The sequence below is a fragment of the Neobacillus niacini genome, assembly GCF_023715785.1.
Lineage (GTDB): Bacteria > Bacillota > Bacilli > Bacillales > Cytobacillaceae > Neobacillus > Neobacillus niacini_E.
This window is the reverse complement of record NZ_JAMBOX010000006.1, coordinates 171,663-267,565: the sequence shown is the minus strand read 5'-3', so window position 1 is coordinate 267,565 and position 95,903 is coordinate 171,663. Positions and strand designations below refer to the sequence as shown.

93 protein-coding genes, 1 tRNA gene, 1 rRNA gene, 5 pseudogenes, 1 riboswitch and 1 other annotated feature (1 of these 102 only partly in view) are annotated in these 95,903 nt (G+C 41.5%); of the genes and pseudogenes, 24 read left to right on the top strand and 76 right to left on the bottom strand.

Annotation, left to right across the window (positions count from 1 at the left end; genetic code table 11):
* Together M3234_RS13805 and M3234_RS13800 are read right to left on the bottom strand one after the other, a co-directional pair.
* Positions 1-104 (bottom strand): 16S ribosomal RNA (locus M3234_RS13805); the annotation flags it as partial.
* A 381-nt stretch (positions 105-485) separates the two neighbouring features.
* Positions 486-1,391: pseudogene (locus M3234_RS13800) on the bottom strand (DMT family transporter).
* A 113-nt stretch (positions 1,392-1,504) separates the two neighbouring features.
* On the opposite strand from M3234_RS13800, the gene M3234_RS13795 reads away from it, so the two are divergent.
* Positions 1,505-2,200 carry an MgtC/SapB family protein gene (locus tag M3234_RS13795; RefSeq protein ID WP_262305261.1) on the top strand — a complete coding sequence of 232 codons (696 nt, stop codon included), beginning with the start codon at positions 1,505-1,507 and terminating at the stop codon, positions 2,198-2,200.
* Between the two features lie 85 nt (positions 2,201-2,285).
* Positions 2,286-2,358, top strand: a tRNA-Ala gene (locus M3234_RS13790).
* A 338-nt stretch (positions 2,359-2,696) separates the two neighbouring features.
* Here the strand turns inward: M3234_RS13790 and M3234_RS13785 are convergent.
* From M3234_RS13785 to M3234_RS13755, 7 genes are all read right to left on the bottom strand, one after another.
* Positions 2,697-4,073 carry a DEAD/DEAH box helicase gene (locus M3234_RS13785; RefSeq protein WP_262305260.1) on the bottom strand — a complete coding sequence of 459 codons (1,377 nt, stop codon included), beginning with the start codon at positions 4,071-4,073 and terminating at the stop codon, positions 2,697-2,699.
* A gap of 129 nt (positions 4,074-4,202) precedes the next feature.
* Positions 4,203-4,568 carry an SCP2 sterol-binding domain-containing protein gene (locus M3234_RS13780; protein WP_262305259.1) on the bottom strand — a complete coding sequence of 122 codons (366 nt, stop codon included), beginning with the start codon at positions 4,566-4,568 and terminating at the stop codon, positions 4,203-4,205.
* 164 nt (positions 4,569-4,732) lie between these two features.
* Positions 4,733-5,185, bottom strand: coding sequence for an OsmC family protein (locus M3234_RS13775; protein ID WP_262305258.1), 453 nt, complete (start codon positions 5,183-5,185; stop codon positions 4,733-4,735).
* Between the two features lie 28 nt (positions 5,186-5,213).
* On the bottom strand, positions 5,214-6,383 hold the full coding sequence (locus tag M3234_RS13770) for a cobalamin-independent methionine synthase II family protein (RefSeq protein WP_262305257.1): 1,170 nt from the start codon (positions 6,381-6,383) through the stop codon (positions 5,214-5,216).
* Positions 6,384-6,401: 18 nt separating this feature from the next.
* Entirely contained in the window at positions 6,402-7,115 is a 714-nt protein-coding gene (locus M3234_RS13765) for a sulfurtransferase TusA family protein (protein ID WP_262305256.1), read from the bottom strand.
* Between the two features lie 15 nt (positions 7,116-7,130).
* A complete protein-coding gene (locus M3234_RS13760) occupies positions 7,131-7,493 on the bottom strand; it encodes a DsrE family protein (protein WP_262305255.1) in 363 nt (120 codons plus the stop codon).
* Positions 7,494-7,540: 47 nt separating this feature from the next.
* The gene (locus tag M3234_RS13755) at positions 7,541-7,774 is read right to left on the bottom strand and encodes a sulfurtransferase TusA family protein (protein WP_262305254.1); all 234 of its coding nucleotides are present in this window, start codon (positions 7,772-7,774) and stop codon (positions 7,541-7,543) included.
* Positions 7,775-7,924: 150 nt separating this feature from the next.
* Between M3234_RS13755 and M3234_RS13750 the strand changes: the two genes are divergently transcribed.
* The gene (locus M3234_RS13750) at positions 7,925-8,809 is read left to right on the top strand and encodes a selenium metabolism-associated LysR family transcriptional regulator (RefSeq protein WP_262305253.1); all 885 of its coding nucleotides are present in this window, start codon (positions 7,925-7,927) and stop codon (positions 8,807-8,809) included.
* A gap of 52 nt (positions 8,810-8,861) precedes the next feature.
* Here the strand turns inward: M3234_RS13750 and mnhG are convergent, their stop codons facing one another.
* Genes mnhG through M3234_RS13715 form a run of 7 tightly spaced genes read right to left on the bottom strand, consistent with a single transcriptional unit; the run spans position 8,862 to position 14,637 of the window.
* Positions 8,862-9,233 (bottom strand): monovalent cation/H(+) antiporter subunit G, encoded by a 372-nt coding sequence (gene mnhG / locus M3234_RS13745; RefSeq protein WP_262305252.1) that lies wholly within the window; start codon positions 9,231-9,233, stop codon positions 8,862-8,864.
* Positions 9,211-9,495 (bottom strand): Na(+)/H(+) antiporter subunit F1, encoded by a 285-nt coding sequence (locus M3234_RS13740; RefSeq protein WP_262305251.1) that lies wholly within the window; start codon positions 9,493-9,495, stop codon positions 9,211-9,213. Before M3234_RS13740 ends, mnhG begins: the two co-directional genes overlap by 23 nt.
* Complete coding sequence (locus tag M3234_RS13735) at positions 9,492-9,971, bottom strand: Na+/H+ antiporter subunit E (protein ID WP_262305250.1); 480 nt, start codon at positions 9,969-9,971, stop codon at positions 9,492-9,494. The genes M3234_RS13740 and M3234_RS13735 overlap by 4 nt, the downstream gene beginning before the upstream one ends.
* 27 nt (positions 9,972-9,998) lie before the next feature.
* A complete protein-coding gene (locus tag M3234_RS13730; protein WP_262305249.1) occupies positions 9,999-11,486 on the bottom strand; it encodes a Na+/H+ antiporter subunit D in 1,488 nt (495 codons plus the stop codon).
* A complete protein-coding gene (locus M3234_RS13725; protein WP_262305248.1) occupies positions 11,479-11,817 on the bottom strand; it encodes a Na(+)/H(+) antiporter subunit C in 339 nt (112 codons plus the stop codon). The genes M3234_RS13730 and M3234_RS13725 overlap by 8 nt, the downstream gene beginning before the upstream one ends.
* Positions 11,817-12,242, bottom strand: coding sequence for a Na(+)/H(+) antiporter subunit B (locus tag M3234_RS13720; RefSeq protein WP_262305247.1), 426 nt, complete (start codon positions 12,240-12,242; stop codon positions 11,817-11,819). Before M3234_RS13720 ends, M3234_RS13725 begins: the two co-directional genes overlap by 1 nt.
* The gene (locus M3234_RS13715; RefSeq protein ID WP_262305246.1) at positions 12,226-14,637 is read right to left on the bottom strand and encodes a Na+/H+ antiporter subunit A; all 2,412 of its coding nucleotides are present in this window, start codon (positions 14,635-14,637) and stop codon (positions 12,226-12,228) included. The genes M3234_RS13720 and M3234_RS13715 overlap by 17 nt, the downstream gene beginning before the upstream one ends.
* Positions 14,638-14,780: 143 nt before the next feature.
* Between M3234_RS13715 and M3234_RS13710 the strand changes: the two genes are divergently transcribed.
* Positions 14,781-15,473 carry a universal stress protein gene (locus tag M3234_RS13710; protein WP_262305245.1) on the top strand — a complete coding sequence of 231 codons (693 nt, stop codon included), beginning with the start codon at positions 14,781-14,783 and terminating at the stop codon, positions 15,471-15,473.
* A 51-nt stretch (positions 15,474-15,524) separates the two neighbouring features.
* On the opposite strand, the gene M3234_RS13705 is transcribed toward M3234_RS13710, so the two are convergent.
* Together M3234_RS13705 and M3234_RS13700 are read right to left on the bottom strand one after the other, a co-directional pair.
* Positions 15,525-16,091, bottom strand: coding sequence for a tyrosine-type recombinase/integrase (locus tag M3234_RS13705; RefSeq protein WP_262305244.1), 567 nt, complete (start codon positions 16,089-16,091; stop codon positions 15,525-15,527).
* A gap of 95 nt (positions 16,092-16,186) precedes the next feature.
* A pseudogene (locus tag M3234_RS13700) lies at positions 16,187-16,717 on the bottom strand (MDR/zinc-dependent alcohol dehydrogenase-like family protein); the annotation flags it as partial.
* Positions 16,718-16,722: 5 nt separating this feature from the next.
* On the opposite strand from M3234_RS13700, the gene M3234_RS13695 reads away from it, so the two are divergent.
* Positions 16,723-16,995: a spore coat protein gene (locus tag M3234_RS13695; protein WP_262305275.1), complete on the top strand. Its 273-nt coding sequence runs from the start codon at positions 16,723-16,725 to the stop codon at positions 16,993-16,995.
* 30 nt (positions 16,996-17,025) lie between these two features.
* Here M3234_RS13695 and M3234_RS13690 read toward each other — a convergent pair whose 3' ends face one another.
* The 10 genes from M3234_RS13690 to M3234_RS13645 form a co-directional block, all read right to left on the bottom strand.
* On the bottom strand, positions 17,026-18,507 hold the full coding sequence (locus tag M3234_RS13690) for a class I adenylate-forming enzyme family protein (RefSeq protein WP_262305243.1): 1,482 nt from the start codon (positions 18,505-18,507) through the stop codon (positions 17,026-17,028).
* Between the two features lie 361 nt (positions 18,508-18,868).
* Positions 18,869-19,771 carry an intracellular short-chain-length polyhydroxyalkanoate depolymerase gene (gene phaZ, locus M3234_RS13685; RefSeq protein WP_262305242.1) on the bottom strand — a complete coding sequence of 301 codons (903 nt, stop codon included), beginning with the start codon at positions 19,769-19,771 and terminating at the stop codon, positions 18,869-18,871.
* A gap of 35 nt (positions 19,772-19,806) precedes the next feature.
* Positions 19,807-19,986: a hypothetical protein gene (locus M3234_RS13680; protein WP_262305241.1), complete on the bottom strand. Its 180-nt coding sequence runs from the start codon at positions 19,984-19,986 to the stop codon at positions 19,807-19,809.
* 14 nt (positions 19,987-20,000) lie between these two features.
* On the bottom strand, positions 20,001-20,999 hold the full coding sequence (locus M3234_RS13675; protein WP_262305240.1) for a branched-chain amino acid ABC transporter permease: 999 nt from the start codon (positions 20,997-20,999) through the stop codon (positions 20,001-20,003).
* A gap of 4 nt (positions 21,000-21,003) precedes the next feature.
* Complete coding sequence (locus M3234_RS13670; protein ID WP_066314001.1) at positions 21,004-21,864, bottom strand: branched-chain amino acid ABC transporter permease; 861 nt, start codon at positions 21,862-21,864, stop codon at positions 21,004-21,006.
* An 18-nt stretch (positions 21,865-21,882) separates the two neighbouring features.
* Positions 21,883-22,590, bottom strand: coding sequence for an ABC transporter ATP-binding protein (locus M3234_RS13665; RefSeq protein WP_262305239.1), 708 nt, complete (start codon positions 22,588-22,590; stop codon positions 21,883-21,885).
* Positions 22,587-23,342: an ABC transporter ATP-binding protein gene (locus tag M3234_RS13660; RefSeq protein ID WP_262305238.1), complete on the bottom strand. Its 756-nt coding sequence runs from the start codon at positions 23,340-23,342 to the stop codon at positions 22,587-22,589. Before M3234_RS13660 ends, M3234_RS13665 begins: the two co-directional genes overlap by 4 nt.
* 74 nt (positions 23,343-23,416) lie before the next feature.
* Positions 23,417-24,610, bottom strand: coding sequence for a substrate-binding domain-containing protein (locus M3234_RS13655; RefSeq protein WP_262305274.1), 1,194 nt, complete (start codon positions 24,608-24,610; stop codon positions 23,417-23,419).
* Positions 24,611-24,770: 160 nt separating this feature from the next.
* The gene (locus tag M3234_RS13650) at positions 24,771-28,010 is read right to left on the bottom strand and encodes a winged helix-turn-helix domain-containing protein (protein WP_262305237.1); all 3,240 of its coding nucleotides are present in this window, start codon (positions 28,008-28,010) and stop codon (positions 24,771-24,773) included.
* Between the two features lie 98 nt (positions 28,011-28,108).
* Positions 28,109-28,861, bottom strand: a complete 753-nt coding sequence (locus M3234_RS13645) for a glucose 1-dehydrogenase (RefSeq protein ID WP_262305236.1) — start codon at positions 28,859-28,861, stop codon at positions 28,109-28,111.
* A 120-nt stretch (positions 28,862-28,981) separates the two neighbouring features.
* Here M3234_RS13645 and M3234_RS13640 point away from each other — a divergent pair, with 120 nt between their 5' ends.
* On the top strand, positions 28,982-29,125 hold the full coding sequence (locus M3234_RS13640) for a hypothetical protein (protein ID WP_262305235.1): 144 nt from the start codon (positions 28,982-28,984) through the stop codon (positions 29,123-29,125).
* 37 nt (positions 29,126-29,162) lie between these two features.
* On the opposite strand, the gene thrB is transcribed toward M3234_RS13640, so the two are convergent.
* The 3 genes from thrB to M3234_RS13625 are packed head-to-tail and all read right to left on the bottom strand — an operon-like array spanning position 29,163 to position 32,429.
* On the bottom strand, positions 29,163-30,080 hold the full coding sequence (gene thrB / locus M3234_RS13635; RefSeq protein WP_262305234.1) for a homoserine kinase: 918 nt from the start codon (positions 30,078-30,080) through the stop codon (positions 29,163-29,165).
* A complete protein-coding gene (gene thrC, locus M3234_RS13630) occupies positions 30,067-31,137 on the bottom strand; it encodes a threonine synthase (protein WP_262305233.1) in 1,071 nt (356 codons plus the stop codon). The genes thrB and thrC overlap by 14 nt, the downstream gene beginning before the upstream one ends.
* The gene (locus M3234_RS13625; protein ID WP_262305232.1) at positions 31,134-32,429 is read right to left on the bottom strand and encodes a homoserine dehydrogenase; all 1,296 of its coding nucleotides are present in this window, start codon (positions 32,427-32,429) and stop codon (positions 31,134-31,136) included. Before M3234_RS13625 ends, thrC begins: the two co-directional genes overlap by 4 nt.
* 291 nt (positions 32,430-32,720) lie before the next feature.
* Positions 32,721-32,932 (top strand) — a binding site (T-box leader).
* Positions 32,933-33,009: 77 nt separating this feature from the next.
* Between M3234_RS13625 and M3234_RS13620 the strand changes: the two genes are divergently transcribed.
* A complete protein-coding gene (locus M3234_RS13620) occupies positions 33,010-34,167 on the top strand; it encodes a pyridoxal-phosphate-dependent aminotransferase family protein (RefSeq protein ID WP_262305231.1) in 1,158 nt (385 codons plus the stop codon).
* Complete coding sequence (gene serA, locus M3234_RS13615) at positions 34,160-35,803, top strand: phosphoglycerate dehydrogenase (RefSeq protein ID WP_262305230.1); 1,644 nt, start codon at positions 34,160-34,162, stop codon at positions 35,801-35,803. Before M3234_RS13620 ends, serA begins: the two co-directional genes overlap by 8 nt.
* A gap of 222 nt (positions 35,804-36,025) precedes the next feature.
* On the opposite strand, the gene M3234_RS13610 is transcribed toward serA, so the two are convergent.
* The 3 genes from M3234_RS13610 to M3234_RS13600 form a co-directional block, all read right to left on the bottom strand.
* Positions 36,026-37,156: an HAD hydrolase-like protein gene (locus M3234_RS13610; protein ID WP_262305229.1), complete on the bottom strand. Its 1,131-nt coding sequence runs from the start codon at positions 37,154-37,156 to the stop codon at positions 36,026-36,028.
* Positions 37,157-37,298: 142 nt separating this feature from the next.
* The gene (locus M3234_RS13605) at positions 37,299-38,720 is read right to left on the bottom strand and encodes an NAD-dependent succinate-semialdehyde dehydrogenase (RefSeq protein WP_262305273.1); all 1,422 of its coding nucleotides are present in this window, start codon (positions 38,718-38,720) and stop codon (positions 37,299-37,301) included.
* A gap of 253 nt (positions 38,721-38,973) precedes the next feature.
* Positions 38,974-39,576 carry a cell wall hydrolase gene (locus M3234_RS13600; RefSeq protein WP_262305228.1) on the bottom strand — a complete coding sequence of 201 codons (603 nt, stop codon included), beginning with the start codon at positions 39,574-39,576 and terminating at the stop codon, positions 38,974-38,976.
* A 356-nt stretch (positions 39,577-39,932) separates the two neighbouring features.
* Here M3234_RS13600 and M3234_RS13595 point away from each other — a divergent pair, with 356 nt between their 5' ends.
* From M3234_RS13595 to M3234_RS13585, 3 genes and pseudogenes are all read left to right on the top strand, one after another.
* Positions 39,933-40,379, top strand: a complete 447-nt coding sequence (locus M3234_RS13595) for a Dps family protein (RefSeq protein WP_262305227.1) — start codon at positions 39,933-39,935, stop codon at positions 40,377-40,379.
* Positions 40,379-40,618, top strand: a complete 240-nt coding sequence (locus M3234_RS13590) for a glutaredoxin family protein (protein WP_262305226.1) — start codon at positions 40,379-40,381, stop codon at positions 40,616-40,618. Before M3234_RS13595 ends, M3234_RS13590 begins: the two co-directional genes overlap by 1 nt.
* A gap of 533 nt (positions 40,619-41,151) precedes the next feature.
* Positions 41,152-41,333: pseudogene (locus M3234_RS13585) on the top strand (transposase); the annotation flags it as partial.
* 256 nt (positions 41,334-41,589) lie between these two features.
* Here M3234_RS13585 and M3234_RS13580 read toward each other — a convergent pair.
* The 12 genes and pseudogenes from M3234_RS13580 to M3234_RS13525 all read right to left on the bottom strand — a co-directional run bounded on the left by M3234_RS13580 (position 41,590) and on the right by M3234_RS13525 (position 52,594).
* Complete coding sequence (locus M3234_RS13580; protein WP_262305225.1) at positions 41,590-41,994, bottom strand: disulfide oxidoreductase; 405 nt, start codon at positions 41,992-41,994, stop codon at positions 41,590-41,592.
* Between the two features lies 1 nt (position 41,995).
* Positions 41,996-42,709, bottom strand: a complete 714-nt coding sequence (locus tag M3234_RS13575; RefSeq protein WP_262305272.1) for a DsbA family protein — start codon at positions 42,707-42,709, stop codon at positions 41,996-41,998.
* A gap of 92 nt (positions 42,710-42,801) precedes the next feature.
* A pseudogene (locus tag M3234_RS13570) lies at positions 42,802-44,058 on the bottom strand (sugar efflux transporter).
* A 75-nt stretch (positions 44,059-44,133) separates the two neighbouring features.
* On the bottom strand, positions 44,134-44,400 hold the full coding sequence (locus M3234_RS13565; protein WP_066314053.1) for a phosphocarrier protein HPr: 267 nt from the start codon (positions 44,398-44,400) through the stop codon (positions 44,134-44,136).
* A 12-nt stretch (positions 44,401-44,412) separates the two neighbouring features.
* Positions 44,413-45,852, bottom strand: a complete 1,440-nt coding sequence (locus M3234_RS13560) for a glycoside hydrolase family 1 protein (protein ID WP_262305224.1) — start codon at positions 45,850-45,852, stop codon at positions 44,413-44,415.
* Between the two features lie 88 nt (positions 45,853-45,940).
* Positions 45,941-46,645, bottom strand: coding sequence for a chitin disaccharide deacetylase (chbG, locus tag M3234_RS13555; protein WP_262305223.1), 705 nt, complete (start codon positions 46,643-46,645; stop codon positions 45,941-45,943).
* Between the two features lie 52 nt (positions 46,646-46,697).
* Positions 46,698-48,020, bottom strand: a complete 1,323-nt coding sequence (locus M3234_RS13550) for a 6-phospho-beta-glucosidase (RefSeq protein ID WP_262305222.1) — start codon at positions 48,018-48,020, stop codon at positions 46,698-46,700.
* Positions 48,021-48,040: 20 nt separating this feature from the next.
* Positions 48,041-48,358 carry a PTS sugar transporter subunit IIA gene (locus M3234_RS13545; protein WP_262305221.1) on the bottom strand — a complete coding sequence of 106 codons (318 nt, stop codon included), beginning with the start codon at positions 48,356-48,358 and terminating at the stop codon, positions 48,041-48,043.
* Positions 48,359-48,440: 82 nt separating this feature from the next.
* A complete protein-coding gene (celB, locus tag M3234_RS13540) occupies positions 48,441-49,760 on the bottom strand; it encodes a PTS cellobiose transporter subunit IIC (RefSeq protein WP_262305220.1) in 1,320 nt (439 codons plus the stop codon).
* A 13-nt stretch (positions 49,761-49,773) separates the two neighbouring features.
* Complete coding sequence (locus tag M3234_RS13535) at positions 49,774-50,079, bottom strand: PTS sugar transporter subunit IIB (RefSeq protein ID WP_262305219.1); 306 nt, start codon at positions 50,077-50,079, stop codon at positions 49,774-49,776.
* A gap of 241 nt (positions 50,080-50,320) precedes the next feature.
* On the bottom strand, positions 50,321-50,638 hold the full coding sequence (locus tag M3234_RS13530) for a PTS sugar transporter subunit IIB (protein ID WP_262305218.1): 318 nt from the start codon (positions 50,636-50,638) through the stop codon (positions 50,321-50,323).
* A gap of 21 nt (positions 50,639-50,659) precedes the next feature.
* On the bottom strand, positions 50,660-52,594 hold the full coding sequence (locus M3234_RS13525; RefSeq protein WP_262305217.1) for a BglG family transcription antiterminator: 1,935 nt from the start codon (positions 52,592-52,594) through the stop codon (positions 50,660-50,662).
* Between the two features lie 170 nt (positions 52,595-52,764).
* Here M3234_RS13525 and M3234_RS13520 point away from each other — a divergent pair, with 170 nt between their 5' ends.
* Positions 52,765-53,823: a lactonase family protein gene (locus tag M3234_RS13520; protein ID WP_262305216.1), complete on the top strand. Its 1,059-nt coding sequence runs from the start codon at positions 52,765-52,767 to the stop codon at positions 53,821-53,823.
* A gap of 51 nt (positions 53,824-53,874) precedes the next feature.
* Here the strand turns inward: M3234_RS13520 and M3234_RS13515 are convergent, their stop codons facing one another.
* From M3234_RS13515 to M3234_RS13410, 22 genes are all read right to left on the bottom strand, one after another.
* The gene (locus tag M3234_RS13515) at positions 53,875-54,477 is read right to left on the bottom strand and encodes a sugar transferase (protein ID WP_285858445.1); all 603 of its coding nucleotides are present in this window, start codon (positions 54,475-54,477) and stop codon (positions 53,875-53,877) included.
* Between the two features lie 90 nt (positions 54,478-54,567).
* Positions 54,568-55,629, bottom strand: coding sequence for a GNAT family N-acetyltransferase (locus M3234_RS13510; RefSeq protein WP_262305215.1), 1,062 nt, complete (start codon positions 55,627-55,629; stop codon positions 54,568-54,570).
* A gap of 28 nt (positions 55,630-55,657) precedes the next feature.
* A complete protein-coding gene (locus M3234_RS13505) occupies positions 55,658-56,857 on the bottom strand; it encodes an ATP-grasp domain-containing protein (RefSeq protein WP_262305214.1) in 1,200 nt (399 codons plus the stop codon).
* Positions 56,858-57,021: 164 nt separating this feature from the next.
* Positions 57,022-57,657 carry a type III PLP-dependent enzyme domain-containing protein gene (locus M3234_RS13500; RefSeq protein WP_262305213.1) on the bottom strand — a complete coding sequence of 212 codons (636 nt, stop codon included), beginning with the start codon at positions 57,655-57,657 and terminating at the stop codon, positions 57,022-57,024.
* A complete protein-coding gene (locus M3234_RS13495; protein WP_262305212.1) occupies positions 57,644-57,844 on the bottom strand; it encodes a hypothetical protein in 201 nt (66 codons plus the stop codon). The genes M3234_RS13500 and M3234_RS13495 overlap by 14 nt, the downstream gene beginning before the upstream one ends.
* Positions 57,845-57,870: 26 nt before the next feature.
* A complete protein-coding gene (locus tag M3234_RS13490) occupies positions 57,871-58,224 on the bottom strand; it encodes a type III PLP-dependent enzyme domain-containing protein (protein ID WP_262305211.1) in 354 nt (117 codons plus the stop codon).
* Positions 58,225-58,259: 35 nt separating this feature from the next.
* Positions 58,260-59,627: a right-handed parallel beta-helix repeat-containing protein gene (locus tag M3234_RS13485; RefSeq protein WP_262305210.1), complete on the bottom strand. Its 1,368-nt coding sequence runs from the start codon at positions 59,625-59,627 to the stop codon at positions 58,260-58,262.
* A gap of 34 nt (positions 59,628-59,661) precedes the next feature.
* Entirely contained in the window at positions 59,662-60,315 is a 654-nt protein-coding gene (locus M3234_RS13480; protein ID WP_262305209.1) for an HAD hydrolase-like protein, read from the bottom strand.
* Positions 60,316-60,332: 17 nt separating this feature from the next.
* Positions 60,333-61,949, bottom strand: a complete 1,617-nt coding sequence (locus tag M3234_RS13475) for an aldolase catalytic domain-containing protein (RefSeq protein ID WP_262305208.1) — start codon at positions 61,947-61,949, stop codon at positions 60,333-60,335.
* A complete protein-coding gene (locus M3234_RS13470; RefSeq protein ID WP_262305207.1) occupies positions 61,942-62,694 on the bottom strand; it encodes a 3-deoxy-manno-octulosonate cytidylyltransferase in 753 nt (250 codons plus the stop codon). Before M3234_RS13470 ends, M3234_RS13475 begins: the two co-directional genes overlap by 8 nt.
* A 30-nt stretch (positions 62,695-62,724) precedes the next feature.
* Entirely contained in the window at positions 62,725-63,540 is an 816-nt protein-coding gene (locus tag M3234_RS13465) for a 6-hydroxymethylpterin diphosphokinase MptE-like protein (protein ID WP_262305206.1), read from the bottom strand.
* A gap of 75 nt (positions 63,541-63,615) precedes the next feature.
* Positions 63,616-64,434 (bottom strand): glycosyltransferase family 2 protein, encoded by an 819-nt coding sequence (locus M3234_RS13460; protein ID WP_262305205.1) that lies wholly within the window; start codon positions 64,432-64,434, stop codon positions 63,616-63,618.
* A 12-nt stretch (positions 64,435-64,446) separates the two neighbouring features.
* Positions 64,447-65,631, bottom strand: a complete 1,185-nt coding sequence (locus M3234_RS13455; RefSeq protein WP_262305204.1) for a glycosyltransferase family 4 protein — start codon at positions 65,629-65,631, stop codon at positions 64,447-64,449.
* Between the two features lie 83 nt (positions 65,632-65,714).
* Positions 65,715-67,214 carry a lipopolysaccharide biosynthesis protein gene (locus M3234_RS13450; RefSeq protein ID WP_262305203.1) on the bottom strand — a complete coding sequence of 500 codons (1,500 nt, stop codon included), beginning with the start codon at positions 67,212-67,214 and terminating at the stop codon, positions 65,715-65,717.
* Between the two features lie 63 nt (positions 67,215-67,277).
* Positions 67,278-68,423: a DegT/DnrJ/EryC1/StrS family aminotransferase gene (locus M3234_RS13445; protein ID WP_262305202.1), complete on the bottom strand. Its 1,146-nt coding sequence runs from the start codon at positions 68,421-68,423 to the stop codon at positions 67,278-67,280.
* 2 nt (positions 68,424-68,425) lie between these two features.
* Positions 68,426-69,418, bottom strand: coding sequence for a glycosyltransferase (locus M3234_RS13440; protein ID WP_262305201.1), 993 nt, complete (start codon positions 69,416-69,418; stop codon positions 68,426-68,428).
* Positions 69,419-69,446: 28 nt separating this feature from the next.
* Entirely contained in the window at positions 69,447-70,709 is a 1,263-nt protein-coding gene (locus tag M3234_RS29555; RefSeq protein WP_262305200.1) for an O-antigen ligase family protein, read from the bottom strand.
* A 76-nt stretch (positions 70,710-70,785) separates the two neighbouring features.
* A complete protein-coding gene (locus M3234_RS13430; protein WP_262305199.1) occupies positions 70,786-71,550 on the bottom strand; it encodes a tyrosine-protein phosphatase in 765 nt (254 codons plus the stop codon).
* Positions 71,551-71,575: 25 nt separating this feature from the next.
* Positions 71,576-72,262: a CpsD/CapB family tyrosine-protein kinase gene (locus M3234_RS13425; RefSeq protein WP_262305198.1), complete on the bottom strand. Its 687-nt coding sequence runs from the start codon at positions 72,260-72,262 to the stop codon at positions 71,576-71,578.
* Positions 72,252-72,983: a YveK family protein gene (locus M3234_RS13420; protein WP_262305197.1), complete on the bottom strand. Its 732-nt coding sequence runs from the start codon at positions 72,981-72,983 to the stop codon at positions 72,252-72,254. The genes M3234_RS13425 and M3234_RS13420 overlap by 11 nt, the downstream gene beginning before the upstream one ends.
* A gap of 100 nt (positions 72,984-73,083) precedes the next feature.
* Positions 73,084-74,256, bottom strand: a complete 1,173-nt coding sequence (locus tag M3234_RS13415; RefSeq protein ID WP_262305196.1) for an aminotransferase class I/II-fold pyridoxal phosphate-dependent enzyme — start codon at positions 74,254-74,256, stop codon at positions 73,084-73,086.
* 35 nt (positions 74,257-74,291) lie between these two features.
* Positions 74,292-76,115, bottom strand: coding sequence for a polysaccharide biosynthesis protein (locus tag M3234_RS13410; protein WP_262305195.1), 1,824 nt, complete (start codon positions 76,113-76,115; stop codon positions 74,292-74,294).
* A 641-nt stretch (positions 76,116-76,756) separates the two neighbouring features.
* Here M3234_RS13410 and M3234_RS13405 point away from each other — a divergent pair.
* The 8 genes from M3234_RS13405 (at position 76,757) to M3234_RS13370 (ending at position 87,101) form a co-directional block, all read left to right on the top strand.
* Complete coding sequence (locus tag M3234_RS13405) at positions 76,757-77,113, top strand: XRE family transcriptional regulator (protein WP_262305194.1); 357 nt, start codon at positions 76,757-76,759, stop codon at positions 77,111-77,113.
* 85 nt (positions 77,114-77,198) lie between these two features.
* A riboswitch (SAM riboswitch) is annotated at positions 77,199-77,311 on the top strand.
* A gap of 131 nt (positions 77,312-77,442) precedes the next feature.
* Complete coding sequence (locus M3234_RS13400) at positions 77,443-78,555, top strand: methionine biosynthesis PLP-dependent protein (RefSeq protein ID WP_262305193.1); 1,113 nt, start codon at positions 77,443-77,445, stop codon at positions 78,553-78,555.
* Positions 78,555-79,742 (top strand): cystathionine beta-lyase, encoded by a 1,188-nt coding sequence (metC, locus tag M3234_RS13395; protein ID WP_262305192.1) that lies wholly within the window; start codon positions 78,555-78,557, stop codon positions 79,740-79,742. Before M3234_RS13400 ends, metC begins: the two co-directional genes overlap by 1 nt.
* A 2-nt stretch (positions 79,743-79,744) precedes the next feature.
* Positions 79,745-81,604 carry a bifunctional homocysteine S-methyltransferase/methylenetetrahydrofolate reductase gene (locus tag M3234_RS13390; RefSeq protein ID WP_262305191.1) on the top strand — a complete coding sequence of 620 codons (1,860 nt, stop codon included), beginning with the start codon at positions 79,745-79,747 and terminating at the stop codon, positions 81,602-81,604.
* Positions 81,582-85,031: a methionine synthase gene (metH, locus tag M3234_RS13385; RefSeq protein ID WP_262305190.1), complete on the top strand. Its 3,450-nt coding sequence runs from the start codon at positions 81,582-81,584 to the stop codon at positions 85,029-85,031. Before M3234_RS13390 ends, metH begins: the two co-directional genes overlap by 23 nt.
* Before the next feature lie 108 nt (positions 85,032-85,139).
* Positions 85,140-85,556 (top strand): MarR family winged helix-turn-helix transcriptional regulator, encoded by a 417-nt coding sequence (locus M3234_RS13380; RefSeq protein ID WP_066314138.1) that lies wholly within the window; start codon positions 85,140-85,142, stop codon positions 85,554-85,556.
* Positions 85,557-85,571: 15 nt separating this feature from the next.
* The gene (locus M3234_RS13375) at positions 85,572-86,789 is read left to right on the top strand and encodes an MFS transporter (protein WP_262305189.1); all 1,218 of its coding nucleotides are present in this window, start codon (positions 85,572-85,574) and stop codon (positions 86,787-86,789) included.
* A gap of 69 nt (positions 86,790-86,858) precedes the next feature.
* Entirely contained in the window at positions 86,859-87,101 is a 243-nt protein-coding gene (locus M3234_RS13370) for a hypothetical protein (protein ID WP_262305188.1), read from the top strand.
* Here M3234_RS13370 and M3234_RS13365 read toward each other — a convergent pair.
* The 3 genes from M3234_RS13365 to pxpB are packed head-to-tail and all read right to left on the bottom strand — an operon-like array spanning position 87,047 to position 89,486.
* Entirely contained in the window at positions 87,047-87,994 is a 948-nt protein-coding gene (locus M3234_RS13365; RefSeq protein WP_262305187.1) for a 5-oxoprolinase subunit C family protein, read from the bottom strand. The genes M3234_RS13370 and M3234_RS13365 overlap by 55 nt on opposite strands.
* A complete protein-coding gene (locus M3234_RS13360; RefSeq protein ID WP_262305186.1) occupies positions 87,994-88,758 on the bottom strand; it encodes a LamB/YcsF family protein in 765 nt (254 codons plus the stop codon). Before M3234_RS13360 ends, M3234_RS13365 begins: the two co-directional genes overlap by 1 nt.
* Positions 88,755-89,486, bottom strand: coding sequence for a 5-oxoprolinase subunit PxpB (gene pxpB, locus M3234_RS13355; protein ID WP_262305185.1), 732 nt, complete (start codon positions 89,484-89,486; stop codon positions 88,755-88,757). Before pxpB ends, M3234_RS13360 begins: the two co-directional genes overlap by 4 nt.
* 167 nt (positions 89,487-89,653) lie before the next feature.
* On the opposite strand from pxpB, the gene M3234_RS13350 reads away from it, so the two are divergent.
* The 4 genes and pseudogenes from M3234_RS13350 to M3234_RS13335 all read left to right on the top strand — a co-directional run bounded on the left by M3234_RS13350 (position 89,654) and on the right by M3234_RS13335 (position 92,971).
* Positions 89,654-90,217 (top strand): FAD-dependent oxidoreductase, encoded by a 564-nt coding sequence (locus M3234_RS13350; protein ID WP_262305184.1) that lies wholly within the window; start codon positions 89,654-89,656, stop codon positions 90,215-90,217.
* 332 nt (positions 90,218-90,549) lie between these two features.
* Positions 90,550-90,807: a transposase gene (locus M3234_RS13345; protein ID WP_262305183.1), complete on the top strand. Its 258-nt coding sequence runs from the start codon at positions 90,550-90,552 to the stop codon at positions 90,805-90,807.
* Positions 90,726-91,075 (top strand): annotated as a pseudogene (locus M3234_RS13340) (transposase); the annotation flags it as partial. The gene M3234_RS13345 and the pseudogene M3234_RS13340, both read left to right, overlap by 82 nt.
* A gap of 378 nt (positions 91,076-91,453) precedes the next feature.
* Positions 91,454-92,971: an MDR family MFS transporter gene (locus tag M3234_RS13335; RefSeq protein WP_262305182.1), complete on the top strand. Its 1,518-nt coding sequence runs from the start codon at positions 91,454-91,456 to the stop codon at positions 92,969-92,971.
* 77 nt (positions 92,972-93,048) lie between these two features.
* On the opposite strand, the gene M3234_RS13330 is transcribed toward M3234_RS13335, so the two are convergent.
* The 5 genes from M3234_RS13330 to M3234_RS13315 form a co-directional block, all read right to left on the bottom strand.
* Positions 93,049-93,444: a cytosolic protein gene (locus tag M3234_RS13330; protein WP_262305181.1), complete on the bottom strand. Its 396-nt coding sequence runs from the start codon at positions 93,442-93,444 to the stop codon at positions 93,049-93,051.
* Positions 93,445-93,498: 54 nt separating this feature from the next.
* Positions 93,499-93,675, bottom strand: a complete 177-nt coding sequence (locus M3234_RS13325) for a hypothetical protein (protein ID WP_262305180.1) — start codon at positions 93,673-93,675, stop codon at positions 93,499-93,501.
* A 98-nt stretch (positions 93,676-93,773) separates the two neighbouring features.
* Positions 93,774-93,908 (bottom strand): hypothetical protein, encoded by a 135-nt coding sequence (locus M3234_RS29300; protein WP_285858443.1) that lies wholly within the window; start codon positions 93,906-93,908, stop codon positions 93,774-93,776.
* 11 nt (positions 93,909-93,919) lie between these two features.
* A complete protein-coding gene (locus tag M3234_RS13320; RefSeq protein ID WP_262305179.1) occupies positions 93,920-95,125 on the bottom strand; it encodes a helix-turn-helix domain-containing protein in 1,206 nt (401 codons plus the stop codon).
* Positions 95,126-95,389: 264 nt separating this feature from the next.
* A protein-coding gene (locus M3234_RS13315; RefSeq protein ID WP_262305178.1) for a magnesium transporter CorA family protein crosses the window boundary here: on the bottom strand, positions 95,390-95,903 show its 3' portion. The gene runs 425 nt beyond the window's last position; 514 of the gene's 939 nt are visible here — the last part of the coding sequence; its start codon lies off the right edge, out of view; its stop codon occupies positions 95,390-95,392.

Below are 95,903 nucleotides of genomic sequence, written 5' to 3'. Positions count from 1 at the left end.
CCGCCGCTAATCACTGGGAGCAAGCTCCCAGTGATCCGCTCGACTTGCATGTATTAGGCACGCCGCCAGCGTTCGTCCTGAGCCAGGATCAAACTCTCCAATAAAGTTGAGTTGATTAGCTCATAAAGTTACGTTGGCTTCATTTCGAAAGAAATGAATGTTTATTGTTGACGTTTTTGTTTGTTTAGTTTTCAAAGAACGATCATCCAAGTGCTTGTGCACTTAATTCGACTAAGCCGCTCGAAAGCGACCTCTTTAATTTATCATATCTCACTTCGTGATGTCAACAAAATTTTAAAAAATTTCTAATTTGTCGTTTGACGCTCTCGAAGAGGACAGGAATTAATATACCATGTTTTAAATATGTTTGCAATATAAGTTTTGAAAAGAGTTTTTTTAATGGGTTTTTATTATCTATATAAAAGGCTAAAGCTCGAATGTTATCCATTGAAAAATAAAAGTGTGATCGTCCCCTTATCATTTCATTAGGATTGGCTATTCATTTCATGTTTTAATTTCAATCTTCGTTCATCAAACACGAATAATAGAATGCCGCCGATGATGACAATGCCACCCAGTATTTGTGTCCAAACAACATATTCACTTAGGCAGAAGTAAGCAAAGTTTGTCGCTCCAACAGGCTCAAATAAAATCGCCATTGAGATCGTTGAAGTACTCACCCATTTTAACGACCAATTAAATAAGGTATGCCCCAACAGGTTCGGAATTAGAGCCAGCAAGATAAAATAAAAAACCAATCACTTGCCGGATATGGATGTAAGGGCTGGTTAGCTGCAAAGCTATAAATGAATAAAGTAATCGAACTCATAAAATACACAAGAAATGTATATGTAATTAGTGATACCCTTTTTCGAACATTTTTCCAAATAATAAATAAGCGGTTATTAGAGCGCAGGCTATTAGGGCAAGTATATCTCCAAAAAGGGCCGTTCCGCTAATCCGAAAATCTCACCAGCTGATGATGATACTCCCTCCAACTGCTATGATTCCGTTGATGATGGCCTTGTCAGATATTTTTTCCTTAAAGATAAAATACGTTCCTACACATGCAAAAATAGGCTGAAGCGTGACTAACACGGTGGAGCTTGCTACCGATGTGTAGTTTAACGACTCAAACCATAGAATAAAATGAAAGGCCAGAAATACTCTGGCAATGATGGAATACAACCAGTCTTTTTTCGTAATCTACGCAGTTCTCCAACATGCTTTATTAAAAAAACGGGTAACATCAAAAGTACGGAAAACAACAGGCGATAAAAAGCTATGACACCTGAGGGCGCAGAACTGTATTTCACAAAAATGGCCGATGTGGACACTGAAATGACGCCAATTGCCAACACGGCGTAGGGGTTTATTTTTGGCTCTTCCATATTGGACTCCTTTATAGGTAAAATAAAATTACATATTTATAGCAATCGTAAAGTATTCTTAGTTGTTTTTTCAAAAAACAAGCCCTATTACAATATTAAATGGACGTGAGATTATGAGCAGCATCGATATTGATATATTAATTAAGCTTGGCATTTCCGCTGTGTTTGGACTCATTATTGGACTTGAACGGGAACTAAAAAGAAAACCTGTGGGACTAAAAACCAGTCTTGTCATTTCTGTAGTCAGTTGTCTTCTGACCATTGTATCGATTGAATCAGCTTATATGTTCCCCGATTCCGCAGAAGTTAGAATAACGATGGACCCATTGCGATTGGCTGCCCAAATCGTCTCAGGTATCGGTTTTCTAGGTGCTGGTGTTATTTTAAGACGGGGTAACGACAGTATTTCCGGACTCACGACGGCTGCTATGATCTGGGGGGCAGCAGGGATTGGGATTGCTGTCGGTGCCGGTTTTTACATAGAAGCGTTTGCCGGAGTCGCATTGCTGATTATTAGTGTCGAATTAGTTCCGGCCGTCATGAAAATTTTTGGCCCTAAACAATTACGCGAAAAAGAGATCATGCTTCAATTATTTATAAGGGACCAAGTCCAAATTGATAAAGCCATTACGTATTTAATGGAAAAAGAATATATTATCCGCAGACTCAGGATTAAGGATTTGGACAACGGCGATCATCTTGTGCAAATATTGGTTGCGGTTGACTACCGTGAAAAGACAACAGATGTATATGCCTCCGTGTCGGAATTAGAAGGTGTGAATAAGGTGGAAATAGAAAGCATCAGTTAATGGAGAATTTTTTTAGCCTTTCCCTAAATTTCCTCTTGCAATAAAAATATAATCCAGATATAATTCTTGTTGTACCGATTCAAGCGGGGGATTAGCTCAGCTGGGAGAGCGCTTGCATGGCATGCAAGAGGTCAGGGGTTCGAGCCCCCTATTCTCCATCATTTTTTCGAAAACCTTTGCGTTAAGCAAAGGTTTTTTCATTTCCAGCCCGAACATTTTTAGCCCTGAAGCCGGAAAAGCGATTTTTGTAGGGAACCCAATCTTCCCTTACACAACACCGGGAATCGTCTCCATACCGCTTGGATTCTTTGCAGGCTATCTCGGAACCATCCTCTCTAGCCAAAAAGCGGATGTGAAGAAATACGAGGAAGTCTTGGTCAAATCAAATACTGGTATCGGATTAGGAAGGTAAAGGGAAATAAAGGAAAAAGGTGCCTGACACCCATAGGGGATTAGGCACCTTTATTATGTGTCTATAGTATAATGCGGAATAAATTTAGCGCTGTTTTTTTCTTCCGGCGCTATTTTTAGTGCTGTTCCTCTTTCCAGCGGTTTTGGCGTTTGGTTTTCCTTTGGCAAAGCTTGGTTTCGCGCTTCGGCTCTTTGTAAGCTGTGCCCCGCTCTTTTTATCTGCGCTCTTTCCCTGCGGCTTGCGGTCTCCACTTTCTTTTCTATGACCGTCCGGCTTTTTCCGGGCAGTTCGTTTTTGTTTTTCATCATTTGTTGGCATGTCCTTTTTTTGACCTTTTTCTTTATCGACATTGCCCAGGTTTTGTTTTTGAATTCGAATATTTAGCTCTTTTTCAATTAAATCAAGAGTTGGCCTGTCTGCGGAGGAATATAAGGTTATCGCCAATCCCTTCAATCCTGCTCTTCCTGTCCTGCCAATCCGGTGAATATAGCTTTCGGAATCCTGGGGAATATCGTAATTAAACACATGTGTGACGCCTTCAACATCCAGTCCTCTTGCCGCTACATCCGTGGCTATCAACAATTGAACCTCAGCATCGCGGAACCGCTTCATCACTTGCTCCCGTTTACCTTGTGAAAGGTCACCGTGTAATTCATCGCAGGAAAATCCCCGAGCCCGCAATATCTCATAGAGCTTACTCACTCTCCGTTTCGTCCGGCAAAAAATTACCGCTAAAAACGGTCGATGGGTTTCAATTAACTGAATCAGTGTGGCTTGCTTTGCCCGGTCGATGGTATGAATGGCAATCTGCTTTACATTGTCTGCAGGACCTTGAACTTTTTCAATTTGAATATATTCAGGGCTCCGCATATATTTATTAGCCAGTTTTCTGACTTCGTAAGGAATCGTTGCCGAGAAAAGCATGGTTTGCCGTTGTTTCGGCGTTTCTTTAATGATATCCTCTATCTCATTGAGAAACCCGATGTGGAGCATTTGGTCCGCTTCATCCAACACAAGAAATGACAGATTGGCCAGATCGATTGTTTCTCTCCGGATGTGATCTAGAAGCCTTCCTGGCGTCCCTACAACAATCTGAGGTTTGTTTTTCAATTTCCTTAATTGCTTGTCTACATCCTGTCCGCCATAAACTGCCAGAACATGAACCTCATCCAAACCATCAATCAACTTTTGTATTTCATCCGTTATTTGCAGTGCCAGTTCCCTTGTCGGGGTGACAATAAGAGCCTGAATCTGGTCCCCATCCCGTTTTAATTTTTCCAGTATCGGCAGGACGAAGGCAAACGTTTTCCCTGTCCCTGTCTGCGCCTGAGCAATGAGGTCCCGGCCATCCATGATAATTGGAATTGCCTGTTGTTGTACTGGGGTTGGGTTCGCCACACCCTGACCTTGCAATTTTTCAGCTAACTCTGTGGAAATGCCTAGTTGTATGAATTTTAACAAAAGACCGCCTACTTTCTGTATGTACCTTCCACTAATAATGATTGTTTTCAACGTTTTTAGCAATTATTCAGGTGAAATCTTGAAACAAAATAAAAGACCGTCGAGAAATCACTCAACAGCCTTATATGCTTATAATGGTTCTTTTAAGTTATATTTCTTTAGAATGCTTTCAATTTTAAACCCGGTACCCACGTCGCCCTTTACCTTTACTTTCCCCAATAGCAAAGCCATTGAACCGCTCATTTTACATAAAACAAATTTTTTGAAAGTATCATAGTTTAGAGTTAAAGCAACAGTTGGAGTAACTTCGACTCCTTCCCTGATGGTCAGTTTACCGTCTTGGAAAAAATGTTGATAGGTTGAAGGCTCTTGATCAGTAACTTCATATTGAACGACAGCATTAAAACATTGAATCGGACCCGGATTCTCATTGAATATTTGTTCAATTCTTGCCATTAATTCTGCTAACGAATATTCTTGGAGTGTTTTAGCCATATAAAGCCCCCCAATGCTAAAGTAAGTTACACTCCAATAATACCAATACGTACCCTTATTATACAGTGAATACTTTTTGAACTTTTTGGAAAAAGGTGCCTGACACTCATCGCTGGGTCGGCACCTTTTTAAAGTTGTTTATATAGGTTATTAGTTGCAGAATTTTAGACGGTTACTTCTGCTTTGGTCCATAGGTTTTCGATAGGGATTCCAGCGTCTTTCATGGTGCGGAATACAGGGCAGCGCAGGTCGACGGATTTTCGCAATTCTTCGATTCTTTCTTGAGATTCTGATGTTTCAATTACGGCCTTCACCTTAACCTGCTGGAAATACGGCTTAACTGATAAGTCACCCATTAATCCGGCGACGTCTAAATGGCCTTCGACATCAAAGGTGATTCCCTGGAGATCAAACTTCATCTCTTGCGCGATTAATTGCGCCATTACATTTTCACAGGCAATTAAAGATGATAATAGCGTTGATAGCGGATCGATTGCAGAGTCCTTGCCGCCAAATGATTCTGGTTCATCAATTGCAATCGTGTGCTTGCCGGCAACCGCATCTATACGCATGCCCATACCTTTTCCCTCAACCTTAAACTTCGTTAATTGTCCCATTTTAGATTCTCCACTCCATTTCAGACTATTAAACGAGCACAATCTCTCGTAATTTCTTTGCAGCTTCCGCCATTGCCTTTAATTTTTCAACCGCAATTTCATCACTGTTCATTGGCCTTTGAGCAAACGTTCCAAAGCCGCAATCAGGATTTAGGAAGATTTTTGCATCCGGCAGATATTTTCTTACTTCCTGAACACGTGCCACAATCGCTTCAACCTCTTCTATTTCTTCCGTCCGCGGATTGACAACACCGAGTCCGATTTCTTTCCCGCCAAATTCGCGGATGGCATCCAATTCTCCCGCCCTTGGTGTGGCGTATTCGAGAATGAGTTGGTCAACGTTGACATTAGCAAGATATGGGATTAACGGGTAATATGGCCCTCTTAGCAATACCTGCTCCTGTGTGCTCCAATTGCCACGGCAAACATGGACACCGATTTTTGTACCTCGGCCGAGCATTCCTTCTGTCACTTGATTCATCAAGTCAAGCGCAAAAGCAATTTCCTGTTCGGCATCGGCCTTGGCCGTCAATGCCCCGCACATAAAGGTACGATTTGCGTTTTTCTGGGTAAACACAAGCTCGGTTAAGACCGGTTCATCAAATTGGACAAACTCAACACCAGCAGCAATCAAATCTTCCAATTCTTCCCGCAGCACTTTAACAATATCGACTGCCAAGTCTTCTTTGGTCGGATAAGCATCCTTCGATAGGCCCTCCACCCACATTGACCTTGTTAACAGGTAGGGACCGGGTAAGGCAACCTTAACCGCTTTATCTGTATGCTTTTTTAAAAATAAAAAATCATCTAAGGCGAGTGGTTTTTTACGGCTTATTTTTCCGGTTGCAGCCGGATTGGACATGGAAAAAGCCGGTACGTCCAATGTCCCGAGGATTTCCTCAAAGCTCGCCTTATCCTCGACATATTCAAGCAGTTCTGATACCATCAGCATCCGGACATTATCTAAATGCTCAGCAACAAACGAAATGAAATTATCGCGCCGCTGCTCGCCGTCCGAAACGATATCAATCCCAGCCTCCTCCTGCCATTTTAAGCATTGTAAAACGGCTGTGTCCGCTATTGTCTGAAATTCTTCCTCGCTTATTCTTCCGGCACGCTTATCGCGCATGGCCCGTTTAACTTCATTTGACCGCGGCCAACTGCCAATAACGGTGACAGGAAACATAGGTAATGTCATAACTAGACTAACCCCCTGTTAAAATACAATCGCTAGCTTAATATCAATAGTTACGGCTTGGTTGAGAGTTTGAAAGATTGGCGACCGGGCAAGCGTGTTGCTCCATAATTCTTCCAGAATCTCCTCAGATTCCGGTGATGATACATAAAAAGTGCCAGTAACCTGATTTACTCTCGGGCTGCCTTCATCTTCAAGCTCCATATGGTATAACACATTTTCCAAGCCGCCTTTTAAGCTAAGCTCCAAATTATCAATTTCAACATTTCTCCTTGACGCCTGTGCTTTAAATCCAACCGTCAGACACGAAGCAAGTGAAGCCAACAAATAGTCAACAGCACTTGGCGCACTCACTTTTGGACTAAAGTCTGCTGACTGCCCGGCAATAAATGTGTGGTTCCGTGAATGTACCGTCGCAGAAAGGTCGTTCCCGCCGCGAACACGAACGCTCCATTGATAGCCTTTTGCGGCCTGAAGGTCTTGTTCAAGCTCCGCCTGATTCGATCCTTTTTTAATAAAATATCTTGTCGTATTATCGCCAGGCTGAGAGCCAAGAAATTCATGCTCAACCATCCGGCACCATGCCGGGAGGTCCTCAGCAACCGTTTTTTCTCTGCTTCGAACCTCCAACACCTGACCTCCAGCGAGCGGATCCATTGCTTTTTTTATAATCAATAACAAACCCGAACCGCAATCCAAATCCCCGCCATCACAGACTGCATGTGGATTATACATTCTGTTCACCTTGGATTAATACGTAATCGAAGCTGCGCCCTGGCTTAGGAACTCTACTACTTTAGCACCGCCGACAATTGTCGCACCTTCTATTAAATTTTCTTCGTCAAGGCCGCGCTTTTTGAAGCATGGGCTGCAGACCCAAAGTGTTCCTCCTGCTTCTACAAATTGCTCCATTAACTGTTTTAATGGTGCAAAGCCTTCTTCATGTATCTCATCGGCATAGCCTTTTGAAGAAAGGTAAGCGCCTTCAACGTTTAAGAAAACTACTGTTTCCTGCCCGGATGCCACTGCAGCATTTGCCACCACGAACCCCACAGTTGCTTTATCAGGGTCATTTTTTGCATTTGTTAAACTCACTAAAAATTTTCCAGCCATTTTTTGTTCCTCCATTTGGATTAAATTTATGTAAAAGACTGTAATAATCAGCCTTTTTCAATAAAGTAATGACTTGTCTTGCCAAAATCCTCACGGTTCAAAAGAGTATGCTTTTGCATGCGGCACCACGCCGGCAAGTCCTCGCGGGCACCTGGGTCGTAGGAAATCACCTTGATGATTTGTCCCGGCTCCATTTTTTTCATTGTTAAAAACAAGTTCATAATTAATTCACCACACCCAGTCGGGCCGGCGTCGTAAAGTAAATCGAAGTGCTGTTCCATAAATAACTCCTTTACAACATACAAATGTTAAAAACTTGTCAAATAGTCTTGTCATTTTCATTATAAGAAAGTGGTATGCTAAGATAAATTCAATTTATCTATTTAATGAATGAAAACTCATCGGTTTTTTGAATATAAGGAGATTAATATATGGATTTACACCAGCTATATGTATTTACCAAAGTTGTCGAGCATAAGAGCTTTTCCAAAGCGGCGGAAGATATATTCTTAAGCCAGTCTACGGTTAGCTCCCATATTCATGCTTTAGAAAAAAATCTGAATGTCCAGCTGTTTGACCGTGTCGGGCGCGAAAACATTTTAACCCCTCATGGAGAACGTCTCTACCAGTGGGCGCAGAAACTATTATTGTTGAAGGACCAGGCATTGCTTGACCTTAAGGGAGGACAACAAGAGCTTCGAGGGATGCTTCGGATTGCGGCGAGCTCAGTACCAGGGCAGTTTATGATACCGAAAATGGTGAAGCTGTTTCGGGATCAGTATCCTAATGCTCTGTTCCGCATCAATCAATCCTCCTCGAAAAATACGGTAGATAAAGTATTAAATGGCTCCGTAGATTTAGGGGTTTTAGGGGATAAATATGAAAGCGATAAGCTAAGATATATACCATTATTAAAAGAAAAACTTGTCCTGATCACATCGAATCAGGTTAATATAGCCGGTCCTGTAGATATCCATGATATATTGCAATATCCATTTATTATGAGAAACAGCGATTCAGGAACAAACGCGATATTGGAAAGGCTTCTTAAAAAAAATAAAATCTCAAAGGACCAATTAAACATTATTGCCTATACAGACTCTAGTCAGAGCTTAATTCAATTTGTTATGCAGGATATAGGAATATCGATCATTTCTGAAATTGCGGCTAAAGAGTACGCCTTGCAAAACCAGCTAAAAATGTACGAAATCAACGGATTCGACGAGGAGAGATACTTTTATCTTGTCTACAATCTTCAGAAAACACAATCGATTTTGGGGAAATTGTTTATCGAACAGGCACCAGATTTAGTATAAAAATGGCCTGAGCTTACGCACTGTCAGCAGCTGTAAACTCTGGCCCTCTTTTTCAGTCAGTTCGAGATTCATATAAATCTTTTTCCCTGACTTCCTTCAAGTCGTCTTGAACACTCTGCTTTGCCAGTTCTACATTGGAACGATGCGCCGCCCGGACAATGACATGAGCGGCAACGGGGGCGGTAAGGAACACAAAGAATATTCCGAGGAATAAGCGAATACTAAAATACCCTTCCAAAATGAAAAACAGAAATGTTCCGCCAAGTATAAAAAGAACACCCATCGTTGAACCTTTTGAAAGCGCATGAGCACGGGTGTAGATATCTGGAAGCCGAATCAAACCAATCGCACTCAAAAAACTAAAGATCGTTCCAACAAAAATTAACAGGACAGCAATCAATTCAATCTGATTGTTTCCGCTCAATGACTACACCCCTTTCTATATAACGTGCGAAGGCAATCGTCCCAATAAAAGAAAGGATTCCAATCAATAAGATCACTTCAAAAAAACCCGTACTTCTTACCAATACGGAAAAAATGGCGACACCCGACAATAAATTGATTCCCAAGGCATCCAGTGCCTGTACTCTATCCGGCGCAGTAGGGCCCTTGATCAGCCGATAGATGGTGGCAAAAATAGCAAAGCTTAGAAATACCAATGAGTAAATTAAAATGGTTTGAATCATGCCCGTGTCACCTTCTTTATTGCTTTTTCAAATTTGGCTGTCGATTGAAGAACGGCATCACTTGATTTTGGTATATCCATCGCATGGATATAAAACCTCCTATTGTCTGGAGAGACTTCCACGACTACGGAACCGGGGGTCAATGTCAACAATAAAGCCAGCAGGGTGACTTCCAAATCTCCCTCTAGTTCCGTTTCCAAGGTGAAAATTCCCGGTGTGATGTTAATCTTAGGGGCTATCACCTGTTGGATAACCAAAATGCTTGAAGTAAACAATTCATATATAAATACGAAAAAGAGCTGGACGATCGCAAGCAGCGTTATTAAATAGAATTTAGTTGGAAAATACCTTCTCAGAATAAAAAGCACCAGTAATCCAAAAAGGTAACCGCTGAAGAATGTTAGCACACTCCAATCATCCTGAAGAAACATCCAGATTACCCCAATAAATAAATTGATCAAAACTTGCATGGGCATTGGAACCACCCCTTTCTATCATGGATTTTAATGCACTGAACGGGTGCCAAAAACGGCTTCAATATAGTTGCCGGGATTGATTAAGCCTTCTACCGCTAAATCCACGTAATGATGAATTCCTTCTGCTCCTAGTCCAAGCGTGATCGTTAACATGGTGAGTATTCCCAATGGCAGCAATAACCCCTTAGTTGTCCTCTTTTCATTTTCCTCCGAAGTGTCTGTCCCCCAAAACCCATTTATAAAAATCTTCATGATCGAATACAGAACCATAAGGCTTGTCAGCAGTCCAATAATCCCCAGCCAAATAAACCCTGCTTCAAATGTCCCCCTGGTAATGAATATTTTTCCTAAAAACCCGCTAAACGGGGGAATGCCTGAAAGGGAAAGGGCTGCAATAAAAAACATCCATCCCAATCCGGGGTATAACCGGATCAAACCACTGAAATCCTTCAATCTGCTGGTCCCAGTCAGGTGGATAACTGTTCCGCCCAAAAGGAAAATCAAAGCCTTTACGACCATATCGTGAATCAAATAATAAAGAGATCCCGTCAGCCCTTCCGCTGTTAATGAAGCAGCTCCAGCTAAAATGAATCCCACGCCTACAATGACGTTATAGGTTATGATTTTTTTAATATCCCAATAGGCAACCGCTCCGACCGCGCCTAAAATCATGGTGAATCCCGCTAAAATACCGATTAATAAGTGGGTAACCTCCGGTTCATGATAAAAAACAAGCGTGAATACCCTGATAATGGCATAGATGCCCACTTTCGTCAGCAATGCGGCAAAGATGGCAGCAATCGCCGTTGGCGGTGCACTGTACGAGCCAGGCAGCCAAAAGAATAAAAACAACCCTGCTTTCAAACTAAAAACAATTAAAAAAAGTATGGCGACAACCGTCATTAGCCCATCTTGCCCTGCCTCGGCGACCCTGATTGATAGATGGGCAAAATTCAACGTCCCTGTCATCGCATACAGGAAGGCAATGGCAACAAGAAACAGAAACGAGGAAATGATATTAACCAGGATATACTTAATTGATTCCCTTAGTTGATTTCCTGTACCGCCAAGAGAGATTAACACATAAGACGAAACTAACATCACCTCGAAGCAGACAAACAAATTAAAAATATCGCCTGTCATAAACGAGCCAATCACACCAGTAATCAAAAACATAAACAGCGGATAAAAATAGAAATTTTCTCGTTCCTGACCAATCGAGCGGAATGCATATAGCAAACAGCAAAGCGCAACAACACAGGTCGTCAGGATGAGCAAAGCAGCAAACATATCGGCCACCATACTCACGCCAAATGGAGCCTCCCATCCGCCCAGTTGTAATGTTTGCACACCCTCTTGATCAATTTGGAGTATTAATAGAAGCGTGACGATGCCAACCGCGATGATTGAACAAACGCTTAAATACCTATGGAAGATTATTCTTTTTCTAAAAATCACCATTACCATCCCGGCAATAATTGGGATAATGATTGGCAATATCACAAAATTATTCATTTTCTGTACCTCGCATTTGCTCTGTGTCATCCGTCCCCAATACTTTGTAAGCCCGATAACTCAACACTAATAAAAGAGCGGTGGTCGCAAAGTTTATCACGATGGCCGTCAACAAAAGGGCTTGCGGCAAGGAATCCGCATAGGTTAAATCCTCTATTCCCAAGAGCGGCGGCCCCCCCTTTTTAAGCCCCCCCATTGTGATGATCAATAAGTTCACCCCGTGTCCAAGTATCGATGTTCCGAGGATGATTCGCAGCAGAGTCTTTGTCAAAATTAAATAGATTCCAATTGCAAATAAGATCCCTACAAGGATAGACATTAATGTTTCCATTATCGATCATCCCCTATCGTCATGATGATGGTGATAGAGGTGCCTATTACCGCCAATGCTACCCCGATGTCAAATAAAACCGCTGTGGCCAGTTCCGTTTTGCCAAAAATGGGAAGTTTGAAGTAGCCAAATGCCTGGAATAAAAACGGGTGGTCCAGGAGCATGGCGCCAACTCCCGTCAGCACGGAAATCAATACACCGACTGCGGCCACCACTTTAAAATCAAGCGGAATATGATTTCGAACTGTTTCTATATCAAATGCCAAAAACAACAGAATTAAGGCAGAAGCAAAAGCCAGGCCGCCGATAAACCCGCCGCCAGGCTGGTGATGACCTGAAATAAACAGGTTGATGGCAAAGGTTAAGATGATGACGACGGCCACCTTTGTCACACTCCGTATGATCACATCATTTGACTTTTTCATTACTATCCCCCCCAGCTAACCGAAGCTTGATCAAGGTATAAACCCCGAGGCCGGCAATGCTTAATACGAGAATTTCGAGCATTGTATCGATTCCGCGAAAATCAACAAGGATGGAGTTGACGATATTTTTTGCACCGGCCAATTCGTATGAATTCTCATAATAACCGGATATCGATTGAAACAATCGTTTTCCATTTGCCGATAAGGCAACAATGGTGACCACGGCGCCAACCCCGATAGAAACGATCGCATTCACTGCCTTGAATTGAATCCGGGCAAACTCCTTACGCAATTGCGGCAAATGGTAGAAACATAATAAAAACAGCACGGTTGTTACTGTCTCAACCACCAATTGCGTCAATGCCAAATCGGGCGCCCGAAAGAGTACAAAGAAAAAGGAGACGAGAAACCCTAATCCCCCAACAGCCAGAATTGCCTTAAGCCTCGTTTTTGCAAAAAGAACAGCTGCAGCCGTTATAATCATCACAATCATTAAAGCCGCCTCAAACCAGTTTACCGGCGCATCGCCTGATGTCTGTATCGTAAGCCCATCAGATAACCAAACCGCTCCGCCAACAATAACGATAATAAAGGCAAAAATATAAACTAAATAATCGCGAATAAACCCGGTCATGTAACGGTCAGTCACTCGACGGGAGACAGCCTCCGTATTTTCCAGCCCAATGTTGTACAGATGATTTAACGTCAGATTCTCTGGATAAAAAAGATAAATCCGATACCATTTTTTTAATAAATGATACATGATGGTTCCAAGAACGATGACCCCGATGGTCATAAATAACTCGATATTCCAGCCATGCCAAGCACTTATTTTCACGTTGGTTTCCCCTGCAGCAGCCAGTGTCGGCACGATAGCCGCAAGTGCAGGACTTAACAGATACTTAGAAAGGATATTGGGAAAAAAGAAAATAATAACGACAAACAAGCCGAGCACAATTGGTGAAATTAACATCCCAAGCGGTGCCTCATGAACTTCCTTCGCTAATTTTTCAGGCTTATTTTTTCCTCTGAATGTTTTAAACACAAGAATCATGCTGTACACAAACGTGAATACACTGGCGATCCAGGCGATGATGGGAAACAGATTCCCAATGGAGTACACGCCGAATTCCTTCATTTCGGCTGCATTTATAACGGCAGTAAAAAACATTTCCTTACTTAAGAATCCGTTAAATGGGGGCAGCCCGGCCATCGAAAAACTTCCGATTACCGCCAAAGTAAACGAGATTGGCATTAAATGCATTAAGCCCCCCAGCCTGCGGATATCTCGTGTCCCGGTTTCATGGTCGATGATTCCGACAACCATGAATAAACAGCCTTTAAAGGTCGAATGGTTTACCAGGTGAAAAATAGCAGCAAAAATAGCGGCCATATAGACGGAGGATTCCTCACCCCCAGTATAGAGAGAGGCAGATCCTAACCCTAACAGACTCATGATTAATCCCAATTGGCTGATCGTGGAATACGCCAATAATGCCTTTAAATCGGTTTGTCTTACAGCATTTACAGACCCATATAGTAAAGTGATCATCCCCACACTGGAAACAATCCAAAACCACTCTGATTGACCGCCAAAGACCGGGGTCAGGCGGGCGACCAGATAGATTCCCGCTTTTACCATGGTTGCTGAATGCAAGTAAGCACTAATTGGCGTAGGGGCTTCCATAGCATCAGGCAGCCAAATACTAAACGGAAATTGGGCTGACTTTGTAAATGCCCCGATTAATATCAAAATCATGGATGGAACAAACAACGAATGAGATGGAACGTTAGCTGCTTGGCTGACCATCTCGCGAATGCTGTACGTTTCGGTCATCATGGAAAGCATGATTAAGCCCGCAAGCATGGTAAGCCCGCCAAATATCGTAATCAACATAGATTTTTGGGCACCATAACGTGATTTCTCACGTTCATACCAATACGCAATTAATAAGAAGGAAGAAACACTCGTGGTCTCCCAAAACACATAGAGCACAAAGATATTGTCGGAAAATACAAGTCCCAGCATCGCTCCCATAAACAAGAGCAAATATACATAAAAATTGTTAAGGGCCTCGCGTTTTGACATATAAAAGATGGAATATAAAATAACAAGGGCGCCGATACCGGCAATCAACAATCCAAATATTAAGCTTAACCCGTCTACATAAGTTGTGAAGTTGATATTATAGGACGGGATCCACGGAACTGTCGAGAAAGCAGTATTCCCATTAGAAATTGCTGTGGTAAAGGAAAGCAGAAATGCAAAAATCACCAGCGGGATGACAAGAACAAACCAGCCTGTATGAATGCGCGGCGTAAATTTCCTATAAATGTACGGGACTACAGCCGCAAAGATAAATGGCAGTAAAATCAGCAGATGTAACCAAGACATCAATTCCCCTCCTTAGAAAATGTTATAAAAAAGGCAGACCGTGAAATAGATTGACTGAAACTGTTCCATACGCTATAGTCATACATAATCTATAGTAATTGGCCGTAAAGAGTCCTACACAGCCAATCCGAGGTGAACAAATAATGAAAAGAATCAAGGGACGAACAGACGAAAGCATCCTCGTCTGTGTATATTATGGTCCTAATGGCGAAAGGCTTATCCAACGGGGATGTAAAATTGCCAATATGCTAGATTGTCCGCTTTACATTCTTACCGTCGACCCGAAACCATTTGATGAATTGGATGCCGAAAAAACAGGCTACATTGAGAAATGGAAACAGTTAGCCGAACAGCATAGTGCAAACGCGTTTATATTGAAGGACAACGAAAAGCGGCCAATTTCAAAGGTGATCGCGGAAGTGGCTAGAGATAAAAACGTTACCCAGATTGTTCTGGGCCAAACTGCGCAAAGCCGGTGGGAACAAATTGCTAAGGGATCAATCATTAACGCTCTGCTGCGTGAAATACCTTTTGTTGACCTCCATATTATTTCCGTCTCCCGTCAATTAAAAAACTCGGACAGTCATTACGATAAGGGTGTGCGTGCCTACCTTGTGAAGGAAGAGAACCTCTACAGGATCATCTTCAAACATACAAAGGAGGTTGAATTTGAAGGGATTTTCTTCAAGGAATTTGGAACCGACTTTGATAATGGTATTTTTAAATTTATGAAGGATAAAGAGACATTACAAGTCCAAGTTCATGATGGTATAGTGAAAGAATTGACAAACGTTGCAATGGATACCGACACGACGAAGGATAATGAATATTTATAAAAAACCTCCCCCTTTGCGGAGGTTTTTTCTTTTGCTAATTAGAAAGGCTGCTCATAAATTCACATCCACTTTTATAAGACGCTTCTCGTCCTGCTTATTTATTCCAATATACCTTAAAGTTTCGGACGGAGAATGATGGTGGTAAATTTGCATAATAATCGAAATCGCGATCCCTTTCCGATAGGCATGATATCCGAATGTTTTTCTAAGTGTATGCATGCCAATTTTCCCCGGGATCCCTGCTTCTTTTGCCACTTTATTTATGATCCGATAGGCTTGCTGCCGTGTGATTGGCTGGTTGTTCTTTTTGGACTTAAACAAGAAATCGCTGTCCTCAAATTCATGGGTTTTCAAATAATTCGTTAATTCCAGCTGAACATTATTATTTATATAGTAGGCGTGAGTTTCACCGCTATTGCAATCCTTTAAATAGATAAACTCTTTAATCCCTTTTTCATCTCTTATATCCTTCACTTTAATGGAAAGCAGTTCATTTACTTTAATCCCAGTATTAATTCCAAAAACAAAAAGCAATAAATCTCTTTGTGATTGTGTTCTTAAGATGCATTTAATAGCATCGATACTTTCAATATCTCTAATCGGATCCACATACTCCATGGAGGGCCTCCTAATGTTACATAAGTTAATGGTACCATATATTAAGTTACATAACAAAGAAAAAGGCTGAATATTTCCTCAGCCTTCCGGTAAATTTATGGTTTTAAAATAACTTTAATGCAATCGTCTGTTCTAGTATCAAACACTTCATATCCGTGCTTGGCTTGGTCCAGCGGAAGCACATGGGTAATAATATCACTCGGATCGATTTTTCCATTATTAATCATGTTATAAAGAAAAGGCATATAGGGAATGACTGGTGCCTGCCCCATTTTAACGTCAATATTGCGCTGGAAGAGGTCTCCGAGCGGAAAGGCATTGTAACGTCCCCCATAAACTCCTGTCACCTGAATCGTACCGCCTTTTCTAACCGCCTGACTGGCAATGACAATCGCCCCCATCGCCCCGCCATGGAGCTTCAACCCGGAAGCCAGGAACTCAAGTGGCGTCATTTTGCCATCCATGCCTACCGCGTCGATGACAATATTAGCTCCGCCTTGAGTAATTTCAAGTAAGTAATCGCCGACATTTTCATGGTCCTCAAAATTGACGATTTCCACTTTATTCGTCCGCTTGGCGTGCTCGAGACGGTAACCTACATAATCAACGGCAATGACCCGTTTTGCCCGGAATGGGTGGCCTTACTGATCAGGTCATTGCCACGGATTTTCTCATCTCGGCAAAGGCAGCGGTTCGAAACTATTCTGTTGCGAATACGGAAACAGCGACACCTGAATTGAAGGCCGCATTACGGGCACAATTAAATGATGCGATTGCCACCCATGAAAACATTACGAATTATATGGTGGCAAAGGGATTCTATCATCCCCATAACTTGTCAGAACAGCTGCAGCTGGATTTATCTGTCGGTGAAACGGCAATTAATTTGGCGCAAAAATTGTAAAGGAGAACACGCCGGCGGGCGGTTCTCCTTTTATCTTTGATTCTGCATTTCTTTTAACGCCTTTTTGTCAATTTTTCCGACATGGGTTTTTGGGAGTTCTTCCAGCCGAATAAACAACTTCGGAATTTTATAGCGGCCCAGCTTTGCCTCGCAATAGGCCTTCAATTCATCATCCTGTATTGATGTATTTTTTAAAACAAGGAACGCTGAGACAATCTCACCCCATTTTTCATCTGGAAGACCTACCACGGCGACTTCATTGACCGACGGATGGGCGGCTAGCCAATGCTCAATTTCCAAGGGATAGATATTTTCTCCGCCGCTAATAATCATATCTTTTTTTCGTCCGACAATATAATGGAAACCCTGTTCATCGCTTTTGGCCAAATCCCCGGTTGAAATCCAACCGTTTTGTATCGTTTCGTTTGTTGCCTTTTCATTGTTCCAATAATGGGAAAATCCGTGCTTTCCGCTAATAAGTAGCTCCCCGACTTCGTTTGGCCCTGCCGGATGGCCGTCCGATTTTACCAGCCTGATGGCATTAAATAACATCGGCTTTCCGACTGATCCCCGTTTCACTTGTGCCTCCTCTGGGGTAATGTAAAAATTATTCGGTCCTGCCTCCGTGAGGCCATATCCCTCTTTAAATGCCAAGCCTTTTCGCTGATAAGCTTCGTAGATTTGGATTGGGCAGGGCGCCCCTCCTGATAGGAAAACTTTCATGGACGGAAACTGGCTATTCTTGAAATCTTCTGTTTGAACCAACATATGGTGCATGGTTGGTACCAACAGAATGACCGTACACTGATAGCGGTTGATGGATTGCGCTGCTTTTTCGCCAGTAAACCCTTCGCCGATAACCACTGTCCCACCCATCATCAGAATCGGGATGCAAAGCGCGTTCAACCCCCCGGTATGAAACATCGGCATATAGTTGACCGTTACCTCTTGGTCAGTTAAGCCCCAGCTTAAAATCGTATTGATCCCGTTCCAAAGGATAGTTTGATGACTTAACACCACCCCTTTTGGTTTACCGGTTGTTCCGCCAGTATAAATCATCGCCAATGGGTCGGTTTCATGGATTTCGACTGCTGGGGCAGGGGTGCACTCCGGATAATCCCATATCTCAATAAAGATGGGGTCTGGTTTCTCAAGGGGGAGCTGCTGATAAATTTCGTTGAATTGCTGATGGACGCCTATATATTTAGGGGTGCAGTCCTGTAAAATTCCGCTAAGCTCATGCCAGGAAAGCCGCCAATTTAGCGGAACAAATATCGCTCCAATTTTGCTGCAGGCAAACAGCAAATCAAAATAACTGATATGATTCGGGGCGAGCAGGGCGATCCGGTCACCCTTTTCTACACCCCGTTCATATAGCCAGTTCGCTAATGTCTTGGCCCGTCCGTTCAATTGTGTATATGTCCAGACCGTATTGGTCTCTTCTTCGATCACGGCAGCCTTATTAGGCGATAGTCTCGCCCTATTTTCCAGCCAATCCAGTTCCCATCTCACCAAAAATTCGCTCCTTCACTACTAGATGGTACTATTTTAGCCGGGGGCGGTTACAGGGGAGTTACATCGGTGCAACTTACGACAGAATATTGGGGTACACGACAAAAAATTAGGTATTCACTACAAATAATTGTACACTTACAACATATTTTTAGGGTTTCACTGCAAAAATCTGAAGTGCCACTACAATTTTTAGAATAAACTGGAAAATACTCATTTTCCTTCATCCCTCACTACAAAAAATTGTACCTTCACGACAAATTTTTAGGGTTTCACTACAAAATTCCATAATCTCACGACATTTTTTAGGCATATATTCCAAAAGTCAAAAAAACGGCCCCAAAAGGCCGCCACATAACTACTAAACCTGAACTTCTTTTTCCAAAAACTGTTCCATTGCCCCCAGCAATTGCGGCAGGTCATCCACCAATGCCGAATGGCCGCAATTTTTCAACTCAACAACAGTCGCTTTATCCCCAAGATCCTCAATCAATTCCATTGTCATTGCCCGTGGAACAACCATATCGCGCTCCCCATAGAGGACCAGCACCGGAACATTAATATCATCCACTTTACCATTCCCTGCAACGAGTCCGTTATGGTGATGGCTGATATTAAAAGTATTATTGCAGTGATGCACTTCGGCCAAATTCCGCTGGGTCCGCATATCCTGAACATACTCATCATAAAGCTCGGGCGCAGGCTGGTTATGCGTGTAAATCACCGCGTTCCAAATTAGCTTGAGCAGTTCCACATTGTTCGTATCATAGGCGGTCTGTACTGGAAGTGTAACCATAAGATCGCGTTTAATTTCATCATGCGTGGTAAAACGGCGCGGCTCATCAGTATCATTCAACTTGCCGACAAACGGATACCCCCGAGTCGATTCCGACGCCAATAATATCAGCTTATTGCAATAGCCCGGGTAATCGACGACAAATTGCATCGCGACCGCTCCGCCGGTTGACCAGCCAACTGCAGCAAAATCATTTAGTCCGATCGCATCCACGAACAGTTTCACATCATCGGAAAAGTCTTTAATCGACATAACCAGCTTATTGTAGGTGGACAAGCCGAAGCCCCGTAAATCAACGGCATAAAGTTTATACTTCGCGTCCATGTTTTCGAGCACAAGATCCCAGTGCTTTGATGAGGTCATATTCCCATGGATTAATAATACTTTAATTTCTCCGCCATCCCTTTCACGGTAATAAAGCGTTTCCCCATTTGACAGCTCGACACTTTTTACTGCCATATTTACCATCTTCCTCATCCCTTTCCCTAATTAATGTTACTATTCTATGAATCTTCCGCAATTTCCTTCATAAAGGTCATCGCTTCTTCAATTGATTCAAATAATGTCTCCCGATCCTCCTGGACATGGGTCACCTTGATCCGCCATTGCCGCTCTCCTGTTTCGCTTTCGACCCCTGCCATTTGAAAGCGGACAACGAAGGAGGTAATTGCTTTCATATCCACCCGAATTCCTCCCTCTAACCTGCCAATTTTTCCGCCTTTTTTGCCGGCTCCGGCTTTTTCCGCCTGAAAGAAACGTTCCTTAATGTTCCAACAATTCCTTTCGGGAAAAACATCACGACCAGGATATAGATAATTCCAAAAAATATAATCCACCGTTCAAAAATGGCATGCTCTTTTGCGAGTTCAGTCAACCAGTCGTGGGCAAATTCGATTAAGCCAGCGCCAATCATCGCCCCGTACAGTGTGCCGACCCCGCCGATAATCGTCATCAATAACGCATCAAGGGTGATATCCATCGAAAACACACTCGTGTTGACAAACCGTAATGACATGGCATAAAGTATGCCAGCCATCCCGGCTAGAACTCCGGAAACGACACTGGCAGCAATTTTATAATGCAGCACTTGGAAGCCCAATGATTCTGTCCGCTGCTCATTTTCTCGAATTGCCTGCAGCACCCGGCCCAACGGGGAATTGGTAAACCGTTTCAGCAGCATGAACGCCGCGGCCATTACTGCCAAGCAGAGCAGATAGTAATGGGTTCGGTCAATAAATGGCTCAGGAATCCTAAAGGTAAAGCCGTCATTTCCATACGTCAAGCTGCGCCATTTTTCCGCCAGCACCAAAAACAAGCCGGACAGGGACAACGTCAGCATCGCATAGAAATGACTTTTTAACCTGAGCGTCAGTAAACCGACTATAAAGCTGATTGCCGCGGTTAAAACAAGCGTCGCCACTAGTGCCAGCAAAAAATGGACCATTGTCGGCTCAAAACGTTTCATAAAAATCCCAATCGAATAGGCGCCGATTCCAAAAAACATCGCATGCCCAAACGAGACAATTCCCGTAAAGCCGAGCAAAAGATCGTAACTCATAGCAAATACTGAAAAAATAAAGATTTGCGTCAGCAAGATCATCAAGTTTCTAGATTCATAGACAAATGGCAGTACCAGCAGAAAGGCAGTAACTAGCCAAAACATGGAAGTGCCTTTATTCGTTTGTATCCACTTCATTTCCTCACCCCTTTGCCCCGAATAGACCCTGCGGCCGTACCAATAACACAACAGCCATTAACAGCATATTGACCGCAAGTGACAGATCCGGTACATAATAGGCCATAAACGACCCGGACAGTCCCACTAAGATCGCGGCCAGGATGGACCCTTTGAAATTCCCCATTCCGCCGATCACCACAACGATAAATGCAAGAATCGCGAATTCCATCCCCATCCCGGCATGAATCACACCGGAATATGGGCCCAGGAGAACGCCGCCAAGCGCTGCCATGCCCGAACCGATCATAAACACAAACATAAACACCTTTTGAATATTAATGCCCAATGCCTGCACCATTTCCTTGTTCATAACACCGGCGCGGACAACGAGGCCAATTTTCGTTTTTTTCAATAAATATTGGACCCCGCCAAATATTAGCAGACCGACAAATATAATAAACACACGGTATTTGATAATGATGACATCGCCCACTTCCCAGGCTCCCACTAAATAATCAGGCGGGTTGGCGGTTAGTTGATTCGGTCCCCAAACCACCTTCAGCATTTCCGATAACACAAGCATCAGACCCAAGGTAATCAAAATTTGCTGAACATGATTGCCATACACCGGTTTAATGATCCATTTTTCCGTTATAATTCCGAGCAGGAAGCCAGTCAGAATCGCACCAGCGATACCGATTAGGAAGCTGCCCGTTTGGCTGTATACCCACAGCCCGCTGTAGGCTCCCCAAGCAAATAACCCGCCGTGAGCAAAGTTAAGCACATCCATTAAGCCAAAAATCAGCGTCAAACCCGCTGCCAGTAGAAAAATCAGCATTCCTGTTGCCAGCCCATTTAACGTTAAATTGAAAAATAAATCCACCTGCTCCGTCCTCCTTTCCTACGCGATGCCCAAATATTTGCGCTTCTTTTCTTCATCCTGTTTTAATTCCTGCATCGAGCCATGACTGACGGTGCGGCCATCATCGATAATGTAAAACCGATCGCCAATTGTGCTGGCCATCATAAAGTTTTGCTCGACCAACACGATCGTTGTCTGCTCCTTCATCTGCATGATTGACTCCATCACCTTCTCGACGACAATCGGGGCTAACCCCTTGCTTGGCTCATCAATCAACAGCAGTTCATTTTCGTTGATATAGGCTCTGGCAATCGCCAGCATTTGCTTTTGCCCCCCGCTTAATAGGCCGCCGGGTTTTTTCCAAAACTTTTTCAAGTCGGGAAATAACTCCAGTATCCAATTCATCCGTTTGGCTGTCTCTTCATTATCCTTTTGGATCGCTACCTTCATATTTTCCTCAACGGTTAATCCGGCAAAAATCCCTTGATCCTCCGGGACATAGCCGATTCCTCTTTTGGCAATGGTGTACGTTGGAAGAGTGTGAATCGTATCACCTTTAAACATGACGCTGCCTTTCGTTGCAGGCGAAAACCCCATAATTGTTCGTAACGTGGTTGTTTTTCCCGCCCCGTTTCTGCCAAGGAGGACCGTAACTTCCCCTTGCTTAACTTCCAGTGAAATACCTTGAAGAATATGATATTGGCCGATATGGGTTTCCACACCGTTTAGTGTCAACAAGTCGCTCATTCGTACACCCCCCCTAAATAAGCGGATTGAACCGTTTCATTTTTCATGATTTCCTCTGGAGTGCCATCGGCAAGCAGCCGGCCATTAAACAGCACCATAACGGAATCCGACAAATCTAGGATCATATCCATCTTGTGTTCAATCAGGATAATCGTTCGGTTCCCTTGCTCCTTAATCCGCTTGATTACTTCCAAAATCGCCGGGACCTCTTCAAGGGACATTCCTGCCGTCGGCTCATCCAACAACAGAAGCTCCGTCTCCAAAGCCAGCAGCATCGCAATTTCAAGCTTGCGCTTTTCGCCATGTGCCAAATTGCTTGCCAAGGAATCCTTTTTATCATCAAGCAGCACAAGCTTCAGCCATTCCAATGCTTTTTCTTCAAAGTCGTGGTATTTTTTATAATGAAACAGCATTTGATAACGAACACCTGCCTGTGATTGCACTGCCAATCTTACATTCTCCAAAACAGTTAAATTAGGAAACACGTTGGTAATTTGAAACGAACGGCCAATCCCTTCCCGTGTCCGTTTTGTCGGGGAAAGGCGGGTAATATCTTTTCCGCGGTAGTAGATGCTGCCTTTTGTCGGGGATAGCTGGCCGCTTAACAAATTAAAAAATGTTGTTTTACCTGCACCGTTTGGCCCGATGATCGACTTGAACTTCTTTTCCGGAACAGTAATCGTCACCGAGTCGACCGCGGTATGTCCGCCAAAAGTTATGGTTAAATCCTTTGTTTCAATCAATGCCGTCATTTATGGCACCGCCTCTCAGTTAAAAATAATGAAAAGAGGGACCGGCACATACACGGTCAGTCCCCCTTATTTTTCTATTTATTTCGAATTGGCGGAGCTGTTTCCTCCGGATTCAACTCACGCATCAGCACTGGAACCGGATATGGGACACCGTCCTTTTTCTCAAGCTTAATGGCATATAGTGCTTGTAATGCTTGGTGGTCCTCAGGTCTGAATGTCATTTTTCCTTTTGGGCTTTCAAAGCTCAAGCCTTCCATTGCTTTAATCAGCGTATCCCCATCCGTATCGCCCTTTGTTTTCTTGACAGCTTCAACGATGGCGATTGCCGCACTCATTCCGCCCGGTGTAAACAGGTCTGGCACTTCATTATTAAAGCGTTTCTTGTGTTCAGTTACCAACCAATCATTGATTTTATTTTTTGGCAGGTCATGATAATAAACGGTGAAGCCTTCCATACCAACCAACGGCTCCATTGTTGCCAATGCCGCAATATCTGGTGCACCAGTTGAAATCTTGATGCCTTTATCCTGAACCTTCATATCGGCAATTTGCTTCCATGGAGAGTTCGCCCCGGCCCAGACAACAAACAGGTAATCAGGTTTGGCATCAATTATTTTTTGGATGTTGGAAGTGAAATCGGTAGCTGCTGGGTCGGCGTATTCCTCCTTGACGATATCGGCGCCTAGCTTCTTAGCCGCTTCTTTAAATGCGGCAACACCATCTCGTCCAAATGAATAGTCAGGAGCTAGGGTCGCGATTTTCACACCTTTTTTGGCAATCGCGGCGGCACCAGCCACAGCATCCTGGGAAGAGTTTCGTGCGGTACGGAAAATATACTTATTAAATTCGGAACCTGTAATGGTGTCGGCTGCAGCCGGTTCTACTACCATGATTTTTTGATATTCCTCGGCCAGCGGCAGGACTGCCAGCGTGTCCGCAGAGCTTGACGATCCAACTAAGAAATCTACTTTATCTTCCTCTAGTAGTTTTGTTGCTTTTTGAACAGCGACTTCAGGCTTTGTTTCCGTATCTTCTACAAAAAATTCAATTTTTCTTCCGTCGACTTCCATCTTGCCGTCAGTGGCATATTCCAAGCCCAGCTCAAAGCCCCTCAATGTTTGCTTGCCGTAGGACTCAAGCGCGCCTGTCTTGGATGCAAGCACCCCAATCTTGATTGGTTCCTTCGTCTCCGCCTTCTTATCATCGCCGCCTTCCTTTGGATCTGATGACGACTTGTCGGAGCTGCATGCGCTTGCAAACAACATCATAAAAATAAGTAACCCTAAAAATGCCCATTTCTTCCGGTTTCCCTTCAATGTTCTTCCCCCTTAAAATTTTAAAAATTTGATTGTATTGCTTTGGACTTATCATAAAAAAAGAGAGTTACATAGAAGTTACAAAAAAAAAACAGCTTGGTCGTCAGGCTGTTTAGAGCGGCTTTATATAGCTGTCTGATTGGATAATCATTTCGTACATATGCTTTGTCGGTTCGAGGGGCGTTACCCCCAGCTCCTCCTCCAGGACATCTGTACACTTTTTATACCATTTCAATGCCTGCGGGCGGTTATTTTTTCGATAATAACAATACATCAGCAGACGATAGGCTTCTTCCCAGGTACGGTCCCGCTCCAGTATCTTTTCACACCAGAAAATGGCCCGGTCGTAATTTTCATTGCGGACAGAAATTTGGGCCATTTTCTCGGCTCCCCGCAAAAAATAAACAAGCATACTTTCCCGTTTGCTGATGCACCAATCATCATAACGCCGCTCTGGCAAATAATCCCCCTGATAAAAGGAAAGTCCCTTTTCCAAATAGTTTTCGGCTTTATTCTGGTCTGATTCATCAAGACCATTTTGAACCCATGTTTGAAATTGCTCTGTATCTACTTCGATAACCGCAAGCGGGTTAAGACCATAGAAACTCCCATCCCTGATAATAAAAAATGGCGCTCCCCTTGCTTTTCGTTCCGGTTCCAGCACATGATGAAGACTATTTAAGGCGACCTTAAAATCGCGGTCCGCACTTTTCTTTTCCTGATTGGGCCAGAGTATGGAGAGAATTTCCTCTTTGGCAATTAATTCACCTGTCGTGATGAGCAATTGAAATAATTCCTTGGCTTTTTCCCGCTGCCAATCCCTCTCGCCAAACTCCTTATCACCCAGCCAAATTTTAAATTGGCCCAGGGTCTGGACCCGGATCGAATAGCCAGGATGTGATTCGAGTGCGGTTATTCCCATATCCTGCAGGATTTTTGCTCCATATGCCTTTTGGCTGCCTTCCTTTAGGCATTGAAGCAAGAGCGGCACAAATACTTGCAAATCCCTTGGGCCAAAAACAGAACGCTTATGAAAAAAGAACTCATAGTCATGCAGCTGAATAAGACTTAAAAAGGAATCTGCATACCTTAGCATTTCAGATTGCTTTTTTTCAAGATAAAAGCAATGGGCCAGCCAAAACGCGCTCAGCATTTGCCCATAGGAATCCTCGCACTCGCGGAATAGCATTCCAGCCTGGTCAAGGTAATTCAACGCTTTTGACAGTCGATCATTATAAACACTGGCAATCCCCATGCCAAGCATAATCATGGCAGAAAGCCAAACATCATGGACTTTTTCGGTTTCCAGCAAGGCGAGTCTTCCGGCAGTGATGGCCCGCTCATATTCACCTCGTACTCCATATAAAACGCACAGGCCCATCAACGGTTCGGCTTTCCCGCGCGAGACATTTAAATTGCCCATCAGCTCAAGGGCTGTTTGATAGCAATTTTCCGCCAAGGCAGCATCGTATTTATTGAGGATTTGTACGGCATGACCCATGCGAATCCAACCGCACGCCTCGACAAACGGTGCCTTTAAACTGATGCCCAGTTGAATTCCTGCCTGTGCAAGTTCCTTCGCTTTGTTTCCTTCGCCTGTAAAGGCCTCAATGATGGATAACAACAAGTCTATTTCACGGTGAGCCTGAGGCAAATTGGAAGGTTTTGTTCCTTCGAGTTCTGCCTTTTTCTTGTAAAGGAATTTCTTTGCCATTTCAAACCGGCCCGTCCGCAAATAGAGTCTTGCTTCAAGACTGCCATCAAGGTCGGCATGATTTGTTTCCTTCGCCTTTTCCAGCCACTTCTCCGCTTTTTGCGCCTTTCCAGAGTTTAACAGGTTTTCCGACAACAATTCATACAGCTTCCCGCTTTCTTCGGCTGGCGTTCTGCTTTTCTCACGGTGGCTGATTGCTTCATATAATAGACGCTCGGCATGTTGCGGCTGAATCGTATCCAAATAAATTTTCGCCTTTCCCTCGAGCGCCTTGCTCATTCCAAGAAAATCCTGTTCTTTCGACGCCCCATCATAGGCAAGTTGATAAAAACGTTCAGCCTCGGAATATTGGGAACGATAGCGGCAGACCTCCGCTTTCAGCAGCCATAATTGATAATACGTCCCCAGCTCTTCATCGGCTATTTTTGCCAAATGATCGGACAAGCTCTCAAGCTTGCCGTTTTCAAGCATCCGGAAACCATTCTCCTGCAGTATTGCAGCCATCGCTTTGGTGTGATGGAGTCTTTGATAATGATAAAGCGCCTTCTCCAACATCTTTCTTTTTTCATAGAATCGGGCACATCTTTCATGAAGCATGGCATAATTTCTCGGATTATTCGTTTGAAACTGCTTTTCCAAAAATTCTTTAAAAAGGGCATGGTAGCGATAATGATTCTGGCCCACCTTTTGAATAAATAAATTTCGCTCCTTCAACTGCTCAAGCAGGCTTGAAGCTGCTTGAAAGCCGATCACCTCGACACACAGCTCCTCGTCGATCTCTTCAAAAATCGAGGTTTGTTCAAGAAACTGCTGAATCATCGGCGGCTGCTTTGCAAAAACCTCCATGACCAAGTACTGGAAAAACTCGGTTAGGGAGTGGGTAGAGTGGGCAAAAAAATCGGAAATATCCGATTTCAACGGAATTTGCTGGGCAATCATGCAGAGGGCAATAATCCATCCTTCCGTCAATTGGTAAATGGTTTGTAGCTGAGGTTCCTCCAACTCGATACCGTAGAGGTCTAAAAGCAGCAATTCCATTTCCTCAATCGTTAAAATGAGGTCGTCTCTAGTGATTTCCAACAACCGACCTGTTACCTTCATTTTTGTCAGCTGCTTCCAAACGGGACGGCTCCGGCTCGAGATGACGATTTGTAAATTGTCGGGAATATGCTCGAGCAGTTTTTCCATCCAGCTGTTAATCGTGTAGGATTGTTCAATCTGATGAAAGTCATCGAGAACCAGGGTAATTTCGAAGTCGATATCAAGAAGTTCATTAATGAACAGTGAACATAAATAATTTAGTTCCTCTTCACGTATATAGCGGTCGATGGTTTCAATATAAGCCGATAATTCCATCCCAAAATGGGGGACAATTTTTCTGATGGCATGGATGATATGTGCGAGAAACGGAAGAATATCATCATCCATTGAGGAAATCGAATACCAGCAACCCAAGATTTTTTCATCGTTCATAAATAAGGCCATCGCTGTGCTTTTTCCATAGCCTGCACCGGCGTGAATAACTGTTAACGGATAGTTGGGGATTGTCTTCATTTTTCGGGTAAGCTTGGCCCGCCTAATAAAATCGTCCTTTACTGTTGGTATGCGCAGCTTTGTCCCAATAATCGGAAGCTTCATAAAGCGCCCCCTTCTCAACGAATTTTCCTAATATTCACTATTTTACCACAATACCACCAAAAATTGGACGAAAAAAAGAGGCTGTTTTCCAGCCCCCATTAGTCTTCTTCATAAATCATTTTTCTTGTCATCCCACCGTCAACTACCAAATTAATGCCAGTGACAAAATCATTTTCTTTAGCTGTCAGGTAGAGACAGGCACGGGCAATATCACCAGGATTGCCCACCCGCTGCGAGAAATGCTGCTCATGGTCGATTTCTCGCAGCTCGGACTCATCACCGGTATGAATCCAGCCAGGCGAGATCGCATTGACGGTAATCCGGTCTTGACCGAGGGTTGCCGCTAATGCATGTGTCAGCGCGACAATTCCGCCTTTGGTGGCCGCATAAGCTTCAGTATTCGGCTCCGACATTAACGCTCGAGTTGAAGCGATGTTGACAATCGAACCACCGTCTGGATTGTTTCGCATTAGCTTGGCTCCCTCCTTGGAACAAAGGAATACGCTGCGCAGGTTCGTATTGATGACATTGTCCCATGTCTCAAGGGTTAGTTCGTAAAATGGGGTAAATTTGCTGATCCCGGCATTGTTGATTAGAATATCCATTTTCCCGTATGTATTTGCTGTTACCTCCATTAAACGAATAACTTCTTCTTCAAGGCGCACATCTGTTTTTACAAAAATAGCTTCGCCACCTTGTTCACGAATTTCATTGACCGTCCGTTCTCCTGCTACCACATCAAAATCGGCTACAACCACTTTTCCTCCTTTTTCGGCATAGGCCATGGCAACACCGCGGCCAATGCCCTTTCCAGCACCGGTAACCATCACAACTTTTCCTGAAAAATTCATCTGTCTGCTCCCTCTCTTTGAAACATACATTCTGACCTAATTTTACATGAATGGGGAATGTTATAAAACGATATACACCTGAAGAAACTAACCTATCGAAATTTTTAAAGGAGGATTTCTATGAGCGAAAAATGTTTTTATTGTACTGATGAACTAGATGAAAAACAACGGCATTTTGTGTCCTTTGTTTCCTCAAACCAGGAGAGAGACGAGATTCTTTGCCCTGATTGCTACCAAGAATGGCTGCAAGGGTTAAAAGGGTGAAAAAATGGGGCTGCCCCAATGAGCCGCCCCTTTTCTTTTATTTCACACACTTTTCAACTTCCTGTACGCTGCTTCCCACATAATCAATGTTCAATGTTTTAGCTGTCATGTCAGGAAATGCAGACTGCAGCTTCGCCGACAAACATTCACCTTGTCCCTTTTCCGTAAAGCATAGAATAGTCGGGCCAGCACCGCTCAATGCCACCCCAAACGCCCCATTTTCCTTGGCAAATTGTTGGATTTCCTGATAAAAAGGGATCAACGGCTTTCGATAAGGCTGATGAAATAAATCCTGTTCCATCATTTTTCCGGCAAGCGCCCACTGTTTGCTTAACAATGCTGCCACTAAAAGATTCGCAGTTGCCGATGCCTGGACCGCATCATTTCTTGAAAAAGTGGCCGGCAACACTCCCCGTGAATCTGTTGTTAACAGGATTTCCTTTGGAATTACCGCAACGGTTTCAATCTCAAGCTCCGAGAACGATAACATTTCGACCTCTTTGTGGTTGTAACAACCTACCACAAGACCTCCATAAAGCGATGCACCGACATTATCGGGATGGCCTTCAATCCCGGTTGCGAAAAGGAGCTTTTCTTGTTTGGTCAGCCTCAAATCGGCGAACGTATCAGCAAGTTCGATCCCGGCGACGATCGCAGAGGCACTTGACCCTAGCCCTCGAGCTAATGGAATTTCACTTTTCATTTTCACTCGACATGGCGGCATCACCTTGTCAAATTGCTCAGCTGTTTTCACGGCTATTTGCGCGATAAAATGCTGATCATTCGTTGGAAGTCCTTTCAGTTCCTCATCATCCGAGAAGAACTCCCAGCGATCGCTGCTCTCTGCCTCAAGGGTTAAATATAAATCAAGGGCAAGTCCCATTGAGTCAAACCCGGGCCCAAGATTGGCAGTGCTTGCCGGGACCGTGATATTCACTCTGTTAGGTAACGGCATTGCCGACAACCCCTTGGATATGCTTTTTCACCGCTTGTTCATCGTTAGGCAGCTGTGTCGGCTTTACCAAGCTGCTTCCTATCGCCGTATCTGGATCCTTTAAGCCGTTTCCGGTAAGGACGGCGACAATTTTTGCCCCTTTGGAAACTTTCCCCTGCTGCAATGCTTTATAGACACCGGCGATCGAGGCACAGGATGCCGGTTCGGCAAACACCCCCTCGGTAGAAGCGAGTTTTTTATAGGCAGCAACGATTTCTTCATCGGTAACCTCATCAAATTGGCCATTTGATTCGGTAACGGCATTCACAGCCAAATCCCAGCTAGCTGGGTTGCCAATGCGAATCGCTGTCGCAATCGTTTCCGGATTTTCAAATACGCGGTTATGGACAAGGGCGGCGGCACCCGCCGCTTCAAAGCCAAACATACGCGGCAGACCGGTTTCCTTCTTGTCGTTGTACTCTTTGAATCCTTTCCAGTAAGCACTGATGTTTCCGGCATTTCCGACTGGAATCGCCAGAATTTCCGGTGCAGAGCCTAGCTGGTCACATACCTCAAAGGCGGCTGTCTTTTGCCCTTCAAGCCTGTAAGGATTCACTGAATTAACAAGCGTAATTGGTTCGACCTCACTAATGTCTCGTACTATTTTCAGCGCTTGGTCAAAATTCCCCTCAATTGAAATGATCTCGGCACCGTACATCATTGCCTGAGCCAGCTTACCCATGGCAATTTTTCCTTCTGGTATCACGACGATGCATTTTAATCCAGCCCGGGCCGCATAGGCAGCAGCAGCAGCCGATGTATTTCCCGTGGAAGCGCAAATGACGGTTTTGCTTCCTTCCTCTACCGCCTTGGCAACCGCCATCACCATTCCGCGATCCTTAAAGGAGCCTGTCGGGTTTGCTCCTTCGACTTTGACATAAAGCTCTACGCCCCATTCTTCCGAGAGCCGTTCCAACTTAATCAGCGGAGTATTTCCTTCATTCAGGGTCAATTGGGGTGTTTCATTCGTTACTGGTAAATATTCTTTATACGCTTCTAATAATCCTGGCCATCTCATAATGATTTCCTCACCACTCTATATGCACTTTTAATTTCTTTTAATGTGGGCAGCTCATTTAACTCTTGCAAAATTTGGTCATAGTCCGTCAATGATGCCCGATGTGTCACTAACACAATTTCAGATACCTCATTCTTCTTAACCGGAAGCTGAAGAATTTTTTCAAAACTGACCCCATGTCTGGCAAATATCGAGGTAATCTCGGCAAATACGCCAACCTCGTCCTTTACATGGAGCCGCAGAAAGTACTTCGAGAATTTTTCACTGTTACCCTTTAAAAGTTTAGGGTATTGCGGGGTGACCGCACTTTTCCCGTTAACGCCAATGCGCAAATTTTTGATCACGCCGACGAGGTCGGAAACTACCGCTGTCGCAGTTGGAAGGCTTCCGGCACCCGGGCCGTAAAACATCGTTTCACCAACAGCTTCACCATAAACGTAAACAGCATTGTATTCATTCTGCACGGACGCAAGCGGATGGTTGTTTGAAAGAAAAGTCGGAGCGACACTGACCTCCACTTTTTCCCCCTCACGATGGGCATAACCAATCAACTTCATCGTGTAGCCCAGCTGCTTTCCGTAATTGATATCCTCTTCTGTTACCTTTGAGATTCCGCTCACCTGGACATCTTCCAAATCGATATGCATTGAAAATCCCAGCGTTGCAAGAATCGTCATCTTCCGGGCAGCATCCAGTCCCTCAACATCCGCAGTCGGGTCAGCCTCGGCAAAGCCAAGTGCCTGCGCTTCTTTGAGAACCTCATCATAAGAGCGCCCTTCATTGCTCATTTTTGTTAAAATGTAGTTCGTCGTCCCGTTCACAATCCCCATCATTTGCGTAATCCGGTCGGAAGCAAGCCCGTCAACCAACCCTCTTAAAATGGGAATCCCTCCGGCGACACTTGCTTCATAAAATAAATCGCAGCCATACTCGGAAGCAACCGTTAACAGTTCCGAACCGTGTAAGGCCATCAAATCCTTGTTAGCCGTTACAACATGCTTTCCCTGGCGAAGAGCAGTAATCAAATAGTCTTTTGTGGCATCGACACCGCCCATGACCTCAATGACCACATCAATTTCCTCATCAAGCAAAATATCGTCAGGATTTGATGTCAACATTTCCTGTTCTACTTCTATCATTCTTGTTTTATATAAATCTTGAACTAGTATTTTTTTAACGGCAACCGGACAGCCGACTTGGTGCATTAATTTGTCCTGATGGTTTTTAATAATTTGGACAACACCCGATCCAACCGTACCTAAACCCAGTAAACCTATCGAAATAGCCCTCACATAATCCCCTCCATCCCATGCATTTGTCCTCACAGCGGAAACAAATGTATTTCTGTTGTAGACATTATAAAGTTGTTTGATTTTTTTTACAATAGTTATATTTTTCAATTTTACACTGTAATCGCTTACTCCTGCATCATATCAGTGTTCTTAATTTTCAGCAAAATTTTTCTCCGGAAATAGGCAAAATTTTTTGCGTTTTTTCCCTTTACAAGTTTGAAGATGAGGTTGTAGAATAGAGCCTATATTCACTGGATTTTGAAATTTGCACCAATTTGCGGTATTCTAAAAATAACAGTAATGATGAAGACGGCATTAAGAAATGGCTTCAGAGAGCCGGTGGCTGCTGCGAACCGGTGCCAAATCTTATCACGCCCAGCCCTTCTGAACTGGCTGCCGAATCCAGTAGGCATGCCCGGCTAAAACCGTTACCTGTCCCAGAGGCCGCCTTTTGTTTCCAGGCGGCAAACGAGGGTGGCACCACGTTTATCCACGTCCCTCATAACACGACCACTATGTCTGTTATGGGGGGCGTTTTTATTTTTATTTTAGGAAAAATCAATTTGAAAGGATGAGTTTGATGTTACTTGACCAGCAATATTTGTTTGCACCCGGACCGACACCTGTACCAGACCGTGTGAAAAATGCCATGAATCAGCCGATGATTGCCCACCGAGGCCAAGAATTCCCCAAGTTGCTTGAAGATGTCTCTACCCGCCTGATGCCTGTTTTTGGAACTAAAAATCCCGTGACCGTCCTTGCCTCAAGCGGTACAGCCGCATTGGAAACGGCCGCTGTCAATGTGATTGAGGAAGGTGACGAAGTCGTTGTTATTGTCGCCGGTGCCTTTGGCGACCGTTTTGCCTCCATTTGCGAAACATTCGGGGCCAATGTCCATCGCCTCGAGGTTGAGTGGGGCAAAGCCTGCCAGCCAGAGCAGCTGGAGGAATTTTTAAAAGGGTTGCAAAAGGATGTTAAAGCTGTCATTGCCACCTATTGCGAAACCTCAACCGCGGTCCTTCAGCCAATTAAAGAGCTGGGTGAAGTTGTGAAACGCGTAACGAATGCCTTGTTTATCGTCGATGGCGTCAGTTGCATCGGTGCTGTTCCAGTTAATATGAAAGATTGGGATATTGATATCCTTGTTTCTGGTTCACAGAAAGCATTGATGTTACCGCCGGGATTGGCGTTTGTTGCCGTCAATGACCACGCCAAGCAGGTGATCAAGAACTGCAGGACAAAACGATTTTACCTGGATTTGAATCGCTACATGGCCTCCTATGACAATGAAAGATCTACGCCGTTTACTCCGGCTGTATCACTGATTTACGGGGCACAGGAAGTTTGCAACATGTTTGATGAAGAAGGCTTTGAGAATGTGATATCGCGTCACCGGCTAATGCGTGACATGACCCGGGAAGGGTTAAAGGCAATTGAGGTGCCGCTGCTGACTTCCGATAATGATGCATCACCAACAGTTACTGCAGTCCGCACCATTAGCGAGCCGGCCAAGCAAATGAAAAAGCTTTTAAAGGATAAGTTTGCGATTACAGTTGGCGGCGGTCAGAAAAAGTTAAAGGGTGAAATTTTCCGGATTGGCCACATGGGCTATTGCACACCGTTTGATGTGTTAAAAGTGTTAAGCAGCATTGAGATGATCGTGAAGTTCTCAGAAGGAAAAGATGTATTGGGTATTGCCGTAAAACGAGCACAGGAGGTTTGGAGCGAAAATGTATAAAGTATTAGTAACAGATGGAATCAGCCAAACAGGCTTGAGAAGCCTAATTGATCATCCGAATTTTGTGGTTGACCGTCAGCCTACCTTGCCAGTTGAGGAATTAAAAACAATCATCGGCGGATATGATGCCTTGATTGTGCGCAGCCAAACGAAGGTGACCGCCGAATTGCTCGAGGCTGCCGGACGCCTCCGCGTCATTGCCAGAGCCGGTGTGGGCGTTGACAATATTGATGTCAATGCGGCCACCCGAAAAGGGATTATCGTCATTAACGCGCCAGGTGCCAATACGATTGCCGCCACGGAACATACGCTGGCAATGATGCTCTCATTGGCGCGAAAAATTCCCCAGGCCCATCAGAAAACAGCTGGCGGCGAATGGGACCGCAATTCCTTTAAAGGAGTTGAGCTCTATAAGAAAACACTCGGTGTTGTCGGGATGGGCAAAATCGGCACAGAAGTCGCAAAACGAGCAAAAGGCTTTGGCATGAACATTTTGGGCTTTGACCCCTACTTAACCGAGGACCGGGCGAAAAAGCTCGGGATTACGAAGGCAAGCCTTGATTTAATTGCGGCGGAGGCTGATTTTATTACAATTCATACCCCGCTGACCAATGATACACGCGGCATTATTAATGATGAATTTTTGGCAAAAACGAAAAAGGGTGTCCGATTCGTTAACTGTGCCCGCGGCGGTATTATCGATGAAAAGGCGCTGGTACGGGCGATTGTTTCTGGCCATGTCGCCGGTGCGGCTCTCGATGTGTTTGAAAAGGAGCCGGTGGCGGACCCGGAATTGCTCGGAAACCCTAACATTATCGTGACCCCGCATTTAGGTGCATCAACAGTAGAGGCACAGGAAAAGGTCGCCGAAGAGGTCAGCGCGGAGATTATCGAGATTTTTGAAAAACAATCAATTCAACATGCGGTCAACATGCCGCAAATGTCTGGGGAAACCCAAGCCAAGCTCCAGCCGTATTTATTGCTTGGCGACCAAATGGGCCAGCTGGTTGTGCAGCTATTGAAAAAGCAAGCCCCTAGTAAAATCGAAATCAATTATTATGGCGATTTAATCGATGAAGATACAGAGCTGCTGACACGTACACTGTTAAGAGGCGTACTTTCTTACCATTTAAGCGATTCTGTTAATCTCATCAACGTGCTTCACTTATTGAAGGAGCAGGGCGTTTCCTATAATGTCGTGAAAAATGCCACAAACAAAGGCTTTGCCAACTATATGGAGCTGGCCGTGTCCCAAGGTACTGAGACTGCTCGCATTGGGGCGACCGTACTGAATGGCTACGGAGCCCGGATTGTGAAAATCAACCAATACCGGATTGACGTAAGGCCGGAAAAATATTTGCTGTACATCAAACATACAGACGTGCCAGGTATGATTGGCAAGGTGGGGTCGTTGCTTGGGGATTACCAGATCAATATCGGGACGATGCAGGTTGGCCGGACCGAGGTCGGCGGGGAAGCGATCATGGTGCTGACGCTTGATAAAGTATTGGTTCCTGAGGTGATTCGTCAGTTGACATTGATCGACGGGCTGGAGGAAGCGTCATTTTTGGAGGTTTCGAACGTAGATACGTTTGAACCAGGCCGATTCGAGCCGGAGAAAGTGGAGAGCGTTTAACATTTATTAGAAGTGCCGCACACAGGATGTGCGGCATTTCCTTATTGGTTATAAGCGATCATTTGTTCCTTTCTTGTGGTTGGTATTATTTGTTCCAAATATTGGAATATTAAAGACATTTTTGCTTCATTCCTGGTCTGTCTTGTCTTTAAGAACCACGCTTAAAGACATTTTGGTTCCCTTTGAGGTTAGTTTTGTCTTTAATAATCCAAAAATTGGAATCTAACGATGTATTATTTCCTTCAATTCCAACACAGAATCAAGAATATAGTCCGCATGATGCTCCTCAAACTCGCCTCTTGCTTCTTTCCCGGACAAGCCGGTTAAAACAGCGGCGAACTGCGCGCCCATTTGCCGCGCCGCCAGAAGATCAGCCAAAGAATCTCCCACAATCAGCAGCGTTTCACCCTTTTCAAGCGGAAGTTCAAAATCCAAGCATTCCTGAACAGCTAGCTCTTTTCGGTAAAGCCCCATTATGTAGGTAAACGGATGCGGCTTCGACAGCGACTTCCATTCGGGAACCTGCTCCTCCGCCCTCAAAACATCATCAGCCGTCACGATTCGGCTCTCATCAAAATACTTTAACCAATCTAAATGCCGAAACGGCTGGATTGTTTCTAATTCCGGCCTGCCTGTTCCAATGCCAATCTCAATCCCGGAGGAAGCTAAAAATTCAAATTGCCCGGCTATTTCCTCCTTTGGAGCCAGTGTGGTTTCATTCGCAAGAAACCCCTTCTTCCCCTTCTGCACCGAAGGTCTCCCCGTTGAGGCAACCACATTTTCATCGCCAACATACCACTCTTGGGAAACATGCTCACAAACCGACCACAGCTCCCCTTTTTCAAAAATCGTGGTCTCGACCCCAAGCTTCTCCTGTGCCAACACATTTAAATAGCTTAGGAGCTCTTGCTTCATCGCATCAGTCCGCTCAAAATCCGCAACAAACAAACTGAAATCCAGCTTTACAGGATAATTACTTAACACCCTGCCAATTTCCAATAATGTTTCACGACCGATTGGTGCCTGACACCATTTTCCAACATTTTCGAATCCCATTTCTTTCAGTTGCGAAAGGAGGTGGATGAGTTGGTGGGCAAAAGTTAAATAAATCATATCCCAGTTGGCGTTTAAGCCGCGTGATTTCATTAGTTTTAGGTGCTGATCATTGTCAAATACTAAAGAACGTATTTCATCAATTTCATTGTCGCTATAATCAGTTTTAAATTTTTCAGGGGACAATGCCAGGTAATTGCTGCTAATCAACATCTCCCAAACAGTTAACGCCGAAGCATCAAAATACCTTTCTTCGCTTAGCAATACACCGTCAACATCAAATAAAATCGTTTTAATCATGTCCCCACCCTCTTAAAGTACTCGCTTTTTTCCACTATCGTACCATACCGCCTCCTTCTATTTAAAGTGTGCGATACTTTCGACATAAAATAAAAGCCGTGGACTGGAACCCCCGGTACACGGCTTTGGTTTCTTAGCAAAATTAATAATCCAAACCGATGGAAATATATTTCACTTCCAAAAACTCTTCAATTCCATAGTGCCCGCCTTCACGGCCAATCCCGCTCTCCTTATAGCCGCCGAATGGAGCTTGGGCAACGGATGGCAGAGCATCATTGAGGCCGACAATTCCATACTCGAGCTGTTCCGTAATTCGGAACGATCGGCTTAAATTCTCGGTATATACATAGGCCGCCAATCCGTAGTTGGAATTGTTGGCACGCTCAATCACTTCTTCCTCGGTTTTAAACGTCGAAATTGGCGCAAGGGGGCCAAAGATTTCATCCTTCATGCATTCCATTCCATCGTGAACATTGGTTAAAATTGTTGGGGAATAGAAATAGCCGTTTTCTACAGCAGGTTTAAGTCCGCTATAAGTGACCTTTCCACCTTTAGCGACCGCATCCTCCACCAATTCTTCGACTTTTGAACGGGCAGCCTGGTCAATTAATGGACCGATATCAATACCCTCATCAAGGCCGTTTCCGACCTTAAGTTTCTCTAATTCTGCTTGGAATAGCCTTGTAAATTCTTCCGCGACACTTTCCTGCACATAAACGCGATTCGTACAAATGCAAGTTTGTCCGGCATTGCGAAATTTTGACTGGACTAAGCCGGCGGCCGCTTTTGCCAAATTGGCATCGTCCATGACAATAAACGGAGCATTGCCGCCAAGCTCAAGCGAAACTTTCTTGACTGTTTCCGCGGCCCCGCGCATCAATGTTTTCCCTACCTCGGTTGAACCGGTAAAAGTAATCTTGGTTACCCGCGGGTCCTTTAACCAAACATCGCCGATTTCTGACGACCTTCCTGTTACAATATTCAGTACCCCGTTTGGGATTCCTGCCTCATGTGCAAGCTCAGCTAGTTTCAATGCTGTAAGCGGGGTTTGACTGGCCGGCTTCACTACAGCCGTACAGCCTGCGGCCAGGGCCGGGCCCACCTTCCTGGTAATCATCGCTGCCGGGAAATTCCACGGCGTGATCGCCGCAATGACACCAACTGGCTCCTTACGCACCAAAATCCGCTTATTTGGATGCGAAGCCGGAATCGTTTCACCGTAAACGCGTTTCCCCTCTTCCGCGAACCAGGAGATAAAGCTATTGGCATAAGCCACCTCGCCAAGAGCCTCTGTTAATGGTTTCCCCTGCTCCATCGTCATAATTCTGGCAATCTCATGCTTGTTCTCATCGATAAGATGGTGCCATTTCATCAGGAGGTGATAGCGCTCCTCAGCCGTCTTTTTCGACCAGAGTTTAAATGCTTTATGAGCAGCATCCACCGCCTGCTCTGCTTCCAGCGCTCCTCCCGTCGGCACCGCCCCTAACACCTCATTTGTTGCCGGGTTGATAACTTCAGTAAGAACTTCATAATCATTGCCAACCCATTTTCCGTCAAGATACATTGGATAAATTAGATGCTTTTGTTTCACAGTGTCCATTCCTCCCCCACCCGTTTGGCCCTGATACGGCTTCCCTTTACATGCCATCGTAAAATCAATGTTGGCCAACATTTATCACAAATATTATAACATGTAATCCTAAATGGATAAATTTGGTTGACTGTTTTTGCAAAATCCCTAGTATTATTTGGAGGAAAATAAGGCATAACAAAAAACAGTGGGGTTTTAATCCACTGCTTTTTGTAAAAATGGTATATTATCTAGCAAACGTATGGTTACCGATTGTAATTGTTACCGGACGTGATTTAATCCAGCTGCTTTTTGCTGTTCTTGGGTTATAGAAATATAAAGATCCATTACCTTGACCACTGAAAGCCAGTGCTTCGTTTACAGCTTTCTTAGATTCGGCATCGGCTGGCTGATTGATTGCTCCGTTTTGGACCGGAGTGAATGCATAGTGACCGGACTCAATTTGATAGATTACATCACGGACAGTATTCGGAAATTCAGTGCTTTTTACACGGTTTAAGATAACCGTTGCCACGGCAACCTTACCAGCATAAGGCTCACCCACCGCTTCGGCGCGGACAAGTCTTGCCATTAAGTCTTTATCTGCTTCTGATGTAGTAGCGTTTGGGATTACTAGATTAGTCCCCGCGTATAACATCGAACCTTTTGCATTGTTTGCGGCCATTAAGCTATTTACAGGCACACCATATTTTGTGGCAATTTTCCAATACGTTTCCCCATATTGTACCTTATGAGTCGCAGTCGCTGCTTCTGTTTTTTCCGTTAACGTAAATGCTGACATTGATAAAATTAATCCGGCTGCAATTACTAGTTTTTTAAGTTTGTTCATTTTAAAACCTCCTAGTTTTTTGTTGCTCGCTTTCTCTACAACTAAGGCTATCAGTTGTAACATACTTATTCATCGTCCAATAAATGGAAAGACCTCCAAGACGACCATACTGCCCAATCCTAAAGCATTAATCTACCACGTGGAAAATACTTCCTTCACCAGTCAATCAACAAAAATTTGGAAGCAGTGGCGAGTTTAGGCTTTTTTTTTACAAAATGTATCATCTTTGTAATATAAATTGAGGTAAATAATCCAATAATTTTCACGAGATTGTCAACTATTTCCTCGAAAGTGTGCAGAATCTCCAGGAAAACTTGGGTAAAATATAGTAAGGGAAAGCATAAGGAGGAATTAGCATGCAAAATCAGTTAGCAGAGACACTTAACAAACAAATTGCCAATTGGTCTGTCCTGTACATGAAGTTACATAATTATCACTGGTATGTGACCGGGGGGCAATTCTTCACCTTACATGCCAAATTTGAAGAATTCTATAATGAAGCGGGATTACACGTTGATGAATTGGCCGAGCGGCTGCTGGCAATTGGCGGCAAACCGGTGGCTACCATGAAGGAAAGCCTTGAAATTTCTTCTATTAAAGAGGCAGCCGGAACAGAATCTGCTGAGGAAATGGTACAGTCCATCATTAACGATTTCTCCATCATCATCGGAGAATTAAAAGAAGGCATGAGCCTTGCAGAGGAAAATAATGATGAAACAACCGGAGATATGCTGCTGGCGATCCATTCTGGTCTGGAAAAGCATGTATGGATGCTGAAAGCATTCCTTGGGAAATCTGTTTAATGCCGCTACATGAAGTAATAGTATATACCAGTAATGGCTGCACTTATTGTGAACAAGTTAAAACGTTCTTGAAGGAACAGGGAATTGAATTCGAGGAGCGGAATGCATCAATACATAATGAGTATCTCGATGAATTAAAGAAAAAGAAAATCTATGCAACTCCTGCTACCTTCATTAACGGAAAACTGGTATTAGGTTTTCAGGAAAAAAAATTAAAAAAGCTGCTTGGTTTCGAGTAAAAGGGCTCCTATATGGGAGCCCTTTTACTATTATTGGATGGGAACCTTTTTCTTAGTATTAGAAGGCCGATTAAAAGTAAAGCAACAAGAACAGCATAACTAAAAAATAAGAGACTATCGCAGGATAGTCTCTTCAGGCTGTCGAGAAACTTTCGATAGCCTTTATTTTATATAACTATTTTAACAATTCACCGCGTTAATATGATGATATTAATCAAAAACTATTCGATATGTCTGTTGATTTGCGCTCCAGGCACTTCGCTTTCCGCGGGCGTGCCTGGGAGCCTCCTCGGCGCAAGCGCCTGCGGGGTCTCCCAATGCCCCGTACTCCCGCAGGAGTCTTCGTGCCTTCCGCGCAAATCAACAGGTATTATTATTAAGTTAAGAAGTTCAACCAATAATTATTAAAAATAAGTGGTGAATTCAATGTTTAAGCCTAAAGAGTCTAGCCAAAGTGAATTTGAATTTGTGTCTATTGATGAATCAGTGGGAGGAGTACAAGGAAAAGATAAGAGTAAATCGCTTATCTAAATCAGGAAAAAATTGAGCGAAGCTTCGCAGACTCCAAAGAGATGCATGGGCTTCGCTACTGCCGGCTGCGAGGAATAAAAAAGCAAGTGAGCAAGCGCTTCTAACCGCAGCTTGCCAGAACATGAAAAAGATTGCGACACATTTATTCAGGTTGGAAAAGGTGTGTTGCAATGCTTCAGGTTGATTATCTCCTGTTGATTGGAGCGGAAGGTGCGAAGACTCCTGCGGGAGTACGGGACAGGGGAGACCCCGCAGGCGCGGAACGCGCTGAGGAGGCTTCCCGAACCGCCCGCGGAAAGCGAAGCACCTGGAACGGAAATCAACAGGCCCCCTAGCAGGGGCAATTTTAATAAAATCGGCCATTCAATTTCCATTAAAATAAAAAATTGTCGAGAAATATACCCTTTCTCGACAATCTGAGACTATCGCAGGATAGTCTCTTACATTTTTCTCCGTGCAAGAATAACCATGCAAACGGTAATGATTGTAAACGCGAAGAATGCCAGCAGCGGGATTGTAATAAATCCAAGCCAGTTGATATAATCCTTTGAGCACGGGACTCCGTAGCTGCACATTTCGAATTCCTGCAAGGCTGGCACCTTTTGCAATAATGTATGATAACCCGATATCAGTACACCTATTACCGATAATGGCAGGACATATTTAGTGATGCCCTTGTCATTGCGATAGACGGCAACCCCAAGAATTACCGCCAGCGGGTACATAAAAATCCGTTGATACCAGCAAAGCGTGCAAGGGATGAAATGCATGACCTCGCTAAAATACAGGCTTCCAAGTGTGGCAATAATTGCGGCAATCCAGGAAATCAGCAGGGATTTATTCATATTACTTCCCCTTTGCGGCTTCTTCAACCATCGCCTTTAAGTCATCCATTGATTGTCCGGTAAACATCTTGCCATTAACAAAAAGTGTCGGTGTTCCCGTAACACCTAATTTCGCGACATAATCCATATCCTTTTGCCAAGCTTCATGCGATTTTTTGTCACGGAAATTTCTCACTACTTTGTCAACTTCTTCTCCGCTGGCAACCTCTTTTAATACATCCGTTAAAAATGGTTCCGTAAATAAATCAATCTTTTCATACTTTGTGTCCTCAGGCTGCCTTTTATAAAGAAGCTCGTGGAATGCCCAAAACTTCTCGTTCCCAAGCTCCTGGAACACAGACTCGGCAAATTTGGCGGAGCGCTCTGAATCCACATTAATGAATGAATCATTCATAAAATAAAACTTGGCTTTTCCAGTATCCACAAACTCATCCAGAATTAACGGAACGAACGATTCAGCAAAACTTTTGCAAGCCGGGCATTTGTAATCCCCGAATTCTACAATCGAAACCGGTGCGGCCTTATCACCAAGGAACGGCTGATAACTGTAATCAATTTCCGCTGTTTTAGTTTCTGCTTTCTCTTTTTGCTTATCTGAATAACTATTTAAAAAGATTAGTCCCAATACCCCTACTGCTATTAATCCGATCACCCAAAAAACAAATTTTGAAGATGAACCCTGTTCTTTCTTCCCATTTAGTTTATTATTAGCCATCATCGTGCCCCTTCAAATAATGATTTGACTAGCTAATATAAATATTACGTATCTTAATCAAGAATGCAAACATAAGGCACTGTTAATAGCCTTTATAAATTAGAAACTCTTTCATTTCCGCTGTCAAAACTAGTAGTATTTTGTTTCTTAAATAGGAACAGAAATGCTAGACCCATACCAGCAAAAATAGTATAGATGAAAATGAGGTGTCCATAGCTAATCAGTTCCGAAATAAAGCCGAACAGCAAATAACCAACAGTTGAGCCGATTTGTGTGGTATTCATATAAAGGGTTGTTGCCGTACCAGGTGCCTCCGGAATGAAATCCTGAAAATAAGAAATCGCAATCCCTGCCGTTATCGAAACCTGTGCAGCACTCAAAAACTGCAACGGATAGATTTGCCATGGAGCGTTGACAAAGCCAAACAACAAAAAGTACAGAAATGCAGTGAAAAATCCTATTTTTATTAAGATGGCATTATCAATTTTCGTTGCCCAGATTCCGACCAAGACCATCAATGGCACTTCAAAAACTGGCGCTACACTAAAAATAATCCCGACATCCATTTCGGTACCATGCAATACCTTGGTGACGAACTGTGGCACATTTAACATGTGAATAGAAGTTGCGGTAGAAAGTAAAAATGCCGCAGCCAAATAACCAAAAATATACGGCCTTTTCACATATTTGCTTACCGATGGCACTTCTGCCCGAACTGAGACTTGTTGACTAGATACATCTTTTAAGAGAAAGATAATAGCTATAAGTGCCAGGAGCTACCCAGCTACCACAAATAAAAATAACCCTTTAAAACCGCCGGCCTGAAGCAGCCATGCGCCGAGAGCAGGCCCCACCGTCCAGGACAAAGCGAAAAACATCCGAAATACATTCATCACAAATGGAGTATCTTCTTTTGCAATACTAGACTGTGTTAGCACATCCCTAGCGTAAGCCCATAACTGTGGCACTGCGGCAGCTGTTACACCGAGCACAAAAAACCCCGTAATCATCAACGCAAAGTAATTTCGTAAAAAAGCATATAAGCCATAACCCACAATTCCCGATAGCGCGGTTAAAACCAACAGCTTTTTTCGGCTCATGTTCGTATCTGACAATTTGGCGATATAAGTGCTGAGGGCAACCCCGCCTATAGCAGTGATTGTCATAAACACCCCAAATCCGATATTGCTCATTCCCACCTCATCAATACCGAACAAAGAGGAAAATGGCAGGAAAAATGAAGTTGATAGCCCAAAAATAAAGTTAATTAAAAATAAGGCTGGAAACGATGGAATCTTCCACACAAAAACCGCTTTTTCTTTTACATTGGATAAAACTTTATTTTCCATGTCCCATCATCCAATCAAAAAAATTCCCCTTACACGGGCCATTTCCATGTAAGGGGTTTCCTTTACTATCATAAATCAGTTGGCCAAGCCTTCTTTTTTCAATACTTCCTCAAGCTGCTGAATGGCAGCGTCCGCATCTTCACCTTCTGCGTTAATCTTAATTTCGGCTCCATTAGGAATTCCAAGGGACATGACTCCCATAATTGATTTTAGATTTACTTGTTTTTCCTTATAAGCGATTGTAACCTCTGATTTGAATTTTGATGCCGTACTAACCAAAACAGTTGCTGGACGTGCGTGGATTCCCGCTGAATCGATTACTGTAAATGTTTTTTCTGCCATTATATTGCCCTCCTATAAATCTTTTCCGTTTGTTTCGATGACTTCTTTATACCAAAAATAGCTCTTCTTTTTAATCCGGCGCAAGTCATGGTCGCCTTCTTCATGCTGGTTGACATACACGAAGCCGTAACGCTTTTGGAAGCCATTCAGCCAACTTAACAGGTCTGTAAAGGACCATGTGCAATAACCGAGCATTTCAACACCATCGGTAATGGCCTCCTGGACTGCTTTTAAGTGAGACCGCAGGTAATCAATCCGGTAATCATCATTGACAACATCGCCGTCTTCCAGCTTGTCGTACTCTCCAAGGCCGTTTTCGCTGATTAAAATTGGCAGCTGATAACGGTTTGTGATGCGGCGCAGACCAATACGAAGTCCCGTTGGGTCAATATTCCAGTCCCAATTTGTCCGTTCAAGATTCTCATTTTTGACTGTCTTATACAAACCTGGAACCCCGGTATCCTGGGATGTTCCTTTTTTACCGGTCGTATTAAAAGTTCCTTCTGTCACCCCGCCTACTAGAGGATTTTTTTCATAGGTGGTAGTTTGGTAATAGTTCACGCCCATGAAATCAGGTGTGCCTTCCTTCAATAACTCGAGGTCGCCGCTTTCAAGCTTTGGTGCCAGCCCTTTGCTTTCCAAGTAATTCCATGCAGACTTTGGATATTCGCCCCAGGCATATACATCCATCCACCAGTGGCTGTTTGCTTCCTCAGCATTTTCTGCTGACAAAATATCCTCAGGCTTGGAGCTTGCCGGATAGGCAGGAGAATAAGCAAAACTTGGGCCAATTTTTCCATCAGGGACATATTTGCGGAATTCCTTGATGGCACTGGCGTTAGCCAGATTGGCATGATGATTGACCTGATAGAACAGCTTTTCATCCTTGACTCCTGGCGGGTGCATCGCCGTTTTATAGCCAAGCCCAGTAAATACATTTTGCTCATTTAGACTGACCCAATACTTGACGCGGTCGCCGTAGTTTTTATAAAGGGTGACAGCAAAGTTTGTAAAGTCATCAACGATTTGCCGGGATTCCCAACCGCCATATTCATCCTGAAGCGCCTGCGGCAAATCCCAGTGATAGATTGTCAATATCGGCTCAATTTTATACTTTATTAATTCATTGATCAAATTATTATAAAACTCTAAGCCTTTCTCGTTAACTTCCCCTTTTCCAGCCGGAAAAATACGGCTCCATGCCACTGAAAAACGATAAGCCTTCAGTCCCATTTCCGCCATTAACCGCACGTCCTCCTGATAGCGGTGGTAGTGGTCAACGGCGACATCGCCTGTAGTCCCTTTAAAGGTTTTGCCAGGAATTCTGACGAACTGGTCCCAGTTGGATGGCCCCTTGCCGTCTTTATCCCAGGCGCCTTCTACCTGATAGGCAGCTGATGCCGACCCCCATAAAAAATCAGCAGGAAATGGTTTTAGATTTTCATGTATCATTTCATTTCTCTCCTTACTATGCAGTCATTTAACTATACTAAGTTAGTTCCGGTGGAAGCATACACCGGAACTACGATTTGTCTTACGATTAGGCAAGTTGAATATTGTCCGGAAGCTTGACAGTCGTTAGGATCTCAAGCTCTTTTACTCGGTCTACGTTATAAGATGAACCAGTAAGTACTGATGAATCAAGATAACCAGGGTGAGCCATTACTTCCACCACTGTCCCGTCTGGAAAACGGTCGGCCAATTTTTCAAAGTAATCAAATGTAAGTGTTTCCCCGTAAAAATCAGTTGTCAAAACATCTGAAAATGCAGGAACTCCTTCAATTTGTACATCACCAGAGCAGCGGACTGGCAAATTGTATTTTTTTGAAAGTCGTTGAACCACTGGAAGCAGAAGCGGGATACCGTGTGCATGATGGTGTGAATCCATGTGAGTAAGAGGGACCCCGGAAGCAAGGAATTTTTCAATTTGTGCGGTCCATTCCTGCTCAACTTGTTCAACATTAAGATTCGGGTCATTGAAGATAATGCTATTCTTTTTGAAATAGCCATCCTCATCAACCAGATCAGGTACGTTAGTAAGCGGCTTTCCACATGTCAAAACAAGATGTATACCCACTTGAAGTTCAGGGTTTTCTTTTGCCAGTTGAAATGCATGCTCCGCACCCGGCATATTGGTCATAAGCGTAGCTGAATTTAAGATCCCATACTTATGTGCATCAATGACACCGAAATTAATCGCTCTTGAATAACCAAAATCGTCGCTGTTTACAATTAATTTAATCATGATCTTTCCCCCTATTTTAAAATAGGACCTGAAAGCTCAGGTCCTAATCTTTTTACTTGTTGAAGAATTGTGGCAAGTAATCCTTATGGGCTTCAAGCATTTCATCAACGATTTGCTTAGCAAGCTTGTCGCTTGCAACAAGCGGGTTAATCGTCAAAGCAAGAACTGCCTTGTCATAGTTTCCTTCAACTGCTGCCTCAGCTGAGATGCGTTCAAACGATTTGATTTGTTGTACAAGACCGCGGGCGGCAACCGGAATGTCACCCATTGTAATTGGCTTAGGACCATCTTTAGTAATGATACAGCTTACTTCAACAGCGGAATCATTTGGTATGCTGGCAATTGCACCATTGTTCATTGTGTTGACAGGCTGAATGTCGCGCTTATCGTTATACATAGAAGAAATTAAACGAACTGCAGCATCAGAGTAGTAAGCACCACCACGCTTCTCCAATTGAGGCGGCTTAATGTTCAGGTTAGGATCTTTGTATAATTCGAACAAATCATCTTCGAGACGCTTAACCACTTCAGCACGAGTTCCTTCTTTTTCAGCGGCTTCAATCGTTTTCTTAACCATTTCTGGCATTTTGTAATAATAGTTGTGATAAGGGCAAGTTAAGGCACCCAATGCTCTGATAAATTCAGGCTCCCAGCCCTGACCTTCAATATTTTTAACAAAGCTGGTGTTTTCAGGGTTAGTCAACATGTCAATTACTTTGTCTTTCACACTGACACCATCAACATACACATCCAAACCGTAAACCATATGGTTCAAACCGGCAAAATCAATGCGGACTCGGGAGTGCTCCACGTCCAACAGTTTGGCAATGCCCATTTCCATTCCGATTGGAACGTTACACAGACCGACAACTTTACGGAAGTTGCTATGGCGGAGCACTGCTTCAGTCACCATTCCAGCAGGATTTGTAAAGTTAATCAACCATGCTTCCGGACAAAGCTCTTCCATATCCTTTACAATATCAAGGATGACTGGGATTGTGCGCAGACCCTTAAACAATCCACCAGGGCCGTTTGTTTCTTGACCTAGCACCCCATACTTAAGCGGAATTCGCTCATCTTTTGCACGCGCATCCAATAGCCCGACACGGAACTGAGTGGTAACAAAATCCGCGTCTTTAAGAGCTGCACGGCGATCCAATGTTAAATGAACTTCAACTGGCAGACCGGCTTTTTCAAACATACGCTTCGCCAGATTACCTACGATTTCAAGCTTTTCGCGGCCTTCTTCCACATCGACAAGCCATAGTTCACGTAATGGCAGTTCATCATATCGTTTGATAAATCCTTCCACTAATTCTGGAGTATAACTGGATCCTCCGCCGATTGTGGCGATTTTAAGTGTTTGTTTAGTCAATTAAAAAACCTCCTGACGTTCTAGTTATTCATTTCTTGACGAATTTCCACTAATTCTCTTGCTAGATCTTTCAATGTCATGGCTGTCATTAAATGATCTTGAGCATGAACCAGAATGATGGGAATGTCGAAGCTTTCCCCGCCTGCTTCGGCTTGAATTAATTGTGTTTGAAATTGATGAGCTTCGTTCAATTCTTTTTCAGACTCGTTTAGTTTTTCATTTGCCTCGTCAAAGTTTTTATCCTTTGCAGCATAGATGGCCTCCATAGCCAGGCTTCTGGCGTTGCCACTGTGTAAAATTAATTGGAAACTTAAACCATATAATTCTTCTTTTGTCATTATGCTCACACCTTTATAGAAGTTTCAAAGAATAAGAGCCTGCCGATTGGCAAGCCCTAATTCAATTTTCAAGTTAATTTCATTATGCTGCGCTATTTTTTGCGTCGTTTTCTTGCTTAACCAATGTTTTGTCATATGCTTTCATGAATGGGAAGTAAATCGCAAAGGCGACTCCAAAGTTTACAAGCTGCATCACTAATGAAGAAACCTTACCTGTTGCCAAGAAACCACCTAAGAAGATTGGAGTTGTCCATGGTGGGACTGCTCCATTTGGTTTAGCCACACCGAAGAATTCCATACCCATCCATGTGGTAATGACAATGGCTAGTGGAGCTAAGATAAACGGAATCATCATAACCGGGTTCATAACAATTGGCATACCGAATGTAATCGGTTCGTTGATGTTGAAGATACCAGGTCCAATAGATAAGCGGCCTAATTGCTTCAGTTGCTGGCTCTTTGCGAATAATACCATTGCAAATACTAGAGCTAAAGTTGCACCGGAACCACCCACGTGAACAAAGATTTCGTAGAATTGTCCAGTAAAGATGTGAGGAACCTCTTTACCAGCTTGCATTGCAGCAGCATTTTCAGCGGCAGCTTGAAGCCAGATTGGGCTCATTACTCCACCGACAATACTTGCACCGTGAAGACCGGTTGTCCATAACAATTCAACCAAGAATACAACAACTAGCATACCAACTAGTGTTCCACTTAACTTACTAATTGGTTGTTGCAGCAAGTCTCTAACAATATTATGAACGCTTTCAAAGCTAGTTTGTTCGATTCCGATACGCAATAACCAGAAAATGATGATGACAATAAAACCAGGGATTAAGGCTACGAATGATTTAGACACACTTGGAGGTACACCATCAGGCATTTTGATAATGATGTCCTTTTGAACCACGAATCGATAAATTTCTGTTGATAAAAGGGCAACAATAATAGCAACGAACAACCCGCCTGAACCTGTTAGAGCAGTTGGGATAACACCGCCAACATCTACAGTAGTCTTATCTGCAAGTGTGAATACGGTTTTAAAAGGTGTTACCATCAAGAATGTTACGAGTGAAACAGCCCCAGCAGTCAGCCCATCCACTTTATAACTTTCAGCCAGCCGGTAGGCTATTCCAAAGGCAGCAATAAGGGCCATTGTGTTAAAGGTTGCATCGAATGGATAATTCAAGATGTTTTGTAAGAATTCATTTGTAATCATGTATTGACGATTTGGGTCCCCAAACCACGGAAGCCATCTGATAACCAAGAAAATAGAACCAATAATTAATAATGGCATTGTAAGGATCAGACCGTCACGCAACGCTTGCAAGTGTCTTTGACCGGCAATCTTAGCAGCGACAGGCATAACCTTGTTTTCGAGGAAATTATTAACCTTGCTCATTTAATTCACTCCTTTATTTTTTCACTAAATTTTGGGCGAATTTCACTACTTCTGGACCATTGCACATCCCATAATGTACTGGATTGATTGCATCCACTGGAATTCCTTTTTCTGCTCCAAGTGTTTTCATTTTAGGAAGCAAGTAACGAACCTGTGGTCCAAGTAGAAGAACATCGGCATTGTCGATGTGATTATTTACTTCACTGGCACCTACTGCCCAAATTTTCGCATCGATTCCTTGATCTTTTGCATACGCTTCCATTTTTGTTACTAAAAGACTAGTAGACATTCCTGCTGCACAGCATAATAAGATATTCATTGTTGGTAATTCCCCCTAAAAGTATTTATTCAAGAGAGAGAGTCATCGCTAAAATAATTGAATAATGGCTGATTCATCTTGCTCTCTAAGTTGTTTCCCTCTTGATGTCTTAATCATAAAATAAAAACGCTTTCATTTACACACAACCTTTTTCCGTTACGCAACGGAAATGGTTAGAAAGAATTATTTGAAAAATGCAAACGCCTTCAATCTAATGCAAATGAAGGATAAGCGCAGTAGCTCATCCTTCATTTTTTGAGTTATATAATTGTCTGGCGAATTTAAATACTTCTGTACCGTTGACTGTTCCATAGTGAACGGAATTTATAACAGCAACCGGAATCCCTTTTTCATCACCCGCGCGTTTAAAATCAGGAAGCAAATAGCGAACCTGCGGACCCAGCAATAGGACATCCGCCTCATCAATGTGTTTGGATACAGTATCAATTGCGACAGCCCAAACCTTGCAATCAATCCCTTGCTCCAAAGCGCATTTTTTCATTTTGGATACCAAAAGACTTGAAGACATACCTACTGAACAACATAATAATATATTCACATTTCCCTCCAGGTGCAGCGGTTAAGCTTTTCGAAAAATTGCCTCAAATTCTTTAAATGTTTTGCATTTAATCAGCTGCTGCACCACTTGACTATCATCGATTATTTGCACTAACAAATCGTACATGCTTTGTAAATCCGTGGAGCTATTTTTTTCAACATTTAGGAGACAGACAAATTGAACTCGTTTCCCGGACCAATCAATTGGCTTTTGCAATGTACAGATTGTCCAAAACGTGGAATCTGTCTTGGGCGTTAATGGATGTGGAATCGCTACAAAATTCCCATAGCTTGTAGGCGATAACGCTTCCCGTTCAAAAACACTGTCAAGATACTGGTCATCTACAAGTCCGAGTGTTAGCAGTTTGTCCCCGAGAAACTTCAGGACCTCCTCCTTGGTGGCAAAATTCATTTGCAGGAACACCAATTCTTCCTTTAGATACTTCAGTCTTTGGTTAAGGCTTTCGGTAATGACCATTTCAATCTTATCCAAATCCGAACCGCCAAGAATGGTATTGACTTGAATGACCGGGATCGGCATATCCTGGGGAATAGGTATAGTACTAATCAAGAAATCCAGAGAATCCAGAGGAATTTTGCCAATTTTATAGAAGTCGGTCGTACCGACAATCTCAATTCTCGAACCGAACTTCGACTGGATTTTCGACGCAAGGAGCCTTGCGCTTCCTACACCTGATGCGCAAACGATCATGCATTTTTTCGGCGTGTTGTCGATTTTCTGATTTTCCATGGCGGCCCCCAAATGCAGCGCCAAATAGCCCATTTCATTTTCATTAATATCAATATTAAGTCTTCGCTTCAGAACAATCCCGGCAATGACGGCAGCCTGGAATGCCGCCGGGTATTTTGCTTTAATATCGTCAAGCAGTGGGTTCGGCAAGTTAATCCCATAATGGAAGCGATGAATCGCCGGCCGTAAATGCAGGCTAAGCGCAACAAACAATTCATGGTCGTCCTTAATATTTAAATGAAGATCATCGGCAACAGTATCAATAATTTCCTTTACTATTTCATATATTTGCTGATCGATGATTCCTTGAATTTTTGTTTCATCCAAATGAAGTTCGGTCACCATTTTTGTACCTAGCAAATGAATGGTTATATAGGCAATTTCCTCTTCAGGAAAAGCTACGCCCAATTCACGTTGGAGCTCGTTAACAATTTCCTCGGCAACTAGATATTGTTGTTGCTTTTTCAACTCTGCCAATTCCTGCGTAACTAAGGAAACATACTTTTCATTTTTGATTCGATTATAGGCGATAACGATATGTATGACCAGATTATTTAACCCAATATCAGATAAGGCGATATTATGTTGAATTATTCTATCCAAGATGATCTTCCTAATTGTATCTAAATCGTCTTTTAGAAATAACGGAACATGGTTGTTGTCAATATCCATTTCATTTTCGATATTGTTAAAAATATGATCAGCTATGCATAAACGCAGATTAAATTCTTCACCCTTTACCTTTAAGCCAAAATTCGGCTTGCTCTTCAATGAAATTCCGTAGCGGCGAAAAACGTCTTTGACATCCTTAAGGTCGTTTTGAAGGGTGGACTTACTGATAAATAGTTCATCAGCGATATCATCAAGCTTTATATATTCTTCCGACAGCAGCAGCCGCTTGATGACATAACGTACCCGTTCCTCCGGCAATGTTGGTACCTCACTATTTTGCTCCCGTTTGTTATCTGCCGCTTCTTGTAGTAATTGGCGGAATAAATGGTCATCTTGCACAATCAACTGATAGCCTGTCCCGCGAATTGATTTAATTTCCGCACCAAAGTCAGCAATTATGGACTCAAGCTCCCTGACATCATTTCGAATTGTCCTTGAAGTGACATCAAGTACTTTGGCCAAGTATTCACTTGTAACTGGAGTATCCGCTTTCATTAGCTCACGTATAATAACCGTCATTCGAGTGTTTAACATATTAAAACCCCCGCTTCTGATGTCAAATGCCGTCGTTTTTTGCATTTAATCATATCATACCATTATTTATAAAGGTGAAACACCGCAAAGTCGTTTCAATATGGTGAAAAATGATTTTTGGGTTATGATATGAATGAATGATTATTTTTATTTAACGAGGTGCCTAAGAAATGACAAACAATAAGAGTTATATAGGGTATATCGGAACGTATACCAAAGGGGAAAGTAAGGGAATTTACACATTTATGTTAAATACCCTAGAAAGAAAAATAGAGAATGTGAAGCTTGCCGCAGAACTAAGTAATCCTACATATTTAAATATCACTAAGGACAATCGCTATTTATATGCTGTTGCGAAAGAAGGCAGCAATGGTGGAATTGCGGCTTTTTCAGTCGGAGATAACGGGGAATTGACAGCTATTAATCGTGAAGTGAGCGAGGGTGCTCCTCCATGTCATGTGAGTGTGGATAGTGCCAGCAAGTTTGTGTTTGGAGCCAACTATCATAAGGGCTCAGTTGAATCACATTTGGTTAACCCAGAAGACGGTTCGATTTCTCCTGCTGTATCGGTGATTAAGCATGAAGGCCGCGGTCCGGACCCGCGCCAGGAAAAAGCCCACACCCATTATGCCGGACTAACCCCTGATGAAAAGTATTTGGCGGTTGTCGAATTGGGTACTGATGCATTAATAACATATAGCGTCGGCGACGAGGGGACCTTAACGAAGGTTCAGTTGCTGCCTCTGAAAGCTGGAAGCGGACCGCGCCATCTTACGTTCCATCCTAATGGAAAATGGGCTTATCTGATGACAGAATTCAGCTCGGAAGTCATCGCTTTAAACTACGATTCCGAAACGGGCCATTTTTCCGAGAAGCAATATATTTCGACTTTGCCAGGGGATTTTACGGGAAATAACCAGGGCAGCGCGATTCATATTTCCTCGGACGGCCGGTTTGTGTATGCGGGCAATCGCGGGCATAATAGCATTGCCGTGTTTAGCGTTGGCGGAAATACCGGTGAACTAACATTTGTGGAACATACTTCAACCGAGGGCGACTGGCCGCGGGATTTTGCGTTGGACCCTTCCGAGAAGTTTATTGTGGCTTCCAATCAGGAATCGGGGACTCTGGCGCTGTTTGCAAGGGATGAGGAGTCTGGGCGGTTGACATTGCTGCAGGCTGGGGTTAAGGCGCCTGAGGCGGTTTGTGTGAAGTTTTTGCATGTATAAAAATTCAAAAACAGGGTGAGCGGGATGCTCAACCTGTTTTTTCATAACATATCATTTAGCTTTTTGTTTTATACCCTTATAATCTTCCATGCTGTTATGTCCATCAGCATTAATCCCTTCTTTTTTTAAAACCTTCTTTAGTGTTAAAAGTAAAATTTTAATATCTAGAGCAATCGATTGATTGTTTACATACCAAATATCCATTGCAAATTTATCTTCCCAGCTGATTGAATTGCGGCCGTTCACTTGTGCCCAACCGGTTATTCCCGGCCTGACTTCATGTCTTCTCGCTTGTTCTTTTGTATATAATGGTAAATAATCCATTAATAAGGGACGTGGTCCTACTAAACTTAAATCTCCTTTTAGAACATTAAATAACTGCGGCAATTCATCCAAACTATACTTTCTCAACTTAATCCCTAATTTAGTCAAGCGAAAACTTCCAGGTAGCAATTTCCCAGATTCATCCCGTTTATCTATCATTGTACGGAACTTATAAATATTAAATGGTTTTCCACGAAGCCCTGGCCGCAATTGTTTAAATAGGATTGGCCTCCCCATACTAATATGAATCATGATCCCGATAACTAACAGTAGAGGGGAGAAAATAACAATCAATATACATGATCCAAACAAGTCTATCATTCTTTTCAAAATGATCACTCCTAAAAAATACAGCTTTGCACTTGGAAAATTATTCTCAATAGAGAGCAACTTAAACGAAATAAAAATCCCTTAATAATTTTATGTTGGGGAGTCTGCCAGTAATTCCTTTTTTGCTCTATAAATAGGAAAATATGTTTCGTTTACATTATAGCTTCTTCTTACTTCATCCACGATTTTACAGTACCTTTTTTCGTCATATACCTTCTTCCCCACATAATAATCTAAATGATTTGCATTTGAGAAAGAGGATTTAAACTTAAATAAGCCATCGTTTTCCTGATAGCCGCCTCCTAAATGAAGGAGCGATGCCCCTTTTGATTTACAAAATTCAATCATATAATCAAATAGCAAGTTATTCGGTTTAAGATGCAGGCCAGATGTTTTTGAAGCACCCAAATGATAATGCGAGTACTTTGGTCCATTCATAACCATGACTCCAGCAATTACCTCACTGCCTGATTGGGCAAAAAGTAAAAAGGTTTCACTTTTATTGCTTTTCTTCATTTGCTGAATAAAGTATTCTTCGCTGAAGTAAAAATAGCTGTCTGCTTTGTTCCTATCCATTGTTTCTTTATACATGTCAATAAAAAGGCCGATATTTTTTGGGGTATTGTCTGCTAAATAACAAAAAAGCCCTGCATTTTGGGCTTTTTTTATATTTCTCCTTGTCATAGATGAATATTGTTTTTTTATTTGATCCAAGGGGGCGGTTAAATCAACAGCTGTTGTTTTTCTGATATAATCCACATCCATAATATTTTTGCAAACTTCATAATTTCGAATAACCGGATGGAATCTGATGGTTTCCGTAATGATTTTGTTTTCAATACAATAATCTGTAAAACAATAATAAAACGATTCAATCGATTCCTCGCGTCCCTCCAGCAAAGGCCCCCCATAGCCATAGGGAGTGACAATATCATAAATTTCTTCGCCCGCCCAATCTACTTTCCTTTTTATAAATGGATAGAATATCTTTGATAATTCATCTTTATAAAAAGCAGCACGGAGCTGCCCATTTTCCATTTTTGCGAATAAACTGCCATATTCACGAGTATAGTAGACATCCGGGTCATTGAAGGTTTTCAATAATAATTCCCAGTCGAGCGGTGACTCGATTACTTGAAAATAGTAACTCATCTTTTCACCTCATATTACAATAAAAAATCTAGCTCACCTGGACACTAATATAATCAGTCATATGATTCATTTTATCTTTAAGTTCTTCCAAACTTTTGAACTTCAAAAACACAAATCCTAGCGCCTTTGTTCCGTCAGTAAATACCTCTATCATGTCGCCTTTTTCCTTGTAAATTTCTCTATGAATAATATGATTTTCAATTCCATTCTTGAATAGAATAGCCTCCAATTTCCCCGATTTTGCGGAATGGACCGTGTAGCTGAAATAAAACTCCTCCGTAGTAGGCTTATAATTTACATCAAGCTCATTATTGCCTATTGCAGCCTCTACAGTTGCCCCTACAAAATCAATTTCTGTTATGATTTTTAAAAAGTCGGGGATTAAATTCCCGCCATTCCTCGGTCCAATATCAATGAAGTAAATCTTTTCATCGCGGCCAATAATGGCTTCAATATTTAAGGCGCCCGTTTTAAGGTTTAACCTATCAATCAGTCTTTGAAGCTCTGAACGGACTAAACTTGCTCTCGCTTTATCCAGAAATAATGGGTAACTTTTACCTGCTGGAACATTGGGATTTACCTGATTATTTCTGTGGCAATTTAAAAATCCGCAAAACTCAAGGCGGCCATCAATTATAAAAACATCCCCGCCAATTTGATAATCATGGTTCTTCTCGATAAATTCCTCGACAATGACCGTTTTTTCTCTTGAATTCGAAAGAGCTTTTTCAAAGGCCCCCTCAAGATCCTTTATCGAGTCAACACGAGTGACTCCCTTGCTGCCTGATGAATCTACAGGCTTTAGCATGATAGGAAAGTGGAAGTTACTTAAACCATTCTTTGCTTCTTTAAAAACTTTGTAGCTTTCTGCCCTTGGACAAGAGAATCCATTTTCGTGCAGAAATTTCCTGAATTGCTCCTTATTTGTTAGAATAGATACTGATTCATACGGATGGGAAGGCAAATTTAATTTATTTGCTACATAGGCAGCGATTGAAGCAGCAGTATCAGAGATAAAAGCAACAATTCCATCAATTTCTCTTTTCCTGGCAATCTTCAAAATTCCCTCTTTATCAGTTGTACTTATACAATAATACTCATCCGAATATTTTTGACAGGGTGTATTTGATTGATAATCACATAGGATTGTATAGTAACCCATTTCCTTGGCATATTTGATAGCGGGAATTTGTTGAGCAGTACCACCTAGAAATAATATTTTTTTCATAATTACACTGCTCCTCTTAACCTTATATTCTAAATTGAACGACTAACTCTCCGATTAGTTATCTAAAGCAATAGATCTCTTCATTAAAGAACTGATTAATGGATTCCTTTTGTCTCGCAAGAAAATATTTATTACTATCCATAGCTACAATACTGGGGCGTTCTTTAAATAAATGGCGGATTAAAAACTATTGTATAAGCTCCTACATTCTCGAATATAATAAAATCGTTAACTTGAGGTAAATACCAATTAACATCGTGGGCTAAGTAATCTTTTTCCATACAGGTGTATCCTACTATATTAAAAGACTCTTTTTTTCGGCTAATTCCGCTGCTTTGTCGTAGGAACTTGATTGGAAGGTTTTTTTTGTTAAACACAGGTTTAATATTATGTACACTTCCATCCACCACAACAAATTTGTGATCCCTGACCTTATTGGTTCCAATGACTTTTGCGGCAAATACAAATACATTTGCAACCATCGAAATTCCAGGTTCCAATATTAAGGTTGGTTTATTTTTGTAATGGTTAAATTCTGTATTCATGATTTTACACACTGCCTCTGCGTACTCTTCAAAAGTAGGTGTATTTTTTACTAAAGACTTAGGTACTTCCCCATAAATACCACCTCCAATGTCAATATATTCGATTTCTGGAAGTTGATATTCTTTCACTATATTGCATAGCATCTGCGTAATTTGTGCGTATGTTGTAACTCTCCTGCCATTTGTGGAAAAATGACCATGCAAACCTGCAATTTTTATATTTTTTATATTTTTTAGCTCATTAATAACATGCATTAAATCCCCATTTTCCGAATCTGCTTATTTCATAACCATCTGCAAGTGGATTTACTCCATCTGCAGATATATCGAAGTTAACTCTTAATCCGATTTTAATTAGATTAGCAGGGTTTATCATAGCATATTCTTTCACATAATCTATTTCATATAATGAATCAACATTCATTTTACTTTCATTTTCCAAAGCATAAAAAATATCTTCCCGGGTCTTTAATGGTCCATTAAAATAATTTTTTCCGGTTCAACACCAATTTTTATAGCCAAATCATATTCCAATCTTGAAACAACCTCGGCGTGGGCACCAAGTACTGATAATTCTTTACACAAAATAGGAAGATAATTTGTCTTATAGGAATAACCGATTACAAAATTTTTGTATTTACTTTTGAAGGCATGATAAATTTTTTGGTAGTTGTCCCGTAATTTTTTCATATTCAGGATGTAAAAGGATGACCCATATTTCTTTTCTAATTGCTTCATTGTATAATAATTTAGTTCGACAAAATCTCGGTTATCACCTTGAACTTGATGCCTGTCATTAACTTCATTTAAGTTCTGCAACATTCCCCCCCCTTGCATATTAGTTCTAAATATTCCGACTATTCAACGAACCCATCATCCTTTATTAATATGGCTCCCGCATTAATATATTTATTCTTCCCAACAATTACAGACCTGCTGGATTCCCTTGGTGCATAAATTGAATGCTTTTTTATGTTTTTAAAGGTATTCCCCTTAATCTTTAAACCATTTACAAATTTATTCTGATCATTATCTGTCACAATTCCATATTCAAAGTTAGTAAATGTATTGTCAATGAAGCTCGTATTTGAAATATCTGTAAGTCTTGCATTCATATAGGCAGCTTTATGGGTTTTTGATTTATTTTTAAAAGTATTTCTTTTGAAGGTTGTATCATTTGAACCTAGTAGGATTCTAACCGCATCCCCCCCATTAAGAGTTACAGTGTTATCCGAAATGGTCAATCGTTTGGAATTCATTCCCCATGTACCCTCAATGACAAATCCATCATGGGAATTAATTTTGTTGTTATAAAAATTCAAATCTTCATTCTGGACCCAAATGTAAATATTTGCCACATTAAAGATATTATCATGGATTTTTGCACCCTTAGTCACCATGACAAGAAATTCGGCATCAGGACTATTTACTGTATTATTATAAAATTCAATACCATTAAAATAGTTGCCTTCTCCCCATCCACCACGAAGTTCAATTGAATAGTAGTCAGGTTCCTGATTTGTCTCAAATGTATTACTATAAATTTTTGCATCTGAGAAATTTATTTCTTCCCAGGGCTCAAAATGCAGTACCGGCCTGCCCGTATTAGATTTACTTAAATTGTTATAGATTTTTACATGGTTCACCTGTTCAATAACAATGTTCGACCGATGACAATCTTCGATGAGGTTGTTTGATATTGTGATGTACTTACTTGTTTTCCTTGAACCTGAAACCGATACTCCATCTCCGACAGCATTCATTAACCGATTATTGTCAATAACTATGTTTTTGCTATCAAAGATGAATATGTTGTGCATATGTTCATTTCCAGTTTTATTCATCTCATAATTTCCATCAATAGTGATATTCCGGATTTTTACATTTTCAACTTTTTCAACAGTAACTATTCTTGACCAATCAGGGGCATGATCGATTAATTTAATCTTAACAGTGTCTCGGCTTTCTCCGACTAAATTGACATTTGATTTCAGATAAATAGGCTGTAAAATATAGGTTCCCGATGGAATGTAAACATCTCCGCCTCCATTTTTTGCAACGGCATTAATCGCCTTTTGAAATGATATGGTGTCATCACCTAATCCATCACCTATTGCACCGTAATCCATTACACTGAAACTTAATGTTCTGTTTAACTGTTTAGAACAAGAAAACAGTAAAAATAGTGGAAGAAAACCAAGAATAATAAAAGTTATTATTCTCATTTTATGCTCCCATAAGGATAAGACATTCCAATGATTAAAATTCAAAAAATGTAATAATATCTCTTACAGATTCAGCAATAAATACGTTTTTACTTTTACAAGCTTCTTCTTTATTTTGAAATCCATATCCATACGTTACAGCAATGAAGTCCATTCCCAGTTGTTCAGCCCCTCTTGCATCATAAATACTGTCCCCTATCATGATTGCTTTTGAAGGATCACTTTGGCCTAATTCCTTCAAGCACATGGAAATGATATCGGACTTAGAATGTGTATCTTTTTCATCAATCCCTTTTATTGAATTAAAAAATTTTCCAAGGCCAAAGTGATTCAAAATTTCTTTTGCAAAGGCATCCATTTTTAAAGTAGCTACCGCAGTTTGATAATTTGCTTTTTTCAAATAAACAAGTAATTTTTCTATTCCACCATAATGCTTTGTCTCATATAATCCTTGTTCTTTATATCTTTTCCGATATATTTCTACCGCAATTCTGGCTTCATTTTCAGAAAGGCCGCATTCTCGAATAAAAGAATCCAAGAGTGGCGGACCAATAAAGCTTTTTTGCTTGTCAGGCGATAACACGGGAGCACCCATTTTTTTCGCTGTATAACTCGCCCCCAACATGATACCTTGAGAAGTATCGAGTAAGGTGCCATCTAGATCGAAAATAACCGTAGAATATTTCATAGCTCCTCCACTTAACCCTATTGCATAATAGTATCAATAGCAGTATCGCTATAAACTGTCTTGGTAATAAATTGAATATTGATTTTCCTCCCAAGCAATAACAAGTAATCACTAATCTCTTCATTAATCTTTATCAGATTTTCCATACCCGCATTATTGTTCATATCGGCAGAAAAATAGTTACTGTTCTTATTTATGCTAAAGCCGTCAAAACCAGCCAAATACAAACTTTTTACAGATAAATGATGAAAAAGATTTATTAACATTAATCCGGCATTATCTGAAATAACAGGATTATTAATAAGTAAATCTGAATAATTAATAGTTAACGAAGGAACTTCTTTAGATTTAGTAATATTTGATGTCGTGATTAAAGCAGTTATTTCAACATTATCAGTTAATTGGTCTGCGATACTTTCAAAGCGTTTTAGGTTGCTGATAAAAACTGCATCAACTTTATATGAATCAGGGATAAAATTGACACTACATACAAAGGGATCATATCGATTAATAAAATTATTTATCATTTCTTTTTCCAGCTCAATCGACTTTCCGGGCCCAATAATAAGTATTTCCCTTCCGGATATCATTTCTTTTATTAAGTGTAGGTCGTCAGCATCATATACAAAGTTACTCTGATAGTTGATATATAAATCTTCAATAAAGCTTTTATCATAGAGGTCTCTTTTTTTAATGGGTAATTGTTTCAAGATGGTATTGATTGCTTTTACAGAGATTGTCTGTTTATTTAGTAAGTGGGAAGCATAATTAGGATGGCAGCTATTAACTGCAGCAAGATAATATGGTATTGAATACCCCCATTTTGTCTCAGTGAAAATATGGCTTAAATGTTCATCTATGATTTCTAACAAAGGGATGGTATCATACCTTTCTTCTATATTCTCGTTAATATAATTTGTAACAAGCTCTGTGCATAGATTTCCTGCGCCTCTTCCCATACCCATTACAGAAGAATCGATGATAATATTCCTTTTTGTATGAAGCATCAATAGTTCCTGTGCATTGGAGAAAGATAATTGAAGGTTATTGTGTGAATGAAACCCAATGGATATGGACTGAACCAAATTATTATCCAGCAAATGAAACATTCTGAGCAGGTCGTTTTTATACATGATTCCAAGGGTATCTACCAGGTAAAAAGCATACGGTTTCAAATCATTAACTTTCTCCACTAATTCCAATAAGCCTGAGTCAGAATAACTTGTGGTTCCGACCGGTTGAATAAATACCTTATATCCCTTTTCGATTAATTGCTTTCCATATATCAACGCTTCTTCTACTTCATGTTCATGAAAAGTCAATCGAATACCATCAATCGAACGGCCATTACAATCAGAAATTTTATCTATTGGGATATATGGCTGCGCGATCATTCCAACATAAGTTATGTTTTCACTTTTTGGCCCTATATAATCTATAATTCTTTCTACTCCTTCAAATAATGACTTGTTAGGATCAAAATCGCCTTCTTCAATAAAGCCGCATTCAATAATATCAATTTTGGACTCTGTTAATTTTGAAATGATTCTTTTTATTGTTCTTTCTCCAAAATTCCACTCATTAATATAGCCACCATCACGAAGGGTACAATCAAGAATCATAATTTCACTCATAGATATATTCTCCCTGTTCTAATTGATTATTTAAAATCAAGTTAACCGCCTCTAAATCCTTGGGAGTATCCACTGATAAAGTCTGAACCTCTGCCTCAATAAATTTAATTTTTTGCCCATTTTCCAAAAACCTAAACTCATCAATATCTTCAGCAGATTCTAAAGGCCCCCTTTTGGCTTTATAACAGAATTCCAGGGCGCTTTTTGTAAAACATTGGACACCAACAAACTTCTTATAAACAAAATTATATGTCCCTTTTGGATACGGAATGGGGCTTCTTGCCATGTATAATCCATAACCGTTTATATCCGTTGCAATCTTTATCTTGGAAAAGTCAACTGCTTCCAGGGGGTTCTTAAGTTCTGTCATAAGATTGGCAACAAACAATGAATTGGGATCTATCGCTTTAGGAATAATCTTCCTAATCTCTGCAGCCTCAATTAATGGTTCATCACCATTCACATTAATATAAAAATCCGCATTTACTTCTGTAGAAACCTCAAACAGCCGATCTAAATGAGTTTTGTGGCCGGGGGAGGTCATAATCGTTTTCATTCCATATTCATTACAAACATTTTGAATTCGTGGGTCATCTGTTGCAACATAGACACCATCTAATTCAGCTACCATTTTTAGTTGCTTATGAACCCACCATATCATCGGCTTTCCGCAAATGTCCGCTAAAGGTTTTCCCGGGAATCTTGAAGAATGATATCTTGCAGGAATAACACCAATAATTTTCATATATTGTTGACTCCTTTGCCCATTATATTTTTACTCAACTGCTGCTAATTTTTTGTAAATATCTTTATTCCTTACGATATCTTCTAACCTAATACGCTCAAATACTTCCAATTTTCCTCCTCTAGTTGCATTTTTTATTGCAACACCATTTTCCTTAGCAAATTTCTCGGCAGCTTGAAAACCCAACAAAGATAGTTCTAAATTGGGTAAATTCAGCCCTATATTGTTATCATTGGAAAAATAATCCTTAACCCCCTCTGTTTTTGTAATTTTTCCCCCATGATCAACTGTCAAGGAATAATTAAAATCAACCCCAAGAAGATAAATTTCCTTAAACCCCATATAGACAGCTAGTTGAATCGCCCCGTAAGTAACTGAGTATCCTTCATATAACTGCCTGCTGGCATCTGTACTAAATTTCGGCAAATTAGGATAAAAGTTTGTTGACCGTAAAAAGAAATAGATAGCATCGTTAAAAATTGATTTATATATATCTTGAACATGTATTGTTAAAAACTTATAATTTGCCACAACATTTTTAGCCTGGTCGCGTATTTCCTTAAGTACGGTAACATCCTGACCAATGTAATACGTCGGCCGCCATTCTGTTCGATCAAAGATATTGAAAATTCTATGAGAAGCAAAGGTAGTTTCGTCTTTTATGAGATTTAAATCCTCAGGTGTCAAACTTGGACCGTTGCCAATAATAAAACATCTTTCTCCGCTGTGTTTATTTTTAAATGTTTTTATTTTTTTAGATGAATTTGAAAGATAGTATTGAATTTTCCTCTTGATAAAAACAAGACGGCTACGGACTTTTTTCAAAAGTTGTTCGCCATACATCATTTGTTTTACACCTTCTTATTAACCAGGATACCCGACACCCTTTGCACCATTTCAATGACTCCTTTTGCAAAATTATTATCTTGTGTGATAGCTATTTTGACTTGCTTGCCAAATATGATATTTTCTTAGGGTATTTTTGGGGATTAACATGACAAGTAATGGTTTAAAAGCTAGAAATCTTTTTATATAGGGGATCTTAAGGCGTTTACATGCATTAAGTCTAACCTTCGTCTCCGTTAATCTAAATCTCCTGCTTTTCCGTGTATAGGAATCTTTATCTTCACGAAAGTAAATTAATGGCTCCTCCATATTTTCGAGAGTATAGCCCTTTTCATAAAACTTCAGCCATAAATCATAATCTTCCAATCGTTGTTTTGTAAATTGGTTATCGGAGTACCCGCCCACCTCAAGTAATCTATCGTGTCTTATTATGACAGTAGGGTGTATAAAAGGCGTACCCGTTATCATTACTTCTTTACCCGGTTTCTTATTTAATTGCCTTTCGCCCCATACACCATCATCATCAAATAAATATGCCCCTCCGCCAGATGCATCACATGCATGGGCCATCATATAGTTAACTTGTTTCTCAATCCTGTTTTCGAGCATAATATCATCGCCATCATGGCGCATAATGTAGTCACCTGTACAGTGCTGCAAACAATGGTTAAGTGTCTGAGCAAGCCCTTTATTCTGCTTATTTTTAAGTAATTTTATTCTTCCATTATTCTGTGCATACCGTTCAGCTATTTCATATGTTCGATCAACAGAACCGTCATCACACATAATTAATTCCCAATTGCTGTATGTTTGTTTTTCGATTGACTCAATTGACTCGGCTAACACCTGCTCACAATTATAGATCCCCATAATGATGGATACTTTCTTATTCAAAATGCCACCCCGTTAACTCAGTTTCTTTAGATTGTCGGGAGTTTGAATATCAGCGTAAATACTTACATTATTTATTAATTTATGTTTAAGATAAATTTCCTCAAGCTCTCTTATAACAATATCTAGTGAATACTGTTTTATCAGTGTCCTGCTATTTTTACCATACCTCTGCCTTAATTCATTTGAGTGGTAAAGCCTCTCAATAGCATTGGCACACTCCCATGTATCATAATTAATAACTAAGCCATTTTCTCCATCCGTTACTAAATCACGATTCCCCCTGCAATTCGTTACAATTATTGGCAATCCTGTCGCCATAGCTTCCATGATGCTTACAGGAAGACCCTCACGCCTTGATGTTGAGACTGCAATATCGGATATAGCCATCAAACTATGAACATCTTCGCGAGATCCTAAAAAATGAACAGTTTCCTCCAATTTGTACCGGCTCACTAATTCCTTATAATGATTTAAAAGATTTCCGCCACCTACAAGTAAAAGTTTTATATTTTTAATTTTCCCCTTTAACATGTTTACCGAAGTTATTAATAAATCTTGATGCTTGTTATGATTTAGTTCTCCCACATAGATTAAAATAAAATCTTTGTCGTCATACCCATACTGTTTCCGCAAGTAAGTTTTTTCCTCTGTGGGGCGTGGAAAGAATTTATTCAAATCAAGACCGACTCCATTTACTTTAAAAACAGAATCACGTGTTTTGATATTTAGCTTTTTAGCCGCATGATAATCCTCATCATTAATCGTAATGATTCCATCCGTCCATCTTGCAGCAATTTTTTCTAATGGATAATAGATTGCCCAATTTTTCTTTGGGGCACCTTTAAAAAAGTGAAAGCCGTGCGCAGTGTAAAGTAATTTAATATTCTTGATGCTGCGGCAGGCTAGTCTAGTTATAAATGCAGCGACAGGAGTATGAACATGAACGAACTCATATCCGCCACCTAAAATCGTTTTTTTAATTTTCTTGTACGCAGTGATGTTCTCTTTTTTCAATGGATTCCGTTGAAACTCTATTTGATGTACATGACAACCAAGTTCAAATAATTTCGGGCTTACTGCTTCAACGGTATTAAAAGCAACTCCAACCTCATTTCCCTTTTCAATCAGAAATTTTATATGAGGAATTAAAAAGGCATTAACAGTATTAGAAATTGTGGTCACAATTAAAATTTTCATATACCTTCTCCTTCCTTTTTGATTCATTGATAAAAAAAGAGAAAAGAAAAAAAACCTGTTTACACAGGTTTCGAAAGTAAATCTCACATATTATGATTTATTACTCTTTCATTCTTTCTAGTTAAGAACCGTTTAAATAATGGGGAGATGATATCCATGACAACTTTTAATTCTTCGACTCTTGTAAGTTTACAAATCCCTATATAATAGGCGGGACCAAGCATCAATTGAATGATTAATTTTAAATAATGATTTACCGGTAAAAAGACACCGCTTAAATAAACGACTACTCCCATTGTAAAAGTGATGATATAGATATGAGTGATATCTTTTATATGTTCAATTGTCGAGTAAGCAATCTCCCTGCCGCCAAAATGGCTATTTAACATAAAATCAATATATGTTTGCAAGATAATCACTCCAATTAATCCAATAACACCTATCTTTAAAAAAACAGCACCTATGATTAACAGAGTCAGGGTTACCTTTCTTGTGATATTCAACTGTAAATAAAGATTTGACTTCCCTTTCACTTGAAGAATATTTAAATCAATCGCGTGCAAAGGGTATAACATTCCTGCAATACATAATAATTGAAAGTAAATCACCATCGGCATCCACTTTTCTCCAAATAAAACATAAACAAGCGAATCTCCAATTGCCGCTAAGCCCACCATTAACGGGAAGTTAATAAACGCTGAAACTCTTATAATTTTCTTAAAACTATACTTAAGCCTTTCATCTTCATTTTGGATCGTGCTAAGTATAGGGTAAGTCACCCGCTGAAGTGCTGATGTTATTGACAGTGAGGCTGCCTCGGTGATTTTTACCGAATTTGTATAATACCCAAGTTGAGTAACTGAATAAATCTTCCCAATGACAATAAAGTATATATTAGAGTAGATGACTGAAAGTAATCCAGATAGCATAAGGTTTGAGCTAAATCCAAAAAACCTCTTTAACGAGTTAAACTCAAAAATTAGCGAAGGCCGCCATTTATTAAATATCCATAAAAATATCAATTGAAAAAGCTGCAACGATAGGGTTTTAATTACTAGACTCCAAACTCCTAATCCCCATAAGGCAAAACCGATGGCGATTACACCTGATAATACACCTGAAATTATGTTAATGATCGTTTGAGATTTAAAATCAATTTTCTTTGCAAGCAGTGTTCTCTGGATGATACTCAGCGCATTCATAATAAGGCTTAATGAGAGGACTCTAAGAATCAGAATGATCTGCGGCTCATTAAAAAATGCACTAACCATCGGGGCTAAGCCATATAGAACACCATATAACAAAAGAGACAACAACAAATTAAAATAAAAAATAGTGGAATAATCCGTTTGAGTGGCATCTTGCTCCCTAATCAAGGCTTGAGAGAAGCCACTTTCAATAATGATATTAGAGATAAGCACAAACACCAAGATCATTCCAATAATGCCGAAATGTTCCGGAAGCAATATTCGAGCCAGAATAATTTGCAAGATAAATTGAATTCCCTGGTTCGCAAATTGATCACCAATGCTCCAAAATACACTCTTTATGGCTTTTTGTTTTAGTAACCCTTCTTTAGGCATTTTTATGTCCTCATTTATACTTTTTGGCTTTCCTAAAGCTTCCCCCATCATACTTTAAATGATTTATATTGCAAGCTCCGAAAGGCACGAAAAATTAACAAGTAAATGGCATATACTTTCCACATGCTCCTCTAAAAGCTCTCCGTAAAACGGCATTGCCAAGACTCGCTTCGCAGCTTTTTTAGCTATAGGCAGATTACTTGCCTGTGATGAATCTAAATGCTGATACCATTTAAAATCACTGCATAAAGGATAAAAATATTTCCGAGTAAAAACATTGTACTTCTTTAACTCTTCATGAACCCAATCCCTCGATTTTCCGTACCTTTCTTCATCAATTTCGATAACAAAATATTGATAACTATTACTCATGCCTTTTAATTGAGTAACAATTCTAATCCCTTCAATTCCATCTAAATTTTTCTCATAAACTTCCTTTATTTTTTCTCTTCTCTCCCTTTCTTCTTCGACCAATTTTAAAACTTCTAAACCTATCGCTGCCTGGATTTCATTCATTTTTGCATTTAATCCTGAAAGAACGACCTCTTCAGGGCCAGCTATCCCAAAGTTTTTTAGTAAATCCAATTTTCCTTTCAAAAGGTCACCTTTAAACGCCAATGCACCGCCTTCGACAGTATTAAAAAGCTTTGTAGCATGGAAACTATACATAGTCATATCCCCAAAACTTCCAATCGGTCGACCAGCATACTCTGTTCCAAAAGCATGAGCACCATCATAAATTACTTTTAATCCATATTGATTAGCTATATACTGAATTCTCTCAACATCGCATGGATTTCCAAAAACATGGACCCCGAGAATGGCACTTGTTTTTTCAGTAATTAACTGCTCAATTTTATTGGGGTCAATATTTAACAAGTTTTCATCAATATCACAAAATACTGGTGTTAAACCGTTCCAGTCTAAAGCTTGTAATGTTGCCGGAAAAGTAAAAGGGGTGGTTATTACCTCCCCTTTAATCTCTAACGCTTTCAAACCTAAAATTAATGCTGATGTCCCATTATTGAATAATGAAAGCTGTTCTACGTTTAAAAACTCTTTTAATTGTTTTTCAAGTTCTTTATGCTGGTACCCAGTATTTGTAATCCATTTTGATTCCCATATATCCCTCATTCGACTAGCGACTTTATCTAAATTAGGAAGGAGTGGTCTTGTTACATAAATATGCTCCTTAAAAGAATTCATCATGATTAAACCATCCTCTTTTGAAATAAATTATATTTTACTTTAATAAAACTGCCATATAATCTTGCTAACTTCGCAGAATAATTTGGCATGCAAAACAGTAACAAATACTTGACTTTTCTCTTTAGTCCCATTTCATTAAAAACTTTTTTGTATTTCGGTTTTTTTAATTCCTTCAAATTTCTATCGTAAATTGATATCAAGAACTCTCGATATAAAATCTCTTTTTCCACTTGATCTTTATATTTGAAATCCGAATATAAATTAAATGATTTTAAAATTTGTATATCGCCCTTATTAATAGCAATCTTTTTTGTATTTATATTTTTCATGGACAATAAACTGGTCGTCCACGATCCATGGGACATTCTATATGCAGACATAAATTCATCAATATAATAGGCATAGCCATGACTTGAAAGTATTAACGCTAATGGATAGTCATACACTGAAGATGTAAAAAACCAATTGGGCGGGCTATCCATAAGATATTTAGGATATATCATTGAGGATGAATGCATAAAACCTCCTCCACCAAATACCAGGTCACCAGCTGAATATTTATTATTATTTTTACTCGGCCTGACAAATGTACCTAGGGGTCCCTTCTCATTATCAACCACTTTTGCAGCATGAAAACAAAGTGTACACTCAGGATTTTCTTCTAAATAGTCTACTTGCTTTTGAAGTTTATAAGGGTCGGTCCAATAATCATCACCATCACAAATGGCAATATATTTCCCCTTTGATTGTTCATGCAGTTTTCTTACATTTCCAATAAACCCTAAGTTTTGCTTATTAGCTATTAGTTTAATTTTGTCTGGATATTTATCTCTATATAACTCAACTACCTTTTTGGTATTATCTGTACTACAATCCTCGCCAACAAGAATCTCGTAGGCAAAATTTGTTTTTTGAGCCAGGAAGCTTTCTATCGCATCTCCGATCATATCTTCTTGATTAAAGGTAATACAGTTCACACTTACCAATACACTCATTAATCCCCCTCCGATTCAATATTTCGATTTAAGTATGATTTACCCGTTGTGCGTTGGCAGAATAGATTAACGCCCCTAAAATTAACCAAAGTATCCGGGCACTGTTTAATGAGATTGCCATTGACCCAACCAACAGAATGATCATAAAATCCCGCAGTATTAAATTGGTTTCTGTACGGTGAAAGTCAATAAGTGACACTTTCCCCAGCAAAAAAAATACATAACCAAAAAAGCAAGTGGTTAGTGGTATTCCCCACTCGGCTAATAGCTGCAAAAAGGTGTTATGGGCCAAGTTTCCATATTGAAACATTTCCCCGGTAAGTGAAGTATAAGTTCCAATTCCAACTCCCAAGAATGGTGACAGCTGAATGACTTGTAAAGCGACGTTCCAAGCATCGCTTCTTCCAGAACCACTTTCAGAGACGGCACCAGTTATATCTGTTAATAGTTCTTGAATTCTAAAAAATGAAGGTATACTGGAGGTTAAATGATACATGGCCTTTTCAGATATACCGAAAAGTAATGGTGCCAATAAAATCAAAAACACAATAAAAAACAGGTGAACGACCACTTCACCTGTTCTTTTCTTTTTCAGAAACAAATATTCTATTAGTCTTAAAGCCAAATAACAAATCAGAGTAATAATTCCTGTTTTTGATCCTGAAGTTAGAACTGCAAGAAAGGTTATGAATACAGCCAAATACTTATATCTCGCCTCTACAATTTTTGATCTGGTAAAATACACAAGACCCGTAATCTGCAGGACTGAATAGTAATTCGGGTCAATCATCAGCCCCCTAAACCGGGTACCTCCAAAGAAAAGAATATTTGAAAAAACATTAATACTGAATATTGTAAAAATAATCCCCAAAATTCCCACTAAAATAGAAAATAATGAATACCATTTTATTGTTTTATCTAAATAATTTATATTTGATAAATTGTAACCAATAAGAAAGTAGACAAAACTGGCAGAAAGCTTAATGTAGTCACTAACAATGGCAGCAGGATTTGAATTAGAATTAAATTGAATAGGAACATAAATAACAGCAGTTGCCAGAACAAGGAGCGAGACAATAATAAAAAAATTTAAAGGCAGTGTTGGAATAATTAATTGGTTTCTAATTACCAAGTTAATAAAGACCATTAAGCAAAAAAAGTCAGCAAATGAAATGTTAATACCCAATATCACCTGAGATTGGTGCAATAAAATTGCCATCCAAAAGAGTATGACTGGTAATAGCACGTGGCTATTTTTTTGACTCTGCCTTAGTTCAAGCGAATACCTCACACGCTCCTAACACCATCTTTCTTACTATTTTATTTCAGTCATTAGCCAACTTCATTTTTAAGAGTTCGTAATAATTTCAAAAAATACGCAAGAACCTTTTCCTAAAAGGTACTGGCTGCTCAATGTGTACGTTTTTCCCTGTTAAAAGCAATTCAGTATTTTCTTTGAGATAAAAAGTATGATGAATTCCAATTTTATTAGTGACCCATTCATAGGCTTCCTTTAGGTTACTCCCTCTAAAGTGGATATTATGAGCATCTGTTGCGATAAAATGGGCCAATTTGTGCTCGATTATTTTTTCACTAAAGGACTGAATTTTCTTTCCAAATTGCCCTACAATGCTTCCAGCAGTCAACTGGAATAATGCACCCTCTTGGGCCAAGTCAAATAAAAGATTATGATCTTCATGAAATCCTCTATTTCTCTCAGGATGTACAAATATTGGTGTTAATCCTTTTAATAACAATTCATAAACCACTTCTTGTGTATTATCAGGGATTTCTCTGGATGGAAGTTCTAATAATAAATATTTTCCCTTATTATCAAGTGTCAGTATTTCATTCCTTTCCAAAGACTGAAAGATTTCACGATGGATCCTCAGCTCTTGACCTGGATGAATCTGAAGAGGAATATTGTTCATTTCTAAAAGGGTATTATATTCTACAGCAAGTTTTAGGATTTTTTCTTTAGGATTAAAATATAAGCCATTCAGGTGATGTGGTGTTGCATATGCATGAGTGATTCCATTTTTAACAGCCTGATTAGCCATCATCAGAAAATCAAAATCATTAGGAGGACCGTCATCAATATTGGGTAAAATATGACAATGTATATCAATCACACCGATATCCCCCTTAAATAACCTTTTAATAATAGTAGGAATACTCGTTCTTTTTCACCACTACTCGATTCACAACAACACCGAGAATTCGAGATTTAACCTTTTCCAGCATTTCTTTTGCTTTGACCGCTCGGTCTCTATTGGTTTTTTTACTAGACACAACCATTACAACTCCATCGCATTTAGCTGCAATGATTTGCGGATCTGTAACTGCCATTACAGGCGGGGCGTCAAACACAACAAAATCAAACAAGCTTTTCAATTCTACCATTAGTGTTTCCATTGCTTTTGAATCCAGCATTTCTGAGGGATTCGGAGGTCTGGGGCCGCTGGTTAAAATATGAAGGTTTGGAATAAATGTCTTCGAAATGGCTTCATCTCTACTGATTTTCTTAGTTAAAATACTCGTTAGTCCTTCAATATTACTAACCCTAAATGTATAATGGACCGTTGGTTTTCTTAAATCGGCATCCACTAGTAAAACCCGTTTTTCTTGTTGTGCCAGCATAATCGCTAGATTGGCTGCAGTTGTAGATTTTCCATCACCGGGTTCAGGGGATGTAATCAAAATGGTTTTAATATCTTGATCAACTGCGGAAAATTGAATATTTGTCCTTATCATCCGGTATTGTTCAGTGATTGGTTGACCTGGATTATTGTAGGGGGCTAAATTCACAGCATCTTTCACTTTATTTTTCAGACTACGTTTCAAGAGTTTCAACTCCCACATTACTTTTTTCTGCGCCCTTTTTCCCTTTTTGCTTTGGCATTATCTGTACCTCCCCTAATACAGGAAGCCCCAAATAAGCTTCAACATCCTGACTATCCTTTAGAGTTTTGTCAGATAACTCCAGCAATACTGCTAAGCCTATCCCAGCCAATATGCCTACCACAATGGCAATAGTATGATTAAATAATGGCTTCGGATTCACAGGAACTGGATTCTTCTTTAACTCTGCTTTTGCAAGTATACTCACATTGTCTACATTCATGATTTTTTTAATTTCGGTTTGAAACACTTCTGATACGGTATTGGCTATGTTTACTGCCCTTTTCGGATTGGAATCCTTAACCAATATAGAAAAAACCTGTGAACTTCCTTGGTTGTTGACAGAAATATTTCCATTAAGCTGCTCAACGCTTTGATTGACTGCTAATTTATCTATTACCTTTTCCAGGATCACCGGACTTTTGATGATATCGGTGTAAGTGCTGATTAACTCGACATTATTTTTTAATTGCGAAAGATCTATCTGATTTTCAGATGTTTTTTGATTGACAAGAATTTGTGTAGAAACCTGATACACTGGTGTAATTAAATAATATGTAAACATAATACTAATCAACATCGTGATTAATATTGTGAGAACAATCCATCGCCAACGTTTCCTAAGGATTTGAAAAAAATTGAAAGCACTTATTGTTTGCCCCATAAAAACCTCCATGCATACGATAAATCAATTTATTATTTTTAAAATCCGCCGCTCATTTGCCCCCGTAATTTCAGTCTGTCATTTAATCATTTCAATTCAATTAACGCTTTTTTAGCCCGTTGCTGATGGTAACTTTTATACAGTCAATAATCCTCTTCTGCTCTCCTAGAGTCATATTAGAACCTGACGGTAAACATATTCCTGTTTTAAAAAGTTTTTCAGATATATTCTCATTCTTGCTATGCGAATAATACTTATTCTTCGTAAAAAGGGGCTGCATGTGAAGGGGTTTCCAAACATGTCTTGCTTCAATATTTTCCGACTCTAAGGATTCAAGTAATTCATTGATTGACACACCCAATGCTTCTTCATCTATCGTTAAAGCAGTTAGCCACCGGGTAGAAAATGAATTTTCTAACTCAGGCATTAATGATACAGCAAGAAACGGGCCTAATTCTTGTTGGTAGATTTCAAAGATAGCTCTTCTTGCGGCAACCCTTTCCTCTAATACCTCCAATTGGCCTCTGCCTAATCCAGCTAAAATATTACTCATTCTATAGTTATAACCAAGTTCACTATGCTGGTAAAAAGGGGCCGGGTCTTTTGCTTGAGTTGCCAGGAAACGTGCTTTACTAAGAGCGTCTGTGTCATCGGAAACCAGCATCCCTCCACCTGAGGTTGTAATAATCTTATTGCCATTAAACGAATAGATTCCAAAATCACCAAACGTTCCACTCGCTTTTCCTTTATAAGTTGCACCAAGGGATTCTGCCGAATCTTCAATAATGGGAATCTGATATTCTTTACAAATAGATACTAGTTCATCCATTTTGGCGGACTGTCCGTACAGATTAACGATAATCACTGCTTTTGGAAGTTTACAAATACTTGCTGCCTCTTTAAGAGCTTCCTTAAGTGCTGATGGTGACATACTCCAAGTAACAGGTTCTGAATCGATGAAAACAGGGTCTGCACCTAGATACAATATGGGATTTGCACTTGCAACGAAAGTTAAACTTGAGCAAAAAACCGTATCCCCTTTTTTGACGCCCAATAAAGAAAGTGCCAAATGAATGGCAGCAGTTCCCGAACTCACAGCTACTGCACCTTTGGCACCAACCAAACTAGCAACTTCCTTTTCAAATTCATCTACATTTGGTCCTACTGGAGCAACCCAATTAGATGCAAATGCTTCTGATATATACTTCAGTTCTCTGCCGCTCAGATGAGGAGGAGACAGAAAAATTCTCTTTTTTACTGATGTGTGCTGCAATTTGACACCTCCTATTCATAAACCAAATCAGTTCATTATATAGAAACAGAAACCTTTGACCATTCCTCTTTTTGATTGGCAAGGCTAATCAGTTTTTCTCTTATTTCTTCTTTCTCCATGTTTAAGAAGTTTGAAAGGAATTCTTCGATTTCCTTAATATATAGTTTTGATGTCTTGCCAATGTAAATCTTGGGATAAATTTGTTCCTCATGTACTTCATCTTCTTTTAGTAATTCTTCAAATAGCTTTTCTCCAGGCCTAATCCCTGAAAATTCAATTCCAATCTCCTCCACTGAGTTCCCCGATAATTTGATCAAATTTGTTGCCAAATCCACTATTTTAACCGGTTCCCCCATATCCAAAACAAATATCTCCCCACCCTGGGCAAGTGCGCCAGCCTGAATAACAAGTCTTGAGGCCTCTGGTATGGTCATAAAATAACGAACCATGTCTGGATGGGTAACGGTAACAGGGCCTCCCTTTTCAATTTGTCTTTTAAATAAGGGAATGACGCTGCCTCTGCTCCCTAAAACGTTGCCAAACCGAACTGCAACAAATTTTGTCCTGCCTTCTTGGCCCATCCACTGAATGATCATCTCAGCCAATCTTTTAGTTGCCCCCATAACACTAGTAGGGTTAACAGCCTTATCAGTAGAAATCATCACAAATGTTTTAACCTCATTTTCAAGTGCCGCATTAGCGACGTTTAGTGTGCCAATAAGATTATTTTTAACCGCTTCCTCCGGGTTCCGCTCCATTAAGGGAACGTGTTTATGTGCTGCAGCATGATATACCACATCGGGGCTATATGTTTTCATAATTATATTCATCTTCTCAGAATCCTGAATATCAGCAATTTCGGTTAAAATTTCGATCGGGGTTTCTCTAAAATACTCCCGAAGCTCCAGTTCAATTGAATATATACTGTTTTCACCATGTCCTAACAAAATTAAAGTTTTGGGATTGAAACGGATAATCTGCCGGCATATTTCAGAACCAATTGACCCTCCAGCACCTGTAACAAGAACTGTTTTTTTGGAAATGCTGTTCGAAATAGATTCGATATCCAGTTCAATAGGTTCCCTTCCCAATAAGTCTTCAACCTGAACATCTCGGAATTGATTCACTGATACCTTTCCCGTAACCAAATCCTCCAATTTGGGCAAAATTTGGGTTTTAGCGGTTGTTTTGGCACATTCCTTAAAAATGATATTTAATTGCCTTTTACTAAGTGATGGTATGGCAATGATGATATTTTCGATTTTCAGATTTTTTACCGTTTGTTGAATCATGTTAACGCCACCGACTACTGGGATACCGAGGATATCCAGTTTTTGCTTATGACTATCGTCATCGATAAATCCAAGCGGACAAAGTTCCGAGCATTGCTCCGCTAATAACTGCCTTGCAATCATGATCCCTGCTGATCCGGCGCCAATAATCAGTGTTCTTTTTTTACTTTGGTTTTTTTGTGAATAGAAGTCACGGAACAATCTGAAGCAAAACCTTGAACCCCCTATTAGCAAAATATGGAGGGACCATGTTACTGCAAGCAGCCGAAAGTAAATTTCAGAAAAAAACAACTTCTGCATAAAAGCGGCCATTATTATAGTAGCTGTGACTACCTTGAAAATAATCACCAATTCTCCTATACTTGCATATTTCCAGGCTTTTTTATAAAGTTTGAAGAAAAATGACAAAATATGATGACTTAGAAGAATGATCAGAGAAGTGACTGTAATCGGAATCGTGATGACATCAAATGTGGCGTCGACCAAAAATCTACTTAAGAAAACTACAGATAAAACAATAAGCGAATCTGCAAGGAATAGCAGAGACAGCCGTTTTCGGTAGGTCATGATCTCTCCCCTTTATTGGGTTTGTATAAAAAATGTAATTAAAGACTATTATGATTTGGCTTAAATAAGCCAAATCATGATAATCTTTAATAGTTTGGGGCATCTAACCCCCCCTCACATCACACTCTCGACGACTAGCGTCTAAGGTTCCTTCAACCCACAGTATGACCGAGTGTCTCCATTGATAACGGAGAGGAGACATCACCAAACAATTAATTTTTTATATCAAACCTTTTCGACTTAGAGAGTCAAATAAATTCGTTATTAAGAACATAATAACCCTTTCATCCGAAAATTACAAATTATAATAAAATACAAATTCATCCACACACACCCAATTTTCGCCAATTTAAACCCGCACCCCCACGATATGTTGCTCCTTTAGAAAGATATAAGTCATATATAATTGTTTTATTTTAAATTTCATCATCTTTCGCACGAAAAGCGACGATTAAATATTCTTTAAAAAGAACACAAACTCGCGTATAATATTTTTAAGATTGTTACCTCTATAAGGAGGATATTCGAAAAAATCCAACTAAATGCTTCAAAATACCCACCATTGCTAGAAATTTAAGACTTCCGCAACATACCTCAATGTCTATACGCTCTCAAAAACTTTGATATATGAGGAGAATATTATGATTGGAGACCGGATAAAAAAATTAAGAAAGCAGAAGGGGATTTCCTTAACGGAACTCGCCGCGCTTGCAAATATCTCAAAATCCTACCTCAGTAATATTGAACGGAATTTAAATTCAAATCCCTCCATTCACTTTTTAATGAAATTGGCAAAGCCCCTGGATGTCTCCATTGAATATTTACTAACAGGAGCTGAAGTTGAGAAAACCATCGATCCGGAAAAAGCCACACTTGATGATGAATGGCAGATCATTTTAGAAACTGCCATTAAAGAGGGAATCAACAAAGAAGATTTTCGGGAATACATCAACTATATTAAGTTTAAAATCTGGGAAAAGAATAAAGCGGATCAATAAAAGCGCTTTCTTTAAAAATGTTTGGCAAATGCATTGACACTACTCTTTTGGTGTAGTAATTTTATTAATAATCTAAATATTGATTTTCTTATCAAGAGAGGTTGAGGGAAGGGCCCGATGACACCTCAGCAACCTTCAATGACTTGATCATTGAAACGGTGCTAAGTCCTGCAAATGTTCGAGTTTGCGAGATAAGAAGAATGACCGAGTGAATAGTGCTTACAAAAGTCTTCTTCTTATAGAAGGCTTTTTTATTTTATTTGCAGATTTTAACACCAAAATACATTAAAGCCTAAAAGCGATTTATACCTACACAAGGAGTGTGCGTCATGTACAAAATTGATACAAAACTTGCCCAAATTGGAAATCGCAGTGAAACTGCAACAGGGACAGTGAATCCGCCGGTTTATTTTTCAACAGCCTATCGGCATGAAGGAATTGGGCAGTCCACCGGATTTGACTATTCAAGGACGGGGAACCCGACGCGCCAGCTCCTTGAAAAAACAATTGCTGAACTGGAGGGTGGCGACCAAGGCTTTGCCTGCAGCTCTGGTATGGCGGCAATAATGACGGTGCTTTCTTTATTCCAATCAGGGGATGAATGGCTGGTCAGTGAAGATTTATATGGCGGCACGTACCGCCTTCTCGAAAAAGGCTATAGAAAATACGGCTTAACAACCCAATATGTAAATACCTGTATTCCGGAGGAGATTGAACGGAGGATCACCCCGCAAACAAAAGCCATTTTTCTGGAGACCCCGACTAATCCCCTCATGCAGGAATCGGATATTGCTGCAGTTGCCGAGATTGCCAAAAAACATGGGATTCTGCTGATTGTCGACAATACGTTCTACACACCTCTGTTGCAGCAGCCGATTCAGCAGGGTGCAGATATCGTTATTCATAGCGCCACCAAGTATCTGGGCGGCCATAATGATGTTCTTGCCGGACTAATTATCGCCAAAGGCAAGGAACTTTGTGAAGATTTGGCTCTTTACCATAATGGCGCAGGTGCTGTATTAAGCCCATTCGACTCTTGGCTGCTGATGCGCGGTATGAAGACTTTATCACTCCGTTTGGAACGACATGAAAAAAATGCAAAGGCCATCGTTGAATATCTATCACAGCACGAGTCAGTTACTGACGTTTTATATCCAGGCCGCGGCGGGATGGTTTCCTTCCGTGTCAAAGACGAAACCTGGGTAAATCCGTTCCTGCAGAACTTAAAGCTGATTTCCTTTGCAGAAAGCCTTGGCGGCACCGAAAGCTTTATTACGTATCCGGCCACACAGACACATGCCGATATTCCTGAGGAAGTCCGGATTGAAAAAGGCGTGTGCAATCGACTATTGCGTTTTTCCGTGGGAATTGAGGATGCAGAGGATTTAGTGGCAGACCTCCAGCAGGCGTTTGCCAATATTCATGAAGGAGTGAGAGTATAATGGATTACGAGAAATATAGTTTTGAAACGAGGCTGCTTCATAATCGCCATAAGATAGATGCCGCGACTGGGGCTGTCAGTGTGCCAATTCAGCATGCTTCCACCTTTCATCAATTTGATATCGACCAGTTTGGAAAATACGATTATGCACGGAGCTTAAATCCGACGAGGGAAGCACTCGAAGATGTCATTGCCGAACTGGAAGGCGGCGTGAAAGGCTTTGCTTTTTCCTCAGGAATGGCAGCCATTTCAACTGCTTTCCTACTGCTTTCTTCAGGTGATCACATTGTCATCACGGAGGATGTTTATGGCGGAACGTTCCGGATGGTTACCCAAGTGCTGTCAAGATTAGGAATCCAACATACTTTTGTCGATATGACTGACCTGGAACAGGTAAAACAGGCTATCCGCCAAAATACAAAAGCTTTTTATGTCGAGACGCCTTCCAATCCTTTATTGAAAGTCACGGATATTAGAGCAATCAGCCAAATGGCGAAAGAAATAGGGGCGCTTACGTTTGTCGATAACACGTTTCTGACGCCCGCGCTTCAAAAGCCGTTGGAGCTTGGCGCGGATGTCGTGCTTCACAGTGCAACCAAGTTTTTATCGGGTCATAGTGATGTCGTCGCCGGTCTTGCCGTAGTGAAGGATGAGGACTTGGCGAAACAGCTTTACTTTTTGCAAAATTCCTTTGGCGCGATTCTTGGCGTTCAGGATGCCTGGCTCGTGTTAAGAGGCCTAAAGACGCTTCATGTCCGTTTGAAACAGTCACAAGAATCCACATTAAAGATTGCAAGATTTTTAGAATCACATCACCTTGTAGAAAAAGTCTATTACCCGGCTTTGGAACATCATCCTCAGCGTGAATTGCAAGCCGCCCAGGCAAGCGGGGCAGGAGCCGTACTTTCCTTTGAACTGGCAAACGAGGATGCGGTCCGTACCTTTGTATCAGAGGTGAAGATACCGGTCTTTGCCGTAAGTCTTGGCGCAGTAGAGTCGATTTTATCGTATCCGGCGAAAATGTCGCATGCGGCGATGCCGCCAGCCGAACGGGAAAAGCGCGGCATCAAAAACAGCCTGCTTCGGTTATCCGTTGGACTGGAAAATCCCGATGATTTAATCAAGGATTTCTCCCAGGCTTTTGAAAAATTACAACAGAAGAACTTAGTACTACTTCAAGGAGAATGACCATGAGCCTTTTAGAAAAATTGCATAACCAAATCTTAATTGCCGATGGCGCCATGGGAACGCTCCTTTATTCATATGGGACGGATTCCTGCTTTGAGGAATTGAATTTATCTCATCCCGATCAGATTCAACATATCCACCAGGCCTATATAGCTGCCGGGGCGGATATTATCCAAACCAACACCTACGCCGCTAATTACTTGAAGCTTGGGCGTTATGGTTTGGAGGATTCAGTGAAGGACATTAATAGTGCCGCTGTCCGTAATGCAAAAAAGGCTGCCGGAAATGCCGCCTTTGTTCTCGGGACAATGGGCGGCAACCGCGGCATTAAACCAAACTCTATTCCTATAGAAGAAATTAAACGGAGCTTTCGCGAACAGCTTTATTGTCTGTTATTAGAAGAGGTCGATGGGCTGTTGCTAGAGACATTTTATGACCTTGAAGAGCTTGAGACGGTGCTGTCGATTGCCCGAAAGGAAACAAAGTTGCCGATCATTGCCCAAGTTTCCCTTCAGGAACCTGGTAATTTGCAAGATCAAACACCTGTTAACGAGGCGTTAAAAAGGTTGGAGACCCTTGGTGCCGATGTCGTCGGCCTCAATTGCCGACTTGGCCCGCACCATATGCTGCTTGCCCTTGAACAAATTGAATTGCCAAAGCACGCATTTCTTTCTGCTTATCCGAATGCCAGCCTTCCCTCCTATACCGATGGAAAGTTTCATTATGATGGGGATGCGGAATACTTTCGCAGGTCAGCACACGAGTTTCGCCAACAGGGCGTCCGGCTTTTAGGGGGCTGTTGCGGAACGACACCGGAACACATTCGTGCGTTTTCCTCTGCATTGAAAGAAACTGCCCCAATTACAGAAAAAGTAGTAAAATTAAAGACGAAAAACATTATTGTTGAAGAGCAAAGTGTTGATAGGGACTACGCTCCTCTTCAGGATATTGTCAAGGAAAGACCATCTGTTATTGTCGAATTAGACCCGCCAAGAAAACTGAACACGACCAAGTTTTTCGAAGGCGCTCGAGCTTTGAAGGAAGCAGGAATCGATGCGATTACGTTAGCCGATAATTCGCTTGCGACAGTCAGGATTTCTAATGAATCATTAGGGTATCTGTTAAAATCAGAATTAGAAATGAGGCCATTAATTCATATTGCCTGCCGCGACCGTAACATGATCGGCCTGCAATCACACTTAATGGGGCTGCATACGCTTGGCATGCATGATGTATTGGCCATTACCGGCGATCCGGCCCGTGTCGGCGACTTCCCTGGAGCCTCTTCCGTTTATGATGTTTCCTCGTTTGAACTGATTCAAATGATCAAACAGCTAAATGAAGGGTTGTCTTTTTCCGGAAAAGACCTTGGGCAGAAAACGGCGTTCAGCATTGCTGCCGCCTTTAACCCGAATGTCCGGTCGCTTGAAAAAGCAGTAAAACGCCTCGAGAAAAAGATAGCTTTCGGTGCTGATTACTTTATCTCGCAGCCTGTTTTTTCAGAGGAAAAATTACTGGAAATTCATGATCAGACAAAACACCTGGATGCACCCATTTATATTGGACTGATGCCGCTGACCAGCAGCAAAAACGCCGAGTTCCTTCATAATGAGGTTCCTGGCATCAAAATTGCCGATTCTATTCGCGACCGGATGGCGTCATTGTCCGACCCTGTTCTTGCGGCACAGGAAGGAATCGCCATTACGAAATCGTTAGTCGATACAGCACTGGATTTATTTAACGGAATCTATTTCATTACACCATTTTTACGTTATGAGCTAACCGCTGAACTGGCACTTTATGCCAACCAGCGTGCTCGTGAACTGAGGGGGAACAGCTATGCCGAGACCACCATTTACTGAACAATTGAAAAAACGCATCCTTGTCATGGACGGGGCAATGGGAACCATGCTGCAGCGAGCCGAGCTTACTCCAGAAGATTTTGGCGGTGAGGAATACGACGGCTGCAACGAAAATTTAAATCTAACTGCCCCTTCGGTTATTGCCGGCATTCACCGTGAATATTTAGAGGCCGGGGCTGATATCATCGAGACCAATACGTTTGGTGCTACCAGCATTGTCCTTGATGAATATGGGCTCGGGTATAAAGCCTATGAAATTAATAAAATTGCAGCTCAGATCGCGGTGTCGGAAGTGGTGAAGGCCTCCACTGATGATTGGCCCCGCTATGTCGCCGGTTCGATGGGACCAACGACAAAAACATTGAGTGTAACCGGGGGCACTACCTTCGACGCACTTGCTGCATCATATGAAGAACAAGCACTTGGTTTGATTGACGGCGGAGTTGACCTGCTCCTGCTTGAAACAAGCCAGGATATGCTAAATGTCAAAGCAGGCTTCGTCGGCATTCAAAATGCTTTTACCAAAACAGGCAAAACACTGCCGTTGTTTATCTCCGGTACGATTGAACCAATGGGAACCACTCTTGCTGGCCAGACGATTGATTCGTTTTTCATTTCGGTTGAGCATATGAATCCTGTGGCAGTCGGCTTGAACTGCGCCACCGGACCGGAATTCATGCAGGACCATGTCCGTACCTTGGCGAGCCTTGCCTCGACCGCGGTCAGTTGCTATCCAAATGCCGGCTTGCCGGACGAGGAAGGGCACTATCATGAAACACCGGAAACCCTTGCGAAAAAGCTGGCTGATTTTGCTGCCCATGGCTGGCTCAATATTGTCGGCGGCTGCTGCGGAACAACCCCTGACCATATTCGCGCTATTTCTGAAGCGATGAAGGAATTTAAACCGCGGGAATTTTCCGCTAAACCTGTGCACATGGTATCTGGGATTGACCCGTTCATTTACGACGATCCAACTTTACGGCCAATCATGGTCGGCGAGCGGACAAATGTCATCGGATCCCGCAAATTTAAACGCCTGATTGCGGAAGGGAAATTTGAAGAAGCAGCCGAAGTCGCCCGGGCGCAGGTGAAGGGCGGTGCGCATGTCATCGATATTTGTCTTGCCGACCCGGACCGGGATGAGCTTATCGATATGGAAAACTTCATTAAAGAAGTCGTCAAAAAGGTCAAAGTGCCGCTTGTGATTGACTCCACCGATGATAAGGTCATTGAAAAAGCGCTAAAATATTCGCAAGGAAAATCTATTATCAACTCGATTAACCTTGAGGATGGCGAAGAACGCTTTGAAGCGGTTGTTCCTCTTATTCATCGATACGGCGCTGCTGTTGTGGTCGGAACGATTGATGAAAAAGGAATGGGCGTCACGGCTGAAAAGAAATTGGAAATTGCCAAGCGTTCCTATGACCTGTTAGTCAATAAATATGGTTTGAAACCGCAGGACCTGATTTTTGACCCATTAGTTTTTCCGGTTGGAACTGGGGATGAGCAATACATCGGTTCTGCTAAAGCGACTGTTGAAGGAATCCGGTTGATTAAAGAACAGCTGCCGGGCGTGCAAACGATTCTTGGAATCAGTAATGTTTCCTTTGGACTGCCGCCGGTTGGCCGTGAAATTTTGAATTCTGTTTTCCTATATCATTGTACACAGGCAGGACTCGATTACGCGATTGTTAATACCGAAAAACTCGAGCGATTTGCGTCGATTTCCAAGGAAGAAGTCGCACTTGCAGAAGCCCTTCTGTTTGAAACAACCGATGAAACCTTAGCTACGTTTACCAATTTTTATCGCGATAAAAAGAAGGAAGCGAAAGTGACCGGGACGGATATGACCCTTGAGGAACGCCTTGCCTATTATGTGGTGGAAGGTACAAAGGAAGGTCTGCAGCCTGATTTGGAATTAGCATTGGCGCAATATCCTGCCCCCCTCGATATTATCAATGGCCCGTTAATGGACGGGATGAAGGAAGTCGGCCGGTTATTTAATGACAACCAATTGATTGTTGCCGAGGTACTGCAAAGTGCCGAAGTTATGAAAGCGGCGGTTTCTTATTTGGAACCGTTTATGGAAAAAGGCGACGTGTCTGCTTCTAAGGGTAAGGTACTGCTTGCGACCGTTAAAGGCGATGTCCATGATATCGGCAAAAATCTGGTCGACATTATCCTTAGTAACAACGGTTATAATGTAATTGACCTTGGGATTAAAGTAACTCCGGCGGAGCTGATTAAAGCCATTCGCGAGGAAAAACCGGATATTGTCGGTCTGTCTGGACTGCTGGTTAAGTCCGCTCAGCAAATGGTGTTAACCGCACAGGATATGAAGGAAGCTGGAATCGACCTGCCGATTATGGTTGGCGGTGCCGCCCTGTCACGGAAATTTACTGATACAAAAATTTCCAAGGAATATGACGGCCTCGTTCTATATGCAAAGGATGCGATGAATGGCTTAAGTCTTGCAAACCAGCTGCAATCCCCGGAGGAACTTGAAAAGCTGATTGCCGAAAAACAGGAAAAGTTGGCTAAGGTGGATGTGCCGCTTGATTTGCCTATCAGGTCGGCGGCCTCGGTGGCCGTCAAGCCAAAACCGGCAGTCTCGACCACGGTGCCAGTGTTTGTTCCGAAAGATACAAAACGGCACGTATTAAAATCGTATTCCTTATCCCATGTGGAACCATATATCAATATGCAAATGTTGCTGGGCCACCATCTTGGTGTGAAGGGCAAAATTGCCAAGCTGATTGCCGAAAAAGATGAAAAGGCTTTGAAGGTCAAAGAGATGGTCGATCAGTTATTATTGGATGCAAGCGCTAATGGCTGGATTAAACCGGCAGCTGTGTATCAATTTTTCCCGGCGCAATCGGATGGGAATAAGATTCATATCTATAATCCGGAGAATCACAGCCAGATTATTGAAACATTTGACTTCCCGCGTCAGGATTCGAGCCCGTATCTTTGTTTGGCGGACTTCTTAAAGCCTGTTGACAGTGGCGTGATGGATTATGTCGGTTTCTTTACCGTAACGGCCGGGCGGGGAATACGCGAAGTTGCTGATGGATTGAAAAATGAGGGCCGCTTCTTGGAAAGCCACGCGCTTCAATCACTGGCGCTTGAAAGCGCCGAAGGTTTGGCCGAGTTGATTCACCGGCAAATGCGCGACCGCTGGGGCTTCCCGGACCCGCTTACGTTTACGATGCAAGACCGGTTTGCTGCTAAATATCAAGGCCAGCGCTTTTCGTTCGGTTATCCGGCCTGTCCAGATTTAGAAGATCAGAAGAAGCTGTTTAGATTAATTGAACCGGGGAATATCGGCGTTAATCTCACCGATGGCTGCATGATGGAACCGGAGGCCTCCGTCTCTGCGATGGTCTTTGCCCATCCGGAAGCAAGATATTTTAATGTGTTGAGATAAGTTTTTATTTACTGGAAACCCGCCGTTTAGTTACCGCGGGTTTCTTGACAATATTTAATATATCCATTATAGTTACCTAGGTAACTAATTTTAAAATTGGAGTGTATTATGTATAGCCACGAACTCTTCCATACCCTTCACCAGCTTTCACGCCGTCTTACCAACAAACTCAATGAAGCTCTAAAACCAACAGGTTTGTACGGTTCGCAATGGGCCGTTATTTTTGTTTTAAAAGAAAAATCCTCTTTGACTCAAAAGGAATTGTCAGAATATCTGGCTGTTGAGGCCCCGCCAATGACAAGAACGATTCAACGGCTTGTCAAACAAGGATATGTGAAGCAGGTGCCCGGGCAGCATGATAAACGGGAAAAGCGTGTGGAATTGACTGACGAGGCTTTGGCGAGGTATCCAGAGTGGGAACGAATCGTAAAAGAAGTAAATAAAGCTTTATTAAACGGACTTTCAGAAGAAAAACAAAAAGAACTGCTACAACTGCAAAAAGGCTGGCTGGAACAACTTTTCTAAAAAGGAGTGCATCTAATGACTAAACCGAAATTATGGACAAAGGATTTTATCAGTGTTTCTTCAAGTAACTTTTTCTTATTTTTAACATTCTATATCTTGCTCGTCACCCTTCCAAGCTATGCATTGGATGAACTTCATACCAGCGCAACCGAGGCAGGTTTAATGACAACCATCTTTCTACTCTCCGCCATCATCTCGCGCCCTCTTGCCGGCCAGTGGCTTGAACATGCTGGAAACAAAAAAGTTTTGTTAACAGCGCTGATTCTATTTGCCGTAGCAGCGCCACTATACTTGATTCCAAAAACAGTAATTGGGTTCTTGGCAATCCGACTGTTGCATGGTATAGGCTTTGGGATGGCTACCACCGCTGTAGGCGCCATTGTAGCCGATATCATTCCTGCTGCCCGCCGAGGTGAAGGTATGGGATACTTTGTTTTATCAACAAATATGGCCATGGTGTTGGGACCCTTTGTCGGTTTGATGACCATCCAACAATGGGGCGCAAAAACAATGTTTATTCTAAGCATCGCGGTAGCGATTGGGGCCCTGCTTACTGGTTTAAGCGTCAAGATTGCAAAACCGGAACAAGATAATCAAATCGAAGTGCTTTCAAGCTTCTCGATTCGCGGCTTATTTGAAGCATCCGCCGTTCCAATTGCAATTGTCGGCAGCTTTTTGGCCATCGTCTATTCGGCACTTCTATCATTTGTATCCATCTATGCTGTAGAAATTCACGTAGAGAATGTTGCGAGCTTGTTCTTTGTTGTTTATGCGGTCGTGCTCCTGATTTCAAGACCGTTTACCGGAAAATGGCTTGATCAATATGGAGCTAACGTGATCTCCTATCCATGCATCATTCTGTTTGCAATCGGCATGTTTGCTTTGAGTCAAAGCGGCGGAGCGGTTACGTTCCTTGTTTCTGCCGGTTTAATTGGCTTGGGCTGGGGAACGCTGTTTCCAACGTTCCAAACGATTGCAATCCAAAATGCCGAGCCAAGAAAACGTGGTCTGGCAACAGCGACCTTTTTATCCATTTATGATATAGGCATTGCAGTGGGATCACTTTTTGTAGGTATGGTGGCAGCGAAAATGGACTATAGCACGCTATATTTCCTTTGCACATTCTACGTATTAATCGGGGCAGTTCTTTTTTACTTCCTGCATACGAAAAAGAAAGCCGCTGCTGAAAAATCGACAAACAGTCAGCATACAAAAGTTCAGGAAATCTCTTAATTTCGTTTACAACACTCCTACACATACTATATAATGTATTATTAACCAAATATTGGAGGAGTGATTAAAGTGGCGAAATCAAAAGCCAAGAAGCTGCGTGAAAAACTTGCCCGCGAAGGAAAACTGAATCCGGAAGCAAAGCGGAGTCCGTTTGTTTTTTCAGACATGAGAACCCGGATGACGAAAACGAAAAAGGATCATTTGTATCATTTCAAACACAAGAACCATCAATCCCAGGACGGAAGCGATGGTTCTTTTTATTTTGCCGTTGCAAGCGACAAATACTTAATTAAAATTTGCCTTTCCAAATAAAGTCTTTGTGCTTCCTCTATTGACACTGTGGCGAACTGCGTAATGGTGTCAGGCACCGCTTGGGCTAGTTTAGGGATATCTGCTGAAATGACGGTGCCGATTCTAGTATAGCCGCCTGTGGTTTGCCGCTCGGCCATGAGGATGATAGGCTGGCCGCTTGCCGGCACTTGGATTCCACCGAGTGGAACAGGATCGGAGATAATATCCGGGCCTGATAGATGTTCAAGCTTTGGGCCGTTAAGCTGATAGCCCATACGGTTGGATTGTGGTGTTATTACATATTCGCCGTTTAGAAACCTCCCGATACTTTCTTCGGTAAACATATGCTGATGCGGCCCTAGAATAACTCGAAGCCTCAGTTTCCTGTTATATTCAGGAATCAAGCTTGGATGTAATGCTCTATGTGGCTTCCTTAATACCGGGTTCCCTTTTAAAATGTCCCCCTTTTGCAATGAGCGCCCCTCCAAACCACCGAACCGGCCATTTAAAAATGTCGACTTACTCCCCAAAACAACCGGAACATCCAGACCGCCGGCTACAGCAATATAGGCTCTAGCTCCAGCTTTGCAGACCCCGACCGAAAGAACCTGCCCTTTTTTTAGCAGAAAGCTTTTCCACAGCGATACCTCATGATCATCGACCTGAGGAAAAAAATCTCCTCCACAGATTGCGATGACCATATCACGCTTTGCCTTCAACACCGGACCAACAAAGGCAATTTCCAACCCTGCTTCTCCCGGATGGTTGCCAACGAGAATATTTGCCACTTGCAATGAATAAGGATCCATCGCTCCCGATGGACTAATCCCGAATTGCTGGTAACCATATCTCCCTAAATCTTGGACAGTTGTTTGCAATCCTGGCTTTATTACTTTAAAAATTTCTGTCGACATTAGGAACGCCAGCTTTCCCTGATTGAAATATCATTATTTTTAAGTGCTGCCCTTAAGTTCCTGACGAATTCCAAGGCTTGCGGTTCGTCACCATGAACGCAGATTGTATCGGCATGAATTTCAATATCCGATCCATTTACAGCCGATACTTTCCCTTCCTTAATCATACGGATGATTCTTCTTGCTGCAATATCTGGATCATGAATCATTGCATTTTTTTCCTGCCTTGAGGTTAACGAGCCGTCCGGCTGATACGTTCGATCGGCAAACACTTCTTCGGCAACAAGGAGCCCTGCATTTTTCCCTTCCTTGACCAGTTCGCTGCCGGCAAGTCCATATAACACCAATGAAGAATCCACATCAGCTACGGCATCGGCAATTGCCCCAGCCAAGTCTTTACTCTTTGCCGCCATATTATATAATGCCCCGTGAGGCTTCACATGGGAAAGTCGGGTTCCGCATGCTTTACAAACAGCAGTCAGCGCTCCGATTTGATAAACAATCAAGTGGTAAATTTCTTGGGCTGAAAGCTGCATTTCCCTGCGGCCAAATCCCGCCAAATCCGGCAGGCCAGGGTGGGCGCCAATCCGGACTCCATACTTTTGGGCCAGTCTCACCGTTTCAAACATGACATTATGGTCACCTGCATGAAAGCCGCAGGCAATATTGGCCGAAGATATATATTGTAAAATCTCCTGGTCATTGCCAACCTTAAACGCGCCAAAGCTTTCCCCCAAATCAGCATTTATATCGATAGCTTTCAAGGCTGCTCTTCTCCCTTCAAGTATGTTTTTACCTTATATTTATTTTCCGCTGTCAATTGCTTAACCCTGGAAAACTCAGCTCCATCAATCGGATAAAATTTGATGTAATTTCCCGCAGCAAATAATACTGGCGTTTGTTTTGTGATATCGAATAACTTAACAGGCGTGATGCCAAGAATTCTCCAGCCGGACGGAACGTCAGAAGGGTAAATCCCTGTCTGGTTTCCGCCAATTCCCACTGCCCCCGCCAGTACACTTGGTCTAGGATGTTCAAGCCTCGGAACCGCAAGCTTAGCCGGCAGGCCTCCAAGATACGGAAAGCCCGGAACAAAACCCATCATATAAATCAGGTATTCCTGTCCGCTGTGAAGCGCAATGACTTCTTTTTCAGTTAAATGATGATAGTTGGCAATATAGGAAAGGTCCTCACCCGTTTCACCGCCGTATAAAACAGGTATTTCATAAACGATTGGTGTTCTTTGAGGTGAATCGCTGGAAGCGGCGAATACCTTTGCAGCCACACCTGTTAATTTTTCGTAGGAAATAACTTCAGGCCGATAATAAATGGCAACTGTTGTATATGCCGGCACCCATTCGACAATTCCGTCTATTTTTACTATCGAAAGCCAGGCCGTAAACTGCAGAATTTGATTATGCGTTGTTTCACTAATTTCATCGCCGAAATAAACCCGGATCGCCGTATCCCCAAGCGGTTCAATCTCAATCATAGCAATCTCCCATTTTCCTTTTGATTTTAAAGTATATGTTAACCGGGTACATTTCAAGTGAAATATATTTCGATTTGCAAATATTCCAAATTAAGCATTAAATTTTACATTCGTTTCGGTTTTGGCTATGCTAATTATTGTAAAAGAATAATTTGGGAGGTCTTCAAATGTTTGATGTATTGATTGTGGGCGCCGGACCTGCCGGGGCAAGTGCAGCGATTTTTACAGCAAAAGCTGGTAAGAGCACTTTAGTGATTGATAATGATAAAAGCGTAACCAAAAGAGCCTGGATTGAAAATCATTATGGTGTAAAGGAAGTAACCGGTCCGGACCTTGTGGAAACTGGTAAAGAGCAGGCCCGCAAATTTGGTGCTGAATTTACCGTTGCTACTGTAACAAACATTAGCAAAACCGATGACGGTTTCAAAGTTGAAACCGACGGAAATGAATATCAAGCAAAGCATGTGATCGTTGCAACCGGGATGTTGGCCGATCTTGCTGAAAAAGCAGGCTTAAATACTAAACCAGGTACTGAGCCAAGAGTGAAGACCATTCTTGATGTTGATGCATCCGGAAAAACAAATGTTGACGGCGTTTGGGCAGCAGGCACAATTGCCGGTGTGAGCATGCATACCATTATTACAGCCGGTGACGGAGCAAAGGTTGCCATCAACGTCATTAGCGAACTCAACGGCGAGCGTTACGTTGACCACGATGTATTAAAAGCGTAGGCAATATAATTATTAGAACCCCTTTTTGATGAAGGGGTTCTCAGGCTGTCGAGAAACTTTCGACAGCCTTTATTTTATATAACCGCTTTAACAATTCACCGCGTTAATTTGTTATAATGATATTAATCAATTCGATATGTCTGTTGATTTGCGCTCCAGGCACTTCGCTTTCCGCGGGCGTGCCTGGGAGCCTCCTCGGCGCAAGCGCCTGCGGGGTCTCCCACTGCCCCGTACTCCCGCAGGAGTCTTCGTGCCTTCCGCGCAAATCAACAGGTGTTATTAATAAGTTAAGAAGTTCAACCAATAATTATTAAAAATAAGTGGTGAATTCAATGTTTAAGCCTAAAGAGTCTAGCCAAAGTGAATTTGAATTTGTGTCTATTGATGAATTAGTTCCGGATGATCACCTTCTTCGTTTAATTGATAAATATGTAGACTTTTCATTTCTTCTTGAAAAAGTACGTCCATTTTATAGTGATGATAACGGCCGTCCATCTGATCCCCTTATAAATACAAATCTGATTCGAAAAAATGTGAAAGCTGCCCATTTTTATCCGAATGCACACGTTCAAAAAATAAGGTCAAAGTAGTAACACGACATGTTTGGGAGGAGTACAAGGAAAAGATAAGAGTAAATCGCTTATCTAAATCAGGATAAGAACTTTATAAATTAGAAAGGAAAAAATTGAGCGAAGCTTCGCAGACTCAAAAGAGCTGCATGGGCTTCGCTACTGCCGGTTGCGGGGAATAAAAAAAGCAAGTGAGCAAGCGCTTCAAACCGCAGCTTGCCAGAACATGAAAAAGATTGCGGCACATTTATTCAGGTTGGAAAAGGTGTGTTGCAATACTTCAGGTTGATTATCTCCTGTTGATTGGAGTGGAAGGTGCGAAGACTCCTGCGGGAGTACGGGACAGGGGAGACCCCGCAGGCGCGGAACGCGCTGAGGAGGCTTCCCGAACCGCCCGCGGAAAGCGAAGCACCTGGAACGGAAATCAACAGGCCCCCTAGCAGGGGCAATTTTAATAAAATCGGCCATTCAATTTCCATTAAAATAAAAAATTGCCGAGAAATATACCCTTTCTCGACAATCTGAGAACCCCTTTTTGATGAAGGGGTTCTTTTTTTGTATTAACATCTGTTATTTTATGGTAGAAATCGATTAAAATATGAATTGGGAGGAGGAATCCGGCACAAACTGCACACGTTTTACACCCTTATTTAGAAGGAGCTATTTAATGATTAAACAGGACAATACTATTAAATTGGTTGTAACCGGCTTATTACTTGCCATCTTAATGGCGGCTATGGACAATACCATTGTGGCAACGGCAATGGCAACCATTGTTTCTGACCTTGGAGGCTTTGACAAATTTGTTTGGGTCACTTCGGCCTATATGGTCGCCGTAATGGCGGGAATGCCGATATTCGGGAAGCTTTCTGATATGTATGGAAGGAAGCGCTTCTTTATTTTTGGCTTAGTTGTTTTCCTAATAGGCTCTGCCTTTTGCGGTATCGCACAGTCCATCGTTCAGTTAAGCATCTACCGGGCGATTCAAGGGATTGGCGGCGGGGCACTGATGCCAATTGCTTTTACGATAGTCTTTGATATTTTCCCCCCGGAGAAACGCGGAAAAATGACAGGCCTGCTTGGTGCTGTTTTTGGTATTTCAAGCGTCTTAGGACCACTATTAGGGGCATATATTACTGATTATATTAGCTGGCATTGGATCTTTTATGTGAATATACCGCTTGGACTAATTTCTATATTTTTAATCAGCTATTATTACAAGGAGTCGTTACAGCACTCCAAACAAAAAATTGATTGGCTTGGAGCAATCACTCTTGTTATTTCTGTTGTCAGTTTAATGTTCGCTTTGGAGCTTGGCGGCAAAGAGTATGCTTGGGACTCTGTACCGATTATTAGTTTATTTGTGAGCTTTTTTGTGTTTTTTGTAGTGTTTTTTATTGCCGAATTTAAAGCAGAGGAACCAATTCTTCCACTATGGCTGTTTAAACGGCGCTTGTTTGCAGCTTCACAGCTCCTTGCATTCTTATATGGAGGCACGTTCATCATATTAACGGTGTTTATTCCCATTTTTGTTCAAGCAGTTTACGGCGGAAGTGCCAAGAATGCCGGGTTGATCTTAACACCAATGATGCTTGGATCCGTAGTTGGCAGTTCGATTGGCGGGATATTCCTAACTAAGACGTCATACCGAAATTTAATGTTTGTTTCGATTGTTTCCTATATGGTGGGCATGTACTTTTTAGGAACAATGAATGAGGACACCTCCCGCGTGCTGTTAACGGTGTATATGATTCTAGTTGGGTTCGGAGTCGGCTTCTCGTTTTCACTATTGCCGACCGCCTCTCTTCACAACCTAGAGCCGCAATATCGAGGGACAGCTAATTCCACTAATTCGTTTTTGCGCTCGTTTGGAATGACGTTGGGGATAACCATTTACGGTACTATTCAAAATAATGTTTTTACAGATCAGCTAAAAGAGGCATTCAAAGGAATGGCTGGTGCTGGAGGCAGTGGCTTTAAAATGGGGGACCCGCGAGAAATATTCACAGAAAGCGAGCGGGTAAAGATTCCAGATTTTATTTTAGATAAAATCATACATGCGTTGTCTGAGTCGATTACATTTACATTTATGCTAACACTGATTCCCATCGCGCTGGCGGCACTCACCATTTTCTTTATGGGAAATGCACGGGTTGCGGTTAATAAAGAGACATCAAAAGGGTAAACTTAGTCCCTCCATTAGGCATAAAAAAACTTCAAATCAATCCAAAGGACGCCCCAAAAGGCGTCCTTTTCAAAAAATTAAACCTGCAAATCCTTGCCCTCTTCAGCGATATGGAACAACAGGTGGGCTAGATGATGAATCGGGCCGTACTCCTCTTCCTCACCCTCGTCATCCTGATTATAGTCAAGATCATTTAAGTAGAGAGCCATAAATTCATAAAAATCCTTTAATTGAAAGGAATAGTAAGCGTTTGGTTCCTCGCTGTCCTCCTCATATTGCGCCACCATATAAGACAGATCGCCATCAATGTCCTCTGCATCGAAGAATACGAAAAAGCCGATATTGGTATCTAGTTCGAAGAGATGACGGGTGCCGCCTTCTGATGCATTTTCAAACTCTTCCTGGTTCAATTTTTGAATCTGCATCGTATCAACATTGTCCTCTTGATGAAAACTTACCACAAATGATTGCATGAATTTCCTCCTTTAGCCTCAGCCATAACACACCATAGTATAACCAAATTCAGCTTAATCTTTACTCTCCTTCGCATCTTCCTGGTAATGCTCATTTAAATATGGATTTTCGGTAGTTGCAAAACTTACAGATAATAAACTCATTTCCGGATCCAGTCCATAATAGCCCTTCGCCAGTTCCTCCAAGTCTTCTCCACTTTGAAATTGCGGATCTTTTTCCTTTTCTGTCATATGCATCACCTGCTTTTTCCAAATAATATGTAACAGGAGAAATAAATTTATCCATAAAAATATAAAACCCCCTGATTTCTCAGGAGGATGGTTATAAATCATACCGGAGGCCAAATTGGATGATTAATAACAGTTGTTTCTTTTGCTACCGTGACATCCTGTGTGGTATTGGCAGGAGCTGCAAAAAGTAGCAAACCCAACGCAAAGACCGCAATCAGAGCCTTTTTCATCATATTTTCCCCCTTTATGTAATTTTATTTAAATAATTTACTGCTTCCAGATACATTCCTTGTTCAGTATAAAAATCTGAAAGCATTTTGTAAAAACCGGTTAAGTCTTTATAATGTTCGTTTGTTTCTTCCAAAAATGGAATCACCTTTGAGGATAGATATTTAAACGCCTTCTCAGGCGTTACTAAATGAATTAAATAAAATTCTGCCAATAAACGATACTTTTTACTACCAAGTTCCTTGGCTAAGGAACTGACTACCTGAAAGCACTCTTTGGCCTTTTCAATTTCTTTAAGTGAAAACTGGATTTCGCCAATCGTATATAAAGTAACCAAATAATGAGGATTATTAATTGGTTGGAGTTCCAAGCTTTTTTGGAAATAAATTAATGCCTCTCTCGGTTTATTCTTTTCTTTTTGCAGGTAACCCATATTGTGATAAATTTGCGGAAGCAATTTTTCCTGCTTAAGCAATTCGGCATTGCGAATCAGATGTCTGAAACATTCCTCAGCTTCTTCATAAATGTTTGATAGAGTGTAATTAATTCCCAACAGCATTAAAGTATGTAGAATCCGAAAAAAATTATGTTCATTCATAAATAGCTGCAGTGCCATTTTCCCAAAGTGAATGGCGTGGCCTGATTGTTCAAGTGAACCTTTTACTAAAGAGCGGTGGTAAAAAAACTCTGCACTTGATGAATAATTACTAGAATTAACATTCAATGTATCAAGAATTTCATCTGCTGCCTTATACTGCCCCTTCATAATTAAAAATACCGCATTAAAGTAATTATATAAATACTCTTCATGTTGGGAAAAATTTATTCGTTGTTTAAATAATAAGTCCTTTTGTTTTTCAGCTTCGGCCAAATAGCCCTTAAATAATAGATATCGATATTTATAGAGTTCAAACGTATAAATATGTTTTGAAAACGGTATAATATGTTCGATTTCTTGGAGCTTGCGATACGTTTCATCGATTTTATCGATTAAGTAATAATTGATTTTTTCTCCGAGATCCCCCAACAAAACCTGAATGTATTCCTCTTGTTCTTCCATTTCCTCAAGGTTGACATTTAAACGATCCAGCAACAAGGAGATTGTTTCGGCATTCGCTTCTTTTGAGTTGTTTTCGATCTTGCTTAAATGCGGCACCGAACAAATTCCCTTTGCCAGCTCCGCTTGGGTGATGCCTCTTTGCGTCCGATAGTATTTGATCATTGCTCCAAATTCCATATTATCACCAGGCTCGTCTATTTTTTCTTATTTTACAATAAAAGGTCCCTGACATACAGAATTTTGTCTGATAATTTCAAAATTTACCGAATTAAGTAACATGTATGTTGTAAATTCCAACAGCAGTCAAGCACAAAAAGTTGGGAAAATTTTTACTTTTCCAGTTAATTGTCGAATAAAAGGGAATATATTATTAGGAAAATAGCATCAAAAAACCGCCCTCTCTGAATGGGCGGCTATTCTAATAATCTAGAAATATCTCTTTTTCCAAAATATAAAGGCTGTTAAAGAAGACAAGACACTACAAATTACCAGCGCAATTAAAAACGCATGCGGACTGTGCTGGAATGGCAACTCGACATTCATTCCGTACAGGCTGAACACCATCGTCGGAAACGATAGAATAATAGTGATGGAGGTTAAAAACTTCATCACGATATTCAGGTTATTGGAAATAATCGAGGCGAAGGCGTTCATCATCCCGGTTAAAATGGTGTGATATGTTTCCGCCATCTCGATTGCCTGAGTGATTTCAATTATGACGTCTTCAAGAATGTCCTTATCTTCCTCGTACATTCTTACATAGTTAAACCGCAGAATTTTATCCATGACGACCTTATTTGATTTTAACGAGGTCGTAAAATAAACCAAGCTTTTTTCCAATGCCAAGAAGGCGTAAAGCTCCTTATTCTTCAAGGACTTATGAACAACACGCTCGATATCATTTGTTTTCTTATTAATTTGCTTTAAATATCGAAGATAA

Excerpts from the sequence above, each read along its gene's own strand:
- M3234_RS13795 (WP_262305261.1), top strand. The coding sequence starts at position 1,505 with ATGAGCAGCATCGATATTGATATATTAATTAAGCTTGGCATTTCCGCT.
- M3234_RS13780 (WP_262305259.1), bottom strand. The coding sequence starts at position 4,568 with ATGGCTAAAACACTCCAAGAATATTCGTTAGCAGAATTAATGGCAAGA.
- M3234_RS13775 (WP_262305258.1), bottom strand. The coding sequence starts at position 5,185 with ATGGGACAATTAACGAAGTTTAAGGTTGAGGGAAAAGGTATGGGCATG.
- M3234_RS13770 (WP_262305257.1), bottom strand. The coding sequence starts at position 6,383 with ATGACATTACCTATGTTTCCTGTCACCGTTATTGGCAGTTGGCCGCGG.
- M3234_RS13765 (WP_262305256.1), bottom strand. The coding sequence starts at position 7,115 with ATGTATAATCCACATGCAGTCTGTGATGGCGGGGATTTGGATTGCGGT.
- M3234_RS13760 (WP_262305255.1), bottom strand. The coding sequence starts at position 7,493 with ATGGCTGGAAAATTTTTAGTGAGTTTAACAAATGCAAAAAATGACCCT.
- M3234_RS13755 (WP_262305254.1), bottom strand. The coding sequence starts at position 7,774 with ATGGAACAGCACTTCGATTTACTTTACGACGCCGGCCCGACTGGGTGT.
- M3234_RS13750 (WP_262305253.1), top strand. The coding sequence starts at position 7,925 with ATGGATTTACACCAGCTATATGTATTTACCAAAGTTGTCGAGCATAAG.
- M3234_RS13740 (WP_262305251.1), bottom strand. The coding sequence starts at position 9,495 with ATGATTCAAACCATTTTAATTTACTCATTGGTATTTCTAAGCTTTGCT.
- M3234_RS13735 (WP_262305250.1), bottom strand. The coding sequence starts at position 9,971 with ATGCCCATGCAAGTTTTGATCAATTTATTTATTGGGGTAATCTGGATG.
- M3234_RS13730 (WP_262305249.1), bottom strand. The coding sequence starts at position 11,486 with ATGAATAATTTTGTGATATTGCCAATCATTATCCCAATTATTGCCGGG.
- M3234_RS13725 (WP_262305248.1), bottom strand. The coding sequence starts at position 11,817 with ATGGAAACATTAATGTCTATCCTTGTAGGGATCTTATTTGCAATTGGA.
- M3234_RS13720 (WP_262305247.1), bottom strand. The coding sequence starts at position 12,242 with ATGAAAAAGTCAAATGATGTGATCATACGGAGTGTGACAAAGGTGGCC.
- M3234_RS13715 (WP_262305246.1), bottom strand. The coding sequence starts at position 14,637 with ATGTCTTGGTTACATCTGCTGATTTTACTGCCATTTATCTTTGCGGCT.
- M3234_RS13710 (WP_262305245.1), top strand. The coding sequence starts at position 14,781 with ATGAAAAGAATCAAGGGACGAACAGACGAAAGCATCCTCGTCTGTGTA.
- M3234_RS13705 (WP_262305244.1), bottom strand. The coding sequence starts at position 16,091 with ATGGAGTATGTGGATCCGATTAGAGATATTGAAAGTATCGATGCTATT.
- M3234_RS13695 (WP_262305275.1), top strand. The coding sequence starts at position 16,723 with ATGGGTGGCCTTACTGATCAGGTCATTGCCACGGATTTTCTCATCTCG.
- phaZ (WP_262305242.1), bottom strand. The coding sequence starts at position 19,771 with ATGGTAAATATGGCAGTAAAAAGTGTCGAGCTGTCAAATGGGGAAACG.
- M3234_RS13675 (WP_262305240.1), bottom strand. The coding sequence starts at position 20,999 with ATGAAGTGGATACAAACGAATAAAGGCACTTCCATGTTTTGGCTAGTT.
- M3234_RS13665 (WP_262305239.1), bottom strand. The coding sequence starts at position 22,590 with ATGAGCGACTTGTTGACACTAAACGGTGTGGAAACCCATATCGGCCAA.
- M3234_RS13660 (WP_262305238.1), bottom strand. The coding sequence starts at position 23,342 with ATGACGGCATTGATTGAAACAAAGGATTTAACCATAACTTTTGGCGGA.
- M3234_RS13655 (WP_262305274.1), bottom strand. The coding sequence starts at position 24,610 with ATGATGTTGTTTGCAAGCGCATGCAGCTCCGACAAGTCGTCATCAGAT.
- M3234_RS13650 (WP_262305237.1), bottom strand. The coding sequence starts at position 28,010 with ATGAAGCTTCCGATTATTGGGACAAAGCTGCGCATACCAACAGTAAAG.
- M3234_RS13645 (WP_262305236.1), bottom strand. The coding sequence starts at position 28,861 with ATGAATTTTTCAGGAAAAGTTGTGATGGTTACCGGTGCTGGAAAGGGC.
- M3234_RS13640 (WP_262305235.1), top strand. The coding sequence starts at position 28,982 with ATGAGCGAAAAATGTTTTTATTGTACTGATGAACTAGATGAAAAACAA.
- thrB (WP_262305234.1), bottom strand. The coding sequence starts at position 30,080 with ATGCCGTTACCTAACAGAGTGAATATCACGGTCCCGGCAAGCACTGCC.
- thrC (WP_262305233.1), bottom strand. The coding sequence starts at position 31,137 with ATGAGATGGCCAGGATTATTAGAAGCGTATAAAGAATATTTACCAGTA.
- M3234_RS13620 (WP_262305231.1), top strand. The coding sequence starts at position 33,010 with ATGTTACTTGACCAGCAATATTTGTTTGCACCCGGACCGACACCTGTA.
- serA (WP_262305230.1), top strand. The coding sequence starts at position 34,160 with ATGTATAAAGTATTAGTAACAGATGGAATCAGCCAAACAGGCTTGAGA.
- M3234_RS13610 (WP_262305229.1), bottom strand. The coding sequence starts at position 37,156 with ATGATTAAAACGATTTTATTTGATGTTGACGGTGTATTGCTAAGCGAA.
- M3234_RS13605 (WP_262305273.1), bottom strand. The coding sequence starts at position 38,720 with ATGTATCTTGACGGAAAATGGGTTGGCAATGATTATGAAGTTCTTACT.
- M3234_RS13600 (WP_262305228.1), bottom strand. The coding sequence starts at position 39,576 with ATGAACAAACTTAAAAAACTAGTAATTGCAGCCGGATTAATTTTATCA.
- M3234_RS13595 (WP_262305227.1), top strand. The coding sequence starts at position 39,933 with ATGCAAAATCAGTTAGCAGAGACACTTAACAAACAAATTGCCAATTGG.
- M3234_RS13590 (WP_262305226.1), top strand. The coding sequence starts at position 40,379 with ATGCCGCTACATGAAGTAATAGTATATACCAGTAATGGCTGCACTTAT.
- M3234_RS13580 (WP_262305225.1), bottom strand. The coding sequence starts at position 41,994 with ATGAATAAATCCCTGCTGATTTCCTGGATTGCCGCAATTATTGCCACA.
- M3234_RS13575 (WP_262305272.1), bottom strand. The coding sequence starts at position 42,709 with ATGGCTAATAATAAACTAAATGGGAAGAAAGAACAGGGTTCATCTTCA.
- M3234_RS13565 (WP_066314053.1), bottom strand. The coding sequence starts at position 44,400 with ATGGCAGAAAAAACATTTACAGTAATCGATTCAGCGGGAATCCACGCA.
- M3234_RS13560 (WP_262305224.1), bottom strand. The coding sequence starts at position 45,852 with ATGATACATGAAAATCTAAAACCATTTCCTGCTGATTTTTTATGGGGG.
- chbG (WP_262305223.1), bottom strand. The coding sequence starts at position 46,645 with ATGATTAAATTAATTGTAAACAGCGACGATTTTGGTTATTCAAGAGCG.
- M3234_RS13545 (WP_262305221.1), bottom strand. The coding sequence starts at position 48,358 with ATGACAAAAGAAGAATTATATGGTTTAAGTTTCCAATTAATTTTACAC.
- celB (WP_262305220.1), bottom strand. The coding sequence starts at position 49,760 with ATGAGCAAGGTTAATAATTTCCTCGAAAACAAGGTTATGCCTGTCGCT.
- M3234_RS13535 (WP_262305219.1), bottom strand. The coding sequence starts at position 50,079 with ATGAATATCTTATTATGCTGTGCAGCAGGAATGTCTACTAGTCTTTTA.
- M3234_RS13525 (WP_262305217.1), bottom strand. The coding sequence starts at position 52,594 with ATGTTAAACACTCGAATGACGGTTATTATACGTGAGCTAATGAAAGCG.
- M3234_RS13520 (WP_262305216.1), top strand. The coding sequence starts at position 52,765 with ATGACAAACAATAAGAGTTATATAGGGTATATCGGAACGTATACCAAA.
- M3234_RS13510 (WP_262305215.1), bottom strand. The coding sequence starts at position 55,629 with ATGAGTTACTATTTTCAAGTAATCGAGTCACCGCTCGACTGGGAATTA.
- M3234_RS13505 (WP_262305214.1), bottom strand. The coding sequence starts at position 56,857 with ATGAAAAAAATATTATTTCTAGGTGGTACTGCTCAACAAATTCCCGCT.
- M3234_RS13500 (WP_262305213.1), bottom strand. The coding sequence starts at position 57,657 with ATGCATGTTATTAATGAGCTAAAAAATATAAAAAATATAAAAATTGCA.
- M3234_RS13490 (WP_262305211.1), bottom strand. The coding sequence starts at position 58,224 with ATGTTGCAGAACTTAAATGAAGTTAATGACAGGCATCAAGTTCAAGGT.
- M3234_RS13485 (WP_262305210.1), bottom strand. The coding sequence starts at position 59,627 with ATGAGAATAATAACTTTTATTATTCTTGGTTTTCTTCCACTATTTTTA.
- M3234_RS13480 (WP_262305209.1), bottom strand. The coding sequence starts at position 60,315 with ATGAAATATTCTACGGTTATTTTCGATCTAGATGGCACCTTACTCGAT.
- M3234_RS13475 (WP_262305208.1), bottom strand. The coding sequence starts at position 61,949 with ATGAGTGAAATTATGATTCTTGATTGTACCCTTCGTGATGGTGGCTAT.
- M3234_RS13470 (WP_262305207.1), bottom strand. The coding sequence starts at position 62,694 with ATGAAAATTATTGGTGTTATTCCTGCAAGATATCATTCTTCAAGATTC.
- M3234_RS13465 (WP_262305206.1), bottom strand. The coding sequence starts at position 63,540 with ATGATGTATGGCGAACAACTTTTGAAAAAAGTCCGTAGCCGTCTTGTT.
- M3234_RS13455 (WP_262305204.1), bottom strand. The coding sequence starts at position 65,631 with ATGAAAATTTTAATTGTGACCACAATTTCTAATACTGTTAATGCCTTT.
- M3234_RS13450 (WP_262305203.1), bottom strand. The coding sequence starts at position 67,214 with ATGCCTAAAGAAGGGTTACTAAAACAAAAAGCCATAAAGAGTGTATTT.
- M3234_RS13445 (WP_262305202.1), bottom strand. The coding sequence starts at position 68,423 with ATGATGAATTCTTTTAAGGAGCATATTTATGTAACAAGACCACTCCTT.
- M3234_RS13440 (WP_262305201.1), bottom strand. The coding sequence starts at position 69,418 with ATGAGTGTATTGGTAAGTGTGAACTGTATTACCTTTAATCAAGAAGAT.
- M3234_RS13420 (WP_262305197.1), bottom strand. The coding sequence starts at position 72,983 with ATGGGGCAAACAATAAGTGCTTTCAATTTTTTTCAAATCCTTAGGAAA.
- M3234_RS13410 (WP_262305195.1), bottom strand. The coding sequence starts at position 76,115 with ATGACCTACCGAAAACGGCTGTCTCTGCTATTCCTTGCAGATTCGCTT.
- M3234_RS13405 (WP_262305194.1), top strand. The coding sequence starts at position 76,757 with ATGATTGGAGACCGGATAAAAAAATTAAGAAAGCAGAAGGGGATTTCC.
- M3234_RS13400 (WP_262305193.1), top strand. The coding sequence starts at position 77,443 with ATGTACAAAATTGATACAAAACTTGCCCAAATTGGAAATCGCAGTGAA.
- metC (WP_262305192.1), top strand. The coding sequence starts at position 78,555 with ATGGATTACGAGAAATATAGTTTTGAAACGAGGCTGCTTCATAATCGC.
- M3234_RS13390 (WP_262305191.1), top strand. The coding sequence starts at position 79,745 with ATGAGCCTTTTAGAAAAATTGCATAACCAAATCTTAATTGCCGATGGC.
- metH (WP_262305190.1), top strand. The coding sequence starts at position 81,582 with ATGCCGAGACCACCATTTACTGAACAATTGAAAAAACGCATCCTTGTC.
- M3234_RS13380 (WP_066314138.1), top strand. The coding sequence starts at position 85,140 with ATGTATAGCCACGAACTCTTCCATACCCTTCACCAGCTTTCACGCCGT.
- M3234_RS13375 (WP_262305189.1), top strand. The coding sequence starts at position 85,572 with ATGACTAAACCGAAATTATGGACAAAGGATTTTATCAGTGTTTCTTCA.
- M3234_RS13365 (WP_262305187.1), bottom strand. The coding sequence starts at position 87,994 with ATGTCGACAGAAATTTTTAAAGTAATAAAGCCAGGATTGCAAACAACT.
- pxpB (WP_262305185.1), bottom strand. The coding sequence starts at position 89,486 with ATGATTGAGATTGAACCGCTTGGGGATACGGCGATCCGGGTTTATTTC.
- M3234_RS13350 (WP_262305184.1), top strand. The coding sequence starts at position 89,654 with ATGTTTGATGTATTGATTGTGGGCGCCGGACCTGCCGGGGCAAGTGCA.
- M3234_RS13345 (WP_262305183.1), top strand. The coding sequence starts at position 90,550 with ATGTTTAAGCCTAAAGAGTCTAGCCAAAGTGAATTTGAATTTGTGTCT.
- M3234_RS13335 (WP_262305182.1), top strand. The coding sequence starts at position 91,454 with ATGATTAAACAGGACAATACTATTAAATTGGTTGTAACCGGCTTATTA.
- M3234_RS13330 (WP_262305181.1), bottom strand. The coding sequence starts at position 93,444 with ATGCAATCATTTGTGGTAAGTTTTCATCAAGAGGACAATGTTGATACG.
- M3234_RS13325 (WP_262305180.1), bottom strand. The coding sequence starts at position 93,675 with ATGACAGAAAAGGAAAAAGATCCGCAATTTCAAAGTGGAGAAGACTTG.
- M3234_RS29300 (WP_285858443.1), bottom strand. The coding sequence starts at position 93,908 with ATGATGAAAAAGGCTCTGATTGCGGTCTTTGCGTTGGGTTTGCTACTT.
- M3234_RS13320 (WP_262305179.1), bottom strand. The coding sequence starts at position 95,125 with ATGATCAAATACTATCGGACGCAAAGAGGCATCACCCAAGCGGAGCTG.